This is a genomic window from Clostridia bacterium, assembly GCA_035628995.1.
GTDB lineage: Bacteria > Bacillota > Clostridia > Lutisporales > Lutisporaceae > BRH-c25.
In genome coordinates this window covers 115,343-230,685 of record DASPIR010000034.1, presented here as the reverse complement: position 1 = coordinate 230,685, position 115,343 = coordinate 115,343, and the positions used below count along the sequence as shown (strand labels likewise).

Annotated in this window: 106 protein-coding genes, 10 tRNA genes, 1 pseudogene and 3 riboswitches (1 of these 120 cut by a window edge); of the genes and pseudogenes, 105 read left to right on the top strand and 12 right to left on the bottom strand. The window is 40.5% G+C overall.

Annotation, left to right across the window (positions count from 1 at the left end; genetic code table 11):
• The 10 genes from VEB00_16715 to VEB00_16670 all read left to right on the top strand — a co-directional run.
• A protein-coding gene (locus VEB00_16715; protein HYF84646.1) for a spore coat protein crosses the window boundary here: on the top strand, positions 1 to 185 show its 3' portion. 442 nt of this gene lie to the left of the window's left edge; the window shows 185 of its 627 coding nt (coding positions 443–627); its start codon lies beyond the left edge, outside the window; it ends in the stop codon at positions 183 to 185.
• A gap of 373 nt (positions 186 to 558) precedes the next feature.
• Positions 559 to 2,652, top strand: coding sequence for a hypothetical protein (locus VEB00_16710; protein ID HYF84645.1), 2,094 nt, complete (start codon positions 559 to 561; stop codon positions 2,650 to 2,652).
• A 331-nt stretch (positions 2,653 to 2,983) separates the two neighbouring features.
• Positions 2,984 to 4,846, top strand: coding sequence for an ATP-binding protein (locus VEB00_16705; GenBank protein ID HYF84644.1), 1,863 nt, complete (start codon positions 2,984 to 2,986; stop codon positions 4,844 to 4,846).
• Positions 4,824 to 5,408: a response regulator gene (locus VEB00_16700; protein HYF84643.1), complete on the top strand. Its 585-nt coding sequence runs from the start codon at positions 4,824 to 4,826 to the stop codon at positions 5,406 to 5,408. The genes VEB00_16705 and VEB00_16700 overlap by 23 nt, the downstream gene beginning before the upstream one ends.
• A 19-nt stretch (positions 5,409 to 5,427) precedes the next feature.
• Complete coding sequence (locus VEB00_16695; GenBank protein ID HYF84642.1) at positions 5,428 to 5,829, top strand: NAD-binding protein; 402 nt, start codon at positions 5,428 to 5,430, stop codon at positions 5,827 to 5,829.
• Positions 5,829 to 7,172, top strand: a complete 1,344-nt coding sequence (locus VEB00_16690; protein HYF84641.1) for a TrkH family potassium uptake protein — start codon at positions 5,829 to 5,831, stop codon at positions 7,170 to 7,172. The genes VEB00_16695 and VEB00_16690 overlap by 1 nt, the downstream gene beginning before the upstream one ends.
• A gap of 8 nt (positions 7,173 to 7,180) precedes the next feature.
• Positions 7,181 to 7,825, top strand: a complete 645-nt coding sequence (locus VEB00_16685) for a TrkA family potassium uptake protein (protein ID HYF84640.1) — start codon at positions 7,181 to 7,183, stop codon at positions 7,823 to 7,825.
• Between the two features lie 227 nt (positions 7,826 to 8,052).
• Positions 8,053 to 8,493: a GNAT family N-acetyltransferase gene (locus VEB00_16680; protein ID HYF84639.1), complete on the top strand. Its 441-nt coding sequence runs from the start codon at positions 8,053 to 8,055 to the stop codon at positions 8,491 to 8,493.
• A 249-nt stretch (positions 8,494 to 8,742) separates the two neighbouring features.
• Positions 8,743 to 9,297, top strand: coding sequence for a GNAT family N-acetyltransferase (locus VEB00_16675; protein HYF84638.1), 555 nt, complete (start codon positions 8,743 to 8,745; stop codon positions 9,295 to 9,297).
• Positions 9,298 to 9,403: 106 nt separating this feature from the next.
• Positions 9,404 to 9,589: a hypothetical protein gene (locus VEB00_16670; protein HYF84637.1), complete on the top strand. Its 186-nt coding sequence runs from the start codon at positions 9,404 to 9,406 to the stop codon at positions 9,587 to 9,589.
• A gap of 66 nt (positions 9,590 to 9,655) precedes the next feature.
• Here the strand turns inward: VEB00_16670 and VEB00_16665 are convergent, their stop codons facing one another.
• Positions 9,656 to 10,336 carry a TVP38/TMEM64 family protein gene (locus tag VEB00_16665; protein ID HYF84636.1) on the bottom strand — a complete coding sequence of 227 codons (681 nt, stop codon included), beginning with the start codon at positions 10,334 to 10,336 and terminating at the stop codon, positions 9,656 to 9,658.
• A 229-nt stretch (positions 10,337 to 10,565) separates the two neighbouring features.
• On the opposite strand from VEB00_16665, the gene VEB00_16660 reads away from it, so the two are divergent.
• The 15 genes from VEB00_16660 (at position 10,566) to cysK (ending at position 23,418) form a co-directional block, all read left to right on the top strand.
• A complete protein-coding gene (locus tag VEB00_16660) occupies positions 10,566 to 11,261 on the top strand; it encodes a TVP38/TMEM64 family protein (protein HYF84635.1) in 696 nt (231 codons plus the stop codon).
• Between the two features lie 71 nt (positions 11,262 to 11,332).
• Positions 11,333 to 11,962: a YdjY domain-containing protein gene (locus tag VEB00_16655; protein ID HYF84634.1), complete on the top strand. Its 630-nt coding sequence runs from the start codon at positions 11,333 to 11,335 to the stop codon at positions 11,960 to 11,962.
• A gap of 89 nt (positions 11,963 to 12,051) precedes the next feature.
• Positions 12,052 to 12,468, top strand: a complete 417-nt coding sequence (locus VEB00_16650) for a hypothetical protein (GenBank protein HYF84633.1) — start codon at positions 12,052 to 12,054, stop codon at positions 12,466 to 12,468.
• Positions 12,469 to 12,480: 12 nt separating this feature from the next.
• Positions 12,481 to 13,725 carry an ABC transporter substrate-binding protein gene (locus VEB00_16645; GenBank protein ID HYF84632.1) on the top strand — a complete coding sequence of 415 codons (1,245 nt, stop codon included), beginning with the start codon at positions 12,481 to 12,483 and terminating at the stop codon, positions 13,723 to 13,725.
• Positions 13,692 to 14,600 (top strand): ABC transporter permease subunit, encoded by a 909-nt coding sequence (locus VEB00_16640; GenBank protein ID HYF84631.1) that lies wholly within the window; start codon positions 13,692 to 13,694, stop codon positions 14,598 to 14,600. Before VEB00_16645 ends, VEB00_16640 begins: the two co-directional genes overlap by 34 nt.
• An 18-nt stretch (positions 14,601 to 14,618) precedes the next feature.
• On the top strand, positions 14,619 to 15,404 hold the full coding sequence (locus VEB00_16635; GenBank protein HYF84630.1) for an ABC transporter permease subunit: 786 nt from the start codon (positions 14,619 to 14,621) through the stop codon (positions 15,402 to 15,404).
• A 9-nt stretch (positions 15,405 to 15,413) separates the two neighbouring features.
• Positions 15,414 to 16,439 carry an ABC transporter ATP-binding protein gene (locus VEB00_16630; GenBank protein HYF84629.1) on the top strand — a complete coding sequence of 342 codons (1,026 nt, stop codon included), beginning with the start codon at positions 15,414 to 15,416 and terminating at the stop codon, positions 16,437 to 16,439.
• Complete coding sequence (locus VEB00_16625) at positions 16,440 to 17,114, top strand: TIGR04283 family arsenosugar biosynthesis glycosyltransferase (protein HYF84628.1); 675 nt, start codon at positions 16,440 to 16,442, stop codon at positions 17,112 to 17,114. It abuts the gene before it with no gap.
• 3 nt (positions 17,115 to 17,117) lie between these two features.
• Complete coding sequence (locus VEB00_16620) at positions 17,118 to 17,828, top strand: TIGR04282 family arsenosugar biosynthesis glycosyltransferase (protein HYF84627.1); 711 nt, start codon at positions 17,118 to 17,120, stop codon at positions 17,826 to 17,828.
• Complete coding sequence (locus VEB00_16615) at positions 17,809 to 18,813, top strand: phosphotransferase (GenBank protein ID HYF84626.1); 1,005 nt, start codon at positions 17,809 to 17,811, stop codon at positions 18,811 to 18,813. The genes VEB00_16620 and VEB00_16615 overlap by 20 nt, the downstream gene beginning before the upstream one ends.
• A 10-nt stretch (positions 18,814 to 18,823) precedes the next feature.
• The gene (locus VEB00_16610; GenBank protein HYF84625.1) at positions 18,824 to 19,801 is read left to right on the top strand and encodes a (Fe-S)-binding protein; all 978 of its coding nucleotides are present in this window, start codon (positions 18,824 to 18,826) and stop codon (positions 19,799 to 19,801) included.
• Between the two features lie 11 nt (positions 19,802 to 19,812).
• Positions 19,813 to 19,887 (top strand) — tRNA-Glu (locus VEB00_16605).
• Between the two features lie 173 nt (positions 19,888 to 20,060).
• Positions 20,061 to 21,893: a cation-translocating P-type ATPase gene (locus VEB00_16600; GenBank protein HYF84624.1), complete on the top strand. Its 1,833-nt coding sequence runs from the start codon at positions 20,061 to 20,063 to the stop codon at positions 21,891 to 21,893.
• A 78-nt stretch (positions 21,894 to 21,971) separates the two neighbouring features.
• Complete coding sequence (locus VEB00_16595; protein ID HYF84623.1) at positions 21,972 to 22,418, top strand: Rrf2 family transcriptional regulator; 447 nt, start codon at positions 21,972 to 21,974, stop codon at positions 22,416 to 22,418.
• A gap of 64 nt (positions 22,419 to 22,482) precedes the next feature.
• Positions 22,483 to 23,418 (top strand): cysteine synthase A, encoded by a 936-nt coding sequence (gene cysK, locus VEB00_16590; GenBank protein ID HYF84622.1) that lies wholly within the window; start codon positions 22,483 to 22,485, stop codon positions 23,416 to 23,418.
• A gap of 205 nt (positions 23,419 to 23,623) precedes the next feature.
• On the opposite strand, the gene VEB00_16585 is transcribed toward cysK, so the two are convergent.
• Both VEB00_16585 and VEB00_16580 read right to left on the bottom strand, forming a co-directional pair.
• The gene (locus VEB00_16585) at positions 23,624 to 25,012 is read right to left on the bottom strand and encodes a ThiF family adenylyltransferase (GenBank protein HYF84621.1); all 1,389 of its coding nucleotides are present in this window, start codon (positions 25,010 to 25,012) and stop codon (positions 23,624 to 23,626) included.
• A gap of 32 nt (positions 25,013 to 25,044) precedes the next feature.
• Positions 25,045 to 25,410, bottom strand: coding sequence for an iron-sulfur cluster assembly scaffold protein (locus VEB00_16580; GenBank protein ID HYF84620.1), 366 nt, complete (start codon positions 25,408 to 25,410; stop codon positions 25,045 to 25,047).
• A 219-nt stretch (positions 25,411 to 25,629) separates the two neighbouring features.
• On the opposite strand from VEB00_16580, the gene VEB00_16575 reads away from it, so the two are divergent.
• From VEB00_16575 to VEB00_16565, 3 genes are read left to right on the top strand one after another with little or no spacing between them, the layout of a single operon-like run.
• Positions 25,630 to 26,088, top strand: a complete 459-nt coding sequence (locus VEB00_16575) for a hypothetical protein (protein HYF84619.1) — start codon at positions 25,630 to 25,632, stop codon at positions 26,086 to 26,088.
• 20 nt (positions 26,089 to 26,108) lie between these two features.
• A complete protein-coding gene (gene trkA / locus VEB00_16570; protein ID HYF84618.1) occupies positions 26,109 to 27,464 on the top strand; it encodes a Trk system potassium transporter TrkA in 1,356 nt (451 codons plus the stop codon).
• A 1-nt stretch (position 27,465) separates the two neighbouring features.
• Positions 27,466 to 28,917, top strand: a complete 1,452-nt coding sequence (locus VEB00_16565; protein HYF84617.1) for a TrkH family potassium uptake protein — start codon at positions 27,466 to 27,468, stop codon at positions 28,915 to 28,917.
• A 47-nt stretch (positions 28,918 to 28,964) separates the two neighbouring features.
• Here the strand turns inward: VEB00_16565 and VEB00_16560 are convergent, their stop codons facing one another.
• Positions 28,965 to 29,657: a cell wall hydrolase gene (locus tag VEB00_16560; protein ID HYF84616.1), complete on the bottom strand. Its 693-nt coding sequence runs from the start codon at positions 29,655 to 29,657 to the stop codon at positions 28,965 to 28,967.
• 8 nt (positions 29,658 to 29,665) lie between these two features.
• Positions 29,666 to 29,802: riboswitch (cyclic di-AMP (ydaO/yuaA leader) on the bottom strand.
• Between the two features lie 271 nt (positions 29,803 to 30,073).
• Between VEB00_16560 and VEB00_16555 the strand changes: the two genes are divergently transcribed.
• Positions 30,074 to 31,915, top strand: a complete 1,842-nt coding sequence (locus VEB00_16555; GenBank protein HYF84615.1) for a DUF5050 domain-containing protein — start codon at positions 30,074 to 30,076, stop codon at positions 31,913 to 31,915.
• 79 nt (positions 31,916 to 31,994) lie between these two features.
• Here the strand turns inward: VEB00_16555 and VEB00_16550 are convergent, their stop codons facing one another.
• Complete coding sequence (locus VEB00_16550; protein ID HYF84614.1) at positions 31,995 to 32,861, bottom strand: cation diffusion facilitator family transporter; 867 nt, start codon at positions 32,859 to 32,861, stop codon at positions 31,995 to 31,997.
• Between the two features lie 367 nt (positions 32,862 to 33,228).
• Here VEB00_16550 and VEB00_16545 point away from each other — a divergent pair, with 367 nt between their 5' ends.
• Positions 33,229 to 35,502 (top strand): UvrD-helicase domain-containing protein, encoded by a 2,274-nt coding sequence (locus tag VEB00_16545; GenBank protein HYF84613.1) that lies wholly within the window; start codon positions 33,229 to 33,231, stop codon positions 35,500 to 35,502.
• A 491-nt stretch (positions 35,503 to 35,993) separates the two neighbouring features.
• Here the strand turns inward: VEB00_16545 and VEB00_16540 are convergent, their stop codons facing one another.
• On the bottom strand, positions 35,994 to 37,793 hold the full coding sequence (locus tag VEB00_16540; protein HYF84612.1) for an FAD-dependent oxidoreductase: 1,800 nt from the start codon (positions 37,791 to 37,793) through the stop codon (positions 35,994 to 35,996).
• Between the two features lie 403 nt (positions 37,794 to 38,196).
• On the opposite strand from VEB00_16540, the gene VEB00_16535 reads away from it, so the two are divergent.
• The 20 genes from VEB00_16535 to VEB00_16440 all read left to right on the top strand — a co-directional run bounded on the left by VEB00_16535 (position 38,197) and on the right by VEB00_16440 (position 55,911).
• Positions 38,197 to 38,679 carry a pyridoxamine 5'-phosphate oxidase family protein gene (locus tag VEB00_16535; GenBank protein HYF84611.1) on the top strand — a complete coding sequence of 161 codons (483 nt, stop codon included), beginning with the start codon at positions 38,197 to 38,199 and terminating at the stop codon, positions 38,677 to 38,679.
• A 122-nt stretch (positions 38,680 to 38,801) separates the two neighbouring features.
• Positions 38,802 to 40,163 (top strand): AmmeMemoRadiSam system protein A, encoded by a 1,362-nt coding sequence (gene amrA / locus VEB00_16530; protein ID HYF84610.1) that lies wholly within the window; start codon positions 38,802 to 38,804, stop codon positions 40,161 to 40,163.
• Between the two features lie 19 nt (positions 40,164 to 40,182).
• On the top strand, positions 40,183 to 41,196 hold the full coding sequence (amrS, locus tag VEB00_16525) for an AmmeMemoRadiSam system radical SAM enzyme (GenBank protein HYF84609.1): 1,014 nt from the start codon (positions 40,183 to 40,185) through the stop codon (positions 41,194 to 41,196).
• Positions 41,197 to 41,272: 76 nt separating this feature from the next.
• The gene (locus tag VEB00_16520) at positions 41,273 to 42,067 is read left to right on the top strand and encodes a DUF1189 domain-containing protein (protein HYF84608.1); all 795 of its coding nucleotides are present in this window, start codon (positions 41,273 to 41,275) and stop codon (positions 42,065 to 42,067) included.
• A gap of 27 nt (positions 42,068 to 42,094) precedes the next feature.
• Entirely contained in the window at positions 42,095 to 42,580 is a 486-nt protein-coding gene (locus VEB00_16515; protein HYF84607.1) for a metallophosphoesterase family protein, read from the top strand.
• Between the two features lie 11 nt (positions 42,581 to 42,591).
• Positions 42,592 to 43,011, top strand: a complete 420-nt coding sequence (locus VEB00_16510; GenBank protein ID HYF84606.1) for a hotdog domain-containing protein — start codon at positions 42,592 to 42,594, stop codon at positions 43,009 to 43,011.
• Between the two features lie 34 nt (positions 43,012 to 43,045).
• Complete coding sequence (locus VEB00_16505) at positions 43,046 to 43,654, top strand: molybdenum cofactor guanylyltransferase (protein ID HYF84605.1); 609 nt, start codon at positions 43,046 to 43,048, stop codon at positions 43,652 to 43,654.
• A 10-nt stretch (positions 43,655 to 43,664) separates the two neighbouring features.
• Positions 43,665 to 44,447, top strand: a complete 783-nt coding sequence (fdhD, locus tag VEB00_16500; protein ID HYF84604.1) for a formate dehydrogenase accessory sulfurtransferase FdhD — start codon at positions 43,665 to 43,667, stop codon at positions 44,445 to 44,447.
• A gap of 89 nt (positions 44,448 to 44,536) precedes the next feature.
• A complete protein-coding gene (locus tag VEB00_16495) occupies positions 44,537 to 45,328 on the top strand; it encodes a formate/nitrite transporter family protein (protein HYF84603.1) in 792 nt (263 codons plus the stop codon).
• 62 nt (positions 45,329 to 45,390) lie between these two features.
• Positions 45,391 to 45,522, top strand: a riboswitch (molybdenum cofactor riboswitch).
• 68 nt (positions 45,523 to 45,590) lie between these two features.
• Positions 45,591 to 46,295: an ABC transporter permease gene (locus VEB00_16490; protein ID HYF84602.1), complete on the top strand. Its 705-nt coding sequence runs from the start codon at positions 45,591 to 45,593 to the stop codon at positions 46,293 to 46,295.
• A complete protein-coding gene (locus VEB00_16485; protein HYF84601.1) occupies positions 46,295 to 47,023 on the top strand; it encodes a phosphate ABC transporter ATP-binding protein in 729 nt (242 codons plus the stop codon). Before VEB00_16490 ends, VEB00_16485 begins: the two co-directional genes overlap by 1 nt.
• A gap of 11 nt (positions 47,024 to 47,034) precedes the next feature.
• Positions 47,035 to 47,910, top strand: coding sequence for a substrate-binding domain-containing protein (locus VEB00_16480; GenBank protein HYF84600.1), 876 nt, complete (start codon positions 47,035 to 47,037; stop codon positions 47,908 to 47,910).
• Positions 47,911 to 47,931: 21 nt separating this feature from the next.
• Positions 47,932 to 49,161 (top strand): gephyrin-like molybdotransferase Glp, encoded by a 1,230-nt coding sequence (gene glp / locus VEB00_16475; GenBank protein ID HYF84599.1) that lies wholly within the window; start codon positions 47,932 to 47,934, stop codon positions 49,159 to 49,161.
• Positions 49,162 to 49,188: 27 nt separating this feature from the next.
• Complete coding sequence (locus VEB00_16470) at positions 49,189 to 51,111, top strand: molybdopterin biosynthesis protein (GenBank protein ID HYF84598.1); 1,923 nt, start codon at positions 49,189 to 49,191, stop codon at positions 51,109 to 51,111.
• 37 nt (positions 51,112 to 51,148) lie between these two features.
• The gene (gene moaA / locus VEB00_16465) at positions 51,149 to 52,129 is read left to right on the top strand and encodes a GTP 3',8-cyclase MoaA (GenBank protein HYF84597.1); all 981 of its coding nucleotides are present in this window, start codon (positions 51,149 to 51,151) and stop codon (positions 52,127 to 52,129) included.
• A gap of 15 nt (positions 52,130 to 52,144) precedes the next feature.
• Complete coding sequence (locus tag VEB00_16460) at positions 52,145 to 52,582, top strand: MOSC domain-containing protein (protein ID HYF84596.1); 438 nt, start codon at positions 52,145 to 52,147, stop codon at positions 52,580 to 52,582.
• 203 nt (positions 52,583 to 52,785) lie between these two features.
• Positions 52,786 to 53,217: a GNAT family N-acetyltransferase gene (locus tag VEB00_16455; protein HYF84595.1), complete on the top strand. Its 432-nt coding sequence runs from the start codon at positions 52,786 to 52,788 to the stop codon at positions 53,215 to 53,217.
• Between the two features lie 58 nt (positions 53,218 to 53,275).
• Positions 53,276 to 54,220, top strand: a complete 945-nt coding sequence (locus VEB00_16450; GenBank protein ID HYF84594.1) for an L-2-amino-thiazoline-4-carboxylic acid hydrolase — start codon at positions 53,276 to 53,278, stop codon at positions 54,218 to 54,220.
• A gap of 57 nt (positions 54,221 to 54,277) precedes the next feature.
• Positions 54,278 to 54,838 (top strand): GNAT family N-acetyltransferase, encoded by a 561-nt coding sequence (locus VEB00_16445; GenBank protein ID HYF84593.1) that lies wholly within the window; start codon positions 54,278 to 54,280, stop codon positions 54,836 to 54,838.
• A gap of 146 nt (positions 54,839 to 54,984) precedes the next feature.
• Positions 54,985 to 55,911, top strand: coding sequence for a MerR family transcriptional regulator (locus tag VEB00_16440; GenBank protein ID HYF84592.1), 927 nt, complete (start codon positions 54,985 to 54,987; stop codon positions 55,909 to 55,911).
• Positions 55,912 to 55,965: 54 nt separating this feature from the next.
• Here VEB00_16440 and VEB00_16435 read toward each other — a convergent pair whose 3' ends face one another.
• Complete coding sequence (locus VEB00_16435; protein ID HYF84591.1) at positions 55,966 to 56,178, bottom strand: heavy-metal-associated domain-containing protein; 213 nt, start codon at positions 56,176 to 56,178, stop codon at positions 55,966 to 55,968.
• A 397-nt stretch (positions 56,179 to 56,575) separates the two neighbouring features.
• Here VEB00_16435 and VEB00_16430 point away from each other — a divergent pair, with 397 nt between their 5' ends.
• The 20 genes and pseudogenes from VEB00_16430 (at position 56,576) to VEB00_16335 (ending at position 75,572) form a co-directional block, all read left to right on the top strand.
• On the top strand, positions 56,576 to 57,523 hold the full coding sequence (locus tag VEB00_16430) for a hypothetical protein (protein ID HYF84590.1): 948 nt from the start codon (positions 56,576 to 56,578) through the stop codon (positions 57,521 to 57,523).
• Between the two features lie 95 nt (positions 57,524 to 57,618).
• Positions 57,619 to 58,170, top strand: coding sequence for a cysteine hydrolase family protein (locus VEB00_16425; GenBank protein ID HYF84589.1), 552 nt, complete (start codon positions 57,619 to 57,621; stop codon positions 58,168 to 58,170).
• A gap of 103 nt (positions 58,171 to 58,273) precedes the next feature.
• On the top strand, positions 58,274 to 58,537 hold the full coding sequence (locus VEB00_16420) for a hypothetical protein (GenBank protein ID HYF84588.1): 264 nt from the start codon (positions 58,274 to 58,276) through the stop codon (positions 58,535 to 58,537).
• Positions 58,538 to 58,616: 79 nt separating this feature from the next.
• Positions 58,617 to 58,949 carry a cupin domain-containing protein gene (locus tag VEB00_16415; GenBank protein ID HYF84587.1) on the top strand — a complete coding sequence of 111 codons (333 nt, stop codon included), beginning with the start codon at positions 58,617 to 58,619 and terminating at the stop codon, positions 58,947 to 58,949.
• Between the two features lie 159 nt (positions 58,950 to 59,108).
• On the top strand, positions 59,109 to 59,597 hold the full coding sequence (locus VEB00_16410) for a DUF456 domain-containing protein (GenBank protein ID HYF84586.1): 489 nt from the start codon (positions 59,109 to 59,111) through the stop codon (positions 59,595 to 59,597).
• Between the two features lie 40 nt (positions 59,598 to 59,637).
• A complete protein-coding gene (gene larB / locus VEB00_16405) occupies positions 59,638 to 60,399 on the top strand; it encodes a nickel pincer cofactor biosynthesis protein LarB (GenBank protein HYF84585.1) in 762 nt (253 codons plus the stop codon).
• Entirely contained in the window at positions 60,396 to 61,679 is a 1,284-nt protein-coding gene (gene larC / locus VEB00_16400) for a nickel pincer cofactor biosynthesis protein LarC (GenBank protein ID HYF84584.1), read from the top strand. Before larB ends, larC begins: the two co-directional genes overlap by 4 nt.
• Before the next feature lie 50 nt (positions 61,680 to 61,729).
• Positions 61,730 to 61,831, top strand: a riboswitch (purine riboswitch).
• Positions 61,832 to 61,917: 86 nt separating this feature from the next.
• A complete protein-coding gene (gene guaB, locus VEB00_16395) occupies positions 61,918 to 63,369 on the top strand; it encodes an IMP dehydrogenase (GenBank protein HYF84583.1) in 1,452 nt (483 codons plus the stop codon).
• A 64-nt stretch (positions 63,370 to 63,433) separates the two neighbouring features.
• A complete protein-coding gene (guaA, locus tag VEB00_16390) occupies positions 63,434 to 64,966 on the top strand; it encodes a glutamine-hydrolyzing GMP synthase (protein ID HYF84582.1) in 1,533 nt (510 codons plus the stop codon).
• A 138-nt stretch (positions 64,967 to 65,104) separates the two neighbouring features.
• Entirely contained in the window at positions 65,105 to 65,461 is a 357-nt protein-coding gene (locus VEB00_16385; GenBank protein HYF84581.1) for a hypothetical protein, read from the top strand.
• A gap of 229 nt (positions 65,462 to 65,690) precedes the next feature.
• A complete protein-coding gene (locus VEB00_16380) occupies positions 65,691 to 66,287 on the top strand; it encodes a hypothetical protein (GenBank protein HYF84580.1) in 597 nt (198 codons plus the stop codon).
• Between the two features lie 185 nt (positions 66,288 to 66,472).
• Positions 66,473 to 67,831 carry a P-loop NTPase fold protein gene (locus tag VEB00_16375; GenBank protein ID HYF84579.1) on the top strand — a complete coding sequence of 453 codons (1,359 nt, stop codon included), beginning with the start codon at positions 66,473 to 66,475 and terminating at the stop codon, positions 67,829 to 67,831.
• A gap of 265 nt (positions 67,832 to 68,096) precedes the next feature.
• On the top strand, positions 68,097 to 68,915 hold the full coding sequence (locus VEB00_16370) for a helix-turn-helix transcriptional regulator (protein ID HYF84578.1): 819 nt from the start codon (positions 68,097 to 68,099) through the stop codon (positions 68,913 to 68,915).
• Positions 68,916 to 69,093: 178 nt separating this feature from the next.
• Complete coding sequence (locus VEB00_16365; GenBank protein ID HYF84577.1) at positions 69,094 to 69,636, top strand: hypothetical protein; 543 nt, start codon at positions 69,094 to 69,096, stop codon at positions 69,634 to 69,636.
• Between the two features lie 54 nt (positions 69,637 to 69,690).
• A complete protein-coding gene (locus VEB00_16360) occupies positions 69,691 to 70,062 on the top strand; it encodes a hypothetical protein (protein HYF84576.1) in 372 nt (123 codons plus the stop codon).
• 33 nt (positions 70,063 to 70,095) lie between these two features.
• Positions 70,096 to 70,344 carry a hypothetical protein gene (locus tag VEB00_16355; protein HYF84575.1) on the top strand — a complete coding sequence of 83 codons (249 nt, stop codon included), beginning with the start codon at positions 70,096 to 70,098 and terminating at the stop codon, positions 70,342 to 70,344.
• Positions 70,345 to 70,783: 439 nt separating this feature from the next.
• Positions 70,784 to 71,022, top strand: a pseudogene (locus VEB00_16350) (GMP synthase (glutamine-hydrolyzing)).
• 301 nt (positions 71,023 to 71,323) lie between these two features.
• Entirely contained in the window at positions 71,324 to 73,501 is a 2,178-nt protein-coding gene (locus VEB00_16345) for a methyl-accepting chemotaxis protein (GenBank protein HYF84574.1), read from the top strand.
• Between the two features lie 184 nt (positions 73,502 to 73,685).
• The gene (gene fni / locus VEB00_16340; GenBank protein HYF84573.1) at positions 73,686 to 74,726 is read left to right on the top strand and encodes a type 2 isopentenyl-diphosphate Delta-isomerase; all 1,041 of its coding nucleotides are present in this window, start codon (positions 73,686 to 73,688) and stop codon (positions 74,724 to 74,726) included.
• 129 nt (positions 74,727 to 74,855) lie between these two features.
• Entirely contained in the window at positions 74,856 to 75,572 is a 717-nt protein-coding gene (locus tag VEB00_16335) for an alanyl-tRNA editing protein (GenBank protein HYF84572.1), read from the top strand.
• Here VEB00_16335 and VEB00_16330 read toward each other — a convergent pair.
• Positions 75,569 to 76,462 (bottom strand): LysR family transcriptional regulator, encoded by an 894-nt coding sequence (locus tag VEB00_16330; protein ID HYF84571.1) that lies wholly within the window; start codon positions 76,460 to 76,462, stop codon positions 75,569 to 75,571. The two genes, VEB00_16335 and VEB00_16330, sit on opposite strands and share 4 nt — an antisense overlap.
• Before the next feature lie 152 nt (positions 76,463 to 76,614).
• On the opposite strand from VEB00_16330, the gene VEB00_16325 reads away from it, so the two are divergent.
• From VEB00_16325 to VEB00_16285, 9 genes are all read left to right on the top strand, one after another.
• On the top strand, positions 76,615 to 80,391 hold the full coding sequence (locus tag VEB00_16325; protein HYF84570.1) for a phosphoribosylformylglycinamidine synthase: 3,777 nt from the start codon (positions 76,615 to 76,617) through the stop codon (positions 80,389 to 80,391).
• Between the two features lie 33 nt (positions 80,392 to 80,424).
• Positions 80,425 to 80,928, top strand: a complete 504-nt coding sequence (gene purE, locus VEB00_16320) for a 5-(carboxyamino)imidazole ribonucleotide mutase (protein ID HYF84569.1) — start codon at positions 80,425 to 80,427, stop codon at positions 80,926 to 80,928.
• Complete coding sequence (gene purC, locus VEB00_16315) at positions 80,928 to 81,632, top strand: phosphoribosylaminoimidazolesuccinocarboxamide synthase (protein ID HYF84568.1); 705 nt, start codon at positions 80,928 to 80,930, stop codon at positions 81,630 to 81,632. Before purE ends, purC begins: the two co-directional genes overlap by 1 nt.
• Before the next feature lie 161 nt (positions 81,633 to 81,793).
• Positions 81,794 to 83,215, top strand: a complete 1,422-nt coding sequence (purF, locus tag VEB00_16310; GenBank protein ID HYF84567.1) for an amidophosphoribosyltransferase — start codon at positions 81,794 to 81,796, stop codon at positions 83,213 to 83,215.
• 30 nt (positions 83,216 to 83,245) lie between these two features.
• Positions 83,246 to 84,286, top strand: coding sequence for a phosphoribosylformylglycinamidine cyclo-ligase (gene purM, locus VEB00_16305; GenBank protein HYF84566.1), 1,041 nt, complete (start codon positions 83,246 to 83,248; stop codon positions 84,284 to 84,286).
• Positions 84,274 to 84,891: a phosphoribosylglycinamide formyltransferase gene (gene purN / locus VEB00_16300; GenBank protein ID HYF84565.1), complete on the top strand. Its 618-nt coding sequence runs from the start codon at positions 84,274 to 84,276 to the stop codon at positions 84,889 to 84,891. The genes purM and purN overlap by 13 nt, the downstream gene beginning before the upstream one ends.
• 7 nt (positions 84,892 to 84,898) lie before the next feature.
• Positions 84,899 to 86,440 carry a bifunctional phosphoribosylaminoimidazolecarboxamide formyltransferase/IMP cyclohydrolase gene (gene purH, locus VEB00_16295; protein HYF84564.1) on the top strand — a complete coding sequence of 514 codons (1,542 nt, stop codon included), beginning with the start codon at positions 84,899 to 84,901 and terminating at the stop codon, positions 86,438 to 86,440.
• Between the two features lie 13 nt (positions 86,441 to 86,453).
• The gene (purD, locus tag VEB00_16290) at positions 86,454 to 87,713 is read left to right on the top strand and encodes a phosphoribosylamine--glycine ligase (GenBank protein HYF84563.1); all 1,260 of its coding nucleotides are present in this window, start codon (positions 86,454 to 86,456) and stop codon (positions 87,711 to 87,713) included.
• A gap of 178 nt (positions 87,714 to 87,891) precedes the next feature.
• Positions 87,892 to 88,656: a 4Fe-4S binding protein gene (locus VEB00_16285; GenBank protein HYF84562.1), complete on the top strand. Its 765-nt coding sequence runs from the start codon at positions 87,892 to 87,894 to the stop codon at positions 88,654 to 88,656.
• 23 nt (positions 88,657 to 88,679) lie between these two features.
• Here VEB00_16285 and VEB00_16280 read toward each other — a convergent pair whose 3' ends face one another.
• Positions 88,680 to 88,862, bottom strand: coding sequence for a hypothetical protein (locus VEB00_16280; GenBank protein ID HYF84561.1), 183 nt, complete (start codon positions 88,860 to 88,862; stop codon positions 88,680 to 88,682).
• On the bottom strand, positions 88,859 to 89,044 hold the full coding sequence (locus VEB00_16275; GenBank protein HYF84560.1) for a hypothetical protein: 186 nt from the start codon (positions 89,042 to 89,044) through the stop codon (positions 88,859 to 88,861). The genes VEB00_16280 and VEB00_16275 overlap by 4 nt, the downstream gene beginning before the upstream one ends.
• A gap of 352 nt (positions 89,045 to 89,396) precedes the next feature.
• On the opposite strand from VEB00_16275, the gene pcrA reads away from it, so the two are divergent.
• The 12 genes from pcrA (at position 89,397) to VEB00_16215 (ending at position 105,650) form a co-directional block, all read left to right on the top strand.
• Positions 89,397 to 91,322: a DNA helicase PcrA gene (gene pcrA, locus VEB00_16270; protein ID HYF84559.1), complete on the top strand. Its 1,926-nt coding sequence runs from the start codon at positions 89,397 to 89,399 to the stop codon at positions 91,320 to 91,322.
• A gap of 22 nt (positions 91,323 to 91,344) precedes the next feature.
• Positions 91,345 to 93,339 (top strand): NAD-dependent DNA ligase LigA, encoded by a 1,995-nt coding sequence (gene ligA / locus VEB00_16265; GenBank protein HYF84558.1) that lies wholly within the window; start codon positions 91,345 to 91,347, stop codon positions 93,337 to 93,339.
• Positions 93,340 to 93,432: 93 nt separating this feature from the next.
• The gene (gatC, locus tag VEB00_16260; protein HYF84557.1) at positions 93,433 to 93,717 is read left to right on the top strand and encodes an Asp-tRNA(Asn)/Glu-tRNA(Gln) amidotransferase subunit GatC; all 285 of its coding nucleotides are present in this window, start codon (positions 93,433 to 93,435) and stop codon (positions 93,715 to 93,717) included.
• A gap of 131 nt (positions 93,718 to 93,848) precedes the next feature.
• Positions 93,849 to 95,324, top strand: coding sequence for an Asp-tRNA(Asn)/Glu-tRNA(Gln) amidotransferase subunit GatA (gene gatA, locus VEB00_16255; GenBank protein ID HYF84556.1), 1,476 nt, complete (start codon positions 93,849 to 93,851; stop codon positions 95,322 to 95,324).
• The gene (gene gatB / locus VEB00_16250) at positions 95,321 to 96,757 is read left to right on the top strand and encodes an Asp-tRNA(Asn)/Glu-tRNA(Gln) amidotransferase subunit GatB (protein HYF84555.1); all 1,437 of its coding nucleotides are present in this window, start codon (positions 95,321 to 95,323) and stop codon (positions 96,755 to 96,757) included. The genes gatA and gatB overlap by 4 nt, the downstream gene beginning before the upstream one ends.
• A gap of 631 nt (positions 96,758 to 97,388) precedes the next feature.
• Positions 97,389 to 99,041: a peptide ABC transporter substrate-binding protein gene (locus VEB00_16245; GenBank protein ID HYF84554.1), complete on the top strand. Its 1,653-nt coding sequence runs from the start codon at positions 97,389 to 97,391 to the stop codon at positions 99,039 to 99,041.
• 85 nt (positions 99,042 to 99,126) lie between these two features.
• Positions 99,127 to 100,056: an ABC transporter permease gene (locus VEB00_16240; protein ID HYF84553.1), complete on the top strand. Its 930-nt coding sequence runs from the start codon at positions 99,127 to 99,129 to the stop codon at positions 100,054 to 100,056.
• Positions 100,057 to 100,075: 19 nt separating this feature from the next.
• Entirely contained in the window at positions 100,076 to 100,993 is a 918-nt protein-coding gene (locus tag VEB00_16235) for an ABC transporter permease (protein HYF84552.1), read from the top strand.
• 13 nt (positions 100,994 to 101,006) lie between these two features.
• On the top strand, positions 101,007 to 102,023 hold the full coding sequence (locus tag VEB00_16230; GenBank protein ID HYF84551.1) for an ABC transporter ATP-binding protein: 1,017 nt from the start codon (positions 101,007 to 101,009) through the stop codon (positions 102,021 to 102,023).
• Between the two features lies 1 nt (position 102,024).
• The gene (locus tag VEB00_16225; GenBank protein ID HYF84550.1) at positions 102,025 to 102,984 is read left to right on the top strand and encodes an oligopeptide/dipeptide ABC transporter ATP-binding protein; all 960 of its coding nucleotides are present in this window, start codon (positions 102,025 to 102,027) and stop codon (positions 102,982 to 102,984) included.
• Positions 102,985 to 103,184: 200 nt separating this feature from the next.
• The gene (locus tag VEB00_16220) at positions 103,185 to 104,840 is read left to right on the top strand and encodes a hypothetical protein (GenBank protein HYF84549.1); all 1,656 of its coding nucleotides are present in this window, start codon (positions 103,185 to 103,187) and stop codon (positions 104,838 to 104,840) included.
• A gap of 141 nt (positions 104,841 to 104,981) precedes the next feature.
• A complete protein-coding gene (locus tag VEB00_16215) occupies positions 104,982 to 105,650 on the top strand; it encodes a hypothetical protein (GenBank protein HYF84548.1) in 669 nt (222 codons plus the stop codon).
• On the opposite strand, the gene VEB00_16210 is transcribed toward VEB00_16215, so the two are convergent.
• Positions 105,584 to 106,951: a hypothetical protein gene (locus VEB00_16210; protein ID HYF84547.1), complete on the bottom strand. Its 1,368-nt coding sequence runs from the start codon at positions 106,949 to 106,951 to the stop codon at positions 105,584 to 105,586. The genes VEB00_16215 and VEB00_16210 overlap by 67 nt on opposite strands.
• 179 nt (positions 106,952 to 107,130) lie before the next feature.
• Here VEB00_16210 and VEB00_16205 point away from each other — a divergent pair, with 179 nt between their 5' ends.
• The 14 genes from VEB00_16205 (at position 107,131) to VEB00_16140 (ending at position 114,676) form a co-directional block, all read left to right on the top strand.
• A complete protein-coding gene (locus VEB00_16205; protein ID HYF84546.1) occupies positions 107,131 to 108,114 on the top strand; it encodes an AIR synthase family protein in 984 nt (327 codons plus the stop codon).
• A 229-nt stretch (positions 108,115 to 108,343) separates the two neighbouring features.
• On the top strand, positions 108,344 to 110,881 hold the full coding sequence (locus VEB00_16200) for an N-acetylmuramoyl-L-alanine amidase family protein (GenBank protein HYF84545.1): 2,538 nt from the start codon (positions 108,344 to 108,346) through the stop codon (positions 110,879 to 110,881).
• A gap of 126 nt (positions 110,882 to 111,007) precedes the next feature.
• Positions 111,008 to 112,063, top strand: a complete 1,056-nt coding sequence (locus VEB00_16195; GenBank protein ID HYF84544.1) for a GerMN domain-containing protein — start codon at positions 111,008 to 111,010, stop codon at positions 112,061 to 112,063.
• 219 nt (positions 112,064 to 112,282) lie between these two features.
• Positions 112,283 to 113,050, top strand: coding sequence for a ribonuclease PH (gene rph, locus VEB00_16190; GenBank protein HYF84543.1), 768 nt, complete (start codon positions 112,283 to 112,285; stop codon positions 113,048 to 113,050).
• On the top strand, positions 113,025 to 113,612 hold the full coding sequence (gene rdgB, locus VEB00_16185; protein HYF84542.1) for an RdgB/HAM1 family non-canonical purine NTP pyrophosphatase: 588 nt from the start codon (positions 113,025 to 113,027) through the stop codon (positions 113,610 to 113,612). Before rph ends, rdgB begins: the two co-directional genes overlap by 26 nt.
• 251 nt (positions 113,613 to 113,863) lie before the next feature.
• Positions 113,864 to 113,937, top strand: a tRNA-Gly gene (locus VEB00_16180).
• Positions 113,938 to 113,945: 8 nt separating this feature from the next.
• Positions 113,946 to 114,022, top strand: a tRNA-Arg gene (locus VEB00_16175).
• Between the two features lie 11 nt (positions 114,023 to 114,033).
• Positions 114,034 to 114,110: transfer RNA gene (locus VEB00_16170), tRNA-His, on the top strand.
• Positions 114,111 to 114,122: 12 nt separating this feature from the next.
• Positions 114,123 to 114,198: transfer RNA gene (locus tag VEB00_16165), tRNA-Gln, on the top strand.
• Between the two features lie 10 nt (positions 114,199 to 114,208).
• Positions 114,209 to 114,284: transfer RNA gene (locus VEB00_16160), tRNA-Lys, on the top strand.
• A 9-nt stretch (positions 114,285 to 114,293) separates the two neighbouring features.
• Positions 114,294 to 114,377 (top strand) — tRNA-Leu (locus VEB00_16155).
• Positions 114,378 to 114,412: 35 nt separating this feature from the next.
• Positions 114,413 to 114,487, top strand: a tRNA-Gly gene (locus VEB00_16150).
• Between the two features lie 31 nt (positions 114,488 to 114,518).
• Positions 114,519 to 114,592: transfer RNA gene (locus VEB00_16145), tRNA-Gly, on the top strand.
• A 7-nt stretch (positions 114,593 to 114,599) separates the two neighbouring features.
• Positions 114,600 to 114,676: transfer RNA gene (locus VEB00_16140), tRNA-Arg, on the top strand.
• A gap of 180 nt (positions 114,677 to 114,856) precedes the next feature.
• Here VEB00_16140 and VEB00_16135 read toward each other — a convergent pair.
• Complete coding sequence (locus tag VEB00_16135; protein HYF84541.1) at positions 114,857 to 115,177, bottom strand: hypothetical protein; 321 nt, start codon at positions 115,175 to 115,177, stop codon at positions 114,857 to 114,859.
• Between the last annotated feature and the right edge of the window lie 166 nt (positions 115,178 to 115,343).

Here is a 115,343-nt window from a genome sequence, read left to right as displayed (position 1 = left end):
CATATGATGTATGGCAGTATATGGTCGAAAAAGGATATTATCCGTTAGAACAAGCGAATCAGCAAATGACCACTAAGATTGGCAATATGTATCAGGTTGTTCCGGAGGATCAAGCGCGCGTAAGCCAACTAGCACAGCAGTATCAAGTCTCAGTTGATGGTAATAGTAAAAATATGTATCAGTAGTGATGCAACACTCTCATAAGAAGATAGAAAGACTCAATAAATTTGTTAATAGTGCCTTACACAAAGATGTGACCCCTAAAATTAAGGAGGTCACATCTTTGTGTAAAGCACTAAATCTATAGTCTAAAGGACAAGTGCTTTTTCGGAGGTTTCCAAGCGTTACATTTTCTATAAATAGAGAAAAAAATTCCTAATTATACATGTACTTTTGGCTATGATATTGCTATAATATAATTGTTAATATTTCTACACAATAATAATCTTTTTCATAGTTTGATAATTAACAGGCAAGCTATCAACTAACAAACTGTCGAAAGGGTACTTTATTTTGTAGAAATGGAATCTATAAACCATAATCAAGGAGGGTATTTAGTTGAAAAAAACATTATCTTATCTATTAGCAGCTGTGTTTTTACTCTCAGTTCTATTGGCCGGCCCACATATGGGACCATACGGCGTAGATGCTGTTTCAGCAGCTACAGGAGAAACTACCACTACACCTGCTAAGCCAGCACCAAAGCCAACACCAGCACCGGCACCGAAGCCAGCGCCGGCACCAAAGCCAGCGCCAGCACCAAAGCCAGCGCCAGTAGTAACACCTGCTCCTGCTCCAGCTCCAGCTCCAGTTGTTGTTAAGACAGTTCCTGTAACAATTGGTAAAGCTGAATTCGCTGCTCATGGAACAAGGAGTTTCACAGTAGCAATAGTAGCAATGGCAGGCGATAAGATCGTCGATGCAATAATTGATGATTATCAGGTAATGGACAAAGCCACTTCAGTAGGAGTTCCGAATTCAAGTGTTGATTTCGGCAAGAACTTCGCAGAAGGCAAAGTTTTAGGCTCCAAGAGAGCAAATGCAGAGGCTTACAGTGAGCACATGAAAGAAGCAGCTGGTGCAACAACACCAGTTGACAAGTCAATGGACGCTATTGAAAAATATGCTACAGGAAAAACAGTAGCAGAACTTGAAGCAAAACTTGCAGCAACTACAAAAGAAGCAATGGTAGATGCAGTAAGCGGTGCTACATTGGTTGATACACATGGTTACTTATCAGCTATCGTTGCAGCTGCAAAAGAAGCTAAAAAGGCTACAGCAGTTCAGGTAGATGAGAAAATAGCAAATTCCGTAAGACTTGCAAAAGCTGAATTCGCTGCACACGGAACAAAATGCTTCACACTTGCAGCAGTTGCAATGTCAGACAACAAAATCGTCGGTTCAATAATTGACGATTACCAGGTTATGGATAAAGCTACTTCAGTAGGAGTTCCGAACTCAGATGCTGATTTCGGCAAGAACTTTGCTGAAGGCAAAGTATTGGGTTCCAAGCTTGCTAACGCAGCTCAGTACAGCAAAAACATGGCTGAAAAGGCTAAAGCTACAACACCTGTTGACGAGTCATTAGCAGCAATCAGATCATATGTTTCTGGAAAATCAGCATCAGATTTGCTTAAGAAGCTTGCAGGAACTACTAAGACAGGTATGGTTGATGCAGTTAGCGGATCCACTCTGGTAGATACAGACGGATATGTTAAAGCAATTGTTACAGCAATAAAATCTATCGAACCAACAGTAGACACAATAGATGCAGTTTCAACAGCTTCGATAACATATAAAGAAGCTGAATTTGAAAAATCTTTAGGCAAAAATGGCCCATGGATTATTTGTGCATTAAAAGATTTAACTTATGATAAACCACTTGTTTTAGATGGTGACACTTATAACAAAAAGGTTCCACCTGTTGTAACACGTAAAGTAGCTCTTTATACTCAAGATGAAAATCATAAGACTACAGCTAGTTTCACTTTGACAGCACCAAAATTAACAATAAAGAGTACAAATGCTAACATCTCAAAGGGTACTTTCAAAGGGGATCTTTACGTTGCAGCAAGCAACTTCAAGTTAGTATCTGCTAAAGTTGACGGAAATGTATATTTCACAACTCAGGCTGCTAAAGATACATTCACAATGGATGCTACAAGCTCTATAACAGGAAAGCAGATATTATTTGATGTAGATGCAGTATCAACTGCAACTCCTACACAAGTACAAACTGCAGCAGCTTTTGAAAAAGCAATAAGCAAAAATGGCTATTGGATAATTGTTCCTATAACAGACCTTACTACAGATAAGAATCTTGTAGTTGAAGGCACATTCTATGATAAGAATGACAAAACAAAGGCTCTTAAGCGTAAGATAGGTCTTTACACTCATAACGATCCAAAAGACAAAAAGAGAGCAACCCATTCATTTACTTTAACAGCACCATCATTAACAATAAAGAGCCCATACACTACTCTCCAGTATGGATTCTTCGTTGGAGACATTTATGTTGAAGCTGAGAACTTCAATTTAACAAAGAATAAGGTTACTGGAAACATCTACTTTGCTAATGAGAAAGTTAAAAGCTCATTTACAATGGATGCAGACAGCTCCGTATCAGGAGTACAGGAAATAAAGACTAAATAGTAGTGATACATAAAAGTAACTACAAATACTAAGTAAGAAGAAACATCTTATATGTTCTATAGTTCAACTATATTGCATGTGAGGTGTTTTTTATTATAGGTATATTGAATATGATTGTAAGCGCATATAGCTGCCCATAATAATAGAAATCTAAGAAGTTGAGCATACGCTATTAGCAGATGTACCAGTAAGCATAGGAATAGATTATCTATTATTCTCGTGGTATTATCTCCGGTTTTTACGCCTTTCTATTAGTGCAAAGCTTTGATTGTATAGGCTTTCTAGCCTATACTTATTATGAATCCATTTATTATGGATGAGGAGAATAGCTATGGTAAAAACACTTAAAGGAAAAATTACGCTGGTTTATATCTGTCTAGTGATTATGATAACTGTGATAGGGTCGGCATCTGTATGGAATTTATATAGATTGAGTAAGTCTATTGATGGATTAATGGTAGACAACTACAGAAGTATAAGTGCAATATCCTATATGCTGGAGGCGTTTGAGCGTCAAGACAGTGCTGCCTTGATTTATATTAATGTTGATATAGAGAAAGGTATTGAGCTATTTACTCAAAACAGCAATGAATTTATGAAGTGGTTTATGACAGAGAGCAATAATATTACCGAGCCAGGGGAAAAAGAGTTGTTGGATGATGTTAACAAAGAGTACGTGGATTATTCGATGCTCTTTTCCAAGCTGCAGGAAATCAGGAATACGGAAGGAGCAAATAAGTCTGCCTATTTTTATGATACTGAAATGATGCCACAGTTTGTAAAAATCAAAAGCGAGCTGCGCAGGCTTATACATTTAAATGAGGTGGGCATGTTTACTGCAAAGGATGATGCTACCAAAAGTGCTCATGAGTCCATGTATGTAATACTTATGCTTTCAACCTTAGCTGTTATAGGAGGTCTCATGCTATCGATACACTTCACTAATAGATTTATGAAACCGTTGGACACATTGACTAAAATAGTAAAATCAGTGAAGGCGGGAAATTGGAATCAACAAATCAACATTGTTGCCGAAGATGAAATAGGAGACCTTTCCATAGAGTTCAACAAAATGACGAAAAGACTTCACCAATATGACCAGAGTGCGATAGGTAAGCTTATGACAGAAAAAAACAAGTCGTTGGCCATAGTTAAAAGCATACCTGATCCATTAATTGTACTTGATACGTCTTATAGGATTTTGCTATTGAACGATACTTGCGAAATATTTTTTGGAATAGAAGAAGAAAAGGTACTTAAAAAGCATTTCCTAGAAGCAATAAGAAATGAAGAAATCTTCGAGATAATTTCAAATGCCTTTGAGGACAAGGTGGAAATGAATGATAAGATTATTAAAATAGAGCAAGAAGAAGAATTCTATTTTAATGTAATAGTAACCATGATAAAGGGCATGGAGTCCAAGGTTACGGGTCTAATTATACTTCTGAAGGATGTAACACAATTAAAACAGCTTGAAAAAGCCAGAACAGACTTTGTTTCGACAATATCCCACGAGTTTAAAACGCCGCTGACATCAATTATGATGGGGACAAGTATGGTACTTGATGGGAGTATGGGTATTTTAAACGAGGACCAGCAAGATGTATTAAGTACCATAAAGGAAGATGGTGAACGGCTTACAAAGCTTGTCAACGACCTTCTTGAATTATCGAAAATTGAGTCAGGCAGTTCAGTTTTTAATATAGAACCATACGCAATCGATGCTATTATAAATAATTCAGTAAAGCAGTTTGCAATACAAGCAGCGCATAAAAATGTAAGCATCAATACTGGCTTTGAAGAGAATATGCCAAAGGTTATTGCCGACTATGAGAGGATTACCTGGGTTCTCAACAATCTTATAAGTAATGCACTAAAATATACCGATACGGGCGATGAAATAATTATTAATGCTTTTATAAAAAACGAAAAGATGAATGTTTCGGTAACAGACACCGGGATTGGCATTCCTGAAGAGTTCCGTGAGAAAATTTTTGACAAGTATGTTCAGGTAAAGGAGCAGGATCTGGAAGCCCGCGGAACAGGTCTGGGGTTGGCTGTTGTTAAAGAGATAATCAATACCCATGGGGGGGAAATATGGTGTGAAAGTGAATTAGATACCGGCAGTACATTTACATTCACCTTACCATTAAGTTTTTTGGAGGTACCAAGTGAAAAGAATTTTGATTATTGATGATACAAAAAATATCCGAATGCTTTTAACTAAGTGTCTGGAACATGAAGGCTATCAGGTGGAAACCGCCAGTGACGGACAAGAGGCTTTGAAAATGTTTGGAAAGAGTAAGTACGATCTTGCGTTTCTGGATATAAAGATGTCGAAGCTGAGTGGTACGGAGGTTTTAAAAAGCATCAGGGAAATGGGGATAGAAACACCGGTTATTATTATAACTGCATATGCGACTGTTAAGAATGCTGTAGAATGCACAAAGCTGGGAGCGGTTACTTATATTCAAAAGCCGTTCACTGCTGAGAAAATCAAAGCAGTATTGAGTGAATTAACGAATCAGCTTGAAGATAACAGTATATTAGGGCAAACAGAATGTGTACTTAAACAATCGAGAGAATTAATTCGTATAGGTGCTTTTACTGATGCTCTTAGTATGCTCAAAACAATTATTTCAAAGGAAATTGATAATCCTGAAGTTTACTACCTTATTAGCATGGCATACCAAGGTATGGGGAATAAGGAAAGCTCAGACAGGTTTTATAAGACTTATCTAATATTTAATAGTTAAATGGTGGGGGGGACTTCAAATGGTAGTGACAATTATTGAAGGAGGCGAACTAGGCTTTGCTCTAGCGAGAATTCTCCTGTTATTTAATCATAGAGTAAATATTATCAGGCAGGAAAGTGGAGCTAATATGAAAAGGTTTAAAGAACTTGGGGTAAAAACTATCTCAGGTGCAGGTTCAGACGCAGATGTCCTTTCACAGCCCAGTGTCTCAGAGTCGGATGTATTCATAGCTCTAATGGATAATGATCTCGATAACCTCGAATCTTGTTTATATATAAAGAACAATTTTAGTAATAAAAAGACAATAACAAAGGTAAATAACCCTAAATATGCCAAGAAGTTTGAACAAGTGGGTATAGATATTGCTATTAACAGTGCATTTGCTGCACTTAATCTTGTTAACTTGGATAGTGAAAAGTAATGAGACTTTTTAAGATAAATCAAACACAAGCAATCGTTATAGGATTTGCCGCAATTATAGTTGTTGGAAGCATATTGCTGAATCTCCCCATTTCATCAAAGGATGGACACAGTATAGGTTTTATCAATGCACTTTTTACAGCAACATCGGCAGTATGTGTTACAGGACTGGTAGTTGTGGATACCTATATACACTGGTCTGTCTTTGGACAAATAGTTATTCTCACGCTTATACAAGTGGGCGGTTTGGGCTTCATGACTTTAGCAACACTGTTTTCACTGGTGATAGGGCGCAGAATTTCTTTCAAAGAGAGATTACTTATTGCGGAGTCCTTAAACCAGAATAGCCCCCAAGGTATGGTTAAGCTTATCAAAGATATTCTATTAGGTACCCTTATCTTTGAAGGCTTAGGAGCAATTATCCTGTCTATAAGGTTTGTGGGCCAGTTTGGATTAAAAAACGGTATCTACAGAGGAATATTTCATTCGATTTCAGCATTCTGTAATGCAGGCTTCGATCTTATGGGAGATTACGGGCAGTTTTCCAGCCTTACGTCCTACGTGGAGGATCCTATGGTAAACATTACGATTATGTCATTAATTATTATAGGGGGATTGGGCTTCGCTGTTTGGGAGGACGTATACAAAACTAGGAACTTTTATGGGCTAAGACTGCATACTAAATTGGTTCTAGTGGTGACAGCCATATTGTTAATCTTCGGATTCATATTTTTTCTGGCGATGGAGTATTCAAACGCTAAAACTTTGCAGCCTCTCAGCTTCAAAGGAAAAATACTGGCATCAATGTTTCAGTCGGTATCTCCAAGGACAGCAGGCTTTAACACCTTATCCCTGCCTGATTTGACTAATGCTTCAAAGCTGATGACTATTGTTCTTATGTTTATAGGCGGATCACCAGGATCAACAGCCGGTGGGATTAAGACTGCTACTGCAGGTGTACTTTTGTTTTCTGTAATTTCAGTTCTGCGAGGGCGCAGAGAAGTTAATATATTTAGAAAGAGAGTGGAGATTGATATTATACTTAGATCTCTGGCTGTTTTCGTATTAGGTCTTGTTGTTGTTATTAGCACAACACTTGTATTATCCATTTCTGAGAAGGCAACATTGACAGAGTATTTGTTTGAAGCGACTTCCGCATTCGGAACTGTAGGATTATCCCTGGGGATCACCCCGATACTCAGCAGTGTAGGCAAGGCAGCACTGATTATTACAATGTTTCTGGGAAGAGTGGGTGTTCTAACCATGGTTATGGCAGTTACTGTGAGAATGCAAAAATCAGAGGTAAGGCTTAAATATCCCGAAGCAAAAGTAATGGTAGGGTAAGCAGGAGGATTTCTATGCAGTCATTTGTGATACTGGGTCTTGGCAGGTTTGGACAAAGCGTGGCAAAGACCCTCTATGAATTAGGGCACGAAGTACTGGCGATAGATGAAAATGAGGGTTTGATACAGAGTATATCTAACCATATTACATATGCCATAGTTGGAGATGTGACTGATGAAAATGTCTTAAAAGCGGCGGGGATAAAGAACTTCGATGCGGCAGTCGTTTCTACCGGCAGAAACCTGGAGTCTAGTATTCTTGTGACACAGATGCTTAAGGAGATGGGGATAAAGTATATACTTGCCAAAGCTCAAAATGAACTGCATGCAAGAGTATTGACTAAGCTGGGAGCTGATAGGGTAGTATTCCCTGAGCTGGATATGGGTGTAAGAGCTGCGCATAATCTGGTCTCTACCAATATAATTGACTATATTGAGTTATCGCCGGATTATACAATTATAGAAATAAACCCGCCTAAGCGTTGGGAGGGCAAGACATTGAAAGAATTGAATGTTAGAGTGAAGCATGGCATTAATATCATTGCAATAAAAAACGGAAATAAGATAAATGTGTCACCTACAGCTGATTATATTGTTAATAACAATGACATTTTGGTAGTTATCGGATCAAAAAGCGACATAGATAAACTTTAGATTCTCCTAATGTCAGATACTATTCTTTTTAAGGACACAGAATAGCTGGGATGTAGATTATAAATCTACATCCTGTTTTCTATTTAGCCATCCACGCTTTTTACCATATATGCAAGTATGTGGTATAATATGGAATGAAACCTGCGAAATATAAGGCAAGAATAAACAATAATTGACTAGCTTTCATGAATTGTACATATCATCTTAGTTTTTGAGGAAGTGATTATATGGAAAAGATGGAGAAGTCCATTATAGTATGCCAAGCAAATATAGATGAATTTAATACTATCCTGGATATTGACGAGTCTATTTATGGATTTAGAACAAGAGGGAAGTTTATTGCGGAGTCAATACTGAGAAACGAGTGTTATAAGGCTATAGCAGAAGATAAGATTGTCGGGTTTATTATATTGAACTATACTTTTTATGAAAATGGATTTATAGGCTTATTGGTTGTTGATAACTCTTACAGAAGGCTGAAGGTCGGCACTCACCTTCTTGAACATGTTGAGAAAGTATGTACTACAGAGAAAGTCTTTACTTCAACAAACAAATCAAACCTAGCAATGCAGGGGTTATTGTCTAGTTGTGGTTATGTAAGCTGTGGATATATTGAGGGGTTGGATGAGGGCGATCCAGAGCTAGTATATTATAAGAGATTGAAATAGAGTTTTTAGTGCAGGTTAATTACTGGCATTTGTTGATGCGTTCTAAACGGTGGTGTGTTGATTGGAGTCAGTGCAGGCAGCATATTGATGTCAAAAAGTATTGATGTGGCTGGGTTGCCAAAGAGATACAAGAATATATTGTTGCAGTGATTGTGATGGAATAGCAGTAAATGGAGATGAAGTAAGCTTTATTGGAGAAGTAATAGAGATAAGAAATGGCAGCTTAAGACTATGAGAAGAGGGATATTAATGACGATACAAATTGAAACAGCGAGGCTTAATTTGAGACAGTTCAAGCAGGCAGATACTAACGAGCTCCACAATATATGTAATCAGGAATATGTTCTAAAATGGATGCCAGACTGGGGAGTTTCGGTAGAAAATCTAAAAGAAGGGATAAAATGGTTTGAGAAGTGTTATTTAGTTCCTGATCCTCGGAGTATTAGAATCATGTTAGCTGTATCACTCAAGACAGATGGTAAAATCATTGGGCTTGTTGGAATCGGGCCAAAAGAAGAAGTAGATAACGAAATTGAAATTGCATATTATATTTCAGAGGAATATTGTAACCAAGGTTTCATTAGTGAAGCTGCAAAAGCTATGACTGAATGGGTTTTCAATAATACAGAAATTGAATATCTAATTGCTATTGTAGAGCTTGATAATTTTCCTTCTCAGAGAGTAGTAGAGAAAGGTGGTTTCTCAAAACTGGAAACAAAAATGATTCAAAACTCAGGGGATACTGAAGTAAAACCATTTTTCTATTACAGATTATACAAGAAAGATGTAATGTTTTCTTCATAAAACCTCCATATTATTGAATTATAATGAATCTATGATAAATGGTACCCTCCGTTTAGCATAGATATATAGGAAGCAAAATAAACACAATGTATTGGAGGTATTAACTATGAAGAAGCTGATTGCAGTATCCTTGGCAGTTATGATTATGACCGCTACCTCAATATCAGTATTTGCTGATAATGCAGTATCTGTCATGGCAACGGAAAAAGGCGGCAAGTCAGTTGCTGCTTGTGCCAAAGCGATGGATAAAGGCGTTTCTGAATGTGCTAAAATGGCGGAATGCAACGAATAAAACGCAACAACAGCAGTAATAATAAAAGCGAGGCAGTTCACTGTGTGAACTGCCTCGCTTTTATTATTATTTATTCACTTTTACTTGTAGTTTATTTTTCTCTTGCCATATTTGCTTAATCATGAATACCAGGATGCTCAATGCGAAGAGCATTAGGAGCCCCATTACAAAGGTCTTGACGCTTCCTACCAGCATACCGCCTACATAGGAATATACGATTGTCGCCGGCAGCTGTCCAAGTCCTGTTGCCCAGAAGAATGACCAGAAGCTCATTGAGGTCAGGCCTGCTGCATAACTGACTATATCAAAGGATATAAAAGGCAGCAATCTGGCAATAAGTATTGCATATTTCCCGTACTTATCAAAGAAGGCATCCACACTTTCCAAGGCGTATTTGCTTGTGAGCTTTTCAACAACATTACGACCATAAAACTTTGCTATGCAAAAGCACAGAATTGCACCAACCATTGCGCTGGACCAAGATAAAATCGCACCTTTCCACCATCCGAACAAGCCTGCATTTGCAAATGTGATCACAAACGCTGGCAGCGGTGCAACTAGTGATTGGAAAACCATCAACAAGAAAGAAATAATCGGAGCCCATATCCCAAAGGATAAGATATATTCCTTTATAGCATCAACGTTTACCATCCTAAGCATGAAAAATGCCTGATTTATCGCAGTATTCAAGGGTTTAACAAACAAGTATGCCAGAATACAAGCTGCCAATACCCCGACTTTTATCATAAGATTTATTCTATTCTTATCCATAAGACAATCATACCCCCTACATAGTATTATATAATACAACGCTGCAATTATAGCATATTACGGCACATGCTTCGAATAGATAAAATCAATGAAGACATAGCGGAAGATAATAAATATCTATATGTGTACTTTGAACATTTGTTTTATGATATCTTATTAATGGCTGTTTATGTTTAGCAGACTAGTAATTGCGAGAAGTGATGGTATGAAAAATAAGAAGCTAATTATTATATTTTTGGTTCTGGCTGCATTACTATTACTCTGCAATATATGTGGGTTATATAAAAATACTACATTGGAAGGTGTAAAAAGTTACATTCTCTCATTTGGGGTGTTTGCATCTGTCATATATATTCTTATGTTTACGTTGATTCCATTAACACTGTTTCCTGACTCCATACTGGCAATAGCAGGGGGAGTGGTATTCGGTCTGTATTGGGGTACGATATATACGATAATTGGCGCAGCATTTGGAGGTACGTTATCCTTTTACATTTCAAGGAACTTTGGCAGAGATGTGGTTGAAAGACTGATAAAGCATAAAGCTCAATGGTTTGAGGACGGAGTAGAAAAGCGGGGCTTTCTTCTTATACTTGTTTTAAGATTCATACCGTTGATACCTTTTGATATTATTAGCTATGGTGCAGGATTGTCAAAGATAAGATATAGAGATTTTATAACAGCTACAGTTTTGGGTATCATCCCCGGGGTTTTGGTATATACGAATCTGGGAGATAAGGCAGTTGACATTTACTCATGGAAATTCATTTGTTCAATCTTCGCATTGCTTGCGCTGTCTATAATATCCTACTATGCAAAGAAAAAGATCACACTTCGAGGTATACAGGGAAAGGCCATTAATGAGGCAAATGTAGAGCCTAATGAAAACGTTTTATTATAGTATGTTGTAAATGCTGGTAAAGCAGCATTTATTGCAATATTAAACAACAAGAGCAAGGGGGAGAAACAAAAATGAAAAAGGTATTATCAATTTCTTTATGTATTTTATTAGTGTTAGCTCTGGTAGCGGGTTGTACTGGAAAGCCGGCAGCACCCGCAAGCAGCGAGGCAATGGTTGTAGATAAGGACAAGAAGGAAGTTAGCCTTCTGACAACAGTTAATGGAAAGTATTTTACAGAAGCAACCAGGCACGGAGTAGTGTTCAAGGATGGTTCAAATGGTGAGAAGTCAGTATTGAGAGCAATAGGAAGTGAAAAGGATTTCAATGATGCATTGGCATCTATTGGAGCTAAGGGCGCAAATAACGTTAAATTGGATGACAAAGGAAAGGGCGTAAAAATCGAAGGAACAAAGCTTAATGTATTTGTTACTTGGGAAGGCCTTGGCAAGGAGATTCCTTTCAATGATATTATTATTTCCAGTGACCCAAGACCAATGGATATCAGATTTGGCGGAAACATCGAAAATGCAAAGTCTAAAAACACCGGCTGCATCTTATGTCTTGACAGCTGCCCAGTGGGTATAACAAGTAACTCAAGCTATGCATTCGGCGAGTCAGATACAGTGAAGTTCACAAGCAACAAAGATGTATTGCCGAAGGATGGAACAACAGTTACAGTTATTTTCAGATTGGCCGAGTAATCGGAAGACTGGAATTTTCAGCGCTAAAAAGCATCAGGTGCGGGAGTAAATCTCGTACCTATATTGATTTTACTGGGAGGCTTATCAAGTTGTTGATGAGGATTGTGAAGCTGCTTTATAACAGTTTTATATGGGGGATGCTTGCAGCAGTGATGGCATTTCAAAACACCTGGCTGGAAATGAGGATGAATATCGGGTATATAATACCGCTGCTCATGGCTTTAGTGTTTCTTTTAGTTTTAGTAATCGGGGCTTTAAGGCATGAATATAAGTTTGTAGATAGGCTAAATCTCAAATCTACGGTGGTCAATTTAATTGTGTGTTCAATTGCAGCATTTATAGTTCTAGGTTTTGACCGGCTTGCAATTGTACCTGCCGCTATTGTGAGGGAAGGTATAAAGGCAACGGGGATCAGCTTTTCTATAATAAATGCAATCATTGTGACCGTTTTACTATTGGGAACTGTTGCCTTGGCTCTGAATGAGAGGCAAAAGAAGACCAGTTAGTGGGGGTATTAGATGAAAAAGAGTATTATACTATATATGGCAATTATCGCATTACTTTCTTTATTTAGCACAGCTGGTTGTTCTAATAAGACAAATGTTGGTTCAGCAGATCTGGACGATATGTCTTGGGATGAAATAACCAAAGCTGCTGAGGGTACTGCTGTGAACTTCTATATGTGGGGCGGAGACACAAGAATAAATAACTGGATAGATAGCTATGCTGCTGAAAACGTAGAAAGAAATTACGGGATTAAAATCAATAGAGTTCCGATGAATGCAGAAGATTTCATGAACAAGCTGGCAAGCGAGAAGCAGGCCGGCAAGGAAAAAGGAAGCATAGATTTGCTTTGGATAAATGGGGAAAACTTCTATGCAGCAAAGGAAAATGGAATGTTGTATGGACCTTTTGCCACAAAGCTTCCTAATTTCAATAAATATGTAAATCCAAATACACCAGACAACACTTTGGATTTCGGCTATCCTACAGAGGGTTATGAGGTGCCTTATGGAAGGGCGCAGCTGGTATTGGTGTATGACAGCGGCAAGGTGAAAAATCCACCTAAGAATCTGAATGAGCTGGTGGAGTTTGTAAAACAGAACCCGGGCAAGTTTACCTACCCTGCTCCGCCGGATTTCACCGGAAGTGCTTTTGTAAGAAATATTATGTACATGACAACTGGCGGGTATCAGCAATATATGAGCATAGACGACAAGGAAATCAAAGGCAGCCTGCAGCCTGCATGGGATTTTCTAAATAGCGTCAAACCGTATTTGTGGAGAGAGGGTAATACCTACCCCTCGACTATTGGCCAGTTGGACAGCATGTTTGCTGATGGTGAAGTCTTGATGACGATGACATATATGCCTTTAAAGCCTTCTGGAGATGTTATAGAGGGAGTATTCCCCAAAGATACAAAAACCTTTGTGCTGGAAGAAGGAACTATAAGCAATACACACTTTTTAGCAGTACCACAAAATGCCGGAAATAAGGCTGGTGCTTTGGTTGTCGCGAATTTTCTTGAAAGCTTCGATGCACAGCTATCCAAGTTGGAGCCTCAGAACTGGGGCGATTTGCCGGTCTTTGACCCCACAAGTCTAAGCAAAGATGAAAAAGCAAAGCTCTCAGAACTTGATCTGGGAAGTGCGGCTATGGATCAGCAGGAGCTTGCAGAACACAGGGCGCCAGAGATTCCTTCAAAGCATGTGCCTGAGATAGAAGAGTTATGGATGAAAAATATTGCAGGGGAGAAGAAATAACCTATATGTTCAAAGATAAATTGATGCCGTATATTTTATTGGCTCCTTTGGCGGTGTTGTTTGTACTGCCGATGCTGCTTTCAATTTTCATATTAGTAGTACAAAGCCTTGGGTATATTCCTGCCCTTGGATTGAACAGTATTACTTTGAAATATTTTTTCTCTGTATTGAAAGATAGGACTTTTCTGGATTCGCTGATTTTCAGTATGCAGACAGCTGTGATATCGACAGTGTTAACTATAATACTTGGGTTTATTGCTGCCTACGCACTTTCAAAGACAAAGGAAGAGGCACTGGTGCAAAAGCTGGTGAGACTTCCTCTGCTCATACCCCATTTCACTGCGGCATTTTTAGTTTTCCTCATGTTTTCACAGAGCGGTGGTCTGTCAAGAGTAATGGGGACTATGGGACTGCTGCACGGTCAGGAAGCATTTCCGCAAATGGTCTTTGACAGCATGGGCATGGGGATAATCATAACTTATGTGTGGAAGGAAGTTCCTTTCGCAGCTTTAGTACTATATGCAACAATGAAAACAATAGGCGCTAAGTTTTACGATTCAGCCTACAATCTTGGCGCCAGCGAACTGCAGTATATTATGAACGTACTTGTGCCCCTTACCTTGCCATCTATCCTATCTACTTTCTCAATACTATTCGCTTTTAACTTTGGAGCATTTGAAGTGCCTTTTCTGATTGGCCCATCATATCCAAAGGCATTGCCTGTACTGGGATATATAAGTTATTTATCTCCAGATCTGAAGAATAGGCCGGAAACGATGGCTGTGAATATTCTTATAACGGTTATATGCTTATTGGCTTTATATGCATACAGCAAAGCAGTAAAAGCTATGGCTGATATGAAGAATATAATTTAAATACATATTGGAGCGGTTATGAAAAAGACAATATTGTTTATTATGGGAGCATGCATAACAATCCCGTTGATATTCTTGTTTTTATGGTCTCTGACTCAAAGGCTTCAGTGGCCTAATATTTTACCCCAGCAGCTTTCGTTGAATACTTGGCAGCAGATATTGGGGCAAAAGGAATTTATTCTTTCACTGGCAATCAGCTTGGGTATTTCTATTTCAGTAACGCTTTTAGCAATGGCTGTCAGCCTGCCTGCTGCATTTGCTATATCACAATATGCTTTTAAGGGAAGAACTTTTATTTGGATAATGCTCCTTATGCCGCTAATAATCCCTTCCATAAGCATTTCGATAGGGCTTCATCTTGTCTATCTCAAATGGGGACTCACTGATACCTTTATTGGGGTTGTATTGTGTCAGCTGATACCTACTGTGCCTTATGCAATTAAAATACTTACCTCCAATTTTGATCTTCTGGGCAGGGGGCTGGGTGAGCAGGCAAAGATACTCGGGGCAAACACCTTTGATGTTATATTGCATATATATTTGCCAAATATGAAACCGGCGTTGTCTTTATCTGCTGTGCTTGTATTTATTGTATCCTTCAGCCAGTACCTGCTGACTTTTCTAATTGGGGGAGGTACGATAAAGACTCTTCCGATACTCTTGTTTCCGGTTATGCAAAGCGGGAACAGGTCTGAGGTTTCGGTATACAGTATGGTTTTTATCTTAACAGCAATGATTGCAACGTTTTTAATAGAAAGATATTTGAGCGGAAATAACAAAAATGATTATTATATAAATTTGTAGGTGAGAAATATGTATTATTTAGCCGTTGAAGCAATTGAAAAAAGCTATAATAACAAAAAAATACTGGACAAGATAAGCTTTCAGGTTAATAAAGGGGAGTTTCTAAGCATTCTGGGGGAATCAGGCTGCGGAAAGACTACTTTGCTAAAGATAATTGCAGGTCTTATAAAACAGGATAGTGGCAAGATTACGTTGGAACAATGCGATATTTCAAATACACTGACTCAGAAGCGCAGCATAGCTATGGTTTTTCAGGACTATTTGCTGTTTCCTCATCTGAATGCCAGGGACAATGTGGAGTTCAGCCTTAAGATGAAGGGTATGGAGGAAAAGAAAAAAAGAAGTATTGCATTGGAATACCTTGAGTTGGTTCAGCTCAGCGGGATGGGGGACAAATATCCCCATGAACTCTCAGGGGGCCAAAAGCAAAGGGTGGCAATTGCAAGGGCACTTGTGGCTGAACCTAAAGCAATTCTCATGGATGAACCCTTTTCCAATTTGGATACAAATCTGAGAAGCGAAATGTGTGAATTCATTAAAAGACTGCAGAAACAAATTGAAATGACTACAATTATGGTCACACATGATAGAAAAGAGGCAATGCAGCTTTCGGACAATATATTGGTTTTGCACGATGGCACTGCGGCACAGTGCGGCACACCGGCTGAGGTTTACAAATCACCAGCGGACCTATTCGTAGCAAGATTTATGGGAGATTTGAACTTAATTGAAGGGTATAGAAGGAGTGGCAGGTTTTATTCTCAGATTGGTTTGGAATTTTCGGATGAAGGTATAGATAAGAATATTATATATGCAGTGAGGCCTGAATCAATTGGTGTAAGCAGCATTGCTGCAGTTGATTATATTAAGGGGGTAATCCAGAGCAAGTTTTTCATGGGAGAAAAAATGAATTATTCGGTTCTGGTTAATGGCACACCTCTCAATATACTTGCTCTGAGTGGGAATAGCGAATATAACATTGGGCAGGAGGTTTTTATAAACATTCCTGTTGAATGCATAATGTCGGGGGAATAAATGAAGACTTCAATAATAATCCCAATTTTAAATGAGTCAAAAAGCATATGCAAGCTGGTGGAGATGTTGAAAGAGCTTAAGGGAGACAAGGAAGTAATATTTGTAGACGGTGGAAGCAAGGATGGCACACAAGAGCTGATACCGTCGAACTATATTGCAATCAGTTCAGACATAGGCAGAGGCATACAGATGAATAAGGGTGCAGAGCACGCGACTGGTGATGTGCTGCTGTTTTTACACTGTGACAGCATTCTGGAAAGGAATGCATTAAAGAGTGTACAGGAAGCTATAGCATCAGGATTTGCGGCTGGTTGCTTCACTATGAAATTTGACAAGAAGCAATGGCTGCTTTCAATTATTGCATATTTGTCGAACCTTAGAGTAAAGCTTTTTGGCATTATTTTCGGTGATCAGGGCATGTTCGTAAGAAAGGATATATTTCACAGCACGGGTGGATTTCTCTATATTCCGATTATGGAAGATATGGAGTTTTCCAATAGGCTGAGGAAGGCGGTCAAGATAAAACTGCTGAAGAATACTATTGTGACGTCGGCAAGAAGGTTTGAGAAGAAGGGTATCTTGCGTACTATTCTCTTTATGCATAGAATGAAAATACTGTATTGGTTAGGTAAAAGCCCAGAGGAATTATACCAGATATACAAGGACGTGAGGTAACTGATGAAAAGTGCACTAATACTGATGACAAGAGTACCGTTGCCTGGCAAAACTAAAACACGGCTGGAGACTCATTTCACGCCGGAGCAATGTGCTAAGCTGCATACGTGCTTCTTAAAAGATATATATGAAACTGCTGCATTAGTTGATGCAGATGTATTTGTATACTTTACACCAGAAAAATATAGGTATAAGCTTAGTGCAATTTTAGGCAGTGAAGCTCTACTAAGACCGCAGTGCGATGGGGGCTTGGGGAATAGAATGCATCAGGCTATCAAGGAGTGTTTGAGTGAGGGCTATGACAAGTGTCTGCTTATTGGAACCGATATTCCTACGGTATCGGAAGAAATGCTCAACACTGCTCTAAAGCTGCTGGATGACAATGAAATAGTAATAGGACCTACGCTTGATGGGGGATATTACCTGATTGGCATGACAAAAGCCTATAATGAAGTATTTGATAATACTTTCTATGGTGTAAAATCTGTGTTTGAAAACACCCTGCAGCACATTAGGACTTTGGGTGTGAGTTATTCACTTATAAAGGAATGGTACGACATTGATACTTTTAAAGATCTGCAGTTTATGATTGATATGAATGAAATAAAGTTCAGTCAGATACCAAATTACACCAGGATGTTTCTGATTGAGGCAGGATTGCTGGAGTGTGAGGCTGAAGGAGAATATAAAGCATATGGAAATAACGCTGAATAAATATGTGAACAGTGACCGGTTCAAGGCAGGGATGAATATAAAAAGCAATATGGGATTGGTACTCGAACCCCTGGCCAGAGGAGAGTATAACATTAATTACACATTTGATCACCCTGATTCGGGAGACAAGTTTGTATTCCGAGTAAACACAGCAAGCCAGATGAAGTTGAAAAACCAGATAGAGTATGAATATAAGGCATTAAAAGCACTGGAGAGGACTCAGCGAACGCCAAAGGCCTACTATCTGGACGATGCCAAGGACATGCTGCCCTTCGGAGTGCTTGTAATGCAGTACCTGCAAGGACGCGCATTAGACTATAATGTGGATATGGCCAAGGCAGCCTCAATTTTTGCAGATATACATAAATGCAGCATTGAAAATGCAGAATTCCTGGTCAAACCATCCAATCCATTGGGGGCGATGCTGGACGAATGCAAAACCATGGCAGAAGTGTACATAAATTCTTCTACAGCTGATAAAGAAGTAAAAAACATAATTAGCAGGCTGATTCATATTATTGAAAGCAAACTCTCCAAGGCGGAGGGCAGGGATAAGAAGCTCTGCATAATAAATACAGAAGTGAATTCGGGAAATTTCATAATTAATGATGATATGGAGAAATGCTGCTTAATTGATTGGGAAAAGTCGATACTTGGGGAGGCTGCACAGGATTTGGCACACTTTCTTGCTCCAACGACTACTTTTTGGAAGACAGATATAATACTTACTAATGAACAACAGTCAGAGTTTCTGAAGAAATATGCTGAAAAGACTGGTGAAGCTGACCGGTTTAACGAGCTGCTTGACAAAGTGCAATTATATCTGCCTTTTAACTGTCTGCGCGGCATTACGTGGTGTTCAATGGCGTGGGTGCAGTATAGCAGTAAAGATAAGCTGATAAAAAATGATGATACTTTTAAAAAAATAAAAGACTACCTTAGCCTGGACTACCTGGGTATGATGGAGAATAGATACTTTATATAGGAGAATAAGCATGGATATTGAGGATTGCATAAAGTGTGGCAACTGCAAGGAAAATTGTGAATTTCTTAAAAAGAACGATATTGATTTATCAGAGCTTAAAGAGAAAAAACCTGATCTGTGTTATGAATGTCTACTTTGTGGAGATTGCAGCTCGAAGTGCCCGGCAGGAATAGATGGAAGGAAGCTGGTGCTGGAGCTTAGAGAGCAGAGACATAGTGAGCGCAGGTTAGAAAGGAAGTTTTACTCAAGTGTTCTGTTGGAAAAAAGAAATTACCTATTTAAGAATTACAGTGGAGGCAAGAAGGAAACAGTATTGTTCCCTGGCTGCAACTTTCCTTCATTCTTCCCAAATGCTGCTACAAAACTAATTGAGCTTCTCAAGGATAAGCTTGATGCAGGGGTTGTATTTGACTGCTGCGGCAAGCCGATATCAGAGCTGGGCATGAACAAAGAAGCGGAAAGTATAGTAGGCGGAATCAATAAAAGATTGGCTGCGATGGGGGTAAGGCAGTTGGTTACTGTCTGCCCGAATTGTTATTACTTTTTGAAGGATAAATTGGAGGTTGAGGTTGTAGATATCTATTCCAAGCTTTATGAATTAGGAATAAGAAATGACAGGATTAACAGCTGCTATAATGTTTTTATACCATGTCCGGACCGTAAAGATATGGAGCTTTTAAACAATATTTCAAAATTAATTGGGAAGGATGCAAGGCTGAATCTGATTCAGGATGTACAATGCTGTGGGTTGGGCGGCCTAGTGGCATGCAGAGATAAGGATATTCCGCAAAAGCTTGTGGAAAAACTCAAGGAGAAAGACCTGGGTACTATCTATACCTATTGTGCAACTTGCTATGGCAGCTTCAATAGAGATGGTGTTTCAGAAACACGGCATTTTCTCCTGGATATATTAAATTTCAGTGAGGCATTTCCCAAAGGTATAGCTTCAGTATTTAACAGAGCAGCATTCAAGTTCAAACGTTTCTAGTTAACCACCAAGGCCCATTGGTCAAGCGGTTAAGACACCGCCCTCTCACGGCGGCTACAGGGGTTCGAATCCCCTATGGGTCACCACTTATGATTCTATGGATATAGTAACGGGAATGTTGCTATATCCTTTTATTTTTAAATCTTATCCTACTTCTTTGGATATGGTATTATTATTGTGATAGTGTTGAGTAGATATAAAGAGAACTACTCAGCTTTAAAAAGGCATTGGATAGCTTTCTAAAGCAGGGGGGGATACTATGGGACACCTTAAAAGATATGAGGAGCATTATTTAACGGCAGTGTGCGGGTTCTTTGTTATAGCGAGCTGGTTTGGCTGGTTCAAGGAATTGGTGGAATTCGATGTGGCGATTATTGCAGCAGTGCTTGGGGGATATCCTATTATAAAAAATGCTATGATAGCCTTTATCAAGGGTCGAGATATGAAGGTCGGTTTTCTGGTAAGTATCGCATTAATTGCATCCCTGGCAATTGGAGAGTATTTTGCAGCAGGTGAAGTTGTATTCATAATGATGCTGGGCGAATTATTGGAAAATTGGACAGTGGCAAAATCGAGAAATGCAGTAGCAAAGCTCAGGAAGCTTGTACCAGACACAGCAATGGTTAAGGTAAAGGATGAGTATATCAACAAGCCACTCTCGGAAATAGCTATAGGCGATATTGTTTTTGTAAGGCCAGGGGAGAGTATTCCTGCTGACGGGATAGTGGTAAACGGCAGTTCATCAGTGGATCAGTCATCCATAACAGGTGAATCTGTACCTGCGGAAAAAGGAGTTGGTGACGAAGTATACACCAGCACCATGAACCAGAATGGTTCTTTGGAGATAAAAGTGTCAAAGGCCTCGGAGGATACACTTATTTCAAAGATCATACATCTGGTGCAGCAGGCTGAAACAACCAAGTCACCGATTGTAAGGATTACAGACAAATGGGCTAACTGGCTTGTACCAAGCAGTTTGACCTTTGCAGCTTTAACTTACTTTGTGACTGGGGACATTATCAGAGCAGTAACCATACTAATTGTATTCTGCCCTTGCGCGCTTGTATTGGCGACGCCTACAGCCATTGTTGCAGCTATAGGCAATGCAGCAAGACAAGGCGTACTTATAAAGGATGCAGATGTTTTTGAGAAAGTAAATAAAATCAATATCATTGCTTTTGATAAGACAGGTACTATTACCAAGGGTGAATTGCAGGTTGAAAAAATATTTGCACTTGGCACACATACAGATGATGAAGTGTTACAACTGGCTGCAAGTCTTGAGGTACATTCCTCCCATCCGGTATCTGATGCAATTGTGAAGAGGGCTCAGACTGGAGAAATCTCATTATTGGAAGTTAACGAGTTTTCATATCATCGTGGATTAGGTGTTGAAGGGCGAATAAATAAGGATATGGTTCATGTAGGCAATTTGAACTTTATCCGACAGGCCTCTGATAATAATAGCTTTGATCTGCCTGAACTTGAAGCGGCAAATAATAGCTATGTATATTTCAAGGGTGAAATTATTGGCATTATACAGGTATCGGATGCAGTAAGAGAAAATGCTGGCAGCATCGTTAAAGAGCTTTACCAATATGTTGAGCATATATTGCTCCTGACAGGTGACAATAAGGATACAGCTGCAAGTATTGCTTCTAAAGTGCATATCGAGGATTACTATTATGAACTTCTTCCGGACCAAAAGCTGGATAAGGTCAATGGCTTAAAGCAGAACGGCGATAAGGTTCTTATGGTAGGGGATGGAATAAATGATGCACCTGCATTAGTCAGCGCAGATGTGGGGGTTGCCATGGGACAGAAGGGCATTGACGCTGCCATTGAAGCGGCTAATGTCGCTCTTTTAAAGGATGATTTAAGTAAACTTCCATTTGTGTTTGCTCTTAGCAGAAAGACAGTAAGAACTATTAATATTAATCTGATGCTATCAACAATAATAAACCTCACTGCTGTGCTGCTGGCGGCTTGGGGTCTGCTCGGACCGGTAGCAGGTGCTTTGGTGCATAATGCAGGTTCAGTCTTTGTTGTAGGAAATTCAGCTAGACTGGTATTGTTTAAAGACAAGGCATAATAAAAGTGCTTGCATTAGATAAATATGGGTGATATAATAAATATAGAATAAAACCTATGGGTATAGTGGGAGATGCAAATGAAGATTTCGACAAAAGGCAGATATGGATTGAGAGCAATGGTTGACCTTGCTGTATATTCGGCAGGAGATCATTTATCCTTGAAAAGCATAGCCGAAAGGCAGAACGTATCTGAAGGTTATCTGGAGCAGGTTTTCTCGACACTGAGAAAAGCAGGATTAATCAATAGCATCAAAGGAGCGCAGGGTGGGTATGCATTAGCGGATAGACCTGCAAGCATTACCGTTGGTGCGGTGTTAAGGGCTCTGGAGGGGAATCTTTCTATAATAGATGAGAAAAGCTTGGAGGAAAAAACCAACGATAAAATTGAAGACTGTATAAGGGAAAAGGTTTGGAACACAATAAATTCCAGTATCAATGACGTAGTAGATAAGATCAATTTGGAAGATTTGATGAATGAATATAAAAAGATGACAAACAAACAAGCTGATATGTATTACATATAATTTTTTAAACAAAAGCATACTATTCAAATAGGAAAAATAATATTTATTTTGGAGGTAAATAATCATGAGAAAAGTATCAAAAAGTATTACTGAACTTATAGGTAATACACCACTTCTGGAAATTGTGAATTACAATGAGCAAAATGGCGTCAATGGGAAAATTATTGCCAAGCTCGAATATTTCAATCCTGGAGGAAGCGTCAAGGACAGAATAGGCTATGCAATGATTAAAGACGCTGAAGATAAGGGGCTTATTAATAAGAATACAGTAATAATCGAGCCTACAAGCGGCAATACTGGAATAGCTCTGGCATTTGTTTCGGCAGCAAAGGGGTATAAGCTTATTCTTACTATGCCGGATACAATGAGCATTGAAAGGAGAAGCCTCCTTTCAGCACTTGGAGCAGAGCTGGTCCTTACTCCCGGCGCTGAAGGAATGAAAGGGGCAATAAAGAAAGCTGAAGAACTGGTTGCAGAAACTCCTGCCGCTTTTATGCCACAGCAGTTTAAGAATCCGGCTAACCCGGAGATTCACAGAAGTACAACTGCAGAAGAGATTTGGAGAGATACAGATGGTCAGGTAGATATATTCATCGCCGGAGTTGGTACTGGTGGAACTATCACGGGAGTTGGCGAAGCACTTAAAGCTAAGAACCCGAATATAAAGATTATCGCAGTGGAGCCAGATGACTCTCCTGTATTATCAGGGGGCAACCCGGGTCCTCATAAGCTTCAGGGAATAGGAGCAGGTTTTGTTCCTGTCATACTGAATAAAGACGTTATTGATGAGATTTTCAGAGTGAAAAATGAAGAAGCTTTTGCTGCCGCTAGAAAGCTTGCGGGAACAGAAGGCTTGCTGATGGGTATATCCTCAGGAGCTGCACTGCATGCAGCAACCGAGGTTGCCAAGAGACCTGAAAACTCAGGGAAAAACATTATTGTACTTCTGCCGGATACTGGGGAGCGCTACCTTTCAACAGTTCTGTTTCAGCAGCTGTAATAAATAAAAAACGTAATAAGGGAACGAATCGACGGGAACCACTGAAGACACTGAAACCCACTGAATTCACGGCGGATAAATAATATTAGTTACCGTGTGATTCCGTGGAACATCCGTGTATTCCGTGGTTTTCGTACCTATACCCGTAAGGAATACCCTGACTTTCTCGGGCCTCGAGTCTTGTATCTCATATCTGACGGATTCTTTATATATTCCCACATAATTCACAATATTTATTTTTTTCATGAGAGGCAACATAAATGTCGGTTTCAAATACATCAAAAAGAAGTATCCTGTTCTTAAGTGACTTTCCGGTACCTGTCAGAAGTTTTATTGCTTCTGCTGCTTCTACGATCCCCATTATCCCCGGCACAGGGCCCAATACGCCTGTTTCGGAGCAGGAAGGCACTGAATTATTATCTTCAGTCTCTGGGAAGATACAGCGGTAGCAGTGTCCCTCATCAGGAATGATAGTTGTTGCAAGACCTGAAATATCAAGTGCACCGGCTTCAATCAAGGGTTTCTTTGCAGCATAGCAAGCATCGTTCAGTATATATCTGGCTGGCAGATTATCAAGGCCTCCGATTATGATATCATATGAACTAATGATATCATTCACATTTCCTTTGCGAATCCTTGTATTATATGTTTCCAGCTTGACATCGGGATTTATTTGCTTGAGAAATATTTCTGCTGATTGCACCTTAGGCATGCCAATCCTCGAGGTGGAGTGCATAATCTGTCGGTTAAGATTGCTAATTTCGACTGTATCAAAATCTACAAGCCCCAAGCTGCCTATACCTAAGGCGGCAAGGGCAAAAGCAGCGGTCGAGCCTAATCCGCCGCAGCCGATTATTAATACCCTCGCATCAGCAAGAGGGGTAAGGTCGGTTTCTATCACCCTTGTACTCAGCAGTTTATGAAGCAAATCAGCTGAGCTGCTGGTAAAATCAAACTCTACAGCTGAAAGGTCATAATAAAGTGCGTTGGAAAGCGGTTTTCCAAGGGATAAAGTCAGCTTGAGGTGCTCAATAACAGCCATCAAGCCCGAAAAGTAGGCAGACAGATTATCAGAGCAGCCCAAATTACCGAAGCAGCTGTTGCAATCTTCATAGTCTGCCATCACTGATATGAATTCTTCAAGATTAACCTGGCTCGTGAGAGTTTGTACAAGCCCATTCCATCCATTATGCATGGATACTATCAATGGCATAGGATTTTTATCATAGCCTGATTTTATGATGCCCTCTAAGGTTTTCTTAACAAAACCCGGATTGCCTGCAATAATACCAGTCACAGATTGTCCCTCTGAGTATTGTAAAGCCTCTTCAGTCAGGAGCTGGATTTTGACATCACTATTTAAATCCGATAGATTGTCAGAAAGCTTCTCCCAGCCAGAAGCGTCGTTGAAGCGGCAGTAAATTTGCCCCACTCCTGAGGCTGCAAGGTAATATAATGCAAGGGATTCCTTATTATAGTCTTCACAGTAGAAAACCACCGAGGAACCAAGAATCTTTTTCTGTCCTTGGCCGCTTATTTCGGGCATTGCAATATGTCTCATATATCTGTTTATCTGGTCCTTTGTAAGTATCAATTGTTACACCTCCTAAAAGCCGAAGCTTACCTTTAGAGCTTTTCTCTATAGTCATATATCGCATTGTGCAGCGCAGTTGCTGCAACATTGGAACACAAAAGTTTCTTTTCCGGCAGGCCACCCAAAGCCTCTGCTACACCTTCGTTTGATATCTCCAGAGCTTCCTCCAGACCTTTGCCAATTGCAAGGAGCGTAACCATACTGCCTGCTGCTATTGCAGCTGCGCATCCAAAGACCTTGCATTTTACGTCAATAAGTGTAGAGCCCTTCACTTTAATATAAATTGTTATCCTATCCCCATCGGAAGCATTGCCAGAGCTGCCGGTTCCATCTGCATCAGGTATTGTCCCGACATTTCTAGGATCTGAGAAATGGTCCAGCACAGTGTCGTTATACATATGGTACAACCTCCTGTTAAAAAAAGCTATAGTTATGGTTATTTTAATCATAAGACAGAAATATGAAGATAGTATGAAGATTTCAGCAGATATCCAAGAAGAAGAGCCTTATAGTAAAAACTTGTTAATTGATTAAACTTGCTAATAATGACAGTTATCTGTAGAATGATACTATAGCATAAGTGTTTCTTAATCATAAGAAAATTAGGAGGTGCGATAATGAGTAGTAAAATTCGCTATATGGCAACTAAACAGCAGCTGTTAGACACCGTGGAAGCTTTACTTAATGTTAACCCAAAACCGGATATTATGGTTTCGGGAATATGGGCTAAATCTCTGCATGAAGATATGATTTCGTTAATCATTGATAAGCAATGCAGCAGTTCTTGTAAAGTAATTATACCAAAACTGCTTTTTAAAGGCGATATATCCTTGACCCTGCTGAGAAATATTTGTAAAGCAGGTGGAGAGGTGCGAGTTAACAACTCATTGACAAATAACCTTATATTATTAGATGGACATGCATTTATACTTTCATTCTCAAGCAGGTTGAACAGCTTGAATATGTTAATTACTAGCTTTGAATGTGCAGTGATGACTGATGATGAGGAGATTGTCACAGGACTTAAAACACAGTTAAATAATGTTTTTGAAAACAGTGTTCTTTTCAGAATGTAATAGTTAAAGGGGCTTGAGGTATGAAAATAATTATAATAGGTGCCGGGAAAGTCGGATACAGCCTGGCAGAAAGCTTGTCAAAGAGCAAGCATGATGTGATTATTATTGACAAGAATCTTGCTGCTTTGAGTAAAGCAGAGGAGAACCTTGAGGTGCTTTGCATCAGAGGAAGCGGCGTCAGTACAAATATACTTATGGAAGCTGGAATAGATACTACCGATCTGCTGATTGCTGTTACAAGCAGTGACGAGGTCAACATGGTCTGCTGTCTTACGGGAAAAAAGCTTGGGGTCAAGCAAACAATAGCAAGGATAAGAGACCCAGAATATGCTCATGAGCTTTCCCTTTTAAAGGAGGAGCTTGATTTGGATCTTATTATTAATCCGGAGCAGGCAGCAGCAGAAGAAATTGCAAATGTGCTCAACTTCCCTATCGCTATCAATGTAGAGAACTTTGCCAAGGGAAGAGTAAAAATGGTTGAGATAAAAGCCACAAAGGAAATGGGGATAATTGGTGAACCCTTAAAGGATATCAGCAACAAGCTTATTTCCGCAGTTCTGATTGGGGTTGTAATAAGAGATGAAGAGGTTATTGTCCCTAATGGAGATTTTGTAATTAAGGAAAATGACAGCATATATGTAATAGGCAAGCCGTCCAATCTGTACAATTTCTGCAAGCTGGCAGATAGGTGCCCGCAGAAGATAAGAAACGTAATGATTGCAGGAGGCGGCCGAATTACAATTTACCTTGCAAAGATACTTACAGAAATGGATATTAAGGTAAAGTTGATCGAGTTTGACAGAGAGAAGTGTGTGCAGCTGTCAGAGATGCTGCCGGAGGTACTTGTAATACATGGAGATGGAACTGATGAAGAATTGCTGATATCAGAGAATATCAGTGAGATGGATGGCTTCATTGCTATGACGGGAATGGACGAGGAAAACCTCATGTCAGCACTCCTGGCAAAGCAGAACGGAGTAAAAAAAGTAATTGCAAAAGTCAGCAGGGTAAACTATGTCAACATAATAAAAAGCTTGGGTATTGACAGCGTGATAAGTCCAAAGCTGATTACGACAAATCATATATTAAAATTTGTCCGTGGCAATAATGTCGAATCTCTATACAGAATTATAGAGGGACAGGCTGAAATCACAGAGATAATTGCAGACAGCTCAAGCACGATACTTAATACTAAAATTAAGAAGCTTGGACTGCCAAAAGATGTTATTATAGCGACAATTGTCAGAAAAAAAGAAGTCGTTATACCTCATGGTAATGATATTATCAGAGAGGGTGACAGGGTTATTGTTATTTCGAAGAATAAGGACATTTCCAGCTTGAATGAGGTAGCGGCTAACTCTGCAGGAGGAATATAGAGTGAACTTTAGAATAGTAGCAAGAATCCTTGGTATGCTGCTGGTATGCGAAGCATTATTGATGTTGCCTTCGCTTGCAGTTGCAGTATATTATCATGGGACGGATATCGCAGCTTTTGGTCTCAGCATTTTGATAACGGGCTTAGCAGGAGCGCCATTGCTATTTTTAAAAACTGGTAAGAGGAGCATGTATGCCCGTGACGGCTTTGCTATTGTTGCTTTAGGCTGGATACTCCTTTCGTTTTTCGGCTCGTTTCCTTTTGTTATAAGCGGAGCAATACCTTCCTTTATTGACAGCTTTTTTGAAACCAGCTCGGGGTTTACAACCACTGGTGCCAGTATTTTGACTCAGATAGAGGGACTTCCACAGGGAATACTTTTTTGGAGGAGCTTTACTCACTGGGTTGGCGGAATGGGTGTTATAGTGCTGACTTTAGCAATTCTGCCCTCAGCAGGTGCCGGTGCAGTACAGATGATGAAGGCGGAAAGCCCTGGGCCATCTCCAGGTAAAATCGTGCCAAGAGTGGGTGAAACTGCGAAAATCCTATATGGCATATATATAGTAATTACTGTTGTAGAAATCATATTACTGAAAATCGCAGGTTTGTCTCTTTTTGATTCAGCAATTCATACCTTTGGTACTGTTGGTACCGGAGGATTTTCCAATATGAACTCCAGTGTTGGAAGTTATAATAATTTACCAGTAGAGATAATCATAACAATATTCACATTTATTTGCGGTGCGAATTTTACGCTATATTATCAAATGCTTAAGGGTGACCTCAAAGCACCCTTTAAAGATGAGGAATTCCGTTTTTATTCCGGAGTAGTGTTGGTATCGATTCTTTTAATCACAATAAACCTTTATGGGAATGTATTCAGCGACCTATGGGAATCACTGCGGCATTCATCTTTTCAGGTTGTCACCATTATAAGTACAACAGGTTATGCATCAACTGATACTGAAAAGTGGGGAATGTTCAGCAAGATAATTCTTTTCATGCTGATGTTTGTTGGCGGCTGTGCAGGCTCCACAGGCGGCGCTATAAAGAATATCAGGTTCCTGCTGCTCTTTAAGGTTATGAAAAGAGAACTGCTGCAAATAATACATCCTAAGGCAGTTTATTCAGTGAGACTGGGCAGCAGAGCGGTGGAAGAGAGGACAATATCAGAGGTATTGGGATTCTTTTTCATGTACATAATAATATTCATTGCAGCTGTGCTTGTTGTTTCCCTTGATAACCTGGACTGGGCAACAACAATAACTTCTGTGGCAGCAACGCTGGGTAATGTAGGGCCTGGCTTCGGCGCGGTCGGTGCAGTAGGAAATTACTCATCACTGTCAAATCTCAGCAAGATAGTCTTGTCCATGTGTATGATAATCGGGAGACTGGAGATATATCCAATTCTACTTCTTGGGATACCTTCTTTCTGGAAGAGAGTTAATATTTAAATAAATAAAAAACGAAGACACGAAATTTCGTGTCTTCGTTTTTTTATTTATCTGTAAAACACATGATCACCAATTCTTTTTACTAAAGTTTTATTTTCAACAATCCATGTACCTTCTGACTTGTCAGGATTGAAGAAATATGTTGCGCTTCCAACTACGCTTGTACCACTCATGGCAGCTTTTGCAGCTTTTATACTATCTGCATTCGGGGTATTATAAATAGTACCATCTGCAACTGGGCTGAACTGAGGAATACCTTTATAATACTCGAATATTACGCCTTTAATTGTATTTGGGAATAGGCTTGACTTAACTCTATTCAAAATTACATCACCTACTGCAACCTTGCCTGTGTAAGGCTCGGCTTCTGCTTCTGCATGAATTATTCTTGACAGCCAATACAGATCAGTTGCTGTATAGCTTGTCCCTCTTGCAGCAGCTGTAGCAGCAGTAAAAAGCTTTGACTGAGTTTCTCTGCCTGCAAAACCGTCGATTCTCAGATGATTAGCCTGCTGAAATTTGATTACTGCATTTTCAGTCATTTTACCATATATCCCATCGGTTGATCCCGTGAGATATCCTTTGGTTTTTAGTGCTTGCTGCAACTGCACTACAGATGTACCTCTGCTTCCAAACTTTAGCAACCCATAATAGGTATCTGCAAAAACACCTATAGTTTGTCCAATAAGAAGCAAAGAAATAATAGTAACACAGATAATGGTCTTAAGATTCTTTTTCATACACAATACACTCCTTCCATAACTTAGCTTCCGAAGTTAGCTGTCGGGTTCGGGACAGAAGGTTCCCTACCATGGTTGTCCATGGATTAACCCCAGAATTGGTTCCTCCGTACCCGGTAAAACCGGGATTCAGCGAATGTCTGTGTTTACATAATGTATATTATATAACATATAAAGATATATGTCAAACCAGCGCAAAAATTGGAAAATGGCGAGTGAACATAAAGCGATTTTTAATTATAGTTTAATACATAGCGGACTATTATAGGTCTGCAGTAGCATTCCTATAGTATTTTAGCATTAGTTACATATTATTACATTATTGTTATAATCAACATATAGTAATTATTGGTGGAAAGTGTATATTGAATTTATCCATTTCTAGATTATTACAATATCAAAGGAGGAGTACAATTTTGAGAAGAAGACATATTATTTTAGCGGTATTCGCTGCTATTCTGACTTTATTCACGGTAATGAACGGCGCAGCCATAAACCTTCAAGCAGACCAAGGGGACATAAATAAGGTCGGCAATACACAAGACAACCAAACGAACTCGGGTTATTATGCAAAGCAAGGGGAATGGATATATTTTTCCAACGATATGGATGGTCGAAGGCTTTATAAGATGAAGACAGATGGAAGCAGTTATATGAAACTAAATAATGACTTGTCAATGGATATAAATGTTATAGGAGATTGGATATATTATACAGATATCGATGAAGATTCAACAATGTACAAAATCAAAACTGACGGCACAGGCAAAACAAGGATATGCAATGATAAATATGTCGCAAGTACGTATGTGGTAGGAAACTGGATTTATTACACTTCGGGTGCCCCTAGACCATTATTATATAGAATCGGTGTCGACGGAAAGAATAAAAAGCTGCTTGCAGGTAAAGATGTCACTCAATTTGTTGTGGTTGGAGATTATATATATTATGATGAGCGGGGAAAGCTCTCCAAAGTTAAAACTGATGGCACCGGCAAGAAATTGATATCTCAGGGTGGTATATTTGCATACTTTACTGTCTATGGAGATTGGATTTATTTTTCTTCTCCCATGGAAGATATGAAATTATATAAGATGAAAACCAATGGAACCCAGAAAACTAAGGTGTATGATATTCATACCTATTACAAAAACATTAGTGGTGATTGGATATACTTCAGCAACTTCTATGATGGCAGCCTCAACAAAGTCAAGCTTGATGGAACAGGAATGATTAAACTAAGTGATGATGGTGCTGCATCCAATATACATATAATCGATGACTTGATTTTCTTTAGGGAAGACGATGTTTTCAATAGAGCCAAGACAGATGGGACAGAAAAGCAAAAGATGAAGGATTTCTTGATAAAAACTCCTGGGGATATCACTTCTGAACTTATAAAAGACGCTGTAAATACCATGGGGAACAGTAATATGAATCTACGGAATGACGCATTTATAGCAAGACAGGGCGATTGGGAGTTTTATCAGGATGGCTCCCTTATATACAGACAAAAGACAGACGGTTCACGGAAAGAAATAATTAAGTACGTTTACAGAATTAATAATATCAATGTAGTTGGCAACATGATATATTATATGGCTGAAGAGAAAATGTACAGAAGCTTGAACAACGGAAGTGCGGAAACCAAGCTCAGCGAAGACCCTGCAAGATATATGTATGTTGTAGGGGATTGGATATACTATGTGCATAATACAGAGAACAAGCTATACAGGATGAAGACAGATGGAAGCGGCAGGACTCTTTTATGCACTGAGGCAGTTGAAGATATCAATATTATTGCGGACTGGATTTACTTCAATAATGATGAAAGCTCAAAACGTGGATTATACAAGATGAAGTTGGATGGCACGGAGAAATCCAAGCTGAGCAACAATTTTTTTAGAAAAATGATAATAGCAGATAACAGCATATATTACTTGAGTGATAATTCAAATGACTTTAACTGTGTTTACAAAGCATCTTTGGATGGCAAAACAGCCAGGAAGAAGATTTCCACAATTAGCAGCTGGAACTTCACTATCGCGGGAGATTGGGTATACTACACCGACTATGATAATTATAATATTCTTTATAAGGCAAAAACTGACGGCAGCGGTGAGACGAAGGTTGGTGATTTCAAAGCAATTAGAACCAATATCATAGGAGACTGGGTATATTTTGAAGGCTTTGGAGGAATGCGATACGGGGTTTACAAAATTAAACCGAACGGAACAGAAAGCCAGATACTAAAATAAACTGTTCTAAAAAACTTCTGCAGGAATAACTGTAGAAGTTTTTTTGTACAAGCAATTAGGAGCATAGAAAAGAACAACTTTAATAAAATGGTTCAATATGAATGATCATTTGCAGTGGAGTACTAAGTTCAGAGCATACTTTTTTCTCAATGCTGTGCATGAGCATATGGGATTCCGCTATGTTTATACCTGGGTCGACCAATATATGGAGGTCGACAAATACCTCACTATTACAGCCTCTGCTCCTTATCTTGTGCACGTCCTTCACCTGCTCGAAGTCCATTATTATTTTCTTTATTCTATCCGGATCAACTGCCGCCTTATCCAGCAGTACCCCGCAGGTATTGTTGAAAATCTCACAGGCAGCATGGAGTACAAAGCCTGACACTGCCAGCGAAGCAATTGAATCAATAACTGGCGGGATTCCGAGTTTGATGCAGACTAAAGTAAATAATACGCCTATGGATATAAATACATCGCTTCTTGTATGCAGCGAATCTGAAGTCAGTATTGTGCTGTTGAGTTTTTGACCTTGCAGATATTCGTATCTGGATACAAAGATATTCACTGCCAATGTAGCTGTGATTGCAATTATACTTTCAAATGTGACGATAGGCACCGTTGGCTTGACAAAGCCTATGAACGCACTTGATATAACCCTTGCAGCAAGTATAAAAAGCATCACCGAGATAAGGAAGCCTGCCAAGGTTTCAAATTTCCTATGCCCATATGGATGATCTTCATCGACTGGCTTTGAAGCAAAGTGTATGCCGATAAGCCCCACTATGTTTGAGGAGCCGTCTGTAAGTGAATGGAAACCGTCAGCTGTGAGACTTGTGCTGTTTATCAGATAGCCTGCGATTATTTTTATTGCTGCGACTCCAAGATTTGCAAACAATATGAGCCAAAGCACCTTTCTTATCTTTCTATAATTATCAGCTTGCATGCGCCCATCCCTTTCAATATAAAAATCCACAGAACATTCTATGAAGAATTGCCCCATGGATTGCATCCATTGTCTATTGATAGACCCAGCACAATACTGCGCTTGTCAATTCACTGATTTATATGTTTCGCACTAAATCCATTACAAAATAGTTCAATAGTGCGAAACATTTTCATTGATGTTGTAAATCGCAGCTATTCAACGTAATCTTCTTTGTGCGATTTATATAGCTGGATTATTACTATAGTATATGTTGATAATACGATAATGTTATCATTGTATTTGTATTTATCTCTTTTTTCTTGACTAATGTGTAAAAAAGTATAATATACTATTGTCATATGATTTAAATAACGGGGGAGAATTAATGGACATAATACATCCGGACTACAGATATGAACAAAGCCATCTGAATGAGGTTTGCGGACTGCTGGAAGCAGAGATTGATAAGAAGGATAATGAAGTAAATAGCTATAAAAGCGAGATAATATCTATAAGAAAAAATATGTGGGAGAACGCAAGACATGGGTTTGGGAGCAATGAGACTGAAGCTATGATTGAAGCAACCCAATATATAGCATCAATAAAAAATGAAGAGAACAGCTACAGATTTACAAAAGTTCTGCTTGATAAATATAGAAGGCTGCTGTGCACACCGTATTTTGCCAGGATTGATTTCATGGAGGACGGCAATAAGTCTATTGATAGTATATATATTGGTCTATATTCATTCATTAACACTGATACTATGGAAGTGGTTATACATGACTGGAGAGCGCCAATATCAAGTGTTTTCTATGAATATGAGAATGGGAAGGCAGAGTACAAGACTCATGAGGGCTCAGTCCATGGGGATGTATCTTTAAACAGACAGTTTAAAATAAAGAACTCAAAGCTGCTGTCTATGTTCGACAGTTCAGTGAAGATTGATGATGAAATACTTCAGGAGATATTGAGCGGCAATGCAAGTGAAAAAATGAAAAGCATTGTAACAACGATACAGAAGGAACAAAATAAAGTTATAAGATTTGATGAGGGCAGCGTGCTTATTGTACAGGGTGCAGCTGGAAGCGGCAAAACCTCCATAGCCTTGCACCGGATAGCCTACCTGCTGTATAAGGATAGGAATCTTACCTCAAGTAATATAGTAATATTTTCTCCAAGCCATATTTTTAATGATTATATCTCGAATGTACTGCCGGAGTTGGGAGAGAGCAATGTCATACAGACGACCTTTGAAGAATATATAACCAAGCTCATAAAGAGAGGGTTCAGGACCGAGAGTCTGAATGATCATATGGAATATCTTTTATCACATAAGAACAGCCGTTTTGATGAGATTAGGAGAAAAGGCTACATGTATAAGAATTCGAGAGAATTTCTTGATGCTGTGAGGCAGTTCGCTGGAGAGCTGTCAGATAATGCAGAGTACCTTTGCAATATTTATTATGATGGGAAGACTGCTATTAAAGGCAGCGAATTGAGGAAGGTATATAATGCATGCAGTAAGGGTATTCCCGTAAATAAGCGCTTGGCTGCTGTGAGGGAGAGAGCCTTTTATCTATTGGCAAAAGTCCAGGAGATAAAGAAGATTGAACTGAAAAGGAAGGCTGATAACTCCAATAGCACAGCCAGGGAAGCGGCAGCATTATTAAGACTGGAGCTCCGGAGGGAATTCAGTGGAGTAAGAGATAAAGTATTCAGGATGACCAAAGTTGATTTATACGACGCTTATCGCAATTTTTTCGAGAGCGATTTCTATTTTGAATCAGGAAAGGCTTTTGGACTGAAGGAGGATGAGCTTAAGGATATAAGAAGGTATTCAATTGACAATTTTAATAGCAGGGTTATGAACTATGAAGATTCTGCTGTACTTGCATATTTGAAATGCATAATAGACGACATGCCTGATACAACGGACATCAAGCATGTGGTAGTGGATGAAGCTCAGGACTATAGTCCTTTGCAGTATGAGATTCTAAAGAGGCTGTTTCCGGGAAGCAGCTTTACAATACTTGGAGATATGAATCAGTTGATGATTCCTTACAGAAAATCTGTCAGCTTTGATGCAATTGCTGATGTGTTCGGAAGAGCTGACTCGGCTGTACTCAGATTGAGCAAATCCTATCGGTCCACAAGAGAAATCACTGAGTTCACAAAGGCAATGCTTCCATCTGATAAGGAAATAGAAGGCCTGAACAGGGCGGGGAAGCTCCCGGAAGTGGTTGGCCTAAGTGAGGCATGTGAAGTAAAAGAGCGATTAACAGCTGATATTAAAGAGCTGCTTGGATGCGGTATGGATTCCATAGCAATACTGTGCAAGACCTCAGAGGAATGCAGTCAGATATATAAGCTGCTTAAAGGAGTAATTGAAATCAGCATGGTTGCAAAAGACGATGATATGTACAAGAAAGGTGTGAATATTCTCCCTTCTTACCTATGCAAGGGCCTGGAGTTTGATGCTGTATTGGTATATGGGGCTAATGAGGGGAATTATAATGCCGAAGGAGACAGAAAACTCTTGTATACACTTTGTACTAGAGCATTGCATAGGTTAATAATATATTATCAAGGGGAGCTTTCTTCAATCATTAGAGAAATCGATGGAGAGCTTTACAAGCATATAAAAGAGAAGAACTGACAAAACTTCATAATAATAGCCGGAGATATTAAGCTCCGGCTATTATTAATGTTTCACAAATACTACATTTATTGCTTTAACTAAAGCTTCAACTGTGTCGCCTTTTTTAAAACCAGCATCGTCAAGGCTTTCTCTCGTCATCACGGACGTGAATCTCATTGTATTGTCGTTTCATGTGCCCCTCATCTTGACCTCTGCCATGATTTCATCGGATTTTATCTCCTCAATTTCACCGGTTACTTTATTTCTTACTCCTGCTTCCATAATAATTCACTCCTTAAAACATTGATTTTCTTATAGCAAAGCTTATATATATTATTCCCAAATAAAAGCAAAAAAATTAAACACCAGGAATCTGGTGTTTAATTTTTTAAATCATTAGTTATAATGCATAGGAAAGTATAAATTTCATTAATGTTTCACTTTCCGTTAAGTGCATTTCATAAAAGGCTTCCTTAGTTGTTAAAATGCTTTAATAGAAGCCTTTTTTATTAATCGAAGTATAAATAGCTTCCACGTGCGAAGTTCGTTTTTTTCCAAGCTTTCTTGATCCATGGCTGTACATAGTAGTCGAGGCTGAATGCTCCGCCAGCGCCACCCATAAGAGCGATAGCTGCGAAGAAGTACCAAAGTATATCATAGCCTGCCATAGCTGACAGAACAAAGTTTCCAACCATGAATAAAGAAGCAAATGATGCAAAGAATACAAAGAGTCCGGCAATCAATGCCAAGCCTATTCCGATTTCAGTGAATGTAACTGCTAATTGGAACAAGTATGCATTAGGTGCTACTACTGCATCTGTAAACCATTGGTAGAATGCTGGAGGACTTGCAAGTATTGGTGTCACTACCGGAGCAGCTGCCTGTGCAGCGCCTTCGGTACCTTCTGCTGCTGATGCTCCTGAAGTTCCTGCAACCTGTACTATCTTAATAACAGCAGGATCCAACCAACCTTCCTGAACTTTCTTAATACCTTCGATGAGCCACATTACGCCTACGAATAAACGAAGAAGCACTGCCCATGAAGTATGTGTTTTATGTGCCAAGTGTCCGCCTACGAATGACCTGTTGTTCTTCATGTGGAAGAATTCATGGAGCATGTAGTTCCATACGAGTCTCAAGCCGCCAACACCCCATAAATAATGGAGGTTAACCAAGTGCTTGGAAGCCATAGCCAAGAAACCTGACAGTGGAGTACCCATAAGTTCTGCTACACAGTAGTGGCTTCCGATGGAAACCATGAAACCGTGAGTATTAAGTGCGAATTTTTTCTTTTCAGTTTTAGTTATAGCAGCTGCAATGTTGTGAGCGGCACATTCGCCTGTCTGCAAAGCTGTTTCAACTATCTGAGGTATCGGCTTTCCATCTATTTCGTAATATGCGTTGTCACCAACAAGATAAACTTCTTCTTTGTCCATGCTCTGCATGTAATCATTAACCTGTACTCTGTTCCTCTTACCTTGAGTAAGACCTGTTGATACGGTGAAGCTGTTGCCCTGTACACCGCAAGTCCAGATAAGAGTTTTTGTTTTTATTTCCTGTCCATCTTTGAGTACTATGCCTTCAGGTGTTGCCTTAACTATAGGCGAGTTTGTCATTAGCTTTACGCCTTTTTTTGTAAGGAAATCTGCAGCTTTTTTCTGCAGGCTTGGTCTCAAGATTGGCAGTATTGTTGGCATCGCTTCTACATTGTATATACCAACTTCACTTGGATTGATTCCGTATTTATCGCATAAAACGTCTTTCCACTCGAAAAGTTCACCTACAGTTTCGATTCCTGTGAAGCCTGCACCGGCAACAACAAAGCTGAGAAGTTCTTTTCTCTTTGTTACATCTCTTTCATCCCTTGCTGTCTCGAAGCTCTTCTCAACATGCTCTCTGATTTTTAATGCATCTTTAAGCGACCATATGGTAAAACCATATTCTTTAACACCTTCAATTCCGAAGTATGCCGGTTCAGCCCCACAACCAATTACAAGGTAATCATATTTGTATGTTTCCTTGTTTGATGTAAGAGTTTTTGCTTCGTAATCGATGCTTTCGATTCTGTCTCTTACAAAATTAACTTTGGTAGCCTTAAATACGTTATAAAGATCTACCATTACGCTTTCCTTTTCTGTTCTATGGCCTGCGATTTCATGCAGCTCAGTGAGAAGAGTCTGGAAAGGATTGTCATTAATTAATGTGATTTCAACGCTGTGATCCTTCTTAAACTTCTTGCTCAGAACCTTTGCTGCTTCGACGCCAGCATAGCCTGCGCCAAGTATGACTATTTTTTTCAAGTCTGACAAGATAATACCCCCTTGTATATATTAAATTAATTAAGGAACAAAAAAATATTAATATAATAATATTCATTATTATTATATAATATATATTTCACAAATGCGATAGGTTTTCAAATTTTACGTTAAAAAAATAGCATATTTCTTTACGGAAATTTCCATTTTATATTAAATCGCTAGAGCGGTCGGTTCTTGCAACGTGGAATCTCCCAATCAAATGGACGGTTATTTCATAATAATTAATAATACATTAAAGTATTATATTGATTCGAAGGTATGATGTCAAAGGAAAAGTATATGATATTTTACAGTAATTTCATATATATGAATTTGTATGCTGTTAAAAAACATACGATAATACTATAATATTAGTTAGAGGCTTAAAGTATGAAGAATGAGGTGGAAACAGATGATGAAGTATCATATGAGGAAGTTGGAACGTGAGATTACCGACAAAGAGGAACTGGCCGGTATCCTAAAGAATGGCAAATATGCAGTCATCTCAATGTGCAGGAATAACGAACCTTATATAGTCACATTGAGCTATGGGTACGATGAGGGCAGAAACTCACTTTATTTTCACAGTGCCAAGACCGGCTTGAAGATTGATTTTGTAAAGGAAAACCCCAAGGTATGCGCTACTGTGATAGTAGATGGGGGCTATATGGCTGGAGAGTGCGAGCACAAATACGCCTCTGCTGTTTTTTGGGGGAACATGAATTTAGTGGAAGACCTGGAGGAGAAGAAGCATGCATTAGTCACTTTGATTGATCACCTGGAAGAAGTGCCGGAGCCGGTAAAAGCAAGGCTGCTGAAAAACGACGGCGTTTATGAAGGAGTAGGAATTCTTAGGCTGGATATAGATGAAATCACAGGAAAAAAAGGAAGCTAGGAGTTAACTCTCCCAGCTTCCTTTTTCATAATCTATTTTCTGGAATGGTTACGAATTAATCGCTGCCAAGCAGGGGAACATACCAATATTAAAACTCAGAAGTATTGGAAGGAGTGCAGAATATGGGCAATATAGCGGGTGCATTCATTTTTCCTCATCCACCTATAATGATTGAGGAAGTGGGGAAGGAGGAAACCGGAAGGGTGAAAAACTCAATTGATGGTGCCATGAAGGCTGCAGAGCATATAGCAGATATGCAGCCGGATACAATTGTCATCATCACACCTCATGGTACATTGCTAAAGGATGCAATGACCATTGCATCAGATGAAAGGCTGGAGGGGAGTCTGGCAAGATTTGGAGCCGCGGGGGTAAAGCTGGGCTTTGACAATGATTTGGAATTGGTGGATAAAATATTGGAGCAGGCAGATAAGAAAAAAACATATTGCGTTCCAATGCAGGAAGACGTTAAAAAAACCTACGGGCTTGAACCGGGACTCGACCACGGAGCTATGGTTCCCCTCTATTTCATAAGCAAGAGATATAAGGAATTCAAACTGGTACATATCACATACAGCTTACTTTCCAGAGAACAGCATTACAAGCTTGGCATAGCTATAAGGGATGCGGCAGCAGAGCTCGACAGGAAAGTAGTTGTAATAGCAAGTGGCGATCTTTCACACAGACTTACAGAGGATGCTCCAGCGGGCTATGATCCCAGAGGTTCAGAGTTTGATGAAAAATACTTAGAGATAATCAAGTCAGGAGAAGTAAAAGAGCTGATGTCTATGTCGGATGAGCTTTTGGAGTCAGCAGGCGAGTGCGGCTACAACTCCACACTGGTGCTTATGGGCTGTTTGGATGGCTGCAGTGTCAAGGGCGATATATTATCCTACGAAGGTCCTTTCGGAGTAGGCTATTGTATAGCAGAGCTCCATGCCTTGGCTTGTGATGGCAAGAAGCCGGTAAAAAGCAGTGACCCCTATGTTAAGTTGGCTATAGAAACACTAGAGACATATGTCCGTACAGGAAAGCAGATTCATGGGCCAAAAGACTTGCCTGCTGAAATGCTCACTGAAAGGGCGGGAGTCTTTGTTTCACTCAAGAAATACGGCGAGCTCCGAGGCTGCATCGGCACTATAGGACCAACCACTATCAGCATTGCTATGGAAATCATACAGAATGCCGTCAGCGCAGGTACCAGGGACCCGAGGTTTCCCCCTGTAGAAGAAGATGAGCTTGATGAACTGGATTACTCTGTGGATGTCCTTATGGAGCCCACGCCTATCAGCTCAAAAGAGGAGCTGGACGTGAAGAAATATGGGGTGATTGTAAGGAGTGGACGCAGGTCTGGCTTGCTGCTTCCCAATCTTGAAGGGGTAGACACAGTTGATTATCAGGTGGATATCTCACTTCAGAAAGCGGGCATAAGAAGCGGAGAAGCCTATGAGATGGAACGTTTTGAGGTTGTAAGGCACTATTAAGTATATGGAGTGATACATTATGGGTCAATTAAAAGAAGCAATGCATTATGAAAAGCTTGAAGGGCAGAATGTGGTCTGCAGGCTGTGTCCCCACGAATGCACCATTGCACCGGGAAAATATGGGATATGCAGGGTAAGAAACAATATCGAAGGCACCCTTTACACTCATAATTATGGAAAGATTTCTGCTGTTGCAATGGACCCAGTGGAGAAAAAGCCGCTGTACCATTTCTTCCCCGGTAAATACATACTTTCCTTGGGCACTGTTGGCTGCAACTTTAGATGCAGCTTTTGCCAGAACTACCACATTGCACAGCGCGGCGCAGTGGAGGAAGCAGGGGAGGGGAACTTGTACGAAGCCTCCGAAGCCTATCTGCTTAGCTTGTGCAGGCAGGAAGAGGAATGTGTAGGAATAGCTTACACTTACAATGAGCCTAGTATTTGGTATGAGTATGTATTAGATACTGCCAGGTACATTAAGGGCAAGGGCTATAGAAACGTACTTGTAACCAACGGTTATATGGGTGAAAAGCCGCTATCTGAGCTGCTGCCTTATATTGATGCAATGAATATTGATGTAAAGGGCTTTACAGAGGAATATTACCGGGATGTCTGCGGAGGGAGCCTTGAATATGTGAAGCGCACTGTAGAGGCTGCTGCCTCGAAATGTCATGTGGAGATCACCACTCTCGTTGTCCCGGGTCGCAATGACAGCGAAAAGGAGATGGATGAGCTTTCGAGATGGCTTGCATCTATTAAGCCCTCAATTCCACTTCATCTATCCCGCTACTTTCCTATGTACAAGATGAAGGAGGAACCCACCAGCGCAGAGACGTTGAAGAATCTTAAGAAGATAGCAGCAAATAATCTGGAATATGTGTATGTGGGCAATCTTCAGAGTGAGGATACAAACACATATTGTCCCAATTGCAAAGCTCTTCTGATTAAAAGAAGCGGCGGCATTTTCATAGAGCACCTGGATGACGGACTATGCTCCAAATGCGGTAAAGTGATAGATATAAAGGGGATATAGCAATATAAATGTTTACCTGGGGGCTGTTCCTTTGGTATAATATTTTAAGTACATGTAAACATGGGAGGTGGATGAAATGAATTTTTTCCTGCAGATGAGGGAAAGTGTAATTGATTTCAAGTTCTACAGAAGCATTAAGAATAACAAGTTCAGCAGAAGCTTCGTATATCTGCTGCTGCTTTTTCTTATAGTTTATTTCATTAGTGGAACAAGGACTTTTATCGCAACCAGAATAGCTATAGACGATCTAATTACAAATGTAAATGCCAACATTCCGGAGTTCAGGCTGGAAAATGGTGAATTCAGCTTTGAAGGCAAGATGCCATACATTATCAGCAGCAGCACCAATGAGGCCTTCGTTATAGATACTACAGGGCAGGTGGATGCAAGTGTATTGAAGGATGTCGGAAGCGGAATGCTTATCACCAAGGACAAGGTATATTTGAAAAACAGTCAGGTAGAGAGCAGGGAATTCAACTTGACCGAGCTTAAAGGCGTCACATTGACTAAAAAAGATGTGCTGGATTTTCTACCTAAACTCAGCTGGATTGTGTTCATATTCATTGCTTTCGGTTTCATTTTCGTATTAGGCTGGAAGCTTCTTAATGCTGTCATTCTGGCACTTTTGGGATTGATTGTGAATGCATTTCTTCACGGCAGCCTGAAATACAATAACCTGCTGAATATCAGCATATATGCATTGACACTTCCAATGCTAATACAGCTGGCTGTCAATCTTTATGGTTATCCCATACCCAATTTCTGGCTCATATACTGGGGTATATCTATTTTATATGTAGTTCTGGCGGTAAAGAGCTGCAAGGATGAGGTAAATGAACTGAATGCAGGGAATGATTTGGAGCAGGTGTAGTTTTACTTATTCAGGAGGATATGATAGTTGAAAATAGGTATAATTTCAGATACACATATAAGAAGCAGTGCTAGACTGCTTCCTAATATTATATATGAGGTATTTGACGGTGTGGATATGATATTGCATGCAGGGGATATCCTTATCGATGAGGTTATCATTGAATTGGAGACAATTGCACCGGTTTATGTGGTAGCCGGTAATAATGACGGGTATGATATGCTGGACAAATATGGGACAAAGAGGATAATAGAGGTTAGCGGAAAAAGGATTGGATTGACCCATGGAACCAGCAGGGGGCGAACATATATGAACGCTTATGCTGAATTTGCAGGGAGTAAAGTGGACTGCGTGGTATATGGACATAGCCACAAACCTCATAATGAGGTGATTGGCGGAGTACTATTCTTCAATCCCGGTTCCCCTACTTCAAGAAGGTTTGAACCCAGGTACTCTTTGGGACTCCTGTATGTGGAAGAGGATATAAAGGGAGAAATTATATATTTTGATTAGGAGAGTGAAATATGAAACACTATATATCAACACATCTTATAAAATCTGAAGATTTGAACCACCATGGAACTTTATACGCCGGCAGAATGGCTGAATGGTTTGTGGAAGGAAACTTCGTGGCTGCGGCCACCTTACACGGGAATCCAGAAAATATAGTATGCGTTAAGGTACATGGAATGAAATTTTCTGGGCCTGCTACTAAGGGAGATATAATAACCCTTAAGACAAGAGTGGTATATGCTGGGAATACAAGTCTTACTGTATATGGCAAGGTATGTAAGCACGATAGTGATAATATACTGGTTGATGGCTTTGTAACCTTTGTATGCGTGGATAAAAACGGCAAAAAAATGTCTCATAATATTGTGCTTCCAGAGCCAGAGGATGATGAACAGAGAAAGCTTCGTGAGACAGCAAAAACACTGAGATAAGAGGAGCCGAGAGCTCTAATTTTGAGGTACCAATATGGCATATATGGAAACTGCAATAATACTTGCCGGAGGCAAAAGCAGCAGGATGGGCTTTGACAAACAATTTCTCAAGCTTCGTGACAAATATATAATTGAAATGATAACAGAAAAGCTGGAAAAGGTTTTCAATGAGATTATTATAGTCACCAGCAGGCCTGAGGAGTATGTGAAATACGGATACAAGCTGGCAGAGGACGAGATAAAGGACTTCGGACCCTTGGCAGGGATACATGTAGGGTTAAAAAGCTCCTGCAGCGTACATAATTATATTGTAGCCTGTGATATGCCCTTTATAAACATAAAATACCTGAACTACATGATGGAGCTTATAAATCAGCATGAGGGAAAGATTGATGGAGTTATAACAAGACTGGGTGAATGGATAGAGCCCTTCAACGCTTTTTACTCCAAAAGCTTGCTTCAAAAGCTGGAAGAGAACATTGAAAATGGCAATAAGCAAATTAACTTGCTGCTGCAGGATTCTAATGTGCTTTACGTCAGTGAGGCTGCGGCAAGGGAGTTCAGTCCGGACTGGGATATGTTCACAAATGTGAATACCATTAAGGACTATCAAAGCCTGATGGAGCGGTTTTTGAAGGCATAGGAGGTGTATTATGGATTTGACTAGAGACATCTCAATAATAAAGTATGAGAGCGGCACGATATCATCGGCTGTCGATATGGTAGTCAAAGAGTATGCGCTGACTATAATGCTGGATGGAGAGGAATTCATAACCTTGCTTTGTACGCCTTCAAGCCTTGATTGCTTGGCTGTGGGGTTTCTCCTTTCTGAAAGTGTTATAAAAAGCAAGGATGATATAGAGAAAATTCGAATAGATGAAGAAAAAGGTATAATAGAGGTCAGCACAGTTGAGAGCAGCATCATTGCAAAGAGCCTGCACGGCAAGAGGACAATGACCACCGGCTGCGGCAAGGGCTCTGCCTTTTATAATGCGGTTGATTCCATAAACTGCAAGAAAGTATCAAGCGATATTGAGATCAGCGCTCAAGCAATACTTGAGCTTATGAGAGAATTTAATGGAAGATCAGAGCTATTCCATAGTACAGGCGGGGCTCACAGCGTGGCACTTGCTGCTGATGCAGGCATTATATTGTTCCATGAAGACGTAGGGCGTCATAATGCTATGGATAAGATAATAGGGGAAGCCTCCCTGAAGAATATCAAGCTGTTTGATAAGATAGTGCTTACAAGCGGCAGGGTGTCTTCCGAAATGCTCATAAAGGCCGCTAAAGGCGGGATACCGGTTATTATTTCAAGGTCAGCACCTACTGATTTGGCAGTGGAGCTGGCAGAACAGCTTGGTATAACGGTAATCGGCTTTGCCCGCGGACATAGGATGAATGTATATAGTAACCCGGGAAGAATTATATTTTAAGTAGTTGCGCACACTTCACAGTAATTGATGTAATAATTTCAGACTTACATACATCTCTTCACAAAGTCTGGATCGGAGGGTCTATTAGAATGGAGAAGAGAATGCTTACTCCACAAGAAATTGCACATGCAGTATCTGATTCGGGTTCAGCGAAAGCAAAGCTTTCAATTTTGCAGATGTTCGTGCTGGGTATATTCGCGGGCGTATTCATAGGCTTTGGAGCACAAGGAGCAATCATAATAGGACAGTCGCTGACAAAGCTTGATCCGGGCATGCAGAAGTTTGCATTTGCCGGAGTTTTCCCTATAGGACTAATGCTTGTCACCATTTGCGGTGCAGAGCTTTTTACAGGCAACAATCTTATGACCTTGGGATGCTTTAATTGCAAATTCAAATGGTCGGATATTATAAGAAACTGGTTCTATGTATATACTGCCAACTTCATAGGTTCAGTCATACTGGCCTTCTTCGTTGCAAACTCAGGACTTATGGCAGCGGGAACCCCGGCTGCTGACCTTGCTGTTGGAATAGCGGCAAAAAAGGTTGAGATAGCTCTTGGAGCTGCAATTATAAGAGGTATACTTTGCAATATGCTGGTTGTTCTCGCAATTTGGATGGCAACTGGGGCAAGAGACGTAATAGGAAAGATATTTGCAATATGGTTCCCGATTATGCTCTTTGTACTGTCAGGATACGAGCATAGTGTTGCGAACATGTACTATTTACCTCTAGGAAAGTTCTTAGGCGCGCCAATTACCTGGGAACAGATTTGGATGAATAATCTTCTGCCCGTTACATTAGGGAATATAATTGGCGGAGCACTTATAGTTCCATTGTTCTACTATGTAGCATACATGAAAACTCCGGCATCCGCTGAGTGAAAAATGCAAAAGTATAATAGAAAAAGATATGCAAAAGTAATAAAAATAGTATATAATTAAACAAAATATAAGTTTTCCGAGTCATCGTTTCTACGGTTGTCTATGAAGCTATGACCGATGGGCAAGTCCCATAAGGGTTTAGGAAGAAATTCCTATGCCTCCCGTGTTAGGAAAGGAAAATGTTTTGTTAATGTTGCTATGAAACAATCCTTTTTTGGATTGTTTTTTTTGTTATAGCGACACTACTATAAGGAGAAATAATATGGAGTATTTCGTTGAAGCCTTTAGCAAAGCAATATCTTTGATGCTGTCCTTCGATCCTGAGCTTTATGGAATAATATTTCTGTCCATCAGGATATCAGTTGTTGCGACTTTAATCAGCGTAATCATTGGACTACCCCTTGGGGCTTTAGTGGGGCTCAATAGGTTTTGGGGAAGAACAGCATTGATAAACCTAATAAACACTTTTATGGGAATGCCTCCGGTAGTCATAGGGCTTGTGGTGTACATACTGCTCTCAAACCAGATAGGACTCCTTGGACCTTTGAGGCTGCTTTTCACGCCTACTGCCATGATAATAGCCCAAGTGCTGCTGGCAACACCAATTGTTGCAGGGCTTACCATAGTCGCGGTTCAGGGTATTGACCCCTTGATAAAAAAGACTGCGGTGAGTTTGGGGGCAAATCGCCTTCAGCTGGTGTGGCTTATTATCAAGGAAGCAAGATATGCAATAGGTGCGGCTGTTATTACTGCCTTTGGACGTCTCACTGCAGAGGTAGGTGCGGTAATGATGGTTGGTGGAAATGTCAGGTTCCAGACCAGGGTAATGACAACCTCAATAGCACTGCATAAGGGCATGGGAGAGTTCCAATTGGCTCTTGCCCTCGGCATGATTCTTCTCATTATCTCCCTTTTGATAAACAGCGCATTGGATTTGCTCAGAAGCGGAAGGGGGATGACTGACTGATGGGACAAATATTCAACATAATTAAGCTTGTAAAGGAATATAGTAATAAGAAGGTTCTGGATATAGACGAGCTAAATCTGGAGGAAGGTAAGATCACAGGCATAATTGGTCCCAGCGGTGCAGGAAAGAGCACACTCCTATACATACTTAACGGGCTGGAGAAAACTACAAGCGGTAGAATTGTTTTTGATGGGAAAGAGCAGAAAAGTGAGCCGGATATTGAAACCAGAAGACAAATGTCCATGGTATTCCAGAAACCGATAGTTTTCAACACATCTGTATATGAGAACATGGCTTACAGCTTGAAGCTCCGCGGAGTGGACAAAGATGAGATAAGGGGCAAGGTATTGGAGCTGGCAAGCTTTATCGGACTCGAGGATAAGCTGAAACAAAGGGCTCTGACCCTTTCCGGAGGGGAAGCTCAGAGACTCTCACTTGCAAGAGCTATCATACACAAACCCAAGGTGCTTTTGCTTGATGAACCTACAGCCAACCTTGACCCGGCGAACGTGGCGATGATTGAAAAGCTTATATTGCATGCAAAGATAGAGTACAAGACATCAATAGTAGTAGTTACACACAACATGTTTCAAGCAAAGAGATTATCTGACAATGTGGTTTTTCTGCTGAATGGAAACGTCATTGAAAGCGGCGAGTCTGCTCAAATATTCGGCAGCCCACAGGATGTAAGAACACTGGATTTTATTGAAGGAAGAATGATTTATTGAGGAGGATTTAAATGTTTAATAATAATTATAAGAGAAGCAAGTTCACAATTCTTATGCTGGTACTGGTGATTATTGCGGCTTCGGTTTTAACCTTCGGCTGCACAGCCAAAGAACCTGTGCAAAATGACAGCAAAGTAGAGGTTGAGTCTGGGATGACTCTTGCTACAACTACAAGCACAAGAGATACCGGTCTTTTGGATGTGCTTGTGCCTGCCTTTGACAAGAAATATGGTGTGACTACAAAGGTTGTGGCAGTGGGCACAGGTGAAGCTCTGGAAATGGGCAAGCTGGGAAATGCAGATGTACTGCTTGTTCACGCCAGAAAGTCCGAGGATGAATTTGTAGCTAGTGGCTACGGCATTAACAGGAAGGATGTAATGCATAATTTCTTCTTTGTTGTAGGTCCAAAGGATGACCCTGCAGGAGCAGCTAAGGAAAAGGATGCAGAAGCAGCCATGAAAAAGATAGCTGAGTCCAAATCCAAATTTGTCTCAAGAGGAGACCAGTCAGGGACACACAAGAAGGAGCTTGCTATTTGGGGAGCATATGGTTTGAAACCTCAGGGAGAAGCATGGTATAAGGAAGCAGGACAGGGAATGGGAGATACTCTGACAATGGCAAGTGAGATGGGGGCATATACACTTTCAGACAGTGGCACTTGGTATGCTTTCCAGGATAAGGTTGATTTGAAAATAGTTGTTGAAGGAGATCCGGTCTTATTCAATCCATATGGAGTGATTGCAGTTAATCCGGAAAAGTACCCCAACATCCACAATAAAGCTGCAATGGCATTTATAGATTTCATCACATCAGAGGAAGGTCAGAAAATTATTGGAGATTATAAGAAGAACGATCAGCAGCTGTTTATACCAGATGCGATAAAGTAAAGAATGAAAGGTGGACTGCCTATGAAGCTTTTGATGGTTGATACAGTAGATGAAGTAAAAAAGAAGATGGAGAATAATTTTGGAGATATTATTGTAGGATATGAAGAAGTAGAAATAATCAAAGCTTTGGGCAGAACAGCCTTTGAGGATGTTTTCTCACAGCTTGACATACCGGATTTCAACAGGTCTACCGTTGACGGCTATGCAGTGGTCTCAAAGGATACCTTTGGTGCAAGTGAAAGTATGCCTGCGTTTCTTAACATTATCGGCAAGGTTGAAATGGGCGAAACCACTTCACTTAAACCTAGTGCCGGCCAATGTGTCTATGTGCCTACGGGAGGCATGATACCCGAGGGAGCCGACGGGATGCTGATGATTGAGTATGTTGAATGCATCGATGACGGCTTGCTTTCCGCTCATAATCCGGTAGCACCAGGAGAGAATATTATCTTCAAGGGTGACGATGTAAGCTTGGGTGGAAAAGTTCTGCCTAAAGGTCGTGTGATTAGATCCCAGGATATCGGAGTGCTATGCGCAGCAGGAATAAGCCGTGTCAAAGTTTCAAAGCGTCCAAGAGTGGCTGTTGTATCCACAGGAGATGAAATAGTTGACCCCTTCGGACTGGTGAGATTAGGGCAGGTAAGGGATATAAACACCTATACCCTCGCAGCAATGGTCCAGGAAGCTGGCGGCGAGGTAACGAGTACTATTGTGGTCAAGGATGACTTTGATCTTATACGGAACACAGTTGATGATGCATCAAAAAACAATGAAATTGTTGTAATATCAGGAGGCAGCTCGGTTGGAGCGAAGGACAATACCGAAAAAGTTATCGACTCCTTTGGAGAACCGGGAGTATTTGTACATGGTGTGGCTGTGAAGCCCGGGAAGCCCACCATAATTGGGAAGGTAAGAAACACTGCGGTTTTTGGACTTCCAGGACATCCGGTCTCCGCAGTGATAATATTCAAGATATTTGTTGAAGAGCTCATAGAAGGGCTGCAGGGCAGAACGAGGCAAAACCTGTTCATAAATGCTGTGTGCAGCTCAAATATCCATTCTTCGCCAGGCAAGGAGACATACCAGATGGTTGAGTTGGAAGAGAATGAGAATGGCTTTACAGCAAAGCCCATATATGCGAAGTCTGCGGCCATTTCGCAGCTTTCCATGGCTCAGGGCTATATAAGGATACCGGTAAATAAAGAAGGAATCAATAAAGGTGAAACCGTAAAGGTGGAGCTGTTCAAATAATAGATTGAAGAATGGAGAGTGGGTCGGGTGAGCAAGCATGAAAGAAACATATACCTTTCAAATATGGATGTCAATGCCGCACAAAGGCTTTTAATGGAGCGAGTGGAAGCATATCTGGGAAATGCAGATATAGAAAAGCTCCAGGTGTTGGCTTCCCAGGGAAGAGTATCTGCAGACTCGGTGTTTGCCAGGGTATCTTCTCCTAATTTCAATGCTTCAGCAATGGATGGGATAGCTGTGACTGCAAAATCAACCTTTGGCGCCTCTGAGGCAAAGCCCATGAGACTCCGAAAGGGTATAGACTTTATTTATGTGGACACCGGAGACCCCATAGCTGATCCTTATGATGCAGTAATTATGATTGAAGATGTTGTTGAAATTGACAGTGACACTGTTGAAATTATCAAGTCTGCAGCCCCCTGGCAGGATATAAGGCCTATCGGGGAGGATATTGTGGCAAATGAAATGATAATTCCAACTAACCATGAGATAAGGCCTGTAGATATTGCAGCCATGCTCTCGGGAGGTATTACAGAACTGGAGGTAGTAAAGAAGCCCAGAGTCGGGATAATACCTACAGGTACAGAAATCATCGAACCGGATGAACCCCTCGTGCTTGGGAAGATAATAGAATCAAACTCCAGGATGTTTGAAGGGCTGGTAAGGGAATATGGCGGCGAACCTGTAAGATTCAAGACGGTGCCAGATGATTATGAGCTTTTAAAGCGTACAATTTCAGAAGCAGTGAAAGAGAACGATATAGTAATAATCAATGCGGGTTCTTCTGCGGGCAGCGAAGACTTTACCGTAAAGCTTATAGCTGAGCTTGGAGAAGTATTAGTGCATGGAATAGCGACAAAACCCGGGAAGCCTGCTATTCTTGGAATAATAGAAGGGAAGCCTGTACTAGGCATACCCGGATATCCGGTATCCGCATATTTTGTTTTTGAAACCTTCGCAAAACCTTTGGTCAGAAGATATCTCAAACAGGGAGTGCCACAGAAGAACAAGAGGTCAGCAGTGCTTTCGCGAAGGATGGTTTCATCCTTGAAGCATATGGAATATGTAAGAATAAAGCTTGGAATGGTTGATGGCAAATTAATTGCGACACCCTTGAACAGGGGAGCGGGAGCTACTATGTCCTTAGTTAGGGCAGACGGGATATTGATAATTCCGCAGAACAGCGAAGGTATTGAAGCGGGAGAAATAGTTCAGGTAGAGCTGACCAAGAACATTGATGATATTAAGAACACAATTGTTTCTATCGGCAGCCATGATTTGATAATGGATATGATAGGCAGCCTGATGCACAGGAAGGACTCCGCAAAAAGCCTTTCCTCCGCCCACGTGGGCAGCATGGGCGGCTTGATAGCGCTTCGCAAGGGCGAAGCTCATATGGCCCCTATACATCTTTTGGATGAGCAAACTGGTATATATAACGAAAGCTATATCAGAAAGCTTCTGCCAGACATGAAGATTGCCCTTGTCAAAGGAGTCAGAAGGATACAGGGAATGATGGTCAAAGGGGGAAATCCAAAAAATATAACTGGTTTTAGGGATTTCAGCAGGGAGGATGTGCAGTTCGTCAACAGGCAGAAGGGCGCAGGTACCAGGATACTTGTTGACTATATGCTGAAAAGAGAGGGCGTAGACCCAGCTTCGATACATGGCTACGAGCGTGAGATGACTACTCATATGGCAGTTGCTGCTTCAGTCAGTTCGGGTTCAGCTGATGTCGGCGTTGGAGTACTTTCAGCCGCGAAGGCCATGGGGTTGGATTTCATTCCTATTGGGGAGGAAGAGTACGATTTTGCAATACCGGAAAAATATTTGGAATTAGACATGTTTAAGCAATTTATCGATATAATTAAAGCAGAGGACTTCAGGGACATACTGTCGGAGCTAGGCGGTTATGGAACTGAAGGAATCGGAGATATAATACTCATATGAAGTTTATAAAATGCGATTGTAAAGGGTGAGATTACGTATGAAGGATGGGTTGGGCAGAAACATCAATTATTTAAGAATATCCGTCACCGACAGGTGCAACCTCAGATGCCGCTACTGCATGCCTGAGGAAGGGATTGAGAAGAAAGACCATGTTGAAATACTTACCCTGGAGGAGATATTCCAAGTAGTAAAAGCATGTGCAGGGATGGGCACTGACAAGATAAGGATTACCGGAGGAGAGCCCTTGGTTAGAAAGGGTCTCACAGGTCTCATTGAAAAGATATCCGCTATTGAAAGTATTAAAGATATAGCTCTGACTACCAACGGAGTGCTGCTTAAGAAGCTTGCCCATGACTTAAGGGAAGCTGGGCTCAAAAGAATAAATATAAGTCTTGATACCATGGATGAGAAAAAATATGAGCACATGACAAGGGGTGGAAATATTAAGGCTGTCCTGGAAGGTATCGAGGAGGCATTAAAGGTGGGACTTATCCCTATAAAAGTCAATACCGTTTTGGTAAAAGGCTTTAATGAAAATGAAATAGGGGATTTTATAAAGCTTTCACTTAATGAAAATATTGATGTAAGATTCATAGAACTCATGCCTTTAGGACAGGCGGCAGGCTGGGCATCAGAGCATTATCTGCCAAACTCGGTTGTCTTGGATAGCTTTAAGGAGCTGGAACCTGTAGAGGCAGCAGATAAAAGCAGTCCCGCCAAGTACTATAAACTGCCTGGAGCAAAGGGCAGGATTGGACTCATCAATCCTATAAGCCATAAGTTCTGTGACTACTGCAACAGGATAAGACTTACTGCAGATGGGAAGCTAAAGCCATGTCTGCACTCTGACAAGGAAATCGATGTGAGAGAAATTTTAAGGGACGGAAAGCTTGCTAATAAATATGCAGCGCTGCAGGAGGCTGTGTCAGAAGCGATACAAGCCAAACCAAAGCATCATACGCTAAATGATTTGTACAACAAACCGATAGAGCGGGACATGTATAAAATAGGTGGATAGAAAAGGGGGATATATATGAAGGGCAAGATAGTGGCTGTAAATATAAGCGAGAAGAAGGGCGTGCCAAAGAGAACCATCGAGCAGGGAGAATTCAAGGTTGATCATGGTCTTGTAGGTGATGCCCATGCAGGAAACTGGCATAGGCAGGTAAGCTTGCTGGGCATCGAGAGTATCAATAAAATGAAGGCCTTAGGCATTGAGGGTCTATGCACAGGCAAATTTGCCGAGAACCTGACCACTGAAGGCCTTGAGCTTTATAAGCTTCCTGTAGGCACCAGGCTCAAAATAGGTGATACACTGCACGAAGTAACACAGATAGGCAAGGAGTGCCATGTCAAGTGTGCAATATTCCAAGAGATAGGCAGTTGTGTAATGCCTACCGAGGGCATATTTACAAAGGTGCTTAAGGACGGAATTATTAAGGCCGGAGATGAAATCGAAATAATCATGTAGGGAACGCATTGCATGCGTTCCGCAGACTAAGAAAAAAGTATTAAAATTATCAAAAACAGATAAGTCAGATTGAACCCCCTGCTTATCTGTTTTTTTTGAGGTTTAGAGGAAAATAATGATAAATATAGAAATATATATAATTAAACTTACTGTAATGATAACTATATAGAAATATTGACGACACAAGGATAGGGGATAGAATAATGGAAATAAGAATGATGGCTATTTCTGACTATGAGAAAGTACATGAATTATGGACAAATACAGCAGGAATGGGTATGCGGAGTTTAGATGACTCCAAAGAAGGTATCGCAAAGTTTTTAAAAAGAAATCCTAATACCAATTTTGTTGCAATAATTGATGACACAATCGTAGGCGTCATATTAAGCGGGCATGATGGACGCCGAGGATATATATACCATACTGCTGTTGAAATTAAATATCGTGGAAATGGAATTGGGAAATCGTTAGTTGATAAGGCGCTTGAGGCATTAGAGAAAGAAGGTATTAATAAAGTTGCTCTTGTTGTTTTCAAAAACAATGATATCGGAAATGCATTTTGGTATTCGATAGGATTTGAAGAACGAGTTGACTTGAATTATCGTAATAAGAGCATAAACATTAAGAACATTTAGTAGAAATAGAAGGGATTGATAGAATCCACAGCTTAAAGTTGGCAAAGGAGTAAAAACAATGAATAAAAGGTTATTCATAATAATAACATCTATAGTTGTTTTGGTAGTAATAATTGCATTAATGATTTTAAATGTTTTCAGTAAGTCTACAAAAAAGAATATTGGATGCCCTGGCGTGGGATGTTCAGGATGCAGTGGCTGTGGTAATCAAGGGAAGATTAGTAGTACATATTACATATCAAAAGAAGATAAGCTTATCAAAAAATTAGATGAGAATCAAAAAGCCTTTCGAAAAGTATTGCAGCTAGACTATTCAGATAAAGAGATAGATTCTATCGCAAATGAGACTACACTTAAATTTCGTGAGTTACTTCCAGCGATACCTTATATCGGTGGAGATTCAAATCCCATGACTGAAGATCTGGAAAACCCCGCCATGGCCTTAGCGTTTTATAGGGTAATGAAGAATCATGGTAAATCAGTCGAGGAAGTTGGAAATATAATATGTAAAGCGACAGAGGATACAATATCAGCCTATCCAAAATGGCTTTTACGTCTAAATGGAAGAAAGTTTTTCAGTAAAGAATACATTCAGCAATTAAGGGAAAATGCAGAAGAGTCACAAAAAAGGGAATATAGTGGAGCATGGGTATCTGAGTTTGTTGAGGGTAATGGGGATAAATTTGATTACGGTTACAATCATTCAGAATGTGGGATAGTTAAATATTTTCATGAGCAAAATGCAGATGAACTTATCCCATATATGTGCAAATTAGATTTTATTTATAGTGACGCTTTAGATGAAGGATTGGTTCGCACAAATACTATAGCAGAACAAGGGTCGTACTGTGATTTTAGATATAAGAGAGCAGTTAATGATAAACTTGATTTTTTAATAGTATTTGTACCATTAGTGGTTGGTGGCAGTATTCTTTTGATATCATTTTATGTCATTCGAAGAAAGGTTATAAAAAAGCGTCGACCTAAAGGGCTTAGCACGTAGTAAGGCTACCCACGTCCATCATGCAATCATAAACTTGAATTTTAGGGAGATGGTTTTATGCTAAAACATAAAGGGACAATAATGCTTGAAAGTGAAAGATTGATACTACGCAGATTTACAATGAATGATGCAGAGGCAATGTTTAATAATTGGGCTAATGATGCAGAAGTTGCTAAATATATGAGATGGAACGCTCACCAGGATATAGGCGAGACAGAAAGTGTTCTTCGAAACAGAATAGAAGGGTATAGCGACTTGAGCACTTACCATTGGGCTATTGTACTAAAAGGTAAGGATATGCCTATTGGTAATATCGCACTAATATGCACTAATGAATATGACATGTGCGCTGAAGTTGCATATTGCCTGGGAAAACAATATTGGGGGCAAGGAATTGTCACAGAAGCAGCAATAGCAGTATTGAAATTTGGATTGATGGAAGTGGGCTTTAACAGGATTGAAGCATATCATGCGGTTAATAATCCTGCTTCCGGTAAGGTAATGAAAAATGCAGGTATGAAGTATGAGGGCAGAATGCGTAAAAAATATCGCAGTCATATAGGATTTGAGGATAGTGACTTGTATGCGATATTGAGAGAAGACATAGCAATAGAGTAAAAGAACATAGGATTTAAAATGTAACCAAAACAGATATTGAAAGTTGCACTTTCGGTTCTTTTTGTAAATATACTTGCAATTGACGTTGCGTCAAATGATATTATACTCCCATGAGGCGCTTCATATTAAAAAAAGGGAGTGTTTGAATGAGCCATAATGAACCTATTCACGAGATATCCGCAAAGCTTGGACTAACAAGTCGTACTCTTCGCCATTGGGAAGAAAAAGGGCTTTTTAAAAGTATGCGTGATCCACAATCTGGTTGGCGTATTTACAATGATGAAGCAGTGCAGCGTATTCGTCTTGTGCTGTTGTTGAGAGAGTTGGATATTCCAATCAAGGCTGTGCAGATTATACTTGAAAGTGCCAGCAAGGAGCTAGCAGCAAAGGTAATAGAGAAGCAGATAAGCAACTTAAACCAGGAAAACTTAGTAATTGCGCAGAGAAAAGAAATGCTTGGCAGATGTCTTTCGGCTATTAATTCAATGCAAGCTTTGCAAGATACTTCCCGTTGTATTGTGAACATGGAACAGACACTGGCGGTTCAAATTTACTCCCCTAAATCTCTAAAAAATCAATGGGAGGAAATTATTATGACAAAGGACACAATTACATCGGGTGCATTACGCATCATTACTTTGCCAGCCATGAGAGTAGCTGTTTGTAATGTTATTAGTGCTTCGCCGGAGGATGAAGCTTTAAGCAAAGTGGTGGGATGGGCAGAAGCGGAAAATCTGATGGGTACAGCCAGAATATTCGGGTTTAATACAACCGCATTCAACCCCGGCAGTACTGAATACGGATGGGCAGCTTGCATCACTGTTCCAGAGCATATTACGTTGCCTGAATATCTCAAGGAAAAACGGCTGCCAGGGGGCTTATATGCTTCGTTGAATAGTATAAATGAAGTATATGATTCATGGCAGATGCTGATGCGATTACTAAAGGACAGTAATGAGTATGAGGTTGATGAGAACCGCCCTTGCCTTGAGGAACATATAAAAAGCGGTGAGCCGAAAGGGGAAGGTAATGACTTCTACTTAAACCTATTAGAACCTGTAAATAAAAAGTAAAGTGAATTGATTGTTTGAGAGGCCACCGTCCGTGGTGGCCTCTTAACAAATAGTTTATATTTCAATTACGCTATAGCCTTTTTCCATGAGTATCTGTTTAATATCGACTAAATTCACCTTTACTTCGTCATACTTTACGATAACTATATTAGATTCTAGGTCTAAACTAACATTTTCAACGCCTTCAAGATCAGTCAGGCTTTTTGTAACGGATGTGCTGTTGCCACCATTTATTCCATCTACGTTAAGCTCGGCATTTACAGACATTCTTATATCAACACCTTTATAAATTTATTTTTATGATCTTTATAATCTCCAACTTAATCAGATACAACTCAAGATTTCCTTATTTTTTTATTTTAATCCTAGAGATTTATGCAAGCTTGTATAGACAATGATACGTTAGGAGACAGAATGTGCTAAGCATTGTCTGGAATATATAACACAAGCCGTGGACTGTAGTGGACTAGTTTGAAAAGTACCACTTGAGTTTAATCGAAAATTCAGCATACATTAGCAAATACGGGTTTTATGAATTTATTAAAAATGAAAACGAAAAGTGGAAATGTAGGCACTGTGGTGAAGTACTCTGTGTTCATAGAAATAGTTGCCTTAATTGTGGAAAAGAGTACAGGTAAGTTGATAATTTTAGGGGGTTGTTTTTTTGGAAATTACGAAAAGTAAGAAGAGTATAAAATTTAAGAGACCATTAGAGATTATTATATTGTTAGGTATTTTTTGCTTGTTGGCAGCGGCAAGCCTATATTTTTATATATGGCTGCAGCCAGTGGTATTAAGCTCTAGTGGATCAATTGCCGTATTGAAATTCCAGGCACTATTTTCATTGTTTTTATACTTATCAATAGTCATTGCTATAATAAGAAAGGTTAAATTCGCATGGTATCTTAGCATGATTTTACTTTTGCCCAAAATACTGTATTCAATTTACGAGACTGTACTCAATTATAATAGTTATGGATTTTACAGCAGCATAATTGGCCTTGTTATTTTTGCTTTTTTAGCAGTCCTAATATTACGGAAGAGAGTCCTGTTTTATTTTAAGATAGGCTATAGGTATAAGATGTATAGATTTTATAAAAGCTGTGCGGCCTATATAAAATCGAAGCCGGTTATTATTTACTTAATAGTTATGATTCAAATATATATTGGTGGCAATTTCACTTATTACACTTTTGCGAGTCTATTTAACAACCTTTCCAGTTTGGCTTTAGCTGACAAGGGAGACTTCTATTATTTAGCTTTTAATTTTTCGAGAGTACTTCATTCAATTGCTTTTCTGTGTGCGACTATAGGTGTTCTTATGCAAAAAAAATGGGGATATCAAGCATCATTGATTTTTTTCATGGTACTGGGATTTAATCATGCGATAGAAATAATTTCTCTGGATGATTTATTGGGCTTCTTTATTGAAGGCTTTATTAGGCATATAATAGGCTTTACAGGGGCGGGAGTTATATGTTGGTATTTAGCAAAAAGTAAGATTGTAAATGCAAATAAAAGGCCTGTTAAAGCACTTCTTTTAATAAGTGCAGCCAGCCTGGCAATATCATTATTGTATTATTTTTCCCTGAATGCATTAGTTAATATCTAGGATGAGGCGACCTGGAGCAGCTTTGTTCGGAGGAAGCAGTTTCAGCCGCCTATGAGGGATATCAAAGATTTTATAAAAAGTGAGGAGATAATTAGATGAGACGAGCGTTATTAGTAATAGATGTGCAAAATGAATATTTTACAGGTCAATTGCCTGTTACATATCCCCTTGGCAGTTTGGACAATATTAAAAGGGCAATTAAGGCTGCACATACAAACAATATAGCAGTTATAGCAATCCAACACACTGCACCACAGGAAAATTCGAAAACCTTCAGAAAAGGAACACCTGAATGGGAGCTTCATCCTCAGATAGCTGGAGAAAGCTATGATCATTTAATAGAAAAAAGTCTGCCGGGCAGTTTTACCGGAACTGATTTGGAAGCATGGCTAAGAGAGAGGGATATCGACACATTAGTTATTGCGGGATATATGACCCAGATGTGCTGTGATACTACAGCAAGACAGGCAGTTCACCTGGGCTTTTCTGTTGAGTTCTTATCCGATGCGACAGGGACTTTGCAGATTTCAAACTATGCAGGAACAGTAACAGCAGAAGAGCTTCACAGAGCAATACTGGTAACACAAGCAATGAGGTTCTCAAAAGTAATGACAACGGAAGAGTGGATAAATAGCTTACACAGCTAAGTGTTTAACATAACTATATAACTTTGATTTCTGCACCCAAGTATAGCAAGTTTTATCAAATATGTGGTAAAATAACTATGATGATTAGCTGGAGGTGATTTCTTTGGATGATAAGGTACTTGGCCTATTGGAAAAAGTATATATAGAGCTTCAGGATACAAAGAAAGAAGTAAAATCCGCCAATAATCATATTATTAGATTAGAGGATGAGTTTCACAAAAAGGTTGGTATCTTGTCAGATGAGGTATCACTAGTGAGAAAAGACATATCTACTATGAAAGTGAAACTAGACGTAATAGAAGGGAAAATAGACAAGCACGATATTAAAATACAGGTCATAGAAGGCGGTAAGAAAAAAAGCATATAGATGATTTGCAGAGGCTAATTGAAAATTAGCCTTTTTATATACATAAGTGGACTCGATTATTTGTATAGGAGTGAGTTGTATGGATAATATCTTTTCTGGTCCAATACTTGATTTAGGGAAGGCAGATCTTCCCTTCGAAGGTGCGACAGCATATTTATCCCAAAGTGATAACCATCAGATTCTTTTTATGGAATTTGATAGGGATATTGACTTGCCTGAGCATTCACACGAAGGTCAGTGGGCGGTTGTTCTGGAAGGTAAGATTGAATTAGTGATTGATGGTGTGCGAAAGGTATATAAGAAGGGTGACAGATACCTCATTCCTAGCGGGGTGAAGCACTCAGGCCGGATTTATGCGGGGTATGCGGACATTACATTTTTTAACGAGAGTGCTAGATATAAACGGAAATAAGTTGAGCTGAAATATTGAGAAGCAAGAGCAATTCTTGCTTTTTTCATGTGGGTTGGCAGGATGTAACAAACCTATGTATTATTCCATAGTCATTATGGTATAGTATAAATAAAATAAGGCTCTAGAATTTCGATAATATGGAAATTGCAGGTGAAACTCTTGAATCTACTATTTTTAATCCTAAGTACAGCGATAATGCTTACTGGGCTTGTGGGAGTTTTTCTACCAGTACTTCCCGGTGTTGTCCTGGTGTTTGTGGGAGCATTGATTTATGCATGGAGTACCGGCTTTCAGGTTATAACCATTGGGAATCTTATATTCTTCGCAGTTCTGACTGCAATATCTTCAGCGGTGGATTACATTGGGGGAGTTCTGACAGCTAAGAAGTATGGTGCATCCAAGCAAGGACTCATTGGTGGTGTTCTTGGCGGGATACTGGGGCTTGTGGTTTTTAGCATTCCCGGTCTGATAATCGGCCAGCTTGCTGGTGTGATATTGGGAGAGCTTTATTTCGGCAAGCAAATGAAAGAATCCTTTACTTCCGGCTTTGCCATGTTCATTGGCTACCTTCTTGGAAGTATAGTAAAGGTCTTTTTTGCAGGACTTATAGTAATAGTATTCTATATCAAGGTTCTGAGAGCCTTCTAAGAAATTTGAAAGCTACATAGTAGTAATTTGGAGGAATATCATGGATGAGAAATATCTGGCTGAACTATTGAATAATGTGAAAAGCGGAGCCGTGGATGTGGAGAAAGCCATTGAAGCACTGCGCAAGCTGCCTTATGAAGATTTCGATTTTGTTAAGATTGACAATCACAGAAAGCTCCGAAAAGGACAGGGTGAAGTCATTTACTGTGCTGGCAAGACTCCGGAGCAGACTGCCATTATATTTGAGAAGATGCTTCAATATAATAGCAATGTATTGGGCACAAGAGCGGATGTTGACACCTTTAAGGAAGTAAAATCCAGAATATCTGATGCTGTATACCATGAGAGGGCAAGGTGCATAACTGTAGTAAGAAGTGAGATAAAGAAGTCACAAGGTGTGATTCTCATTGCTACAGGTGGTACTTCAGATATTCCTGTCGCTGAAGAAGCAGCGATCACAGCTGAATTCTTCGGAAATACTGTGGATAGACTTTATGATGTAGGTGTTGCGGGAATACATAGGCTTCTAATGAATACTGACAAGCTTTTGGAGGCAAATGTCATAATAGCTGTGGCAGGTATGGAAGGTGCCCTTGCCAGTGTGGTAGGCGGGCTTTCAAGCTGCCCTGTCGTTGCAGTTCCCACCAGTGTCGGTTACGGCGCTAATTTTGGAGGGTTGTCTGCCCTTCTGACAATGTTAAACAGCTGTGCCAGCGGGATTGGGGTAGTAAATATTGATAATGGTTTTGGAGCAGGTTATCTTGCTAGTATGATAAATGGAGTAAATGGAGGTAAACGATGAGAACTTTATATTTTGACTGCTTTTCAGGAATAAGCGGAGATATGACAGTAGGTGCACTGTTGGATATAGGAGCAGATGAGAAGGCGCTATTGGATGGGCTGAACCAGCTTAAAGTGGAAGGCTATGAGTTAAAGATAGAAAAGAAGCTGAAGAATGGCATATCCGGTACGGACTTTTCTGTAATACTTGAAGAACATCATGAGGAGGAAAATGAACATCATAATCATGATGAGCATAATCACGAACACCATCACCATGAGCATCCGCACACTCATGAGCACAAGCAAAATACTGAGCATGTGCATAGAAACATGGGTGATATAGAGAGAATAATCAATGACAGTGAGCTTGGCGAGAGGGTAAGGAAGCTTAGTACGGATATGTTCAGACTGGTTGCCGAGGCTGAGGGGAAGATACATGGAAAACCGGCTGGTGAAGTGCATTTCCACGAGGTGGGCGCAGTAGATTCGATAGTGGATATCATAGGTACTGCAATATGCATCGACAATCTGAATGTGGATAGGATAGTGTTTTCCAGTCTGCCCTTGTCTAAAGGCTTTGTAAAATGCCAGCATGGGGTTTTTCCGCTTCCGGCTCCTGCAACACTGGAGATTTTAAAGAATGTTCCAGTGTATTATACTGATATCAATTTTGAGCTGGTTACACCAACTGGAGCAGCAATAGCAAAGGGCCTTGCAGATGGGTTTGGAATGGTAGGAGAGCTTGAAGTAGAAAAAATAGGCTATGGCTTAGGCAAGAAGACTTATGAAATTCCCAATGTACTGAGGGTGATGCTTTTTAGTTCCAAAAAAAAAATTTCAGATAGAATCGTAGAGATAGAGACAAATATTGACGATATGACAGCTGAACAGCTAGGCAGCGCAGTAGAAATGCTATTTGACCAGGGTGCCCTTGATGTGTTTTTTACCCCTGTATTCATGAAAAAGAACAGACCGGGTACAAAGCTCACTGTTTTATGCCAACCAGACAAAAAAGAAGGAATTGCCGAAGCCATATTGAAGCATACCAGCACCTTTGGTGTACGCATGTCGGATATGGAGCGGAGCATACTTGACAGGGAGACAGTCGAAGCTGATACTGAATTCGGCATTATACGGTGCAAGGTAGGTAAGTTGGGGGGAGTGATTCTAAAGTACTCTCCAGAATACGAGGATTGCAAAGCCGCATCCCTGCAGTACGGGAGGCCTATTGCTGATATATATAATGAGGCAATAAGCAAGGTAAGAGATAAACTTACAGTAAATTCTGCAAATTTATAAACCATTTGACAAAGGCTGTCGCTTTAAATATACTATTTAAAATACCAAAAATTTATTACCTGTATGCTACTCATATATTTTCAGGGATATGGCCTGAAAGTCTCTACGACATGACCATTAATCATGTTACTATGAGTGAAATTTGTTGTCCGGCAATTTTCACTGTTGCCGGCTTTGTATTTTCACAGATAAATATTTGAGATATAAATTAATTTAAGAAGGAGTGTGTAGTCGCCCAATGGAAAAGTTTTTAAAAGAGGGTCTGACCTTTGATGATGTACTTCTGGTTCCTGCGAAGTCAGAGATTCTTCCGAAAAATACGGACACCTCGACATATCTTACCAGGAAAATAAAGCTCAACATACCGCTGATGTCGGCAGGGATGGATACTGTCACAGAATCCAAGCTTGCCATCGCAATAGCAAGAGAAGGCGGTATAGGCATAATACATAAGAACATGTCCATAGAGAAGCAAGCCATGGAGGTTGATAAGGTCAAAAGGTCGGAGCATGGAGTTATCGTAGACCCCTTTCATCTGTCTCCGGATCATATTATAGCAGATGCAATGGAGCTAATGGAAAGATACAGGATTTCTGGTGTTCCAATAACCGATGAAAAAGGCAAACTGATAGGAATTCTTACAAATAGAGATCTGCGATTTGAAACTGAGTTTTCCAGGAAAATATCCGAGGTAATGACCAAGGAAAACCTTATTACTGCATCGGTAGGTACCAACCTTATGCAGGCGGAGCAGATACTAAAAAAACACAAAATAGAAAAGCTGCCTCTTGTTGATGACAAGGGATACCTTAAGGGACTTATTACAATAAAGGATATTGAGAAAGCCATACAATATCCAAGTTCAGCAAAGGATCAGGGGGGAAGGCTGCTTGTGGGCGCTGCAATTGGCGTAACAAATGACATGATTGAGAGAGTTGAAGCCTTGGCGGCTTCGAAAGTGGATGTAGTAGTAGTTGACACAGCTCATGGGCACTCAAAGGGTGTCACAGAGGCAGTGAAGAAAATAAAAAGCCGCTTCCCGGGCTTGCAGCTAATTGCCGGAAATGTGGCTACGGCCGGAGCAACAAGGGAGCTTATCGAGGCGGGTGCTGATGCTATAAAGGTTGGAATAGGACCGGGATCTATATGTACCACAAGGGTAGTAACGGGCGTAGGCGTACCACAGATTACGGCAGTATACGACTGCGCTGAGGAAGCTGAAAAACATGGTATACCGATAATAGCTGACGGTGGGGTAAAGTACAGCGGAGATGTGGTAAAGGCAATCGCTGCCGGGGCAAGCGTAGTAATGCTTGGCAGTCTTTTTGCAGGAACTGAGGAAAGCCCTGGAGAGATGGAAATATATCAGGGCAGAAGCTTCAAGGTATACAGAGGAATGGGTTCTTTGGGTGCCATGGCATGCGGCAGTAGGGACAGGTACTTCCAGGAGGATGCAAAGAAGCTTGTACCGGAGGGAGTTGAAGGCAGGGTGCCATATAAAGGACCCTTGGCTGAGACTATATATCAACTGGTTGGAGGTCTGCGCTCCGGCATGGGCTACTGTGGAGCAGGAAGTATTGAGCAGCTCAGAAAAGATACCCAATTTATGCGTATTACGGCAGCAGGTCTGAGGGAAAGCCACCCCCACGATGTAAGCATAACAAAGGAATCGCCTAACTATAGCCTGTAGGGAACGCATTGCATGCGTTCCTCTGTACGAACTAATTAACAAGCAATTGAATGGAGAGTGTAAAATGGCGAACAAGGAATTGGTATTGATACTGGACTTCGGGGGTCAATACAATCAGCTTATAGCCCGCAGGGTAAGAGAAGTTAATGTATACTGCGAGGTAGTGCCCTATGATATAAGCCTGGATGAAATAAAAAGGAAGAGCCCCAAGGGTATAATATTCACCGGAGGGCCAGCAAGCGTATATGATGAAGGATCCCCTAAGTGCGATCCGGGGCTGTTTGAACTGGGAGTGCCTGTTCTAGGCATCTGCTATGGAGCGCAGTTGATGGCACATATGATGGGCGGAAAAGTAGCAAGAGCTGAAAAGCGGGAATACGGCAAGACACAAGTGAACTTGAAAGAGGATGCATTATTCAAGGAAGTGTCGCAGGACAGTGTCTGCTGGATGAGCCACACCTGTTTTGTAGATACACCTCCAGCTGGTTTTGATATTACAGGAACTACAGAGACATGTCCGGTAGCGGCCATGGGCAATAAAGCAAAAAAGCTTTATGGAGTTCAGTTTCATCCTGAGGTGGAGCACACACAATATGGAAAGCAGATATTGAAAAACTTCCTGTATGGCGTATGTGAACTGTCTGGGGATTGGACAATGGGGAATTTCATTGAAGAGAAAGTAGCCCAGATAAAAGCGCTGGCAGGCGGCAAGAAGGTTATCTGTGCATTGAGCGGCGGAGTGGATTCTTCTGTCGCGGCTGTATTGGTGCATAAGGCGATAGGCGACCAGCTGACCTGCATATTCGTAGACCATGGATTGCTCCGAAAGAATGAAGGAGACCAAGTGGAGGAAATATTCAGGAAACGCTTTGACATGAACCTTATCAGAGTGAATGCACAGGATAGATTCCTTGGCAAACTTGAAGGTGTTTCCGATCCTGAGCGTAAGAGAAAGATAATTGGCGAGGAGTTTATCAGGGTTTTCGAAGCAGAGGCTAACAGGCTTGGGGATATTGATTTCCTGGTTCAAGGAACAATATACCCTGATATCATAGAGAGCGGAACCAAAACAGCCGCAACAATAAAGTCCCACCATAATGTGGGTGGACTTCCGGAAGACATGCAGTTCAAACTAATAGAGCCTTTGAACACTCTCTTTAAGGATGAGGTAAGGCTGGTAGGCCTTGAGCTTGGAATACCTGAGGATTTGGTATGGAGACAGCCCTTCCCTGGGCCTGGTCTTGGAATAAGAGTACTGGGTGAAATCACAAAGGAAAAGCTCCATATAGTAAAGGAAAGCGATGCGATTCTCAGAGAAGAGATTAAAAAAGCAGGACTGGAAAGAAGCATATGGCAATACTTCACAGCCCTCCCAAACATCACAACAGTTGGCGTAATGGGTGATGAACGTACATATTCCCATACAGTGGCAATACGTGCGGTTACAAGCTCTGACGCAATGACGGCAGACTGGGCGAGGATACCTTATGACGTGCTTGAGAAGATTTCAAACAGGATAGTAAATGAAGTGGAGCACGTAAATAGAATAGTTTACGATATAACCTCCAAACCACCGGCAACGATTGAGTGGGAGTAGGGTTTAGGGGTTGGAAATACTGGGTTTTTGATTTTTAAAAGTAAAAATAAGTAGTCAAGGTGGTTTTGAATTTCGCCTGTTTTTTAGGCATTCGAAACCGCCTTTTGTATGTCAGCATAAGTCATTAGGAGTAGAGCAATGATAATAGAAATACCAACAACATTAGTTGATTATACTAAGATGGAAGATTGTACAGGAACAATGATAATGGAGGCTATTAACAATATGTTGATTGAAATGTATGCTACATTTGCACATGCAGAAATGCAAAAAAGAGAAAAGCGACAAACTGAAGGTATACAGGCAATGAAAGAGCGTGGAGAATGGGAGAAATATGGTAGACCAAAAGCAATAGATTATAAAACCTTTGAAAAAGAATATAACAAAGTAATATCAAAAGAGTTGAAGCCTTTTGAATGTATGAAGCAATTAGGATTGACGAAGCCGACATTTTATAGATATAAGAAGCAATATGAAGAGGAGAAGGGTATTTAATCCCTTCTCTTTTTAATATGGATGGGGGCGGTACTTACCAGTTTTTGTGCATTTGGGTTTAGATATATAGGACATAGCACTTCCGTCCCTACACACTGGGAAAATTATGAATAACCGATAAAAAATAGAATGACACTGGCGCAACGGTCGCCAGCTTTGCTAATATCGCTAACGATATTGCTTTTCGTTTTTATGTTTGCTAACATGGAAATAGAAGGAAGTGATATTATTGGAATATCTTCAAGAAATATTAAAGTATTCTTTTGCAGGAGTCTCAGTTGCATTTCTTATAGGTTACTTAGCAAACAAAATAATTATTCAGGTTTTAGACAGGAATATTGAGAGTTTTAAAATAAGTATGGAAAAAGAAGTTGAGAAATATAAAGCTGAGCTCTTAATACAAACTAAGCAAAATGAAATAAAGTTTTCAAGATTGCACGAAGATAGGGCATTTATTATTAAAGAACTTTATAAAAAAATAGTTAAAACTGAGGGTATGTGTAGAACTTTTATTAATGAATTAAAAAAATTGTCACCGAAAGCTATTGATATGATAAAAGATGCAGTACGTATTCAAGTTGATTTGCTACAATATGCAGAAGAAAATAAAATTGTTTTTAATGAAGATATATGTAAGATAATTGATGATATTGAAACAGTTTATTTATTAACAGGTATTCCTGATTATTCACATAGAACAAATGCCGGATTACCGCCATTTGATGAGGAATCAATTAAGCAAATTGAATTTATGTTAAATTATAATCTTCCACAACTAAAAAAGAAACTTGAGGTAGAGTTTAGAAGCATACTTGGGGTTATCTAGTGTTTCTGTAATCTACCTTCCAACTTTATAAGAACTGAATTAATGAAAAAAGGGTAATTTTTATTGAACTAGAGCAGGTTTCTTAATGACCTGCTTTTTATTTGGCAATTAAAGGATAAATTTAGGTAATATAGAATTATTATTAAAGGAACTTTTTTTATATTTCTTGAATGAGGAGGATATATATGTTTTCAAATAATACTATTGAAATTGAACCGAGTGAACCTTTTAAAAATGATATTCTAGACAGAAAAGTTATAGCAGATAACCTTACAAAAATCATTGAGAAAGCTAGTGGTAGTATAGTCCTAAGTATCGATTCCGCATGGGGAACAGGTAAGACTACATTTGTTAAGATGTGGAAATGCAGTTTGGATAGTAATGATAACTTTATATCATTATACTATAATGCTTGGGATAACGATGACTTTAATGACCCATTGCTTGCAATTTTGGGTATTTTTGAAGAATATTTTAATAAAAAGGAAAGTAGCGGTTTCGAGAGGATAAAGACATTTAGTAAACCCTTATTAAAAAAAGCAATTCCTACTGCACTAAAAATTTTAACTCATGGCATATTAGACTTAAAAGATGTAGAATTTGGAGAATATAATGAGTCTCAATTGACTGAACTTGTGGGTTCTTTTGGTGAACTAGAATTTAGAAAGTTAAGAGAAGAAAAAAAGGCGAAAGAGGAGTTTTGCAATGCACTTACAGAATTTCAAAAGGAGCAAGGAAAGAAAATAGTTATTTTCATTGATGAGCTAGATAGGTGTAGACCTTCATTTGCAGTAGAGACATTAGAAAGGATTAAGCATCTATTTAATATTGATAATTACATTTTTGTCTTATCGCTTGATAAGAGCCAGTTATCTCACTCAATTTCTACCATGTACGGCAATGGCATGGATTCTTTAGGTTATCTGCGTAGATTTATTGACATAGATTACATGTTACCATTACCTGATAAGAAGAAATATGCTGAGATGTTGATACAAAGAATTGGGTTAGAAAACAATAAAAAATCTAAATGGTTTTGGTTCTTTTTAGATGAATATGTTAGGATTTATGACTTTAGTTTACGTGACTTAGATAAATTATTTTACTACTTAAATATTCTTTTACCTACAACGCCACTATATGATAGTGAAGAAAACTATAAAGAAACATTCCTACTTTCTAATGGGATACTTTATGCGTTATTGGTAGTAGTAAAAATGAAGGAGCAGAATCTGTACCAAAAACTTGTTTCTAAAGATTACTCGGCAAGTGATATTTTAGATGTGTTGAGGACTAATAAAGTGAATATCGTTGATGATGGATATTATAGTAGTGAATGGATTAAATCTATATTTCATGAGACACTGAATAAGTTTCTACATAGGAATACGGCAAGTGATATACAGATTCGAGAGGGTAACTCTAAAATTGGAAAAGAAGATACATATCCTGATACAAGCTACGATTTGAATCATCTATGGGATAAACAGGGGTGCAAATTATTTAGACAATTAGATTTTCTCGATAACTTTAACTTAATATGAAGACATAATAGGGGTACTTCTCAGGTACTTTACACTTATAAAGCTTGATAAAGGGGGTAGCACAACTATTCCCACGCAGGGTTCATTTTTTAGGTCGAATAGGCTTATGAGATGGACTTTTATTTTGGTACATACATGCGTAAGCGTTGGGGGGCAATGGGTATGAATATAAACATATAAAAATTATTATACTTCAAAGGAAATTCAATTACCTTGCTTATACAAATTGCTGATGGTATTCTTTTAAGCAAAGGAGGATGATTAAATGATAAATGTGCATGACTACTTTGCAGTAAATTGGGAAGCTACTTCAGATAATATACGAGCTTTATTAGCACAACATATTTCTCATAAGACTTTCGCAGAAGCGATGTGCGTAACTAAACGAACTGTGGAAAATTGGTGTAATAATAAAGCAAGACCATCTATTGATTATTTAGTTTTAATGGCTAAATTTTTTAATGTTGATTTATTTGATATTTTAGTTCTAAATGGGCAAGTACAAAAGTCAATAGAGGAACAAGACTGGAGAGAAGCTGAAGAAATAAAAAGAAAGCGTTATAAACAAGGTGACCTTAATGATGTAGATTATGATTGCAAATGTAAGGAAGAATTTGATTCTAATATACTTTTTTATGAGTATATTCAATCAACCTATCCAATATCAAACTTGAGTGAGTTTCTTCTAGTTTTGCATTTGATAGATACGGATTATTTGTGTGATATTCTAGGACGCATGTTTGGCAACATTGGAAAGAATAATGATTATGTTATGAATCAATTAATGTTTTTGTATGATAAAATCTCTGATGATAAAGCTAAACAGTTTGTTGAATTTTATAAAGAATATTATCTTAAATACCCATCAGTATATACAATAGATGATAAAACCAAATTGGAATTAAAGCTACAAAAGTATGAGCAATATAAGAAAATACTTGAATCAGGGGTAATAGATGAAATGCGTGATTCATATATCGAGCGGTTGAAAGATTTTGGAGATAAGTTATTGATGGCAAGAATTGGTGATAGAGGTATTTTTGAGGGTTTCAAAAAGATGGAGAAGCAACTATATTGTGATTAGTATATCTGCGCTACAGATAGTTCGTTTTTTAGGTCATAAGACTTATGAAATGAACTTTTTATTTGATAATCAATGGAAAATTTTAGAAGGTATACATATAAAAATGTCGAATATAAAGAGTAGATATATGCAATTTAATAGGTCAGTTTTAAATAGATAATCAAAGGAGAGATGCTAAGTGGTAAAAAAGATTTTAGGGTGGCTTCTTGTACCGTATATCATGGTCGGGATTTTGGTGAAAAGAAAGACTCAGAAAACTTCATTAGGTATCTTAGCAGGAGTAATATGTTTCTTCTTAGTAATTGGATTTTTAGGTTCGTCAAGCAGTAATGAAGGTAATACTGCTCAAAACACGAATTCAACAAAGGTTGAAGAAAAGACTGTAGAAGTAACACCAACTCCAACTCCAACTCCAACTCCTGAACCAACTCCAACATTATCTCCAGAAGAACAAGAAAAACTAAATTATCAAGCATGGATAGAAGGACAATTTAGTGCATGGGATGGCAGTCATAAAGATTTAGTGAAATTAATTAAAGATAATATGAATGACCCAAAGAGTTTTGAACATGTTGAAACAAGGTATAAAGATGATGGAGATGGAATTACAGTATATATGAAATTCAGAGGTAAAAATGCTTTTGGTGGTTTAGTCTTAAATGAAGTATTAGCTAAAGCAGATTATAAAACAAATACAATTAAAATTATTGCAAATGAATAAATAAACCGCCTTATAGGTATACAACCATGTATTTCACATTTTGAGGTGATCAGTATGAAAAATAAGGGCATTTATATAATCACAATCGTATTAGCAATAGTAGCAGGCTATCTCTTTATGGAGAATAGTAACTTAAAAACGCAAATTAACGAACAAAACTTAACAATTAGTAATTATGAATCTAGTATAAAACAAATTTATGATGAATCCTTTGACCTAGATATTAGAATGGCTGATTTTAGTAGTCGTGTAGAAGATTTATATAGTTTTGTAGAAGAATTTAGTGATGCTGAAACTAATTGGCGAGATATTGTGCCAAATGTAGAGGAAATAACAACTGAAGTTAATGACTATATGTACGATACTAAAACGATGTCTGAAAATATCTATAGTGAACTAGAACAATTAAAGAATAGTAGTAAATAATATTATATTTTCTTTGTATCAGGGGGTATCTGTATGGAGAATCTTAGCAAAAAAATAGACAACCTAAGTTATTCAACAATAGAACACGAAATAGCAAGTTTTTATGATTTAGGAATGGTCAATAGCTCAAGTTTACCAGTAACATTGAGAGAAGATGAAAGTGGCACTTATTATATTGATGGAACGAAAAAGCATGGTGAATTTTCTATCAAGATTACTAAGCAGCCAGATGAAACATATTGGTTATTTGTTTGGTTATGTAATTTGAAAAAGCATAGATAGAATACTTATTCTAATCGTGTATTCTGGTTTGAACTTAAAGTGGGAAAGCATGAATTATGGTATTCGTTAATAGGAGTATAGAGAAACTGAAAGGGGTAAGTTTCTCGAAAGAAACTTAAAATAATGTATCTGACATGCAAGTTTCTGAATTACGTATTCTATAGAAAATAATCTAGTAAAAAAGTTTTGAATTGCCTGCTAGAGGTAATCTGATTTAATAAAAGAATGATTTTATCTGTGAATATAGGCTTGGGAAGTGGCTATTTGCAATGGGCGTAGAAAACACAAAACATAAAAGCTGATGGCTAAACACTTGTAACTGCTAATAAAGAACATTTTTACAGAGGTTAGATTGTCTTCAGTCTACAAAATAGATATAATGAGACTTAACAAGTTGACACATCAAAACCGTCACTTACTTAAAAATCAAAACCTACACTATTTCACCGCCTCCCCAACATCACAACTGTTGGCGTAATGGGAGATGAACGCACATATTCCCATACAGTGGCAGTCCGTGCTGTCACAAGCTCTGATGCAATGACAGCAGATTGGGCGAGGATACCCTACGATGTGCTTGAGAAGATTTCAAACAGGATAGTAAATGAAGTGGAGCATGTCAACAGGATAGTGTATGATATAACCTCAAAACCTCCTGCAACGATAGAGTGGGAGTAAATTCTTAGTATAACAGCAACTGTAATACAACAGTATTCCAGTTGCTGTTATTTTTATGCAAATAATGTAATATAATGCAGGAATTTGTGAAATAATTATTGATATTATTGGATATTACAGTTAAAATAGTATTGAATATAGTTATCTATTTAACAAAAAACTTTGCACACATTATACTATTGGAATCACTTAATTAATTCGTCGGACTTTTTACCCGAGGGCTTGAAATTTTTAAGTGTTTTTTTTATGTAATAATGAATACGGGCTCATATAAATTTTTATTATTAGGGGGGGATGACAAGTGAAAAACAAGGGAATGAGCGGCAATAGGATTGGACGTAAAATTGTTTCTGCAATTGTTGTTTGCTGTATTGCAATCTCAGCGCTGGTAGGCGGCATATGCATCTCAAGCAGCAGCGGATTCATAGAAGCTGAAGCTAAGGATAAGCTTCTGCTGATGGCTGAAAGTAAGGCGAATGAGCTAAATGTGATTTATGGGGAGTTGGAATCCTCCGTTAGTGGATTGGCTACCGCTGCAAAAGCAATGCTTGACCTGGAAAGCCTGAAGACCAACCCTAACTATATGAAAGAGCATCAGACAGAACTTGAGGAAATTACTAGAAACTTTGGGGAATCAGCTAATGGAGGCATGGGATCATATGTATACATTAATCCTGAGTTGACAGATAACTTGTATGGCGCCTGGTTTGCTGATGTTAAGAGCAGCGGCGTATTTGAAAAACAAGAATTAGGAACTGTCAGTGAATTTACTCCAGACAATGCAGACTTTGGTTGGTACTATGAGCCTATAAAAGCAGGCAGGCCTGTGTGGATTAAGCCCTATGAAGACCCTGAATTGAAGATTATGATGATTTCCTATGTGGTACCAATATACTCAGATAAGACTCTTATCGGGGTTGCGGGAATGGATATCAATTTTAATAAAATCTCTAGCATTATAAACAAAACTACGGTATACGATACAGGACAGCTTGCATTGCTGGATAAAGAATATAACTTTCTGATACGTCCTTCCTTCAAACAGGGGGAGGATGCTGGTGCAGCTGCCGGACGGCAGAGCGCTGATGCAGTAACGCAGGCCAGTGAGCAGGCTAGCGGGCAGGAGACCAGCAACCTGGCAACAGAGGAAAATGGAGCTTTAAAGTTCTTGACTGATGAGATAGCCAAGGATAAGCTTGGTATGACTGAATACACATACCAAGGGATAAAGAAAATATTTGGTTATACTCACTTATCCAATGGATACATAATGACAATCGATGTACCCAAAGACCAGGTGCTAAGAGATATAAATAAGCTGACTGTCATTACTGTTGAGTTGATAGGTATTGGTGTAATAGCGGCCATTATAATTGCGTTATTTGTAGGAAGCATGATTTCAAAGCCTATTTCGCAGATTACTAAATTGATAAACAAGACAGCCGACTTTGATTTGACCAGTGAAGGAAATTATGACAAGCTGCTTAAGAATAAAGATGAGACAGGTGCAATGGCAAGGGCTGTTATAGACATGAGAAAGAGTCTGAGAGAAATGATAGAGGATATAAAAAGCAATGCAGCTAAGACCTCGGAGTTTACGAAGACAATTGTCTCTTCTTCAGGTTTGGCTTCAGAGTCCATAAATGAGGTGGCGAAAGCAGCTGAAGATATGGCACAAGGGGCTTCCACTCAGGCACAAGTATCGCAGACAGGTTCCCTGGAGCTTGGGTCGCTGGCCGCTGAAATTGAGAGCTCCGTTGCAAGTACCAGTTCAGTGAAAGAGAATATTTACAAAACAGATACAGCACGGGAAAATGCAGAAGGCTCGATACAGATATTGGAACAGAGCTTTGAGGAGAATAATAAAGCCGCAGCTACAATTGCGGTAAGTGTAAATCAGTTATCTGAGAAGTCAGAAAGCATAAGCCGAATTATCAATGTGATCAAGGGAATTGCAGAGCAAACGAACATGCTTGCGCTCAATGCAGCGATAGAAGCTGCGAGAGCCGGAGAGCAAGGCAGAGGCTTTGCCGTAGTTGCTGATGAGGTGCGAAAGCTTGCAGAGCAAACCTCGAAATCAGCCAAGGAGATAGAAGAGATAATCAATACACTACAAGCGGACATAGACATTGCTAAGGAAGGAACTGACAATACTACAGCAACCATCAATGAGTCGAACAAGGCCTTGGAGCATGTGAGCACTTCCTTTGGCATCATAGGACAGGCAATTAAGAATACTGTTGAGCAGATAAGCAGTCTGGCTGACAGCATAGATAAAATCGATCAAAATAAGAATTCTGTGGTCAGCTTGATAGAGGAGATATCATCCATTTGCCAGACTACTGCAGCAGCTTCAGAGGAGGTTTCCGCTTCCTTGGAGAATCAGACGACAGCAATGGAGGACATATCTGGTACCTCAGATGAATTAAGCTCCATAGTAGTCAGCTTGGAAGGAATAATCAGCAAATTCAAGCTGTAGCACTATTGGTAGATCGAGATATGAAAAATATAAGATAAGAAGTAAAAGAGCAAGTGGTGAAACCACTTGCTCTTTTAAACTCCACTACCTCTAATAATTCTTGCCATATGCATAAACCTATAATAAAATATGTATAACTAAAGTAGTAAAGGTAAATATTAGCATTTATAGGGGGTGGTGCAGAATGGACAACATGGAAAAGATCCGTGAGAAGCGTAAGAATGAACACCTGAAGTATTTCCTTTCAAATAACCCGACCGGAAACAATGGTTTTGAAGATGTAGTACTGCAGAATAACTCGCTTCCCAATGTTGATTTCGAGGAAATTAGCACAGAATATGTATTCCTGAACAAATACATCGATAGTCCACTGATGATAAATGCAATGACCGGGGGAACGGAGTACTCCGGTGAGATTAACAGGAAGCTGGCACGCCTTGCAGTGAAATTTAACATCCCGATTGCAGTGGGTTCCCAGACTATAGCTTTTGACAATTCCGAAGCGGCTGATACCTTTAAGAAGGTTAGAGAGATAAACAGGGATGGAATTGTAATTGCAAACCTAAGTGCAAATCTAAGTATTGAGGATACCTATAAAGCAATAGACATGATTGAGGCCGATGCTGTACAGCTTCACTTGAATGTTGTGCAGGAGATGTGCATGACTGAAGGTGATCGCAGCTTCAGAGGTGCATTGGATAATATAAAGCAAATAGCGGCGCTGTCCGAGGTTCCAGTTATAGTTAAAGAAACTGGCTTCGGAATGTCCTTTGAAACTGCCGGGAAGCTTTATGCTGCAGGGGTAAAGTATATAGACATAAGCGGCAGGGGAGGGACTAATTTTGTGAACATCGAGAGCTCGCGTAATATAGAGAGAGACTGCTCTTTGATGGAGAACTGGGGAATACCTACAGCACTTAGTCTTCTGGAGTGCAGAAAAGCCAATAGTGATTTGTTTGTGATTTGCTCTGGAGGTATCTCAAAGTCTGAGGAGATAATTAAAGCTCTTTGCATGGATGCAGACATGGTGGCTTTAGGAGGAGCAGTACTGCGAATACTGATTGAAAAGGGCTATGAAGCCGCAGAGAAGTATATGGAGGAGCTTATAAACGGAATTAAGGTAATGATGCTGCTCTTGGGCGCAAAGGATGTAACAGAGCTGAAAAATGTGCAATACCTGCTGAAGGGCGAGCTTAGAGAGTTGTATAGCTATAAATTTACATAAACAAATTTAGTTTATTAAATACCGCCGTGTATTCCGTGGAATTCAGTGTTTTCAGTGTTACCCGTTCCCCTCGAGCCTCGGACCACGTACCTCGAACCAGAAATAATACCAATGATGGAGGGATTCGAAATGACTGAACTTCTATTTCAGACAGACAGCTATCTCAAGGAATTCGATGCAGAAGTAGTTGAGACCGACAATGAGGAGAATGCTGTGATCCTGGACAGGACGGCCTTTTACCCTGGGGGAGGGGGGCAGCTTAATGACACAGGCTACCTTTACTCAGGCAGCAAAACCTATAGAGTCAGCAAGGTGAAGAAGCAGGAGGGCCGAATCCTGCACTGCATAGAAGGCAAGCTTCCTGCTGCCGGTACTGAAGTAAAAGGACAGTTGGATTGGGAATACAGATTCAAGCTTATGCGTACTCATACTGCTATGCATATTTTATGCGGGGTGGTCTGGAGAGATTATAACGCCCAGGTCACAGGCGGGAATATGGAACCTTTGGCCGGCAGGATGGACTTCGAGTTTGAAAGTCTTGAGGCAAGCCTTATTAAAGAGATAGAGGAAAAGGTGAACCAGGAAGTGAAAGCTGCAAGGGATGTGCTGGTTAAGATACTGCCCAGGGAAGACGCCTTCCATATACCTGACCTGATACGCACAAAAATAAACCTTCTGCCTGAAGGAATCAGCCATATAAGGACTGTAGAAATCAGCGGGCTGGATTTACAAGCTGATGGCGGCACACACGTGGCTAATACCAGAGAAGTTGGAGTCATGAGAATTGTAGATCATAAGAGCAAGGGTAAAATCAATAAGAGAATCTATGTGGAGCTGGAGGACTAGTTCTTAACTTCCAGCAGCTCCACAAATTTTGACGCTGCAAGGGGCAGCGGTATATTTGAATGTATAAGGAATCCCAGATTTCTATCGGGGATTTCTTCTTTTATGTCCAGCACGAATACTTCATCCTTTGATAGCTCCTTATTTACACATTCATCAGGCACAAAGGCTATTCCAAGTCCTATTTTGGCCATTTCCATTAGTATATCCACACTGCCAAGCTCAATTTCCGGTTTTATGGATACTTCATGTTTCTCCATCAGGTTATCAAAAAATTCTCTGGTTGTAGTATTCTTTTCCAATACAAGAAGGGGGTATTTTTCCAATTCCTTTAATGATACTTTTCGACCCTTTAATTCCTTGAAATTGTCATTGGCAATAAATACATCCCTTACACTTCTGGTGCTTTTTACTAAGATTTTGCTATAGCTGCATTTATCCGGAATGTTTATCACGCTTAAGTCTACGCTGCCTTTTCTCAGAAGCTCAATGCACTTGGGCGATGTCCTGTTTGTAAGGTGAATCTTTATATTAGGATAAGCATGGTTGAAGCTCTTAATATAAGGCATAAGATAGTACTTGCAGATAGTATCGCTGGCACCTATCCTGATTTCACCCTGACCCAGGGAGTTCATTTCCTCTAGGGTTCTTTCACCGGACTTTATGAAATTAAAGGCCTGCTCAATATTTTCAAAAAGAACAGCTCCTTCTCTGGTGTGCTTGACTCTCTTGGTGCTCCTGAAAAAGAGCTGGCATTTGAGCTTTTCCTCTAGAAGCTTTATAGACTGGCTCACTGCTGATTGTGTGATAAAAAGCTCTTCTGATGCCTCTGAAAAGCTAAGAGATTTTGATACATAATAGAAAACCTTATAGAGTTCAAAGTTTATATCCATATATAAGTCCTCCTTATCATTAGTATTAATAATATTAATTATTTTTATTAATTTTACTATGCTAAAATCTAATTGTAAAGTGGCAAACAGAATGTGAAAAGGAATAAGTGCGGAACATTAAAGAGATATTAGTATAAGTGAGGTGAAATTTGATGTACGGCAATGTGAAAAGGATATATGTTGAGAAAAAAAGTGATTATGCCATTTCTGCAAAGGACCTGCTCAGTAATATTAGAGAAAACCTTGGGATAAAGAGCCTTGCAAATCTTAGAATAATCAACCGTTATGACACTTCAGGAATCACCGATATGGAATACACGTCAGCAAAAAACACTATTTTTTCAGAGCCAGCCGTAGATAATTCCTTTGATGAAAATATTGATATTGATAATAATGATAGATTGTTCGCAATAGAGTACCTTCCGGGACAATATGACCAGAGAGCTGATTCTGCGGCGCAATGCCTTCAGATATTGACACAAAAGGAAAGGCCGACAGTAAGAACAGCAAAACTAATCGTACTTTCAGGCAATATTTCTGATAACGAATTTGAAAAAATAAAGAATTACTGCATCAATCCACTTGAATCCAGGGAGGCAGCTCTTGAAAAGCCTGAAAGTCTGGAAGCATTACAGGTGATGCCTGAGAATGTGAAAGAAGTAAGGTTATTTATACGGTATACAGACACGGAACTGGCCAAGTTGATGGATAACATGGGTTTTGCAATGAATTTTGAAGATTTGAAGTTTTGTCAGGAATACTTCAAGGAAACAGAAAAAAGAAATCCTACTATAACCGAGTTAAGAGTTATAGACACATACTGGTCGGATCATTGCCGCCATACAACCTTTCATACAGCTATTGAAAACATAGAAATAGAAAAGGGTAAATATTCGGAAGCCATTGAAGGGGCTCTGAAAAGATATCTGGAAGCAAGAGAATATGTATATGGAGAGTCAAAAAGAGACATTAATCTAATGGATTTAGCAGTAATTGGGATGAAGGAGCTGAAAAAGAAGGGACTTCTCCGGGACTTGGAGGTTTCTGACGAAATCAACGCCTGCAGTATTACTGTAAATGCAGATATAGACGGGAAGCAGGAGGAATGGCTTGTGATGTTCAAGAATGAAACACACAACCATCCTACAGAGATAGAGCCTTTTGGCGGAGCAGCCACATGTCTGGGTGGAGCCATAAGAGATCCGCTTTCTGGAAGGTCCTATGTGTATGGAGCTATGAGAGTGACAGGAAGCGCTGACCCAAGAACAAGTGTAGCTGAGACACTGCCCGGCAAGCTTCCTCAGAGGAAGATTACAACAGGTGCAGCGGCAGGCTACAGCTCATATGGCAATCAGATAGGCCTTGCAACAGGACAGGTTACAGAAATATATGATGAGGATTTTGTCGCAAAAAGAATGGAGATCGGCGCTGTTATAGGTGCAGCTCCCAAAAGCAGCGTAATTAGGAAGGCGCCGATAGAGGGTGACTTAATAATACTCCTTGGAGGAAGAACCGGAAGAGACGGCTGCGGAGGAGCGACAGGCTCATCAAAGGAGCATACCGAGGAATCAATAGAGAGCTGCGGTGCGGAAGTGCAGAAGGGCAATGCACCCACTGAAAGAAAAATACAGAGGCTGTTCAGAAATCCCGCGGTCAGCAGATTAATAAAAAAGTGCAATGATTTCGGAGCAGGCGGCATATCAGTTGCGATTGGCGAGCTGGCTGACGGACTTTTTATAGACCTTGATGTTGTACCCAAGAAGTATGAAGGGCTTGACGGTACAGAGCTGGCCATATCAGAATCACAGGAGAGGATGGCAGTTTTGGTCACTGCAGAAGATGCACAGAAGCTCATCGCTTATGCTGCAGGGGAAAATCTTGAGGCAGTAGTTGTGGCAAGGGTTACATCGGATAATAGACTGAAGATGCAGTGGCGGGGACAGACAATAGTTGATATAAGCCGTGACTTTTTGAATACCAACGGTGTCAGACAGAGTACACAGGTGCTAGTCAAATCACCATCCAGCGAGAATTTCTTTGAAAAGCTGCATATGAGCGGAAAGCAGGAGACCAGCCTTAAGGAAACGTGGCTGGAGAGCTTGGGGGATCTCAATATATGCAGTCAGAAGGGACTTGCTGAAAGGTTTGACAGTACAATAGGCAGCGGAACAATATTAATGCCCTTTGGAGGCAAGTATCAGGAGACCCCGAGTGAAGGGCTGGCGATGAAGCTGCCGTTGATTTCAGGGGAAACCAATACTGCAACATTAATGACCTACGGCTACAATCCAAAGCTGGCAAAATGGAGTCCTTTCCATGGAGCGGTTTATGCAGTGGTGGAGGCGGTTGCCAAGATTGCAGCACTTGGTGGAGATTACAGTAAAACAAGGCTTACGCTGCAGGAATACTTCGAGAAGCTTGGCAAAGACCCGGAGAAATGGGGCAAGCCAATGAGCGCGCTTCTGGGTGCCTTTTATGCGCAGATGATGCTTGGAATTCCCGCTATAGGCGGAAAGGACAGTATGTCCGGGACATTTAAAGACATAAATGTGCCTCCTACCTTAGTAGCTTTTGCGGTTGATGTAGCGGAGGCAGACAAGATAGTATCCCAGGAATTTAAAAAGGCTGGAAGTACAGTGGTGCTTCTAAGGGCAGACAGGGATTCTGAGGATTTGCCGGAATTTGAAAAACTCCATAGAATAAACTCAAAAGTATATGAGCTGATAAGGAAAGGCTTGGTGCTTTCTACAGGAACTATCAGATTCGGAGGCATAGCAGCAGCAGTCAGCAAAATGTGTTTTGGCAATATGTTGGGTTTCATTTTCCAGGAGGGCTATGATGAAAAAAAGCTCTTCGTCCCGGATTATGGCTCAATTATTCTAGAGCTTGAGTCGACACATGACCTGGACAGCTTATTTGGAGATTTACCTTATGAGATAGTCGGCCATACTCATAGTATTAAAACGATAAATATTAATGGAATGGTACTAGAGCTTGAATCAGCTTTGAGAGCCTGGAAGTCTCCTCTGGAGAAGGTATTCCCCACAAGTGTGAAGGAAGTGGAAGACAAACCGCAGAATATATATTATAAAGGTGCAGAAATTGTCAAATCTTCTGTAAAGATTGCCAAACCGAGAGTATTCATACCGGTATTTCCGGGCACCAACTGCGAATATGATACAGCCAAAGCTTTTGAAAAAGCAGGAGGCATCACGGAGCAATTAGTATTCAGGAATATTAAACCTTCAGACATCGAAGCTTCTATAAAAGAAATGGTAAAAGCAATTAACAACACTCAAATAATTGCACTGCCTGGAGGTTTCAGCGCCGGAGATGAACCGGACGGCTCAGGAAAATTCATAGCCACAGTATTTAGGAATCCTGAAGTGAAGGAAGCGGTAATGAAGCTTCTGAATGAAAGAGATGGATTGGTCCTGGGGATTTGCAACGGTTTTCAGGCGCTAATAAAGCTTGGACTATTGCCATACGGCGAAATCAGGGATATGGATGAATGTTCCCCGACACTTACCTTCAATAAAATTGGAAGACATGTATCCTGCATGGTGAGGACTAAGGTGGTATCAACACTCTCTCCCTGGTTCAGCAGGTCAAAGGCGGGAGACATACACACAATAGCAGTGTCCCATGGCGAAGGCAGATTTGTGGCAGGCAGGGCTGCTGCAGCGGAACTTATAAAAAATGGCCAGATTGCTACACAATATGTGGATCCCATAGACAATCCTGCTTATGACGGGATATTCAATCCAAATGGCTCGATAGAGGCTATTGAAGGAATAACAAGCCCCGATGGAAGGATTTTCGGAAAGATGGGACATTCGGAAAGAACTGGAGAAAATATAGCAAAGAATATCCCCGGAGATAAGGATCAGAAGATATTTGCAGCTGGGGTGGAATACTTCAGCTTTTAGATATTTGATAAAAAAATGAGAGGAGAGATGCATATGTCTTTTGGGAAGCCAAAGGTTGCGGTAATAATGGGCAGTGACTCGGATCTGCCGGTAGTAAGGAAGGCAGCGGAGGTTCTTAAGGCTTTTGAAGTTGATTTTGAGGTAAGTATAATGTCAGCACACAGAACACCGGATAGAGCTGCAGAATATGCAAAAAACGCAGAAGGCAATGGTTTCGAAGTTATAATTGCGGCGGCGGGCAAAGCAGCTCATCTCCCCGGAGTATTAGCGGCATTCACAACACTTCCGGTTATAGGAATACCTATTAAATCATCAACTATGGATGGACTGGATTCTCTGCTCTCTATTGTTCAGATGCCCTCAGGAATTCCTGTGGCGACTGTCGCAGTGGATGGTGCAGAGAACGCAGGACTCCTTGCAGTACAGATTTTATCAGTTAAATACGACTTCTTAAGGGAGAAGCTTAAAGCGCACAAAGAAAAAATGAAGCAGGATGTAATAAGCAAGGATGAGAAGATAAAAAGGGAGGTATTCTAATGAAAAAGTTGGATATGATTTATGAGGGTAAGGCAAAAAAGGTTTTCAAGACAGACGATGAAAAATTCTATATAGTTGAGTACAAGGATGATGCTACAGCATTCAACGGGCTTAAAAAAGGCACAATAGTAAATAAGGGTGTCATGAATAATGAGATATCTGCAAAGCTCTTCAATATCCTTGAAGAAAAGGGTATTGAAACTCACCAGGTTGAAAAGATGAATGACAGGGAAGTGCTTGTGAAAAGGGTTAAAATCGTTCCTTTGGAAGTGCTGGTCAGAAATTATGCCGCCGGCTCTCTTTCAAAGAGGTTGGGACTTGAGGAAGGGCTGAAGCTTAATACCACAGTGCTGGAATTCTGTTATAAGGACGATGCTCTTGGAGACCCTATGATAAACGATTATCATATAAAAGCAATGGGCATTGCGACGGAGCAGGAGGTTGCGGAGATTACCAGACAGGCGCTAAGGATAAATGAGATATTAATCGAATATATGCTTTCAAGAGGAATCATACTTGTGGATTTCAAGCTTGAATTCGGGAAGACACCTGAGGGAAAGATAATACTTGCAGACGAGATATCTCCGGATACTTGCAGGCTGTGGGACGCAACAACACATGAAAAGCTTGACAAGGACCGTTTCAGAAGAGATTTGGGCAAGGTCGAAGAGGGCTACATGGAAGTAGTAAAGAGACTGAGTTAAACACAGGTGCGAGGTTACGGGGTTACGGGGGGTAGGGGCGATTCATGAATCGCCCGTACAGGCTTCAAAGACATTGCTTAAATCGCTCGAAACTCGAAACTCGCAACGCGAAACCATGCTCCAGAGAACCTACACAAGACTAATTATATAGGAGATAAGACATGTATAACGATATATTTGAGAAAGAGGACAAACTCAAGGAAGAGTGCGGGATTATAGGTATATACGACAAAGGAAACATGGAGATTGAAAGCCTTACCTATTACGGACTTATGGCTTTGCAGCACAGAGGCCAGGAAAGCGCCGGGATAGCTGTGAACAGGGACGGAATGATAACCTGCTACAAGGAAATGGGTCTTGTATCGGAGGTTTTTGATGACAAAATATTGAACCTGTTGAAGGGTGATATAAGTATAGGCCATGTAAGGTATTCCACAACTGGAGAAAGCTTCGTTACAAATGCACAGCCTCTTTTGGTCAAATTCAAAAAGGGAAACATTGCGGTAGCCCACAATGGGAACTTGGTAAATGCAGCTTCTGTAAGAGAGGAGCTGGAGGACCAGGGCATGATTTTTACCACCACCATAGACAGTGAGGTTATTACAAGCCTTATAGCCAGGAATTACAAGGACGGCATCGAGGATGCCATCCTGGATACTATGGAAATTATAAAAGGCTCCTATGCACTAGTAATAATGACCAACGACAAGCTTATCGGCGTAAGAGACAAGCATGGTTTGAGACCTTTGGTCATAGGCAGGACAGGGAACGGTTATGTGCTGGCTTCCGAAACCTGTGCTCTTGATACTATTGGAGCAAGCTTCATAAGGGATGTTAAACCTGGAGAAATCGTTATTATAGAAGAGAACGGTATAAGGAGCATACAGTGTGGAACGGTTGAAAAGCAAGCTACCTGCGCCTTTGAGTATATTTACTTTGCAAGACCTGACAGCGTTATGGACGGTATCAGCGTATATCAGGCCAGAGAAGCAGCTGGGAGAATTCTTGCGAAGGAGCAGCCAGCAGAAGCAGATGTAGTTATCTGCGTGCCTGACTCAGGTACCCCCGCAGCAATAGGCTACTCACAGCAGTCAGGAATCCCATATGCAGTTGGCTTGATAAAGAATAGATATATTGGCAGGACCTTTATACAGCCATCACAGGTGACTAGGGAAATCGGAGTATCGATGAAGCTGAATCCCTTGAAGGCAAATATTGAAGGAAAGCGTGTTATAATGGTTGATGACAGCATAGTAAGAGGCACGACCAGCAAGAAGATAGTGCAGGCGCTCAAGGCAGCAGGAGCGAAGGAAGTCCATGTAAGGGTAAGCTCCCCTGTAATCACACACTCCTGTTATTTTGGCATAGATACACCAGATAGAAAGCAACTGGTAGGAGCTACAAGTATAATAGAGGCCATTAAGAATAAAATCGGAGCTGACAGCTTGGGTTATCTAAGCTATGAAGGTCTCCTCCAATCGCTGGGCAGTACTGGAGAAGGTTTCTGTACAGCATGCTTCTGCGGTAAATATCCTATGGAGGTACCTGCTGAGCATTGCAAGAATTCTTGCGGAGGAATATAAAGAAATTTTGAAGTAGAGGTGTGAAAACCAATGGGCGAAAAATTGACATACAAAGCATCGGGAGTAGATGTTGAGGCAGGCTATGAAACAGTGAAACTAATGAAGGAGCACACGAAACGAACAATGATACCCGGAGTGCTTGGGGAACTGGGCAGCTTCGGAGGTTTCTTTGAGATAGCCAAAGATAACTATAAGAACCCTATACTGGTTTCGGGGACAGATGGCGTAGGGACCAAGCTTCAGATTGCTTTTATGACTGGAAAGCATGACACTATAGGTATTGACTGTGTAGCAATGTGTGTCAACGATGTGGCTTGCCATGGAGCGAAGCCTCAGTTTTTTCTGGATTATATAGGGACTGGCAAGCTGGAACCCAAAGTGGCAGCTGACATAGTCAAGGGTGTATGTGACGGCTGTGTTGAAGCGGGCTGTGCTCTAATTGGAGGAGAAACCGCAGAGATGCCGGGTTTTTATAAGGATGGGGAATATGATCTTGCCGGTTTTGCAGTAGGAATAGTGGATAAGGACAATGTAATAAACGGCTCAGGGGTGAAGGCAGAGGACATATTGATCGGCATTGCTTCCAGCGGTATACACAGCAATGGCTTTTCCCTTGTGAGAAAGCTCTTCTTTGGAATAAACAATTTTGATATCAGCACCAGGTTCGATGAGCTGGAGTGTACATTAGGTGAAGAACTGCTAAAGCCCACAAAGATATATGTCAAGACTGTGCAGGCATTGATAGCAAAGCATAAAATAAACGGAATAGCTCATATTACCGGAGGTGGCTTCATAGAGAACATTCCACGTACCATACCCGCCGGTCTTAAAGCTGTCATTGAGCATGGGAGCTGGGATATACCTCCTGTGTTCAAGCTAATGCAGAAGCTCGGTAATATCGAGGAGAAAGAAATGTTCAATACCTTCAATATGGGTATAGGACTTGTACTGGCAGTAGGAAAGGTCTCTGTGGAGGATATTCTGGAGACCCTGAATAAACTGGGGGAAAAAGCCTGCATCATCGGGAGCGTCGCTAAAGGCGAAGGGGGAATAGAATTTTGCAGAAGGTAAGGATAGCAGTCCTTGTATCAGGGGGCGGAACCAACCTGCAAACAATCATAGATGCTGTATCAGCCGGCAATATTAACGGAGAAATAGCAGTTGTTATTTCAGACCGGGAAAATGCTTATGCCTTGGAAAGGGCGAAGAAATTCGGCATTAAAGCTGTTTACATTGATAGAAAGAATTGTGCTGAAAGGCTCATGGATGAGCTTCAGAATATGAATACTGAGCTGGTTATCCTTGCAGGCTACCTTACAATACTGGACAGGGAACTTGTAAGAGCTTATGAGGGGCGGATCATAAACATACATCCCTCATTGATACCAGCTTTTTGCGGCAAAGGCTTCTATGGGGAAAAGGTTCATAAAGCGGCTGTGGAGTATGGCGTAAAAGTTTCTGGAGCAACCGTTCATTTTGTAGATGAAGGTACGGACAGCGGTCCAATTATACTTCAGGAGTCAGTGCCTGTATTTGCAGAGGATACAGCAGAGACATTAGATGCAAGAGTGCTGGAGGTGGAGCACAGGATACTGACCGAAGCGGTGAGGTTATTCTGTGAAGGAAGACTCCGCATAGAGGGACGAAAAGTCAAAGTAGTAAGTGAAGAGGTGTGAGACTGATATGATAAAGAGAGCGATTATAAGTGTTTCGGACAAAACCGGAATAATCGATTTTGCCAAGGGGCTTGTGAAGCTCGGAGTTGAAATAATTTCAACCGGGGGTACTGCAAAAGCCCTCGAAGAAGCGGGTATAAAGGTTATTGGAATATCTGAAATCACAGGTTACCCAGAGTGCCTTGATGGACGGGTAAAGACATTGCACCCCAATATCCATGGCGGGCTTCTTGCAGTAAGAGACAATGAGGTACATATGAGCAAGCTCCGCGAGCTTGGTATTGAAATTATAGACTTAGTGGTTGTCAATCTATATCCCTTCAGAAAGACTATAGAGAAAGAAGAGGCAGAGCTTTCTGAAGCTATAGAGAACATTGATATCGGAGGTCCATCAATGCTTCGGGCAGCAGCCAAGAACTACAAATATGTAACTGTGGTTGTGAATCCTTCTGATTATCAGAAGGTGCTTGAAGAAATTAATAACGGGGGAAATACAACTGAAGCAACAAGATTTGAGCTTGCTGCCAAGGTTTTTTCACATACGGCAAGCTATGATACGCTGATTGGCAATTATCTGTGGGAGAAGGCCGGATTGCCCAAGTATCCGGAAACTGTGACCATGACCTTTGAAAAGGTGCAGGAGCTGAGATACGGAGAAAACCCACACCAGGCTGCGGCATATTATAAGGAAATGAAAGCAGTAAGCGGGAGCATTGCCACAGCAGTACAGCTTCATGGCAAGGAGCTCTCCTTTAATAATATAAGTGATGCAAATGCAGCATTGGAGACCTTGAAGGAATTTGAAGAGCCTGCAGCAGTTGCAGTGAAGCATGCCAATCCCTGCGGTGTAGGAGTCGGAAACAGCTTGTATGAGGCTTATACCAAAGCTTATGAGGGAGATCCGATTTCCATATTCGGTGGTATAATAGCCTTGAACAGGGAAGTGGGTGCGATTACTGCGTCGGAGATAAGCAAGATATTTGTGGAGATAGTGATAGCTCCAGCTTATTCAGAGAAGGCTCTGAATATTCTGATGAGCAAGAAGAATATACGAATAATGCAGCTTGAAGATATATGCCGCAAATCAGTAACGGATATTGACGTTAAGAAGGTTAGCGGTGGACTGCTTATTCAGGATGCAGACTGGCAGGATTTTGACATGGCTGATATAAAGAATGTCACGGATAAGAAGCCTACTGAGAAAGAAATGCAGGACATGCTTTTTGCATGGAAGGTTGTGAAGCATGTTAAGTCTAATGCAATTGTAGTGGCTAAAGATGGAAGGACCCTTGGGATAGGGCCTGGCCAGACAAACAGGATCTGGTCAGCCAATATGAGCCTTGAGCGGTCTGGAGAAAAGGCTAAGGGTGCCGTTATAGCTTCTGATGCATTCTTTCCTTTTGGAGATGTTGTCACAGCAGCTGCAAATGCAGGAATATCGGCAATTATTCAGCCTGGAGGGTCGGTTAGAGACCAAGAGTCCATAGATGAATGCAATAAGAATAACATTTCAATGATTTTTACAGGAATGAGACACTTCAAACACTAAAGGCGGTGGTTCTATGAAAGTACTGGTAATCGGAAGCGGCGGAAGAGAGCATGCTATTATTTGGAAGGTCGCTCAAAGCAGGCTGGTTGATAAAATATACTGCGCGCCCGGAAATGGCGGGATTGGCAAGCTTGCTGAATGTGTGAACATAGAGGCTGATGACTTGGACGGGCTTTTGAGCTTTGCCGGAGACAACAGAATTGACCTTACTATAGTAGGACCGGAAGCACCTTTGAGTCTTGGCATAGTTGATAGCTTTGAAAGAAATGGACTCAGGATATTCGGGCCGTGCATGAAGGGCGCAATGCTTGAGAGCAGCAAGGCATTTTCAAAGGATTTCATGATAAGAAACAAAATACCCACTGCTGCATATAAGATATTCTATGACCCTGAAAAGGCCAAGCAGGAGATAGACGGCTTTGGCTATCCAGTGGTTATTAAAGCAGACGGACTTGCGGCAGGAAAGGGTGTAATAATAGCCCAGAGCAGGGAGGAAGCCTTTGCCGCTATCGATGATATGCTTACGGTTAAAAAGTTTGGTGAGGCAGGCTGCAGGATTGTTGTTGAAGAGTTTCTTTCCGGCAGGGAAGCTTCAATATTGGCTTTTGTTGATAGCAAAATCGCAGTACCCATGGTTAGTGCACAGGATTACAAAAGGGCTTTGGACAATGATGCAGGGCTTAATACAGGTGGAATGGGTGCGGTATCCCCCGCATTTTACTATGATGATAAGACAGCTGAAGTTACGGCGAGGGATATTATTAAGAGGACTGTAGATGCACTCAGAGCGGAGGGCATTTATTACAAAGGGGTTTTATACTTTGGGCTGATGCTTACGAAGGACGGCCCCAAGCTGCTGGAATATAACGCACGGTTCGGGGATCCTGAGACAGAGGTTGTACTGCTTAGGCTCAAGACTGACCTGGTTGAGATAATGAATTCAGTAATTGATGAAAGACTTGAAACACAAGAGATTGAATGGGAAGAGGAACAGGCTGTCTGTGTAGTAATGGCCTCGGGAGGATATCCAGAGCATTACGAAAAAGGCTTTGAAATAAGAGGGCTTGATAAAGCTGCTGAAAATAGCGGTGTTACAGTATTTCATGCAGGAACAAAAAAAGCTTCCGAAAAGACTCTCACTGCAGGCGGTCGTGTGCTTGTTGTAAGTGCGCTGGAAAAAAGCTATGAGCTGGCAAGAGAAAAAGCGTACAAAGCAGTCAGAGGCATACAATTTGAAAAAGCCCACTATAGAAGTGATATAGGTAAGAAGTAAAGTTTCGAAAGGGACTTTATTTTTTTGCATAGTTGCATTATTTGTCATTCTGAGTGCAGTGAAGAATCTTACTTGCTGTGATTAAATTAACCCTCATCAGTGATATAAATCACATTCAATAGGAACTAATACTAGTATAATAAACTTAAAAGATGAACTAAATATGGAGGGAAATAAAATGGCATTAAGAAAAATTGTTAACATTAATGAAGATAAATGCAACGGTTGTGGACTTTGCGTGCCTAACTGTGCTGAAGGTGCTATAAAGATAATCGACGGAAAGGCAAAGCTTTTAGCAGAAAATCTTTGTGATGGTCTCGGAGCATGTCTGGGAGAATGTCCTCAAGGTGCAATTACAATAACTAAAAGAGACGCGGAGGAATTTGATGAAGCTGCCGTACATGTACATCTTCACAAAGAGGAAAGTCACTCATGTCATCAGAATGAAGGTCACGGACATCATCAGCATGGTGGTGGCGGATGCCCAGGAAGCAGAGCTATGGAAATCAACAGGCAGAATAATGCTGCAAAGACAGCAGCTGTATCCTCAGATGATATAGAAGTAAGAATCAAGCCGCAGCTGACTCAGTGGCCTGTACAGCTTATGCTTGTGCCTGAGAGAGCTCCATACTTTGAAAATTCCGATCTCCTGATTACAGCTGACTGTGTGCCCTTTGCATATCCCAACTACCATTTGGACTTATTAAAGGGCAAAAAGGTTGTAGTAGGTTGTCCTAAGCTTGATGATATAGGATATTACACCGAGAAGCTTACAGGAATATTAAAGAATAACAACATAAACAGCGTAACTGTGGCATTCATGGAGGTTCCATGCTGCGGCGGCATTGTAAGAGCAGCAGAAGCGGCACTTCAAATGTCAGGTAAGAACATTCCACTTAACAAAATCAGAATAGGAATCAACGGAGAAGCTGATAAACTGTAGGGGCGAACATTGTTCGCCCTTTTTCATTTTGGATCAGCCCTGTTATAGACTTTAATCATATGATGGTTCAAATAAGAGTCAACAAGCCCTTCCGACTGGTCTTCTTCATTGTCGGGGTTAAAATTGTCCGGGAAATAATAAGCATTGTATTCTCTCTCTATAATGGGATATTTTTTCCCATTATAGGTATCATCAATTATCCTCATGGTTCCACCTCGTCCGGACCCTGCTTTTTCACATCTTTATTTTTTAAAGCCGCATTTTCCACTCCCTTAAACCTCTTATGAGCATCATGATCAATTTTTGCCATTACAATTTCAAAGTCTGTAATAGGCTCTTCTGCAGCAGGAGTCAAAACGTTTATCTCTTCATCAATTCTTGGCGACATCGCATCTCACCTCATCTTTATTTTTTGCTGTTTTCAGATTTGTATTCAAACATATTTCAAAGAAACTATATATCTATAATTCAAAAATTTGATGAGTTTTCAAATACTAAATCTTTTGCGAAAAAACAGTTTACTTTTCATTCAAACTTCGCAAAAGATTTCCTTGATTGTTATCGAATTCGCACTATACTTAAAAGGAATACTTTGTGCGTTCAATATTTTTTTTATTCTAATTATGGGAATGATGCTTTATAATAGTATTTATAGTAAGAGTTAAACATAAGCCCTGACTCTAAGCCTGAAGCACGGGGCACGTGGCACGGAGCACGAGGCAAAAATACTGGAGGTACCAATGGATTATATTGATAAGTTGAACAAAGAGCAAAGGGAAGCGGTGCTGCATACTGAAGGTCCGCTATTGATACTCGCAGGAGCCGGCAGTGGGAAGACAAGAGTGCTTACCTTTAGAATCGCTTATTTGATAGAGGAGAAAAGCATATATCCCTCAAGTATACTCGCAATAACCTTCACCAACAAGGCTGCGAAGGAAATGAAGGAAAGGGTGCAGACACTTATAGGCGGGACTGATAATATGTGGATTTCTACATTCCACTCTACCTGTGTGAGGATATTGAGAAAGAATGTAGAAAGTCTTAAGGATTATAAGAAGAATTTTGTCATATATGATTCAAAGGATCAGGAAGCTCTAGTGAAGGAGTGCTTGAAGGAGCTTAACCTTAATGAGAAGAACTTTCCTTTCAGGGCGGTTTCTGCTGAGATTTCCGGTGCGAAGGATAAGTTAATGACTCCTGATAAGTTCTTTGACAGGAACATGCATGATATGAGGAAGCGGAAGATAGCGGATATATATAAGCTGTATCAGAAGAAGCTGCAGAAGAACAATGCTCTGGATTTTGACGACATATTGTACAAGACTGTGGAGCTTTTTGAGCTGAACCCTGATATATTGCAGTATTATCAGAACAAGTTCAAATATATAATGGTAGATGAATATCAGGATACAAACTATTGCCAATACACCCTTATAAGGCTTCTGGCAAAGCAGCATAAGAATCTTTGCGTAGTGGGGGATGATGACCAGTCTATCTATTCATGGCGCGGAGCGGATATTGGGAACATACTAAACTTCGAAAAGGACTTCCCGGGAGCCAAAGTTGTTAAGCTGGAGCAGAACTACCGCTCTACACAGGTCATATTGGATGCAGCAAACTCAGTCATTAAAAATAACAATGCAAGGAAGAACAAGAGGCTGTGGACCGAAAACGGTGAAGGGCGCTCTATAATTTTTCACAGTGCTATGGATGAATGGGGAGAGGCAAACTTCATCATGTCAGAGGTTGAAAGGATGATAGCCCAGGAGAATAGGGAGATGGGGGATTTCGCGATATTGTACCGCACCAATGCCCAGTCCCGTGTACTTGAGGAAGCCTGCATGTCCAATGGAATGCCCTATAGGATTGTCGGCGGATTCAAGTTCTATGACAGGAAGGAAGTAAAGGATATAATCGGATATCTGAGGGTAATACAGAATCCTGATGAAGACTTAAGTCTGAAAAGAATAATAAATATACCAAAGAGGGGCATAGGAGCTACAACCTTGGACGCCATAGTCCAATATGCCAGAATAACCGGAGACTCATTGTTCGGTGCCCTTTTGGAGGTTGATAATATTGCGGGAGTCAGCACAAAGGCTAAGAAGGGAATCAAGGAATTTGTCAAGCTGATGAGCGACCTTATGGGCATAGCAGAGACTGAGAGGGTATCCAAGATTCTGAAGGAAGTGCTGGACCGCATAGGCTATATTGAGGAGCTTGAAAAGGGTGAGGACGAACAGTCCCAGACCAGAGTTGAGAATGTTAAGGAGCTTTTGTCTGCCACACTTGAATTTGAGGCAAAGAATGAAAGCGCAGCATTGCCTGACTTTCTGGAGCAAATGGCCTTGATGTCTGACATAGATACAGTAGATGATGGAAAATCCGCTTTGATAATGATGACTCTTCACAGCGCAAAAGGTCTTGAGTATCCCTTTGTGTTCATTTCCGGAATGGAAGAGGGTGTATTCCCAAGCCAGCGGTCGTATTTTGAAGAGAGGCAGATGGAAGAGGAAAGGCGCCTTATGTATGTAGGGATAACCCGAGCGGAGGAAAGACTTTATCTGACGGCTGCATTTGAACGCACATTATTTGGAAATACTACTTATAATACAGTTTCGCAATTTGTAAAAGAGATTCCAAAGGACCTACTGGTTAAGGTATAAGAAGGGAGGAATCAAATTGGGTATAGATAAGCTTGAAAAAAAAGTGGATGAGCTAATAAAGCTAATAAATAAACATAGCTACAATTATTATATGCTGGATAAGCCGGAAATCAGTGACTATGATTTTGATATGCTCATGAAAGAGCTTATTGAATTGGAGAGCACATTCCCGGCATTGAAGCGTGCCGACTCTCCTACACAGAGGGTTGGGGGGGAAGTGCTGCAGGGCTTCGGAGAAGTGGTGCACAAAACTCCAAAGCTGAGTCTTGGAAATGTATTTGATGAAAACGATATAAGAGATTTTGACTCGAGGGTGAGAAAAACCGTCGGTGACGACGTTGAATATGTAGTTGAGCTGAAGATAGATGGGCTTACTGTTGTGCTGAACTATGAAGAGGGTCGTTTTGTACAAGGGGCTACCAGAGGCGATGGCGTCAAAGGCGAAGATATAACTGCAAACCTCAGAACAGTGAAGTCCATACCCCTTGTACTGGGTGAAGAATTAGAATTAGAAGTCAGGGGAGAGGTCTTCATGGCAAAAAAAGCCTTTGAAGAGCTTAATGCAAGGCGTGAGGAGCAGGAGGAGCAGCTGTTTGCGAATCCAAGGAATGCATCGGCAGGTTCTTTAAGGCAGTTGGATACCAAGGTAACTGCCACTAGACCCTTGGATATATTTGTATTCAACCTTGAAAGCATAGAAGACAAGAATTTCGATACTCATGTGGAAACCTTGGAATACCTCAAAAAATTAGGCTTCAAGGTCAGCCCCTTCATAAGCGTGCTAAGGAGCAGCGAGGAAATAATTGAAAAGTGCAGCTATTGGGCTGACAAGAGGGGCGAACTGCCCTTTGAAATTGACGGTTTAGTCATAAAGGTAAACAGCCTGGAGCAGAGAGAAAGCTTAGGCTATACCACAAAAACTCCCAGGTGGGCGGCAGCGTACAAGTTCCCGCCTGAAACCAAGAAGACCAAAGTTAAGGATATAATAGTGCAGGTTGGAAGAACAGGAGCGCTGACACCAACTGCGGAGCTGGAGCCTGTGAGGCTTGCGGGATCTGTGATAGGCAGAGCAACGCTGCATAATGAGGACTATATAAGGGAAAAGGATATAAGAATTGGCGATACCGTAATCATAAAGAAGGCCGGGGATGTAATTCCTGAGGTCGTTGAAGTCGTTAAGGAAGACAGGACGGGAGCGGAGCTGCCTTTTGAAATGCCCGGAAAATGCCCTGTCTGCCAGTCGGACACCATAAGGGAGCAAGGGGAGGCTGTAACGAAGTGCACTAATATATCGTGTCCTGCACAGCTTAAAAGGTCATTGTTCCACTTTGTATCCAGGGATGCAATGAACATAGACGGGCTTGGGTCTCAGATTATGACACTTCTTATGGATAAGGGCTTCATAAAGAATGCGGCTGACATATACCTTTTGAAGAATCATAAGGATGAGCTGGTGGAACTTGAAAGAATGGGCGAAAAGTCAGTGCAGAACATGCTGGATGCTATTGAGGCTTCCAAGGTTAATACTCTGAACAGGCTTATTTTCGCTCTTGGAATAAGGATGATAGGACAAAGGGCATCACAAGTATTGTCTAATGAATTTGACGACATAGATGCCATGTTTACCGCAGATTTTGATAAGCTGATCAGAATACAGGAAATAGGCGAGAAAATGGCAGAAAGCATTATAACCTTTTTCAGACAGGAGCAAAACCTTGGACTTATAAAAAAGCTTCAAGAGTGTGGCGTGAATACAAGAGGTTCGAAAAAGGAAATAAAGGAAAACGAGCATTTCAACAGAAAAACTTTTGTGCTCACCGGGGCGCTTCAAAGCTTCACACGGGATCAAGCAAAGGAAATAATTGAGAGCTTCGGAGGGAAAGTGTCCGGAAGCGTCAGTAAGAAAACGGATTATGTACTGGCCGGAGAGGACTCAGGCTCCAAGCTTGTAAAGGCTAATGAACTTGGCGTGGCTGTTATTGATGAGGAAACGTTTATGGACTGGGCGAAAGAGTAATTGGTTCGAGGTACGTAGATAATGGGGACGTAGGGGCGAACAGTGTTCGCCCGTTAAAAACCTATGGGTTTTTAGTTAGGATGGTGAAAGTTTATGATAACCAAAAAGGACGTTGAATATGTTGCTGCTTTGTCCAGACTTGAATTCTCAGAGGATGAGAAGGAGAAGTATACAGAGCAGCTGAACGTGATATTGGAATACATAAACCAGTTGAATGAGCTTGATACTGAGGGTGTTAAGCCCACATACCATGTAATGCCTGTTATTAATGTATTGAGGGAAGATGAAGTAAGGCAGTCAATAGATAGGGATGATGTGCTGATGAATGCGCCAACAACCCAGGACGGCTGCTTTAAAGTACCGAGAATAATAGAGTAGGCAATGAATTTTGGTTTCGCGTTACGCGTTTCGAGTTGCGCGTATACTGGAGAGAATCTTCGAAGGACTTTCTGAATGCACGTGGCACGAGGCACGCAGCACGAGGCAAAATTACAAAGGAAGTGTGACATTTGAAGCTTTATGAACTTACTGCTCATGAAATAAGGGATATGCTGAGAAGAAAAGAAGTAAGCGCCAAAGAGGTGCTGGATAATACATACAGCAGAATAGATGGAGTAGAGGCTAAGGTCAGTTCATATATTACCCTGACAAGAGAGAAAGCATATAAAGATGCTGAAATAATAGATAAAGTCATAAGCGGGGGGGAGACGCTCCCGGATCTTGCAGGGATTCCAATGGCATTAAAGGACAACATATGCACCGAAGGTGTGGAAACTACCTGCGCATCTAAAATATTGAAGGGCTTTGAACCGCCATACAATGCTGAGGTATACAGCAGACTTTTAAAGGTCGGCAGCATAATGGTGGGGAAGGCCAACATGGATGAATTTGCGATGGGTTCATCAACAGAGAATTCTTCTGTTAAGGTTACAAAAAACCCATGGGATATAGAAAGAGTACCGGGAGGCTCCAGCGGCGGCTCCGCGGCTGCTGTAGCTGCAGGAGAAGCTTATTTTTCGCTGGGTTCGGATACTGGAGGCTCCATAAGACAGCCAGCTGCATTATGCGGTGTTGTGGGAATGAAGCCCACCTATGGCTTGGTATCCAGATATGGGCTGGTGGCATTTGCATCTTCTTTCGATCAGATTGGGCCTATAACCCGGGATGTTGAAGACTGTGCCCTGGTGATGAACTGCATAGCAGGCTATGATCCAAAGGATTCCACCTCGCTGGATGTGCCGAAGTATGATTATAAGAGTGCCCTTGTAAATGATGTGAAAGGCTTTAAGATAGGGATTCCCAAAGAGTATTTCGGAGATGGAATAGATATTGGTATAAAGAAAATTGTGCTTGACCAGGTAAAGGTCCTGGAAGGTCTTGGTGCGAATGTGGAGGAAATGTCACTTCCTTATTCCCGCTATGCACTGCCGGTTTACTATATTGCTGCATCTGCAGAGGCAAGCTCCAATCTGGGCAGGTATGATGGGGTTAGATATGGTTCCAGGGCAGAGGAATTTGATGCTTTGGCAGACCTATATGTAAAGACAAGGAGCAAGGGCTTCGGTGCAGAGGTGAAGAGAAGGATAATGCTTGGAACGTTTGCTTTAAGCTCAGGCTACTATGATGAATATTATATGAAAGCACTGCAGGTGAGGACGCTTATCAAGCAGGATTTTGACAAGGCTTTTGAAAGATATGATGTAATAATCTCGCCCACTGCTCCTAATACTGCTTTTAAGCTAGGGGAAAAAACCAGTGATCCCCTTTCCATGTATATGTCAGATATTTGTACAGTCCCTGTAAATATAGCCGGGAATACCGCCATATCCATATCCTGCGGCAGGTTAGACGGGTTGCCGGTGGGTATGCAGATAATAGGAAAACCGCTTGATGAGAAGAGCATTCTTCAAGTTGCCTATACCTATGAGAAGAACACCCGCTTTAATGAAAACAAGCCGGCTATATTGAATGAGGTGCGAAGATGAGATATGAGACTGTAATAGGGCTTGAAGTTCATGCCGAGCTTTTGACAAATACAAAAATATTCTGCGGCTGTAAGAATGAATTCGGTGGTGACGCTAACACGCACTGCTGTCCGGTTTGCCTGGGTTTGCCAGGAGCGCTTCCGGTTCTGAATGGGAAAGTGGTGGAATTCGCTATAAAGGTTGGACTCGCAACCAACTGCCGGGTAGCTGAGTTCAGTAAAATGGACAGAAAGAACTATTTCTATCCTGACCTGCCCAAGGCGTTTCAGATATCTCAGTATGATCTCCCCTTATGCAGCAATGGGTACATAGAAATCGAACTGAAGGGTGAAACAAAGAAAATCCGAATAAACAGGATACATATTGAAGAAGACGCAGGAAAGCTGGTCCACGCAGAGAATGGCGGAGATTATTCCCTTGTAGATTACAACAGGGCAGGCGTACCATTGATAGAAATAGTATCTGAGCCTGATGTGAGAACTCCTGAAGAAGGAAGGCTTTATTTGGAAAAGCTGAAAAGCATCCTGGAATATCTCGAAGTATCTGACTGCAAGATGCAGGAGGGCTCCTTAAGGTGCGACGCAAATATATCCCTGAGACCTGTTGGAGAAACTAAGCTCGGTATAAAAGCTGAGATAAAGAATATGAATTCGATTAAAGCCCTTCAGATGGCGCTTGAATATGAGCAGAACAGGCAAGCGGGATTGCTGGATAAAGGCGAGAGGGTTATGCAGGAGACCAGAAGATGGGATGATGATAAAAATATATCCATATCCATGAGAAACAAAGAGCTTGCTCATGATTACAGATATTTTCCTGAGCCGGATTTGACCCCTTTAGTTGTTGATATGGACTTGATAGAAAAGATAAGGGCAACCATACCGGAACTGCCTCATGAAAAGGAAAAGAGGTTCATTAAAGAATACGGACTTCCGGCTTATGATGCTATGGTAATAACCGCATCAAAGGCCCTTGCAGAATTTTATGAGGAGTGCCTTGCGGAATACAACAATCCAAAGCCGGTCAGTAATTGGGTTATGGGAGAACTATTGAGATTATTGAATGACAAGAAACTGGATATAGAGCATGTAAAATTCCCTCCGGCTTATCTTGCTGAACTGTTAAAGCTGGTAGAGGATTCGACAATAAGCGGCACAGCAGCAAAGCAAGTCTTCGAGGCTATGTTTGAGAGCGGGAAAGAGCCGAAGGTGCTTGTGAAAGAGATGGGACTGGAGCAGATTAACGATAAGGATGCAATTTTTGGAATTGTCAGACAGATAATAGAAGAGAATCCTAAATCTGTGAAGGACTATAAAGAGGGTAAGGACAGGGCAATGGGCTTCCTGGTCGGACAAACCATGAAAGCCTCTAAAGGCAAGGGAAACCCGCAGATTATAAGTAAAATAATTAAGGATATAATTGATAGTATATAAATCAGCAATAATCCTCATGAATTCTTCAAGTTCATGAGGATTATTTATTTTCCTGCTGTTTTCAAAATATTTATTCATTGTAAGTTCATAGAAAAAACAACAAAAGTTCACAGAAAATTCACAAACCTTTGGTATATTTAATTTAGCTACATGTCGAATGCATATAAATTAGCAAGTCTTAATCGGTTCATCAAATTCAATGCATAATTAAAACAGCAATCTGAATCTGGGACAGCCGTGGCATAAACAGCAAATTGGTTGGCTTGGGTTCATTACTATATTTGATTATTATAGAATTTGAACGCTTGCTATTTTTTTAACTCAGTTGGGTTGAAAAGCGGCAGGCATTGCGCCAGTTCTGGTCTTTGAAATTTGAATATTATTGAGAGTTTTTCATATATTAATTTTCTTGAAAAAATTCTACAGTTAATGTAATATTATACTATACTTGATAAGGTGCTACAGGAATAGTGCCATATCGTTGTAGGATATGGCACAGAGTTAACATGTTATGCATATAAAATGTTTACATTGCTGACTTCCTTTATACCTGTAAACTTATTAGGTACTAAATTTTGAGAGGCGAAAAATTTACATAAACGCCTAAACCAAAAATAAGGGGGATGAATTAATGAAAAAGTCTTTAATACTCGTACTTGCAATGCTGATGATTTTGAGCGTAGCATTATCAGCTTGCGGACCGAAAGCTCCTGCGACTCCTGCTCCAACTACAGCAACTGAGCAGCCAAAGGAACCACAGGAACTCACAATCGACATATTCCAGGAAAACAGCACATTGGACTGGCAGGGAATGTCATCAACTGGTGAAATCCAGATATACAACTGGGTTATGGAAGGTTTGACAAGGAGCGCTGGCCAGGGTAAGGTTAAGCCTGGTATCGCTGAAAAGTTTGAACAGAACGCAGACGGAACAGTATGGACTTTCCATTTGAGAGATGCGAAGTGGTCTGATGGAACTCCAGTTGTTGCAGCTGATTTCAAATACGGCGCAATGAGAGCTTTGGATCCAAAGACTCCAAGAGACTACACATACTTCTTGTATGATATCGTTGGTGCAGAAGAGTATAGCTCAGGCAAAGGAACAGCTGATCAGGTTGGTATAAAGGTTATCGACGAAAAGACAATCGAGTACACACTTAAACAGCCTGTAACTTATTTTGATTATCTCGTATCTTTCCCGACATATGCTCCTGTACAGCAGGCATTTGCTGAGAAGGTTGGCGCTAAGTTCAATACAGAGGCAGAATTCTTCCTCACAAACGGACCATTCAAAATTGAATCATGGCAGCATGAAGCAGAAATGGTATACGTAAAGAATCCAGAATACTGGGATGTAGCTGCTATAAAGCTTGATAAGGTTACTGGCCTTATGATAACTGAAGATTCAACAATGTTCAACATGTATGAATCAGGTGAACTTGATCATACAATATCTCTTGATGCTGACCAAAAGGCAGCACTTACAAAGGGTGAAGTTAAAAAGTATGCTGACGGTTCAGTATGGTTCTTTGACTTCAACACAACACATCCGGTACTTAAGAATAAGAACATAAGAAAAGCTTTAACATTTGCTATTGACAGACAGAGCTTTATAGACAACGTTGCAAGACAGCCATGGGTACCAGCAACTGCATACGTACAACCTGACCTTATTCCTGATGCTGATGGCAAGACTCCATGGAGAGCAGCTAAGCCAGGATACTTCAAGGATAACGACGTTGATGGTGCAAAGGTTCTCCTTGCACAAGGTATGAAAGAACTTGGAATTACAGCAATTCCAAAGCTGAAGTTTATGTGCAATGATCAAGCAACTGCACAGACATATGCACAAGCCTTCCAGGAAATGTGGAAGAAGAACCTTGGTGTAGAAATAGTGATAGAAGCAGTTCCATCAGCTGTAAGAATAGACAGACAGCAGAAGCATGACTACGAAATATCCCTTGCTGGTTGGGGCCCGGACTATCCAGACCCAATGACAGACCTTGACCTGTATGTAACAGGCGGTGGAAACAATGACCCAGCATACAGCAATCCAGTGTATGATAAGCTTATCAAAGACGCAAAAGCTGAGCCAGACAAGGCAAAGAAGTTTGCTCTGATGAGACAGGCGGAAGACATACTTATGGAAGATATGCCAGTAGGTCCAATCTACTGGAGATACAGAAACTACGCTGTAAGAGAATATGTAAAAGGCTTTGAGAGAGACGGCTTCTCACCTGACATCCAGTTCATATATGCATGGATAGAAGGAAAGGCAAAATAAAATAATAACAGATTGATTTCAAGAAGGTATATGCTTAGCATATACCTTCTTACTTGAAAAAATGTAAAGGTGGTGTTTGGAAGAGATGTTCAAATATATTTTGAAACGTATTGCTGCTGCTCTAGTAACAATATGGGTAGTAGTAAGCCTTACCTGGTTTATGATGCAGGCAATTCCTGGAGACCCCTTCATGAATGAGAAAAGGGTTATACCAGAGCTAAAAGAGCAGCTCAGAGCACGTTATGGACTCGACAAACCATTGGTTATACAGTATGGAATTTATATGAAGAATTTCGTACAGGGTGATTTGGGTACGTCCTTCCAAAGGAAGGACAGGACAGTTAACACTATCATAAAGGAAGGTTTACCATATACAGCAGACCTTGGTGCTAGAGCAATAATATTTGGCTTTACAGTAGGAATATTGCTAGGCATTGTTGCGGCACTTAACCACAATAAAGGGTGGGATCGGTTCTCAATATTGGTTGCCGTTGTAGGTGTTTCTATACCGGCCTTCGTTGTAGCTGCTGTTCTACAATACTACTTGGGGGTTAAGTTAAAGATCTTGCCCGTTGCACAATATAAGTCCTTTGCGCACACATTAATGCCGACATTTGCGCTTTCGTTAGGTATGATTGCACAGATTGCAAGATTTATGAGATCTCAGATGCTTGACGTAATTGGACAGGATTATATTAAGACCGCAAAGGCAAAGGGGCTTTCACAGCTGAAAATTATTTGGAGCCATGAAATCAGGAACGCAATTCTTCCTGTTATCACAGTACTTGGTCCATTTGTTGCCGCTATTTTAGCAGGTTCATTTGTTGTAGAGACAATATTCGCAATACCTGGTATTGGTAAGTTCTATGTACAGAGCATAAATACTCAGGATTACTCCTTAATAACAGGCATAACAGCCTTTGTGGGCACATTAATGGTATTTATAAATCTTCTAATTGATATTTTATACGGACTTATAGACCCAAGAATCAGACTTGATGGCTCAAGTAAATAGTAAAGGAGGGGAATTTGAAATGGAATTGCAAAGAGAACAATTTACGGTTGTAGGCAAGGACTTAAGTACTGCACAGGCTATAGTAAGACCAAGCTTGACATATTTTCAGGATGCATGGAGAAGACTTAAGAAGAATCCTTCCGCTATAGCCGCAATTATAATACTCACTTTAATTATATTAATGGCGATTTTCCAGCCTATGGTTTCAGCTTACTCATTTTCTGAGCAGAATCTTATGCTTACAAATGGAAAGCCTGGGGTACAAGGGCATTTGTTTGGAACAGATGAATTAGGCCGTGACTTGTTTGTAAGAGTCTGGATAGGAGCAAGGATTTCACTCCTTATAGGATTGGTCGGTGCTCTTATTGAATTGGTTTTAGGTACGATATATGGTGGGATTTCCGGTTTCAAAGGCGGACAGGTGGATAACATGATGATGCGTATAGTTGACATACTGTGGAGTATACCGGAAGTTGTCATAATGATACTTCTTATAATGGTTATGGGGCCGGGGTTACTGACAGTTATTTTAGCGATTTCCGCCTTGCACTGGCTGCCTATGGCTCGAATAGTCAGAGGGCAGATACTGCAGATCAAGGAGCAGGAATTTGTTTTAGCAGCGAAAACACTGGGTGCGAGCCCTTCAAGACTTATAGGAAAGCATCTGATACCAAATGTTATAGGGCCGATTATTGTTAGACTGACTTTTGCTATACCAGGTTGTATATTCTTCGAAGCCTTTCTAAGCTTTATTGGTATGGGTGTTCCACAGCCTCTCGCAAGCTGGGGTACTTTGGCAGCCACAGGGCAGAGGGCAATCATTGCTCAGCCGCACATGCTTCTATTCCCGTCAGCAGCCATAAGTTTGGCCATATTGTCCTTCAACATGCTGGGTGATGGTCTTCGAGATGCCCTTGACCCAAGATTGAGAAAGTAGAGGTGAGGAAGAAATGGATAGATTATTAGAATTAAAAGATTTGGAAGTTTCCTTTGATACCTATGCAGGAGAAGTCAAAGCGGTTAGAGGAGTTTCTTTCCACCTTGACAAGGGAGAAGCCATTGCTATAGTTGGAGAATCTGGCTGTGGAAAGAGCGTTACTGCTCAGTCTATTATGAGACTTATTCCCTCACCTCCAGGCAGGGTTAAAAATGGGAGCATAATGTTTAACGACAAAGAAATATTGAAGCTCTCTGAAAGAGAGATGCAGGTAATAAGAGGCTCTGAAATCGGTATGATATTTCAGGACCCAATGACCTCTCTGAATCCGACTATGTCAATTGGTAAACAGATAATGGAAGGTCTAATAAAGCATAGACATTTAAGCAAATCGCAGGCAAACGAAGAAGCACTGAAAATGCTTAAGCTTGTTAATATACCGAATGCAGAGAGAAGAATGAAGCAGTATCCTCATGAGTTCAGCGGCGGTATGAGGCAGAGGGCCATGATAGCTATAGCTCTTGCATGTAATCCTAAGCTTCTAATAGCTGACGAGCCTACAACAGCCCTTGACGTTACTATACAGGCGCAGATTATAGACCTTATGCAGGATCTCCAGAAAGAGCTTAATACAGCAATAATACTTATTACCCATGACTTGGGAGTTGTTGCTGACATGGCTCAGAGAATATTAGTAATGTATGCGGGTAAAATCATTGAAAGCGGCACCCTTGATGATATATTCTACAGACCGCACCATCCTTATACTTGGGGCTTATTAAAATCTGTTCCAAGACTTGACGCTAAGCAGAAGGAAAATCTTATGCCAATAGATGGCACACCACCAGACTTGTTCGCTCCGCCAGTTGGGTGCGGATTTGCAGCAAGGTGTGAATACTGCATGTCTATCTGTAAGGAAATGCAGCCAGAGTTTTTGCAGGTCGCAGATGGACATCACTCAGCTTGTTGGTTGTCTCATCCCAATGCTCCTAAAGTTGAACGACCGGTAGGAATTGGAGGCGTAAAATAAGATGAATAAAGATAAAAAGCTTATTGAAGTTAATCATTTAAAAAAATATTTCAACGTTGGCGGAGGCAATATTCTTAAAGCAGTAGATGATTTATCCTTCTATATATATGAGGGTGAAACACTTGGCCTTGTTGGAGAGTCCGGCTGCGGAAAGTCAACTACAGGCAGAACAATGATAAGGCTTTATGATGCAACAGCAGGGGAAGTATTATATAATGGCAAGGATGTTCACAAGATGTCCAGGCAAGAGCATAAGGAATTTACAAAGAGCACCCAGATGATTTTCCAGGATCCATACGCATCATTAAACCCACGTATGACAGTAGGTGACATAGTCGGTGAAGGTATTGACATACATGCCATTATGGCTGGAAAAGAGAGAATGGAGAGAATATATTTCCTTCTGGAGACTGTTGGACTTAACAGAGAGCATGCAAGCAGATTCCCTCATGAGTTCAGCGGCGGACAGAGACAGAGAATAGGTATAGCCAGAGCTCTTGCTATAGAGCCTAAGTTCATAGTATGTGACGAGCCAATATCAGCTTTGGACGTTTCTATACAAGCTCAGGTTGTTAATCTGCTTATAAAGCTGCAGCAGGAAATGAATCTGACATACCTTTTCATAGCCCATGACCTTAGTATGGTTAAGCACATATCAGACAGAGTAGCTGTTATGTATCTGGGTACAATGGTTGAGCTGGCTTCGAGCATAGAGCTTTATGATAAACCAACGCATCCGTATACACAGGCACTTTTGTCAGCTATACCGATTCCGGACCCGAATATAGAGAAGAACAGGCAGAGAATATTACTTGAAGGTGATGTTCCAAGTCCTATAAATCCGTCACCGGGCTGCAGATTCAAAGGAAGATGCAGATATGTGAAGGACATCTGCCACCAACAGATGCCGGCTCTAAGAGAGATTGCTCCGGATCATTTCGTAGCTTGCCATATAGTATAATGAATTTCGAAAACAGTTTAGTGAAAACTAAGCTGTTTTTTTCTTTTTAGTGAAGCATATTTAATAGTTATTTCATCTATTTTTCACATTAGGTTATAGAAATCTGCATAGTCTTTCTGTAAAATATACATATAAAATCCAAATAATTCTAAATATTTAATATAATTTTTGTTTGTATAATTTGAATGGGGGTTAAATGATTGAAAAGACATAAGTATACGGCATTACTGTTATTTGTGGTAGTTATATTATCCATTGTATGCTTTCACAGTGGAATGTATTTGAAGGAAAGAGTTGCACCTCCATCGGATATGTGGGGCAGGAATATAGCCCTTGGCATTACTGATTTCAAGAAGACTCCAAGCATATATACGGAAGGTACAAATACCATTGCTGTCTTTGCAGACGAGAAAGGCTTTCAGAGGATCCAAGTTGATATAAAGGGGTCTATCGTAGATACGAAGGCTATTAATATCAATGGTTATATTCCTGCCAGGCTTGTAAAATATCAGATGGGAGCAGATAAGCTTTTCTGGACGGAAAATTATGATTTGTTCTATGCTGATCTGAAAAATAACGAACCGGACAAAAAGAAGCTGCTGTCTGGGATACTTGATTTTCAGCTGGTTGGGACTAGCGGAGATTTAACAATTGCAGCTGCCTCTGAGAACTCAATAGCATTATATGGCTTTTCCGATGATGGATTGGTAAAATCTATGGCAGAGGCTCCAGTTTATGATATTACTAAAATTAACGCTGCCAGAGACAGCAAAGGCAGTATACACGTTGCAGGTGTCGCGAGAATAAGTCCTACTGACTATAAATTCAGGCTGTTCAGCTATTATCCATCAGCGGTCAGCCTTGCTGAAAGAGTTGAACCGGTCATAATAGAAAACTTAACTACTACAAGGGAGGGCTCCAATTCCATAAATAATCTGGAGCTGGGTTTTGACGATAAGGACATATACGTATTTTATGAACTAGGCAAATCCAGCAGCCAGGGTATGGTAGCCAAGACATATATGGGACGAGTGCCAAAAGCTTCAAATAAAGTTGAAAAGCTCACATTTGAGAGGCTTAAGCTTGATGGTGGCGCTGATGAGAAGGAGACGTACATTTCCTCTCTCAAGTGTCTTGATGAAGATTCGGATAAGCTAAGTGTGATAATAACAACACCCATAAGAACATCTATAAGAAGGGAAGGCACTGAGCTTCTCTACATGGCAATAGATGATGGGAATATAATATATAAAAAGACTGCTTCAAACACGGGACAGTGGAATTCATTCACTACAATAAACAAGCTTGAAGGCCAATATGTGGCTTCCTTTCTGCAGACCAAAGGCGGATCAAGATATATTGTAAACCTTACCTCGACAGCTGAAGAGTACAAGTCAAATATTAATGGCACTGCAGTGAGCGATATCAAACTCTCTGTAATGGATACTGTTGGGGCATATGTATTCTCATTTCTAATCATTTTTATAAATCTGATTACAGTGTCTTTTATACTGCTGTGGCCTATTGCTGTAGACTTCTTCGAATGGAAGTTCTTTTTCAATAACCCTTTGCTCACTTTCAGGATAGGGGTTCTGGCAGAAACTTTTCTTATGTATTTCAGTATCGCCAGAATATATAGAAATCCGTTGGCAGTGCCATTTATGCCGGACATACTGAAGTATTGGCTGTCACCAATAGCAATACTGCTGATTACAGCAGCTTTATCGTATATTATTGTGCGTTTGTACAGAAGGAGCAAAACCTATCTGAACAGCTTTCCGGAGCTTGCATTGTTCATTCTGATACACAATATCTTTGTATACTTTCTATATACTGCTTATATTGCCAAGTTTTAATAATATATTTCTACAAGCTCTCAAACGTATGCTGTCGAATATTGCCCGGGGAATATTATAATTTTCTCAAATTCGTCAAAACTAATGTAACAGATTAAGTGTTGAAGCTATAACAGCAATTGGATCGGGGGAGCATGAACAATGATGCTTGAGGATTGTTCTGAGCAAGGTTATGCATATCATGTAGTCAATATTGTAGATTTGGGAAAAACTCTGGCTGAAGGCATTAAGTATGATGACAAGCCTACATATGACAGCAAATATTATGATTTCCATTCATATTTGGATTATTACAAGCCTGCAGCTATACCCGGATGGGTAGAGAGAAAGAAAGCAATATTTGCAAGTATCTGTTTCAAAAAAGGGCATAAATGGCATTCCCATAGTGCTGTGCTTAAAGTCAAGATACAGAAGGATAGATGTTGGATTTGCAATGAGAATTTGGCTAATTTCATATATGAGCCATATATTCTTCAAAATTTGGAGGGGTTTGGCGATATACGGGAATATATGAGGGTTAATGGAAGGGCATTTGTTGAGGAATATTGGGAAAATTCCCTGAGCTATAGGGATAATTTAAATGTTAGATATGATAAAAGGGAGGGATATGATGCAGAATTGCTCGTAATGCACAAAATCCCTCCGGAAGATATTGAATGTCTTTATATAATCTCAGACCACCAGATAATGAGCTATAAGGAATGGCAGGAATTCTTCAAGCCAGGGAACCGGATTATTGAGACTCAATACAGCAGATACCTGCAGCCAAGAAGTATTTCTTCTGCTTCAAAAACCCCCGGCTCACAATAGTACTTCTTTTTATTTACCTTAACCTCAAAACCCTCCATAAAAACGGGTGCAATATCTTTTACTGAGGAACCTAAATTGTGAAGCTCCAGCTTGCCATCCTGCAATATAGGATAGAACTGATTATTGAATAGCTTGCTGCTGATAATTGCTGAGCTATAAAAGGAGGACAACTGCCTATCCACATGCATATACAGATCAGGCTCGGTAAGGCAGCTGCGAAGGGCTCGAATTGCGGCCAGGACAGCCGATATGTCCTTGAAGCTATATTTTTGCTTGCTTTTGCTCGAGGTGATAAAGAGTCCGCCGCTTCTATCCCAATAGGAGTCAATTCTATCATAGAGCTTTGAGTAGGAAGCCTCATATATACTTATGCAATTGACCTCATAAAGCTTAATCAAACAGTTCATGCAGTTGCATAAGGTAACAAAGGAGCTTGAGCTGTCGTCGGATATATTTCTGGAAATATCACCGGTATGTGCAAGGCGCTCACATAGCTCAATGCCTATTGCATTAACGGTGTTATATGCAATTTCCTTATACAGAACAGTGTGCTTCAGTGTGGACAGGAGACTTAAGCATATTAGGGACAAATCCCTTGAACTGATATCATTGATGTTTTCAATTACATTTTCACATATTACCGGAAGTATCTCCAATCCCTTTTCAAGCTTGGATAACGGCTCCCTGGAATATTGCTCGTTATCGCTAATCAGTCTTACTGCAGAGGACAGGGCTTCAGCAGCATAAAACTGTGTTCTGATATCAGGATTTTCATTATTGATGACAATCTTATATTCCCCATATGCATTATCACCCGTATCCTCTCCTGAATAATAGAAGTCCCCCAGCTTAAGAAAATCAACAAGAAAACGAGCTTGCTTTATTGAGCTTACACCAAGGCAGTAAGCAATTAAATCCTTATTATCCAGCTGTATTTCTCCCTTTTGTATGACAGGTATAAGAGCAGTCATGGCACATATGGAATGGGCAAGTACATTGGGTTCTAGTACTCTCTTGGTTTTTTTGTCTACCCAGCGGAAGCACTTAAAATCATAGGTCGTATCAGGAATAGCTGCATAAGCAGGCAGGCACCTTTTGTAAAGGGACGACATGAAAGCTATATTCTTTGGCATTTTATGGCTGTGTTCATCTCTTAAAAGCTTGTATATCTGATTTAACTCCTGTTCATTAGGCATCTCTATGTTGCCGCAGCCTGAAAGCAGACAGAAGGAAACCACATTGAGATAAGCCATGGTATTGCATTGTTTTATTATGTCGGGATATGAAAATTCAAAGTTCATTGAAACACCACCCGCAATATAATTAGAAAATGACATGGTATCTATATATATTTATGCATTGAATTAGTTGGATAAAACTAAATACATATACTTTCTAAATCCCATTGCCCATTGCCAAGCGCCTATTGCCCGACATAAAATTGTGCTATAATAGTCATGAAAATATTCAGCTAAAGAGGGTGTTATGTTTGAAGGAAGGGAAAATACCTCCAGAACTTTTGAAGAGTTTGGTATTCAATAATATAAAAGTGAAGAGCAAAGAAGTCATAATGCGGCCTGAAATCGGCGAGGACTGTGCTGCAATAGATTTTGGAGGCCACGCATGCGTATTGTCCACTGATCCGATAACAGGAGCGGAAAAGGGCGCCGGCACCCTTGCAATACATATCTCCTGCAATGATGTTGCTACCTGCGGGGTTAGACCGGTCGGGATAATGGTCACAATTCTCGTACCCCCAACAGCCACAGAAGGGGATATTGGCAGGGTAATGAAAGAAGCAGGTGAGGCAGCCGCGGCGCTTGGTGTCGAAATAATAGGAGGACATACTGAAGTCACCTCGGCGGTAAACAGGATAGTGATATCCACGACCGCTGTGGGCAAGGTGCTGAAGGATAGAATAGTAAGGTCCTCGGGAGCGCAAACCGGAGACGATGTAATAATGACCAAATGGGCTGGGCTGGAAGGCACATCGATAATAGCGGCAGATAAGGAAAAAGTGCTCGCAGACAGGCTGTCACAAGAGGAGATAGAAGTCGCAAAGTCTTTCATTGAGCATATAAGCGTTGTGGAGGAAGGTGTAGCTGCTGGAGAGTTTGGAGCAAGCAGCATGCATGATGTAACCGAAGGAGGCATTCTTGGGGCTGCATGGGAAATTGCTGAAAGTTCATCCAAGGGAATAGACATATATATTGATGAGATACCTGTACATGCGGTTACCAGAAAGCTGTGCTATGTATTTGGAATAGACCCTTATAGACTGATATCAAGCGGTTCCATGCTGATAACCGTGAAAAATGGAGCTGAGCTGGTTAGGATACTTGAGCAAAAGGGTATACCGGCGGCTATAATTGGTAGGATAACAGAGCATGACAGAAATATTATCAGAGACGGGGAGACACTAATACTCAGCCCCCCCGACGTTGATGAGCTTTTCAAAGCATGAAAATTTATTGGAACAAAATAATGTAAATATACGTCGAAAGATACGAGCATATCGTATCTTTTTTTATGAGCTTTTTTATTATGATGAATTAGACGTAAGACTAGGGACTGTAAGGGAGTTTGAAACATAAATGAAATATATTGGTAATGTAATTATAATATAAAAGCAAAGGTATTTGAAGAATATGGTCGAAATATATACTATAATATGTCTTTAAAGGAGGAATTAGATGAAAAAAACAATTGCAGTCATACTTGTGCTTTGCTTAATGACAACCAGCTTTGCAGGCACTGTATTCGCACAAACAACCAACACAAAAACACCTCCGCTGTCAATGCAGATACTGGGAAAGAAAGTAAGCACAGCAAGTCCTCCTATTGTTAAGAACAATAGAATATACCTGCCTGTCAGGGCGGTAGGAGAAGCGCTGAGCTACAAGGCCGTTTGGACTGCGAAAACCAAAACTATGGAACTTAAAGCCTCCAGCCAGACAATAAAGGTTACGATAGGCAACGTATATGCCTATGTAAATGGCAAGAAGACAAAGCTGGATGCTGCCCCGATAATGTATAACGACAGGGCGTATATTCCTTTGACCTTTGTACAGAAATACTTTAACTTTACCACTACATACGATAAGGCAAAAAATCTTATCACTATCAATAAGAAAACAGCAGCCGCAAGCACGGGCAGCAGTGCGGCAGCAGCCAAAGGCGTATACGTCTTGGGAAAAAAGATGACTGCCACCGATTTGGCGATAACAAAAAACAACAAAGTATACATACCTCTTAGACACATCGGGGAAGGCCTGGGCTACAAAGTAACCTGGAATGCAGCCTCGAAGACAATGGAATTGAAATCGGCCAACGGCTCGGCTAAAGTAGTAATAGGCTCGGGCAATGGCTATGTAAATGGCAAAAGTGCAAAGATAGACCCAGCACCGCTTTTGTATAATGGACGAGCATACGTGCCGATAACCTTCATACAAAACAATTTTGACTATGACGTTTCTTATGACAAAGCAAAGAATATAGTAAAGGTTGATAAAAAGGCTGCACCACCACCGATTATAGCGGCAGAAAAGCCCATAGAGTACAAGACTGCAACCATAGACGATATTATCTACGATGATAACGGAGGTTTTCCTCAGCTTAATATAGCTGCTAATAACCCTATAAAATATAAAAGCTATACAATGTCCAATCCGGACAGAATGGTAGTGGATATAGAAAGCTCCCTTTTGAATACTGAATTTGAAACCAAAGAAATAGGAAAAGGCGGCGTAATCAGGGTCAGAGTAGCACAATTCAGCAAGTCTCCAGATGTTGTGAGGGTTGTAATAGACCTGGAGGATCAGACAAGATGTAAACTGGTACAGTCTAACGATAAGAAGACGGTATCCCTGATATATGCTAATATAATCAATCCGGTCAGCTTTATCAAAGAGGAAGGCAAAGATGTGATTATGATAAGGGGAAGCCAGGATATGGATCCTAATGTGTTCAAATTGGAGAACCCTGACAGGCTGGTAGTGGATATGTACAAATCAGTACTGAGCGAGTATCAGTCATTAGATACAAAAACCTCTTATGTTAAATCCATAAGGTCAGGGCAGGCGGACGTGGGAGTTGCCAGAGTAGTGCTTGATCTGGAACCGGGCATGTATTATGACTATGAGACTGAAGGAAGCTTGACCAAGGTATATATTTCCAATATTCCCTTCTCCTTTTTCGATTACAAGAAATATTACAGCTCGGCATTTATCGAGTTGAGCCCCGGAGTAGAAGTGGAATATCAGCCCATTATTGATAATGTCAACAGAACCCTTAAAATAATGATACCAAAGGATCTTGACGTGGAACAGAAGACCTATGAAATGAATGACAATGTGATGGAATATGTTACAGTTACCAAAGAAACCCACGGAGAGAATATATATACAGTTGCTTCCTTCATGATGAAGCCTACGGTAGATTATGAGCTGCTCTCCCCGGCAATCACCAAGCTTGTAAGCATCAAATTCAAGCAAAAAGCAGAGAGAGTCGATCAGCTTACTGTGCTTATTGACCCAGGACATGGTGGGAAGGATCCCGGAGCAAGGGCGAAAGACGGAACCAATGAAAAGGACCTTAACCTGGATGTTGCATTGCGATTGAACAGGATACTTAAAGATATAGGCTTCAATACCATGATTACAAGAAAAGATGATAGATATGTGGATCTTGCCAGCAGGTCAGGTATGGCAAACAACAATTATGTAGACTTCTTCATGAGTATACATTTTAATGCCTTTACAAGCACAGCTAAGGGCATAGAGACGCTATACTATCCAAATGAAATAACTGATGAGTATCCCTTTGACAATAAAAAAATGGCGAACATTTTCCATAATGAGATAACAGATGCTCTAAAGAGACCCTCCAGGGGAATAACACCAAGACCTGGACTGCATGTTCTGAACAAGACAAAGATGCCTGCGATACTAGCGGAGCTTGGCTTTATCACAAACCCTGAAGAGTTTGCACAGATTAAGAAGGCTGAATACAGGGAAATGGCAGCAAGGGCGCTGGCGGTTTCCATAGTGAGACACTTTGAAGAAATTGAGGGAATCAGCCTTGATATAGACATTGATGCTATATATGCAGCACCCACACCTGCAAATCCATACAGCCTGCAGAGTGCAGCACTAAACAATGGACAGTCCTCTGCAGAGGAAAGCCTCATTACAGAGCAAATTACTGCTCAAGACAACATGTCCGGCAACTGATAAGAATTTGAGACCCTGAAGCTTACATAGGCTTCAGGGTCTTTTCATTTCAGCCATTTAATTCACGAATATACCCCTCATAAGGCTAATATAATATATTGATAAAAAAAATAAGGGGTGAAATGAATGAACAGAAAGCTTGTACTAATATTAGCAATGATTTTTTGTTGCACATTGGTTCTTGCAAGCTGCAGCAACCCGCTGACGTCCTTACGGGATTTTTTTAACAAAAATGACGATACGATAGATGATGAAAAAGAGCAGGCGCAGGAAGAAACCCAAAGCATGAGTGAAGTCAGTATGGCCCAACCGGAGAACAGCAGGGCGACAGTGCTCTACTACAAAGATAATGAAAACTTCCTGGTACCTGTAATGAGATATATACCTAAGGGTGACCTGGGCATAGCAAAAACTGCGTTATCAGCACTTATTTACACTCCCGATAAAGCACAGGATCTTAATGCAGCAGGCTTGACACCGGCACTGCCTATGGGCACCAAAATCAATGGAGCAGTTATAAAAGAAAGCGGGCTGGCTATAATCGATTTCTCAAAGGAATTCCTGAACTTCAGCAGTGCTAAGGCTGAAGAGCTGGGGTTGAAAGCGATAGTATATACATTGACTGAGTTTCCTAACATTAATTCTTTGGAAATCAGAGTAGATGGCAAAAAAATAGAAGAAATGCCTATGGGAACAAAAATTGAATCCAGTCTCAAAAGAACTGAAATAAATTTAGCATCTGTGGAAAACCCAGGTGAAAAGCCATCAAAGGTTGTGGTATACTATCATAAAAAAGGTAGTGGAGCATACTCATATTTTGTCCCTGTGACAAAGATAGTATCAGGCTTCGAGAACAGCGCAGAGGCAGCAATGAGCGCACTTCTTGAAGGACCCACAGACGGAAGCAGCTTGGTTACCTCTTTCCCGGAAGGCACACAGCTCCTTGGAGTGCAGGTGAAGGACAGTGTAGCTTACGTGAATTTTTCCGAGCAGGTATTGGCAAAGCAGGGTGACAAAGCAGCAGAAAATGCAATGATGAAGGCAGTAACGCTTACATTGAAGGAATTCCCTGAGGTTTCAAAGGCCAAGATATTTGTAAACGGCAAAATCGTAGAAAACGCTGACGGATTAGGTGCTGACAATTATCTTGATGTTCCGGTTTTTGTAAACTTTTACGAATAACAATACATATAACGTATTAATAATCCACTTTAGCTTTAAAGTGGATTATTTGAGAACAAAAGGTTGACAAGCTGTATGCTTTTAGTATATTTTGGGAAGAAAGAGCAAAATAAATGCATTGCACTTTAGGAATAATATTATATGAAGCTCAAAAAAAATTTAAATTGCAAGCAAGCTTTAAAATAAAGCTTTAGTTGTATATGAAGGGAAGGAATACAGATGCAGAGGATAGACGGAAGAAATAAGGACCAGATCAGACCAGTTAAAATAACAAGGAATTATTTGAAACATGCGGAGGGTTCAGTGCTTATTGAAATGGGTGATACCAAAGTAATTTGCACTGCTTCTATTGAAGAGAGAGTACCGCCTTTTGTCAAAGGAACAGGCAAGGGCTGGATTACCAGCGAGTACGGCATGCTCCCGCGGTCAACAGAGACTCGCAAGCCAAGAGAGTCTACAAGAGGTAAAGTGGATGGAAGAACAATGGAGATTCAGAGGCTTATAGGAAGAGCGCTGCGTTCCATAGTAGACCTTCAGAAATTGGGCGAAATGACAGTTTATATAGACTGCGATGTGATACAAGCTGATGGTGGCACTAGAACAGCATCTATCACAGGAGCCTTTGTGGCACTTGTGGATGCGCTGAATAAGCTTGTAATTCAGGAAAAGCTTAAAGCAATACCGCTAAACGGCTATATAGCAGCAGTAAGTGTAGGAATCAAAGACGGTGAAGCAATACTGGATTTGAATTATTCAGAGGATTCAACCTGCCAGGTGGATATGAACCTGGTAATGACTGACAAGGGAGAATTTATAGAGATTCAGGGCACAGGTGAGGAGAGTCCTTTCAGCAAGACACAGCTGCAGGAATTGATGGAGCTTGGTGAAAAGGGTATAAAGGATTTGATTGAAGCACAAAAGCAGTCCCTTGGTGAAATTGCCGGCAAGGTAGGTATGAGCAATGGAAATGATAGCGGCAACAAATAACAGCCACAAGCTCGAAGAAATAAGAGCGATACTTAAGCAAAAAGGTATAGAAGTCAAGTCTATGGCAGATGTCGGGCTGGATATAGAGATTGAGGAAAACGGGGACACCTTCATAGATAATGCACTGATAAAGGCGAGAGAGGTTTTCAGACTGACGGGGAAAGCAGCCATTGCTGATGATTCCGGCCTCGAAGTGGATGCTTTAAATGGAGAGCCTGGCGTAAAATCCGCCAGGTATTCAGGCGAAGCAGGGGCTGCTAAGGATGTTAAAAACAATGAAAAGCTCAAAAAAGCTTTGAGGGACATACCGGATGATAAAAGAGGCGCACGATTCTGTTCTGCAATTGCTGCAGTTTTTCCAAACGGGAAAGAGATAACAGCAGAAGGCTATGTATATGGGAAAATTGGTTATGCAGAAAAAGGCGAGCGTGGTTTTGGATATGATCCGCTCTTTATAGTTGATGGATATGGAAGGACCATGGCTGAAATAGACTCGGCTGAGAAGAACAATATAAGTCATAGGGCAAATGCGCTCAAGGAATTTGTGAACAAGCTTAAATAAAGACGAATATATAATAAGGAATAGAAAAAATAAAAGTTGTTAAGAATATACATGTAATTTTCGAAAGAGAATCTTTATCAATTGTATAACATGTATGAACTATGCTCAAGTGACAGAAGACAAGTATGCAGAATGGGCGATATGTTATAAATTGCATACTAATAAAAGTCCAAAATCAGTTGACACACATAATAAATTTTGTTATAATCTATAAATGTCGGCGATACTTATAACAAGTGCGCCAAAGACAAGCGGGTGTAGTTCAATGGTAGAACGTCAGCCTTCCAAGCTGATCGCGAGGGTTCGATTCCCTCTACCCGCTCCAAATAACATGCGCCTGTAGCTCAGTTGGATAGAGCAACGGACTTCTAATCCGTGTGCCAGGGGTTCGATTCCCTTCAGGCGCACCATATTTTATATGGTGGGTATAGCTCAGTTGGTTAGAGCGCCAGATTGTGGCTCTGGAGGCCGTCGGTTCGACCCCGATTACCCACCCCAACAATTAAATTTTGGGGTGTCGCCAAGTGGTAAGGCACCAGACTTTGACTCTGGCATCCCGTTGGTTCGAATCCAGCCACCCCAGCCATTAAAGCTATGACTCACTAGCTCAGTTGGTAGAGCACATGACTTTTAATCATGGTGTCCGGAGTTCGATCCTCCGGTGAGTCACCATAAAAACATGCGGAGTTGGCGGAATTGGCAGACGCGCTAGACTTAGGATCTAGTGTCAACGACGTGGGGGTTCAAGTCCCTTACTCCGCACCATTTTTTCCATTAGTATATATGAGCATTATGCACATGCGGGTTTAACTCAGTGGTAGAGTGTCACCTTGCCAAGGTGAAAGTCGCGAGTCCGAATCTCGTAACCCGCTCCATATATACATTTATTTTCTGAAAATTTAATATGCGGGTGTAGTTCAATGGTAGAACGTCAGCCTTCCAAGCTGATCGCGAGGGTTCGATTCCCTCTACCCGCTCCAAAAATATGCGCCTGTAGCTCAGTTGGATAGAGCAACGGACTTCTAATCCGTGTGCCAGGGGTTCGATTCCCTTCAGGCGCACCAACTATTTTTTGAAGAGATATTTACATCTCTAAGGTAAAGGTTCAAATCTCTAGATCAGCTAGAAAAGCTTTTCTTCATGCATGTCCATTTTCATTTCATTTGTGTACACTTACCTTTTAGGATTTTCATCTATACATACAATCTTTAATGTACCGATGTCTTTTGTTGATTCCATGTGGCTTAGCACGGCCTGGACAGCAGGATTAACCCAAGGACTATCAAAGCAATCCCAAGGAACAGCAGCACATATGCCACGAGAAGCGTTGCGCCGAGAATGGCGAATATGGCAGCTGCTATAATCACAACCAAAATCCCCAGCAAAATGCTTACTATTCCTAATACAAACTTTCCGTCAATAAACACAGAAAGAAATATCAGGAGTAAACCAGCAACAATAAGCAGGGGACCTATAATCGAAATCGGGAATCCTGTTGCAATAAGCAGTACACCTATAATTATCAGAATCGCTCCGATAATTTGGATAAGTCTTCTTATTATCATTTTTTTCACCTCCTTTCTACTGGCAGGATATGCTTGGCCACAAAATAGTGTGACAAGCCTTAACCTGTAATTTTCTTTTTTCAGTACTTGATTTTCACCTGAATCAGCATTATAATTAATATGTACCCCACGGGGGTACGGGTAGTGAACGTTGGGAGGTGTCATC

Bases quoted from the DNA above. Each gene is read 5' to 3' on its own strand.
- VEB00_16705 (HYF84644.1), top strand. From the start codon at position 2,984: ATGGTAAAAACACTTAAAGGAAAAATTACGCTGGTTTATATCTGTCTA.
- VEB00_16695 (HYF84642.1), top strand. From the start codon at position 5,428: ATGGTAGTGACAATTATTGAAGGAGGCGAACTAGGCTTTGCTCTAGCG.
- VEB00_16690 (HYF84641.1), top strand. From the start codon at position 5,829: ATGAGACTTTTTAAGATAAATCAAACACAAGCAATCGTTATAGGATTT.
- VEB00_16680 (HYF84639.1), top strand. From the start codon at position 8,053: ATGGAAAAGATGGAGAAGTCCATTATAGTATGCCAAGCAAATATAGAT.
- VEB00_16675 (HYF84638.1), top strand. From the start codon at position 8,743: ATGACGATACAAATTGAAACAGCGAGGCTTAATTTGAGACAGTTCAAG.
- VEB00_16670 (HYF84637.1), top strand. From the start codon at position 9,404: ATGAAGAAGCTGATTGCAGTATCCTTGGCAGTTATGATTATGACCGCT.
- VEB00_16665 (HYF84636.1), bottom strand. From the start codon at position 10,336: ATGATAAAAGTCGGGGTATTGGCAGCTTGTATTCTGGCATACTTGTTT.
- VEB00_16660 (HYF84635.1), top strand. From the start codon at position 10,566: ATGAAAAATAAGAAGCTAATTATTATATTTTTGGTTCTGGCTGCATTA.
- VEB00_16655 (HYF84634.1), top strand. From the start codon at position 11,333: ATGAAAAAGGTATTATCAATTTCTTTATGTATTTTATTAGTGTTAGCT.
- VEB00_16645 (HYF84632.1), top strand. From the start codon at position 12,481: ATGAAAAAGAGTATTATACTATATATGGCAATTATCGCATTACTTTCT.
- VEB00_16640 (HYF84631.1), top strand. From the start codon at position 13,692: ATGGATGAAAAATATTGCAGGGGAGAAGAAATAACCTATATGTTCAAA.
- VEB00_16635 (HYF84630.1), top strand. From the start codon at position 14,619: ATGAAAAAGACAATATTGTTTATTATGGGAGCATGCATAACAATCCCG.
- VEB00_16630 (HYF84629.1), top strand. From the start codon at position 15,414: ATGTATTATTTAGCCGTTGAAGCAATTGAAAAAAGCTATAATAACAAA.
- VEB00_16625 (HYF84628.1), top strand. From the start codon at position 16,440: ATGAAGACTTCAATAATAATCCCAATTTTAAATGAGTCAAAAAGCATA.
- VEB00_16620 (HYF84627.1), top strand. From the start codon at position 17,118: ATGAAAAGTGCACTAATACTGATGACAAGAGTACCGTTGCCTGGCAAA.
- VEB00_16615 (HYF84626.1), top strand. From the start codon at position 17,809: ATGGAAATAACGCTGAATAAATATGTGAACAGTGACCGGTTCAAGGCA.
- VEB00_16610 (HYF84625.1), top strand. From the start codon at position 18,824: ATGGATATTGAGGATTGCATAAAGTGTGGCAACTGCAAGGAAAATTGT.
- VEB00_16600 (HYF84624.1), top strand. From the start codon at position 20,061: ATGGGACACCTTAAAAGATATGAGGAGCATTATTTAACGGCAGTGTGC.
- VEB00_16595 (HYF84623.1), top strand. From the start codon at position 21,972: ATGAAGATTTCGACAAAAGGCAGATATGGATTGAGAGCAATGGTTGAC.
- cysK (HYF84622.1), top strand. From the start codon at position 22,483: ATGAGAAAAGTATCAAAAAGTATTACTGAACTTATAGGTAATACACCA.
- VEB00_16580 (HYF84620.1), bottom strand. From the start codon at position 25,410: ATGTATAACGACACTGTGCTGGACCATTTCTCAGATCCTAGAAATGTC.
- VEB00_16575 (HYF84619.1), top strand. From the start codon at position 25,630: ATGAGTAGTAAAATTCGCTATATGGCAACTAAACAGCAGCTGTTAGAC.
- trkA (HYF84618.1), top strand. From the start codon at position 26,109: ATGAAAATAATTATAATAGGTGCCGGGAAAGTCGGATACAGCCTGGCA.
- VEB00_16560 (HYF84616.1), bottom strand. From the start codon at position 29,657: ATGAAAAAGAATCTTAAGACCATTATCTGTGTTACTATTATTTCTTTG.
- VEB00_16550 (HYF84614.1), bottom strand. From the start codon at position 32,861: ATGCAAGCTGATAATTATAGAAAGATAAGAAAGGTGCTTTGGCTCATA.
- VEB00_16545 (HYF84613.1), top strand. From the start codon at position 33,229: ATGGACATAATACATCCGGACTACAGATATGAACAAAGCCATCTGAAT.
- VEB00_16535 (HYF84611.1), top strand. From the start codon at position 38,197: ATGATGAAGTATCATATGAGGAAGTTGGAACGTGAGATTACCGACAAA.
- amrA (HYF84610.1), top strand. From the start codon at position 38,802: ATGGGCAATATAGCGGGTGCATTCATTTTTCCTCATCCACCTATAATG.
- amrS (HYF84609.1), top strand. From the start codon at position 40,183: ATGGGTCAATTAAAAGAAGCAATGCATTATGAAAAGCTTGAAGGGCAG.
- VEB00_16520 (HYF84608.1), top strand. From the start codon at position 41,273: ATGAATTTTTTCCTGCAGATGAGGGAAAGTGTAATTGATTTCAAGTTC.
- VEB00_16510 (HYF84606.1), top strand. From the start codon at position 42,592: ATGAAACACTATATATCAACACATCTTATAAAATCTGAAGATTTGAAC.
- VEB00_16505 (HYF84605.1), top strand. From the start codon at position 43,046: ATGGCATATATGGAAACTGCAATAATACTTGCCGGAGGCAAAAGCAGC.
- fdhD (HYF84604.1), top strand. From the start codon at position 43,665: ATGGATTTGACTAGAGACATCTCAATAATAAAGTATGAGAGCGGCACG.
- VEB00_16495 (HYF84603.1), top strand. From the start codon at position 44,537: ATGGAGAAGAGAATGCTTACTCCACAAGAAATTGCACATGCAGTATCT.
- VEB00_16490 (HYF84602.1), top strand. From the start codon at position 45,591: ATGGAGTATTTCGTTGAAGCCTTTAGCAAAGCAATATCTTTGATGCTG.
- VEB00_16485 (HYF84601.1), top strand. From the start codon at position 46,295: ATGGGACAAATATTCAACATAATTAAGCTTGTAAAGGAATATAGTAAT.
- VEB00_16480 (HYF84600.1), top strand. From the start codon at position 47,035: ATGTTTAATAATAATTATAAGAGAAGCAAGTTCACAATTCTTATGCTG.
- glp (HYF84599.1), top strand. From the start codon at position 47,932: ATGAAGCTTTTGATGGTTGATACAGTAGATGAAGTAAAAAAGAAGATG.
- moaA (HYF84597.1), top strand. From the start codon at position 51,149: ATGAAGGATGGGTTGGGCAGAAACATCAATTATTTAAGAATATCCGTC.
- VEB00_16460 (HYF84596.1), top strand. From the start codon at position 52,145: ATGAAGGGCAAGATAGTGGCTGTAAATATAAGCGAGAAGAAGGGCGTG.
- VEB00_16455 (HYF84595.1), top strand. From the start codon at position 52,786: ATGGAAATAAGAATGATGGCTATTTCTGACTATGAGAAAGTACATGAA.
- VEB00_16450 (HYF84594.1), top strand. From the start codon at position 53,276: ATGAATAAAAGGTTATTCATAATAATAACATCTATAGTTGTTTTGGTA.
- VEB00_16445 (HYF84593.1), top strand. From the start codon at position 54,278: ATGCTAAAACATAAAGGGACAATAATGCTTGAAAGTGAAAGATTGATA.
- VEB00_16440 (HYF84592.1), top strand. From the start codon at position 54,985: ATGAGCCATAATGAACCTATTCACGAGATATCCGCAAAGCTTGGACTA.
- VEB00_16435 (HYF84591.1), bottom strand. From the start codon at position 56,178: ATGTCTGTAAATGCCGAGCTTAACGTAGATGGAATAAATGGTGGCAAC.
- VEB00_16425 (HYF84589.1), top strand. From the start codon at position 57,619: ATGAGACGAGCGTTATTAGTAATAGATGTGCAAAATGAATATTTTACA.
- VEB00_16415 (HYF84587.1), top strand. From the start codon at position 58,617: ATGGATAATATCTTTTCTGGTCCAATACTTGATTTAGGGAAGGCAGAT.
- larB (HYF84585.1), top strand. From the start codon at position 59,638: ATGGATGAGAAATATCTGGCTGAACTATTGAATAATGTGAAAAGCGGA.
- larC (HYF84584.1), top strand. From the start codon at position 60,396: ATGAGAACTTTATATTTTGACTGCTTTTCAGGAATAAGCGGAGATATG.
- guaB (HYF84583.1), top strand. From the start codon at position 61,918: ATGGAAAAGTTTTTAAAAGAGGGTCTGACCTTTGATGATGTACTTCTG.
- guaA (HYF84582.1), top strand. From the start codon at position 63,434: ATGGCGAACAAGGAATTGGTATTGATACTGGACTTCGGGGGTCAATAC.
- VEB00_16385 (HYF84581.1), top strand. From the start codon at position 65,105: ATGATAATAGAAATACCAACAACATTAGTTGATTATACTAAGATGGAA.
- VEB00_16375 (HYF84579.1), top strand. From the start codon at position 66,473: ATGTTTTCAAATAATACTATTGAAATTGAACCGAGTGAACCTTTTAAA.
- VEB00_16370 (HYF84578.1), top strand. From the start codon at position 68,097: ATGATAAATGTGCATGACTACTTTGCAGTAAATTGGGAAGCTACTTCA.
- VEB00_16360 (HYF84576.1), top strand. From the start codon at position 69,691: ATGAAAAATAAGGGCATTTATATAATCACAATCGTATTAGCAATAGTA.
- VEB00_16355 (HYF84575.1), top strand. From the start codon at position 70,096: ATGGAGAATCTTAGCAAAAAAATAGACAACCTAAGTTATTCAACAATA.
- fni (HYF84573.1), top strand. From the start codon at position 73,686: ATGGACAACATGGAAAAGATCCGTGAGAAGCGTAAGAATGAACACCTG.
- VEB00_16335 (HYF84572.1), top strand. From the start codon at position 74,856: ATGACTGAACTTCTATTTCAGACAGACAGCTATCTCAAGGAATTCGAT.
- VEB00_16330 (HYF84571.1), bottom strand. From the start codon at position 76,462: ATGGATATAAACTTTGAACTCTATAAGGTTTTCTATTATGTATCAAAA.
- VEB00_16325 (HYF84570.1), top strand. From the start codon at position 76,615: ATGTACGGCAATGTGAAAAGGATATATGTTGAGAAAAAAAGTGATTAT.
- purE (HYF84569.1), top strand. From the start codon at position 80,425: ATGTCTTTTGGGAAGCCAAAGGTTGCGGTAATAATGGGCAGTGACTCG.
- purC (HYF84568.1), top strand. From the start codon at position 80,928: ATGAAAAAGTTGGATATGATTTATGAGGGTAAGGCAAAAAAGGTTTTC.
- purF (HYF84567.1), top strand. From the start codon at position 81,794: ATGTATAACGATATATTTGAGAAAGAGGACAAACTCAAGGAAGAGTGC.
- purM (HYF84566.1), top strand. From the start codon at position 83,246: ATGGGCGAAAAATTGACATACAAAGCATCGGGAGTAGATGTTGAGGCA.
- purH (HYF84564.1), top strand. From the start codon at position 84,899: ATGATAAAGAGAGCGATTATAAGTGTTTCGGACAAAACCGGAATAATC.
- purD (HYF84563.1), top strand. From the start codon at position 86,454: ATGAAAGTACTGGTAATCGGAAGCGGCGGAAGAGAGCATGCTATTATT.
- VEB00_16285 (HYF84562.1), top strand. From the start codon at position 87,892: ATGGCATTAAGAAAAATTGTTAACATTAATGAAGATAAATGCAACGGT.
- VEB00_16280 (HYF84561.1), bottom strand. From the start codon at position 88,862: ATGAGGATAATTGATGATACCTATAATGGGAAAAAATATCCCATTATA.
- VEB00_16275 (HYF84560.1), bottom strand. From the start codon at position 89,044: ATGTCGCCAAGAATTGATGAAGAGATAAACGTTTTGACTCCTGCTGCA.
- pcrA (HYF84559.1), top strand. From the start codon at position 89,397: ATGGATTATATTGATAAGTTGAACAAAGAGCAAAGGGAAGCGGTGCTG.
- gatC (HYF84557.1), top strand. From the start codon at position 93,433: ATGATAACCAAAAAGGACGTTGAATATGTTGCTGCTTTGTCCAGACTT.
- gatB (HYF84555.1), top strand. From the start codon at position 95,321: ATGAGATATGAGACTGTAATAGGGCTTGAAGTTCATGCCGAGCTTTTG.
- VEB00_16245 (HYF84554.1), top strand. From the start codon at position 97,389: ATGAAAAAGTCTTTAATACTCGTACTTGCAATGCTGATGATTTTGAGC.
- VEB00_16240 (HYF84553.1), top strand. From the start codon at position 99,127: ATGTTCAAATATATTTTGAAACGTATTGCTGCTGCTCTAGTAACAATA.
- VEB00_16235 (HYF84552.1), top strand. From the start codon at position 100,076: ATGGAATTGCAAAGAGAACAATTTACGGTTGTAGGCAAGGACTTAAGT.
- VEB00_16230 (HYF84551.1), top strand. From the start codon at position 101,007: ATGGATAGATTATTAGAATTAAAAGATTTGGAAGTTTCCTTTGATACC.
- VEB00_16225 (HYF84550.1), top strand. From the start codon at position 102,025: ATGAATAAAGATAAAAAGCTTATTGAAGTTAATCATTTAAAAAAATAT.
- VEB00_16215 (HYF84548.1), top strand. From the start codon at position 104,982: ATGATGCTTGAGGATTGTTCTGAGCAAGGTTATGCATATCATGTAGTC.
- VEB00_16210 (HYF84547.1), bottom strand. From the start codon at position 106,951: ATGAACTTTGAATTTTCATATCCCGACATAATAAAACAATGCAATACC.
- VEB00_16200 (HYF84545.1), top strand. From the start codon at position 108,344: ATGAAAAAAACAATTGCAGTCATACTTGTGCTTTGCTTAATGACAACC.
- VEB00_16195 (HYF84544.1), top strand. From the start codon at position 111,008: ATGAACAGAAAGCTTGTACTAATATTAGCAATGATTTTTTGTTGCACA.
- rph (HYF84543.1), top strand. From the start codon at position 112,283: ATGCAGAGGATAGACGGAAGAAATAAGGACCAGATCAGACCAGTTAAA.
- rdgB (HYF84542.1), top strand. From the start codon at position 113,025: ATGGAAATGATAGCGGCAACAAATAACAGCCACAAGCTCGAAGAAATA.
- VEB00_16135 (HYF84541.1), bottom strand. From the start codon at position 115,177: ATGATAATAAGAAGACTTATCCAAATTATCGGAGCGATTCTGATAATT.